Raw genomic sequence first — 115,343 nt, 5'->3', positions numbered from 1 at the left:
CTCCATCGGAAACCAAACCGTCTTTGAGATCACCATGAGGGAGGAGCAAGGCCGCCTGGACGAAGTAGTGGTAATTGGCTACGGTACCATGGACAGAAAGCGGTTAGCAAGTGCAGTGAGTTCCATCAGTAGCGACGAAATCGAAAAGGACCCACTCCCTTCATTGACCCAAGCTATACAAGGCAAGGCCGGTGGTGTACAGGTAACTCAAAACTCCGGAACTCCAGGTGGAGGCATCAGCATCCGGGTACGGGGCACCACGTCCATCAATGCCAGTTCGGAGCCCCTCTACGTCATTGACGGCGTTCCGGTCAATAGCAGTACAAATTTTATAGGCGGACAGGATTTCAATTTTGGAGGGGCTGACCAAGGTATCAATATTCTTGCATCCATCAATCCAAGTGATATTGCATCCATTGAAATACTCAAAGATGCAGCAGCCACAGCTATCTATGGTGCCCGAGCATCGAATGGGGTCGTATTGGTCACCACCAAAAGAGGTCGTGCAAATGAAAGCCGCGTGAGCATCAATGCGTATGCCGGATTCTCAGAGGTCCCTAGAGAACGCTGGCTAAATTTTATGAATTCCGAAGAGTACGTAGATTATATTCAAGACCTTTGGAGTTTTCGCCCTCAGGGAGGCTCTCCGCACCCCGCTATTCTGGATACCTCCGTCGACACAGATTGGCAACGGGAAACCTTTCAAACGGCCGCGATTCAAAACTACGAAGTGTCTGCAACAGGTGGCAGTGACAAAACCCAATACTACACCTCTTTTGGCTACTACAACCAAGAGGGCACGATCAAAAACTCGGGATTTCATCGGTATAGCTTTCGGCTAAACCTAGATCATCAGCACAGCGACCGGCTTCAATTCAATGCCAACGTCAATCTAACCAGTGCACTTAACCGGAGAATTCAAGAAGAAAACTCCCGGTCCGCGCCTATCAGGAACGGATTAGTAACCCCTCCCACAATCCCTGTTAGAGATGCTTCCGGAAATTGGGCATTTGATCCGCAGGTGACTTCCCGTGAAAACCCAGTTGCATGGCTAACGCTACCAACCAATACAGCAGAAAACCTTCGGATCCTGACAAACGTGGGCGCGACCTACCGCATCACCGATGATCTATCTTTTAAGACGAACTTCGGCGTAGACCTGAGCACGATCGAGGAGAATTTTTTTCTACCACCAAATGGAGTTATCTTCAATCAGGGCATCGGACTGGGTGGCAGCCGTATCTCGAAAGACCAACTTTTTCTAAACGAAAACTTCCTCCAATACCAAAAGCAGATAAACGAAACCAACCGGGTCGACGCCATATTGGGGATGTCTTTGCAGGAGTCACGGTTTTCCTTCACCGATGCAAGGCGGACCAATTTCCCCTTCAACGAAATCCCGATCATCAGCGCGGGAGGTATCATCAGCGGAGCCAATGCCGGCGTGCAGGAATGGAGTATTGTATCGTACTTCTCACGAGTCAATTATAGCTTGCACGACAAATACCTACTAACCGCAAACTACCGGGTGGACGGTTCCTCCAGGTTTGGCGCCCTGAACCGGTATGGACACTTTCCTTCCGTGGCCTTTGCCTGGCGCTTGGGCGATGAAGACTTCCTGCGTGGAAACAATGTAGTCGAAAACCTAAAACTACGTACCAGCTGGGGTCTATCCGGTAATCAAGAAATCCCAAACTATGTAAATCAGATTCTGTATTCTGGAGGACAGGTTTACAATCAGCAGCCCGGATTTTTACCCAACGTATACGGGAGTGGGGAATTGGGATGGGAGACTACCGAACAGTATAATTTCGGGGTAGACTTTTCTCTGTTTAACAACCGCATCAACGTATTGGCCGACTACTATGTCAAAAATACGCGCGACCTGTTGATTCGGGTACAGATTCCACGAACCTCGGGCTACCAGAACACCTTTACTAATTTAGGTGAGATCCAAAACCGGGGATTTGAATTCGAGCTCAAAAGTCGAAACCTAACGGGCGAATTTGTCTGGAATACCTCCCTCAACATGACCTTCAACCGGAACGAGGTGATGGCATTACCAGAAGGGGATTTGCTCGGGGGCATCGGTAACTTCAATATCGCAAGGGAAGGATTGCCGCTAGGTTCCTTCTTCGGTTGGGTCATGCACGGTGTTAACCCGGAAAGTGGCTTGATCGACTTCGAACGCAATGATGGCACCCTAGGACCACCGACTAGGCAAGAAGACCGTCAGATCATCGGAAACCCAAATCCCCGACTCTTTGGCGGAATTACGAATAATTTCTTCTACAAGAACTTCGACTTTAGCGTCATGGGTCAGTTTGTAGGGGGGGTAGAACTGTACAACTATACTGCATTCTACCGCTTTTCTGGATTCAATCTCAGCGGTAACGGAGACCAAGCGTGGACGAGAAGATGGAGGCAGCCCGGAGACATCACCGATGTGCCACGCCCTTCACCCGGCAGTCTGGACAATGCCGCTGTTTCCACGAGATGGGTGGAAGACGGATCTTTCTTCCGTATTCGGAATATTACCCTTGGCTATACCCTTCCAAACACACTTACTGACCGGTTAAAAATCAGCAACATGCGGATCTATACCACGGTGCAGAACGCATTTGTCTTTACTTCCTATACAGGATATGACCCAGAAGTAAACGCAATGTCCAGTGATGGTATTGCTTACGGTACTGACCACAGTAACTACCCACAACCACGAATTTTTACCGGAGGTATCAACATCACATTCTAAGACCTAACTGACATGAAGAATATAAAATTAGCATTATCAGGATTCCTATTGGCCGCCGGGTTGTCGTCCTGTGACGAATTCATCGAAAAACAGCCGATCGACCAACTTAGCCAGGCTACCTTTTTCGCCGACGAAGCAACCACTCGTACAGCGATTATAGGCACATATAGAAGCATGACCTCTAGTGCAAGTTATGGACAGGCATTTATTGTCATTCCAGAGTTCGCCGCAGGGAATATGGCCCATATTTCCAGTTTTCCGGAGTATGTAGAATATCAGAACTTCAACATCCGAATCGACAATCCATGGTCATTGAACATATGGACAGCCTCTTATAACACCATCAATGCGGCAAACAACATCATCGCATTTGCGCCGCGCATAGACGGTTTTAGTAACAATACAACCCTGCAGAACCTTGTACGGGAAGCCCGGTTTATTCGGGCACTTTCGTACTTCAACCTAGTAAGGGGATGGGGGGATGTGCCACTGATTCTGGAGCCTACCACCCAGCAAACCACGAGTGCAGATTTACGGGTATCTAGAAATGCCGCATCTGATGTATATGCAGCTATTATCGCGGACCTCACTCAAGCACTTGACCTCCCTCTTAATGCGAGCGGAACCGCAAAGGGACGGGCAAGTGGAATGGCAGCTAGAGCCCTTTTGGCAAAAGTCCAATTGTACACGGGCAACTTTGCCCAGGCTGCCCAACTGGCAGAAGAAGTCCTTGGAAATGGCTCATACGGTCTAGTGGAGAATTTTGCGAATATTTGGGCCACTGAAAATTCATCTGAATCCCTGTTTGAACTTCAATTTGATCAACAAACGCCCAATACCTTTGTGACAAACGCCAATCCTGCATCCAGACAGGAGTTCTTCGCAAGAGCTTCCGCTGAAGACCTTTTTGACGAAACAGATCTTCGTAAATCGTTTACCGTCAGAAGGGCACTAGATGTGGCAGGCAACGAGCAATTCTACGTAGGCAAATACCGGAATTTCAACCCGCCAAACCAAAATGTTCCGGTGTTAAGACTAGGGGAAGTTTACTTGATCCATGCCGAAGCCCGTGCAAAAGCCGACGGGAATGTAAGTGAGGCTGCTTTGTCCAGCTTAAATGCCATCAGGCAGAGAGCAGGTATCAGCCCTATTGCCAACCCCGGTTCTGTTGAAGCCTTCACCAGGGAGGTTCAACTGGAAAAACGGCGGGAAATGATGTTTGAGTTTGAAACGTGGTTTGACCTGACCAGAACCGGACTTGCAACGGAACTACTAGGTGTTCCTTCCCAGCAACGGTTTGTTTTCCCCATTCCTCAGCTTGAACTGGACCTAAATCGAAATTTGGTCCAAAATCCGGGATATTGATCTTTTCACTTTCTGAAGAGCGCGTTAGCCGAATGGCTTACGCGCTTTTTTTATATATCCCTCGAATCGGTCGCAATGTTTATTTCCTCCAGTAATACTCCAGTCACATCCAATTTGATGCCCGTCAGGCACACCCCTCGAAAAGCCCCTGTATCCACGTTCCAAGACGGCGGGTCACCCACAAAAGTAGCTTTCCCCTCCATCTGCGGCGTATGACCAATTACCTGTAGCTTGCCTAAATCCTTCAATGCCCCCCTGTTCCAAAGGACTCCATGCCTATTTTCCTCCACAAAGGGATCATTGGTGTGAGATATGCCTGCGTGGGAAACAAACACCGCATCATTCTGCCAAAAAAGCTCTCTACCACTCAGCCATTCTAACCATTCGTGGGCCTCCAATCCAGCATCGGCAAAAGAGCTTAGGGTTTCCCTACCTCCGTTGATAATCCAGTGGTCACGCTGATCCTCACCGATTAGGTATTTGATCATCATGTGTTCATGATTCCCTTTCAGAAATATTGCTTCGCCGGGAAAGGCTTCCTCCAGTTCTTTGGATTTCTGCAAACACCAATTGCTAAAGCGGCCTCTATCCACTAAATCTCCCACTTGTATCAGCCGTTCACTCTCCGGGTTCCAGTGGCTCAACAATTCGGTGTACGTATGCCAACATCCGTGTACATCCCCTATCACAAACAAATTTTTCTTTGATTCTCTCATCATTTTCTATCCCAGTGCCTCCCTGCCTACCAATTCAGACATTCCCTCAGTTAATTGCCAGGGACACGGTGCATGTTTCAATATTTTCGTTAATTTTGCACCAATTTAGCCAGAAGTAAATTCTACTCAAAACCTTATTTTAGCATGCCTAAAGACAGCAGCATCAAACATGTACTGATTATCGGAAGTGGTCCCATCATCATCGGGCAAGCCTGCGAATTTGATTATTCGGGTTCCCAGGCCGCAAGATCGCTGAGAGAAGAAGGGATTATCGTGACCCTGATCAACTCCAACCCGGCCACGATCATGACCGATCCGGTGACAGCGGACAATGTTTATCTCCTTCCTTTGGAAAAAAAATCGATCATCAAAATCCTGAAAGACCACCCGGATATAGACTGTGTGCTCCCTACCATGGGAGGGCAGACAGCCCTTAACCTGGCAATTGACTGCGACAAGGCTGAAATCTGGAGCAAGTTTAACGTACGGATGATCGGAGTGGATATCGATGCGATCGAAACCGCCGAAAATAGGGAAAAATTCAAAGCCTTAATGGAAAAGCTGAAGGTGGACGTATGCGTAGGACGAACGGCCACCTCTTTTTTGCAAGGCAAGGAAATCGCACAAGAAATCGGATTCCCATTGGTTATCCGCCCCTCTTACACCTTGGGTGGTACCGGTGGCGGCTTTGTGAACAGTGCCGAAAACTTTGAAAAGGCCCTGATGGCGGGATTACAGGCCTCACCTACTCACGAGGTGCTCATTGAACAGAGTATTTTGGGTTGGAAAGAATACGAACTTGAAGTACTGCGCGATACCATCGGAAACATGGTCGTCATTTGTTCGATTGAGAACTTTGACCCTATGGGTGTACATACCGGTGATTCCATCACAGTGGCTCCGGCAATGACCCTCCCCGACCCAGTGTATCAACGCATGCGAACACTGGCAATCAAAATGATGAATGGTATCGGTAATTTTGCAGGCGGCTGTAACGTACAATTTGCCGTGAGCCCCGACAACGAAACCATCATCGGTGTGGAAATCAACCCGCGGGTTTCCCGCTCATCCGCACTGGCTTCCAAAGCCACTGGATATCCCATCGCAAAAGTTGCTGCCAAACTAGCCATCGGGTATAATTTGGATGAACTGAAAAACTCTATAACTGGCAATACCTCCGCCTTTTTTGAGCCAGCCATCGACTACGTGATCGTGAAAATCCCCCGCTGGAACTTTGACAAGTTCAAGGGATCTGACCGGCGATTAGGGCTTTCCATGAAAGCGGTGGGTGAAGTCATGGGGATCGGACGTAATTTTCAAGAGGCACTTCAGAAAGCCTGCCAGTCTTTGGAAATCAAGCGAAGCGGATTAGGTGCTGATGGAAAGGAGTTGAGAAACCAGGATGAAATCCTGTACAGCTTGGCCAACCCCAGTTGGAACCGTCTTTTTCACCTATACGATGCCTTTAAGCTGGGCATTTCCTTCCGTACCATCCAAGACCTCACCAAGATTGATAAGTGGTTCCTTAAGCAAATCGAGGAACTGGTGCATTTGGATATAAAAATTGCAGAACATACGCTGGATTCCATCCCGGTGGACCTTATGAAGCTTGCCAAACATAAAGGGTATGCGGACCGTCAGATCGCCCACCTACTTGGCTGCTTAGAAAGTGAAGTATTCTACAAGAGGAGGGACGAAATGGGCATCAAGCGGGTATACAAACTCGTTGATACGTGTGCAGCGGAATTCGAGGCACAGACACCTTATTACTACTCCAGCTTTGGAGACGAAAACGAGTCTACAGCTTCCGACCGGCAAAAGGTGGTGGTGTTAGGATCTGGACCCAACCGCGTGGGTCAGGGTATCGAGTTTGACTATTCTTGCGTACACGGCGTACTCGCTGCGAAGGAAAGTGGTTTTGAAACCATCATGATCAACTGCAACCCCGAAACGGTTTCCACTGATTTCGATATTGCCGATAAGCTGTATTTTGAACCCGTATTTTGGGAGCATATTTACGAAATCATTCTGCATGAAAACCCCATCGGTGTAATCGTGCAGTTAGGTGGTCAAACCGCGCTGAAACTTGCTGAAAAGCTCGATAAATACGGAATTCCCATCATCGGTACCAGCTTTGAAGCATTGGATCTGGCCGAAGACAGAGGACGGTTTTCGAGCCTCTTGAAGGACAATGATGTTCCCTACCCAGAGTTTGGAACCATCCACAATACCGATGAGGCTCTTGAGCTTTGTAAGCGGATTGGCTTTCCCCTGTTAGTGAGGCCTTCCTACGTACTAGGGGGACAAGGCATGAAAATCGTAATCAATGAAAAGGAACTCGAAGAGCATGTGGTAAATGTACTCAGAGACATTCCCAACAACGAAATTCTTCTGGACCATTTCCTTGAAGGAGCCATAGAAGCAGAAGCAGATGCCATTTGTGATGGCGAAAACGTCTACATCATCGGCATCATGCAGCATATAGAGCCAGCGGGAATACATTCGGGCGATTCCTACGCCGTTCTTCCCCCGTATAACCTAGGGGACTATGTGATGCGACAAATCGAAACCTACACCGAACGAATTGCGCTCGCACTGAAAACCAAAGGCTTGATCAACATTCAGTTTGCGATCAAAAACGACATCGTATACGTGATTGAGGCAAACCCACGGGCGTCAAGAACCGTTCCTTTCATATGTAAAGCGTACGGTGAGCCCTACGTTAACTATGCTACCAAGGTAATGCTTGGCATCAACAAGGTGACAGACTTTACCTTTAACCCTACCAAAAAGGGGTATGCGATCAAGGAACCGGTATTCTCTTTCCATAAATTCCCCAATGTTAACAAGGAGCTAGGGCCTGAAATGAAATCAACCGGAGAGGCTATCTACTTTATCGATGACCTGATGGACGATTTCTTCTTGAAGATCTATGCCGAACGAAACATCTATTTGAGCAAATAAAAAAATGCATGGAGAGCAGGGATTAATACATAACCCTGCTCTCTTTCTTTCTTCAAAATTCCTCGGAAGGGAAACGTTTTTGGTGCTTTCCCGTGTTAACTATCGTACAAAGCCTTCAAAAATGGTTATCTTACCATGAGAGGTGCAAAAAATGATTCGCGCATAGCAGAGCCGCATTGGCTCGCCAGAACGTGTAAAATACGAACGCATGATTCTTAAACTCATTATATTCTTCATTGCCATTGGTTGGGTGCTCTCCAGTCTGGTGAAGTATTTTCTACGAAGCAAGCTCAAGCAATTTATCGACCAAGTAAACGAATCGCAGCGCGCGGATCACCATCAGCGAACCAGACCTAAAGACGGCAATGTAAACGTAGATTACATCCCCAAAGGAAAAGGAGGATCCCACGGAAACTCCAGGAATGGAGAATACATTGATTACGAAGAGGTTAAAGATTAAACAAACACCTACTTGACCTTTTTGATTTTTTGATTACATTTATACCCTGATGAGAAGGGGCACCTCCATATTGCTACTCATGTGTTTTTTTATGTACCACTTTGGGTACTATATTCTTTATTTTGCCTATCAGCACCACCTAGAAGCAGAATGGGCGCAAAAGATCCATCTAGAAGACAGCGGTAGCCAACTGGTTTTGGAAATCCCGATGCGGATTCCCTACATGATCGATAATGAAGATTTTCACCAGACAAATATCCCTTTTCATCTCGATGGGATTGCCTATCGCGGTATCAAGAAACGATTTGTAAACGATGCTTTCCAGCTAGTATATGTCCCCGACCATGCGCAAATCAAGTTGGATTTGAATCTACGAAGTTGGGTGGTGTCGCTAGTCCCAGAGGGAACCCAAGACCCTGCCAAAGAGGTGGTCATTACCTCCTCTAGCATAAAGGATTACTTGCCCCCGTACCCGCCTATTTCTTTTGATCACGCATCTGAAACCTCCGCGGTAATCTCTACACTTTTTTTTACTTCCTTTGAAAGGATCGATCTAGAAGTAACATCCCCTCCCCCAAAGGTATAAAATAGGACACCTCCTTTTTCTCATAAGGAAAAAGATCATTGGCTATTGGGAATTCCCTTAGCCTTTTTCGGCATACCCTTGCGCCAAAATGGAGGAGGTAATGAGATCGCCTATTTGGCTCTCTTAGGTCCCCATTTTTAGCAACATACTGCCATTTTATTCCTATCCAACTAACTAATCGTATTGTGAAAACATATACCTATATACTCGTGCTCATATGCAGCTTGTCTATGCATGCTGTTGAGCTATATGCACAGGGCTGCGTAGCCATCCGCCAATTTTCGGGCGTTGGAAACTCGCTAAACCAAGGAGAGATCCTGCAAAAAGGAGACTTTAACGTGGCGTTGAACCACCGGTATTTCAAGTCCTTTCGGCATTTTCGGGGTACCCACGAAGAACCCGACCGCATAGCCAATAACACCGAAGTCATAAATTGGTCCCATTCCGTAGATGTCAACGTAAGTTATGCGCTGAATGACCGCTTGTACCTTGCGGGATCCTTGCCATTCGTTTACAACGAACGCAGTTCACTGTATGAGCATGGTCGAAACTCCAGGCACATGAGTTATTCCGGTGGCATTGCCGACGCGCGATTGGGTGCCGGGTACTGGCTATTCGAAGGGGAAAAAGCCAAAAATGGAAACATGGCTGTGGGAGCAAGTATCAAGCTGCCTACGGGCAACTATCGTGCAAGCAGCACCTTCTACAACGTGGGGCCGGAAGGCAGACCGGAAGTACGTCCGGTTGATCAATCCATTCAACCCGGAGACGGCGGCGTTGGATTGATTCTGGACACACAGGGACTTCGTTTTCTCAAGAATGGCTTTATCGTATACTATGACGGATTTTACCTCATCAATCCCAGAGAAACGAATGGCACAAGGACCTTCCGCGAAACCCTCAACCCCATACTGGCCAACGAGGCCATTATGTCTGTACCAGACCAATATGCATTCAGGGCGGGCGTTTTCAAGTCTGTCATCGCGCACTCCCTAGGCATTTCGCTGGGAGGCAGAGTGGAGGGTGTGCCGGTACGTGACTTAATCGGTGGCAACGATGGCTTCAGACGTCCAGGATATGTGGTCTCAGTGGAACCGGGTGTCAGCTACATGGTGAAAGACCTAACCCTTAGCCTTAATGTCCCTGTAGCGCTTGTCAGAAACCGAACACGTAGCGTGACGGATATTGCTGCCTCTACCCCAAGCAATATCCGGCATGGAGATGCTGCCTTCGCAGACTACCTAATCAATGTGGGAATTGCATGGCGAATCAGCAAGAAGCAACCCGCGTTGTTTGATATCCGATAAAAACACTGCTTCACCGGTTTCCATTCGTTGGAAGCCGGTGAATCTAACGCCCCCCATTGGCGCGAATGTCGTCCCTGCATTTTTGGTCCAACTGAGGTATGGACGTCTCCATCATCCCAAATACCCGGTTGGTTTCCACGGCCCAATACATCAGACAGGACGCATTGTCGCAGTGAGATTCATTCTCCTCGTCTTCGTGATCTTCCACCATGTCGGTACCGTTATTGACCAGACCCATCAGGTGTCCTATCTCGTGCAACACAACCGTCGTTTCCAACATGGCCCTACCTGGTCGTCTAAGTATACCGGAATTTTCGGCAATTCTACGACCAAACAACACCATACTGGTGCTTTGATACGCCGCCCCTAGTGCAAAGGATTCTTCATCATCCTGTGAAAAATAGCCATCCACTACCAAGAGAAAAACCGTCAGAATATTCCGCTCATTGTATCGCTGCCGCTGCTCCTTCTCCAAATCACGAAGCTCCTGTACGGTGTAACTTTGCTGTCCACCGGCAGGGATTTCACGCTCCCGGAAAATAATACCGTCTGGCTTATTCGTGTGCTCTTCCAAAAAAGCGACCATTTCACCAACCATCTGATTGGTCGGACGAAAACCGCTCATGTATACCATCTCGATTTCCAAACGGGTAAATCGGTCTGCTGACAACAGCTGATTCGCCAACTGGCCTACTCCTGCCCTCGCCGCAGATTCGCCCACGAAGAGGTCCTGTGTCACTCGGTCTCTATCCACAAAACAGGATAGATTCAACAGCGCCATCCCAATAAACAAACCCAGATACTGTAGCTTTTTCCTCATATTCCCTAATTCAGTTGCGTGTGAATGGATAACGAAGATACGTTTAAAAAATTAATGTCTCCTTTCATTATTTTATCTAATTAACGGTACTGAAAAACCTAGGCATTCCAGGTCGAATTCAACGCAAATTCAAATTAAAGAATGGTCCCTTCAATAAGACCCAAAAAAGAATGGCCTTGTTTTTGTTTTGCCGCAGTTGGTTTCATTTTTACCTCAAGCAAATTTCAACACTATGAAAAAGTCACTCTTAATCGTTTTATTCAGCCTTTTTGCCGCGATTCAAACGCAGGCACAGGTTTTCTCAATAGGTCCAAAATTTGGCGTTTCACAGGGAGATGTTCGGGTCACCGACGGATTTCAGGGAGAGGAATCCAAAATCGGCTATCATGTGGGTGCATTTGCCCGCATCAATTTACCGGTAATTTTTCTTCAACCTGAGGTTTTATATACCAACACAGGCGGTTCATTCCGTGATAATACCTTCAATTACGACGTTACCTTTAACCGACTGGACGTGCCATTGATGGTGGGGGTCAACCTTGGATCACTGTTTCGGATACAAGCAGGGCCGGTAGCCACCTACCTATTGGACAGCAAGATTTCCAGCAGCAACACGCAACAGAGCACTATGATTCCTCCAAAAGAGGACTTTACCTTTGGCTATCAGGCGGGAGTTGGAGTGGACATCGGCACATTGATCGTAGATCTCAAGTATGAAGGTGGACTGACCAACTCTGTGAGCAGTTACACGCAATTGCCTACAGATCAACGGCAAAATCAACTGATCCTTTCATTGGGATTCCGGCTGTTTTAGGAAAATTCCGTAATTAAAGATACCTTTCCTTCAGTGAAATGGAAACTTTGTCGAAGTAACATTTCGGGGAAAAATAATCTTCAAAAATCGCTCTGCATTCGTCCTGGAGAGAAAGGTATCTTCCACTGCAAAATGTTTCCATTACAAGCTCGAGGCACTCTTTCTCTGTTTGTCCAATGACTACCGTTTTGTCCCATGGTATTTGATCGCCAAATGGCAATTCCATATCCGTATTCAACAACACTGGAATTCTTCCTGCCGAAAGCACTTGGTAAAATCGCATGGAAAAATTGCCTTTACCTCTGGGAGTCAAGGTATAAATATTGGATTGTATGTTTTCGTCAAACTCCTGAATAACCTTTTCGTTATGAGGACTACCAGCCCAGAATTTCGTTCTTAGCAAAAAATCAGCATTTACCTCTCTAGATTTTTGAAATACCGAGATAAGCTTTCTCCTAGGCTTGCTCATCAACCCACAAAACCCAATTGAAGGAACCGAAGCATCGGTAATTTTTTCGAAAGCATTAGCGTAAGAACTCCAAATGTACGGTAGAGGCCATTCGCGTGGCCCCTTATTAGACTTACACATACTTGTCCTGAAAAGTATCACATTTTCGGGGACTTGCAATCTACCTTCGTAATCTGCCACCAAAAACACCAACACTTGCTGGTTACCAGAGTAATAGCCTCCGATTTCTTGAAGGCAAACACTTATCTCCTTTTTTTCCAACCCCCAAACTACCCTATTATGCAAAATAAAGTCGCAGTCTGCAACGCTTGCATACCGATAAGACAAAGATTGGGTAACAAAATCAAGCAAATTATAACCGTCCTCAAGAGGATCGTGGTAAATTTTCAACATTATTCCAATACTTATTTCACCAACTCTTTACTCTGAATTTCTCGACCAAGGCTTTTTCTCGCTAAGAAAATCAGTGCAAAGGACAAAACAAATAGCACCGCAGCGATTACTGAGAGTGTATAAGCCTCCTGTTTAAAGTTGTTCCACGCAAACAGGCCTAGCGAGCTCAACGTCACCGTAAACATAAAAAACATCGGAATGGTCACAAAGGTGGGATTCACTTTTTTCCGAATCAACCATACAGAGATGGTGAGCAAAGCGAGCGCTGCCAACAGCTGATTGGCAGAACCGAAAATTGGCCAAAGTGTGGAAAATCCACCACTCTGTAGAAGCAACACCGACAATACTACCACCACCGTGGTAGAAAGGTACCGATTTTGGGAAATTTTACGCCCAACGGGATGCTCCACATCCTCAAAGTACTCCTGAAGGGTAAATCGGGCTAGCCGAGTACAGGTATCTAACGTGGTCAGCGCAAAGGCAGAGACGGTCAGTGCCACAAATCCCACTGCAAAGGCTTCGTTGATGCCCATAGATGAAATGATAGCGCCCAAACCATCCGCAAACAAAGGAACAGGCCCCTGTGCTGCCAATCGGTCTATATAATCTGACCGGGTCAATACAATTACAGCACCCACCGAAATTATCGCCAGAAACGACTCGATTAGCATGCCCCCGTAACCCACTACTTTTACATCTTCCTCCCGATCGATCTGCTTGGAGGTAGTACCGGAAGCCACGAGGGAATGAAACCCTGAAATGGCTCCACAAGCAATGGTCACAAAAAGCACCGGAAAGATATAACCGAGATTCTCGTTGGAAATATGTACTTCAGTATCCATGACAATGGTCGGGTTCGCCACAAATACACCCACCACGGCAGCTAATATCAGACCATAAAGCAAAAAACTATTTAAGTAGTCTCTGGGCTGTAACAACATGGAAACCGGTGCTACCGACGCAATAAACGCATAAGCCAAAAGCACATAGATCCACATTTGATATTCCAGTACAAAAGGAATCTGCATGCCCAAATACACGAAAAAATACATGATTGCCACACCCACCACAGTGGCAATCAAAAAAGCGGACTTTCTGTGGGCTGTAAATTTATTGACCCATCCGAAGCTCACCGCCAGTAGGATAAATAATATAGATGCAGAGGCGACTCCGGGATTGCTGATAAATGTCTTGGCGATGATATCTGCAAAAACTGCAATGATCAGGATGAGCGTGGAGAAGCTAAACAGGATGAATAGCTGCTTCCCCTTTCGCCCAATATTGTTTTGGATAATCACTCCGATAGATTTACCGTCATTCCTGAGAGAGGCCACCATACTGCCCAAATCGTGCACGGCACCAAAAAAAATACCTCCAACCAAAATCCAAATCACTGCTGGAATCCACCCAAACGTGACGGCAATAATAGGACCTACAATGGGACCTGCTCCAGCGATGGATGCAAAATGATGCCCCAACACGACGATCGGCTTGCTAGGAACATAATCTACCCCGTCGCTAAAGCGGTGGGAAGGGGTAATGTTTTTATTATTAATTTTAAACTTCCGAAACACATATTTCCCGTAGGTGAAATATGCTCCGGTTAAAATAATAGCCGATAATACAAAAAGGTAGGTTAATTGCATGATTTTTGGTTGTAATTAGACCATCTATGACGGAAAGGGTGGTTCAAATAAAATCGAAAAATAAATATAAGCAGAAAAAAGAAATCAGAACCCGCCCTAAAAATAATATTTCCAATCTTTTCAGAGATTCAATACTTCCTAACTATGACACAAGAAAGACTACTGTTTATCTCCATCATTATCCTATCGCTCGGAGCGAGTCACCTACTGTTGTATTTTACCTTCAAACGGCTCGCTTCCCTCTTTTACAAACCTCAATCGTCTAAAGGAGAACGAGCACTCAGACAGCTTTCCCAGTCGCTGAAATGGGGGCTATTCTTCGTGATATTCCCCCTTGCAGAACCGTACTTTTCACCCGAAGACATGGACTATCTGCGCAGCCACCCCACCTTTTCTGTGTTGTTCGCTATCAATCTAACGTGGATTATCATAGAACTTTCCAATGTGGTTCGGTATCATATTTTGGACAAGTTCAACTTTGATAAATCAGACAATCTGAGAGAGCGCCGGATGATTACCCAGATCGATTTCATTCGGAAGATTTTTGTTATTGTAGTGGTGGTGATTGCGTCAGCCAGTATCCTCATGCAGTTTGAGTCGGCGAGAAATATAGGTGCAGGCCTCCTTACCTCTGCCGGTATCGCCGGTATCATTATCGGCTTTGCCGCGCAGAAGTCGATTGCCAATCTGCTTGCCGGGTTCCAAATAGCGTTTACCCAACCCATCCGGCTGGATGATGTGGTAGTGCTAGAGGGTGAATGGGGCAAAATCGAAGAGATAAACCTCACCTATGTAGTGGTACGAATCTGGGACCAGCGTCGACTGGTACTTCCGATCACCTATTTTTTGGAAAAACCCTTCCAAAATTGGACCCGAACCACCGCAGATATTTGGGGAACAGTATTTCTTTACGTGGATCACAGCATACCGGTTGCACCCCTCAAAGGGCACCTCAAGGAACTGCTGGAATCCACACCACTTTGGGATGGAAAGGTTCAGGTACTACAAGTAACCGATATCCGCGAACGAACCGTAGAATTGCGTTGTCTGATGAGCGCGGTAGACAGCCCCAGTGCCTTTGATCTTCGCTGCTTTGTGAGGGAGAAAATGCTGGAATACATCCAGCAAAACTATCCGGAATCCCTCCCCAAAACCCGCATTCTAATGGAACGAGAGACCACTGATAGGCCAACATTTGAACAACCATAGTCCCCTGATTGTGCCAAAGAATTTTATTTAATCGATATAACCCATAAATTTGTACGCCCGGACCGTTGGTTTCGGCTTAAAACATCCTAAACATGGCTTGGTTTAAAAGAAAAGATGCTGGCATCAAAACCTCCACGGAGGAAAAGAAGGACACCCCCGATGGACTTTGGTACAAAACCCCAAAGGGGAACATTATCCATACCCGGGAACTCAAAAATAATTCCTACGTCTGTCCCGATGACGAATACCACGTAAAAATCGGATCCAAAGAATACTTTGAAATACTTTTTGACGATAACAAATTTACTGAGCTGGATGCCAGCATGACCTCTGGCGACCCATTGAGGTTTGTTGATAGCAAACCCTATACTTCCCGTATCAAAGATACCATTGCGAAAACGGAATTGAATGACGCTGCCCGAACCGGCGTGGGAAAAGTAAATGGTATAGACTTGGTCATCACCTGTATGGATTTTAATTTCATCGGCGGGTCGATGGGTTCGGTAGTAGGAGAAAAGATTTCGAGGGCAATCGATCATTCTCTCAAGCATAAAATACCTTTTTTGATGATATCTAAATCAGGCGGCGCCAGAATGATGGAGGCAGGATTTAGCCTGATGCAAATGGCCAAGACATCCGCCAAGCTTTCCCTACTTGATGAAGCAGGGATCCCCTACATTTCGCTGCTGACCGACCCTACCACGGGAGGAGTTACGGCTTCCTACGCCATGCTAGGAGATTTCAATATTGCCGAACCCGGCGCATTGATCGGATTTGCAGGCCCGAGAGTCATCCGGGAAACGATCGGAAAAGACCTACCAAAAGGGTTTCAGAGCTCTGAATTTGTATTGGAACATGGTTTTTTGGATTTCATCATCGACCGCCGACAGTTGAAAAACAGAATAAGCACTTTGCTAAACCTATTGAAAAATTAGCAGTTACATCTAAGAGGGTGAAGCGCCCTAAAAATTAGAATTTATTCACCGGTTTAAGGGATTAATCAATATATTTGCAATCATTTAAACCGGATTTGTCGTACTGATAAAGAAAAAACATCGTTAAATGGGTTCAGTAATCATTACCTCGATCGTAGCATTTACGTTGATCATTTTGCTACTTGTATTTATTCTTCTATTTGCCCAATCCAAGCTGGTTGCCTCTGGGGATGTTAAAATCATCGTCAATGGTGATGAGAAAAATCCGATTGTTGCCTCGGCTGGGTCAACCCTGCTTAATACCCTTGGCAATAAAAAGATTTTCTTGCCCTCTGCCTGCGGTGGGGGCGGCACTTGTGCCATGTGTAAGTGTACCATAGAAGAAGGTGGCGGAGAAGTACTCCCCACTGAAGTTGGTCACCTAAGCAGAGCAGAGCAGCAAAGTAAAGTACGGCTTTCCTGCCAAGTGAAAGTGAAAAGCGATATGAGAATTCGCATTCCAGAAGAAATCTTTGGAATTAAGAAGTGGGACTGTGAAGTAGTTTCTAACTATAACGTTTCTACCTTTATCAAAGAGTTTGTCGTAAAACTTCCTGAAGGGGAAACTCTGGATTTTGAACCTGGAGGATACATCCAGATTGACGTCCCCGCCATTACCGTTAACTATAAAGATATTGATATAACACCCCATCCGGACCTTGGGCACCCCCAAGATGTTTATAAAAGTGACTGGGATAAATTTGGGCTTTGGGATTTGGTAATGAAAAACGACGAACCGTTGTTTCGCGCTTACTCAATGGCCAACCACCCAGCGGAAGGAAATATCGTGATGCTTACCATCCGGGTGGCTACTCCGCCTTGGGATCGCGCAAACAACCGATGGATGGACGTTAATCCCGGTGTTTGCTCCTCTTACGTTTTTGGAAGAAAGCCTGGCGATAAAGTGACCATCTCTGGACCTTACGGCGAGTTCCATATCAATCCGACCCAGCGAGAAATGATTTATATCGGAGGTGGTGCAGGGATGGCTCCATTGAGATCCCACCTCTTCCACCTATTTCACACAGAAAAATCTAACCGTAAAGTTTCCTACTGGTACGGTGGTCGATCCAAAAAAGAGCTGTTCTACACGGAGCACTTCCGCGAAATAGAGAAGGAGTTCCCTAACTTTAATTTCCACATCGGGCTTTCTGAGCCCCTACCAGAAGATAATTGGAAGGTAAAGAAATCTTTGGAAGACCGGGAGGCCGACGGATATGTTGGTTTTATCCACCAAGTATTGTATGACAACTACTTGAAGCACAAAGATGAACCGGACGAAATTGAGTTCTACCTTTGCGGCCCTCCACTGATGAATGCTGCCGTGCTGAAAATGCTCGACGATCTCGGAGTTCCCAATGAAAACATACGCTTCGATGATTTCGGAGGATAAGCTTAAAAGTCCCGCCTAGAGCGGGGCTTTTTTTGTTTTATATCGAATGAATTTCTTTATTTTTGGTTAATCAAAAGGCTAGTACGCTACACCAAATGGACCTAAAGATATTTTTCGAACCCCTACCTGAACGACTTTACCAAAAGGAAAAATCCCACAATTCGTTTTTTGATGGTATTCACTGCCATGGCGAGCAGTTTCCCGATCTGCAGGGTATTCAGCTTGCAATTATCGGCCTGGAAGATTTTCGGGGAGCAGGAGAACTAGCAAATGGCCCTGAATCGACCTATGCAATAAGGGAAAAACTCTTTCGACTCAAGAAAGGTCAGGGTCAGTATAAAATTGCAGATTTAGGAACACTTAAGTCTGGGGAAACGACCAAAGAGACCTGCCAGTTGATGCGCTCTATCGGTGAGTTTCTTATCAATCAGGAAATTCTACCGCTATTTATCGGAGGTTCTCACGACTTGGATCTCGGCCAATTTCTGGCCTTCGAAAAAATGCGGAAAATGGTAAGCGTACTAACCGTGGATGCTAAAATGGACATGGAAGACGAAGGAAGACCGGATCAAATCCACTCCAGCCAGATCGTACTTCATCAGCCCAACTTCCTGTTCAATTATTGTCACCTAGCCTATCAGAGTTTTTTGACCGACAGTGATTTGGTAGCCACTTTGGAGAAACTCTACTTTGACCATGTGCGGCTCGGCAAGCTTCGGGATAACTTTAAAGAGGTGGAACCGCTCATTCGAAACGCCGATATGCTCAGTTTCGACCTATGTGCCATCAAGTCAACAGATGCCCCCGGAACCATCGATTGCCAGCCTTTTGGCATGACCTCGGAAGAAGCCTGTCAGATTAGTTGGTTTGCAGGAACAAACGAAAAATTGAGCTCTATTGGGTTTTATGGATATCACGAGTGTCTCGACGATTCCCGGTATACCACGGCATCGGTGGTAGCTACCATGGTTTGGTATTTCATTGAGGGCTTTTACCATCGAAAAGATAGTCTTTCCTTCAAAAGCAGCGACTATACCAAATATACCGTATCCCTTGACTCTACCCCCTCAGTGCTTCACTTTTATAAAAGTAATCTCAGCGGAAAATGGTGGATGGAAGTACCCGTCTCCGGCATGGGGAAATTTGGTGATCAGACCATCATTCCCTGTAGCTACGAGGATTATCAAACAGCGCAGCGCGGTGAAATTCCAGAACGATGGGTAAACGCCCAATTGAAACTTCCCTAATGGAAAAAATTTAAAAAACTGCTCGCTCTTTTTATAAATTATTTATCTTTGAAAGAGCAAATGCTCATGAGAACCATCACAAGATCACAGCTCGCTCTATATAACGGACAGGATAAACCGGAGATATACGTAGCCTACCAAGGGTTGGTCTATGACTTGAGTCGTTCCCGGCTTTGGAAAAACGGGAGACACTACGAGCACTGGGCGGGTCAGGACCTTACGGAGGAATTGCTGATAGCCCCCCATACGGCAAACGTATTTGATAAATTCGAACCGATCGCATACCTGAAATAAACATGATTCTGATAGCTGACAGTGGCTCCAGTAAAACCGACTGGAGGGTAATACGTAAGGATGGAAAAATCGAACAGTTTCGAACTGTTGGATTCAATCCCTATTACCAGCAGGCAGATGACATGCTAAGGGATTTGCAGACAGAGCACATTCAGTCTCTTAAAGGCAGCATCGAAGAGGTATACTTTTATGGAGCAGGATGCACGGGCGAAAAGAACAAACAAACGGTAGCCAGACTCATCAAAAGTGTTCTTGGTGATGACACATGGGTATCGGTAGACCACGACTTGACGGCTTCCGCCAAAGCTACTTGTGGCCACAAATCGGGCATCGCCTGCATTTTGGGCACGGGATCCAATAGTGGTGATTACGATGGAGAAAACATCGTAGCCAACCGCCCTTCTCCTGGATACCTGTTGGGTGATGAGGGTGGTGGATCGTACATAGGCCGTCATTTTCTACAGGATTTCATCTATGACGACATGCCAAAGGAAATCAGAGAAATGGTACTCGAGGAGTACCAACTGACAAATTTGGAAATTCAGGAAAATGTGTACCAAAAACCTTTCCCGAACCGATACATGGCCAGTTTTTGCAGGTTCATTCACGACCATAAAAACCACCCGTACTGTTTTCAGCTTTTTTACAATGGTTTCTCCGACTTCTTTAAACGACATGTGATGCGGTACGCCAATTACCAAAACAAGCCGGTCAGCTTTGTAGGCTCCATAGCCTTTCACAATGGAGAGATATTACGAAAAGTAGGTGCCGATCTCGGTATCCATATTGACATTATTCTGGAGGCCCCCATTGCTGGTCTCACCCTTTATCACCAAAATAAGATATGAGCACGACAACTGAAAGCAGTTCATACTATGACAATTTGGAGCAGATGTCCGTTTCGGAGCTGCTTTCCCACATGAACAAAGAAGATCAGACCGTTCCTTTGGCAGTGGCTAAATCCCTTCCCCAAATCGAGAGGTTGGTCGCTGCCATTGTCCCTAGGATGGAATGCGGAGGTAGGCTGTTTTATATCGGCGCAGGAACGAGTGGGCGGTTGGGAATCTTGGATGCCTCCGAGTGCCCTCCTACCTATGGCGTGCCGCATGATTTGGTAATCGGGATAATTGCCGGTGGCGATACGGCTATCCGGAAGGCAGTAGAGAATGCCGAGGATGATCCGGCACAAGCCTGGGAGGATATCCAAAAATTCGGGTTCAACGAACACGATTCCGTGATTGGAATAGCAGCGTCAGGCACTACACCCTATGTCATTGGGGGACTTAAGGCTGCCAACGAGACTGGGCTACTCACCGGGTGCATCACTTGCAACGCCGCCAGTCCGCTCGCTGCTACCGCTCAGCTACCCGTGGAGGTGGTCGTTGGACCGGAGTTTGTGACCGGCAGCACGCGGATGAAATCCGGAACGGCCCAGAAACTAGTACTCAATATGATCTCCACGAGCGTGATGATCAAACTGGGTAAAGTAAAGGGAAACAAGATGGTGGATATGCAGCTTTCCAACGAAAAACTGGTAAAGAGAGGGACCCGAATGATTGTAGACGCCACAGGCATGCCGGAAGAAAAAGCCAAACAACTGCTTCTCGAATTTGGATCGGTTAGGGCAGCTGTGGCGGCGTTTGAAAGTAGAAACATGTAAATGTAGCTATTGTTTCTCCACGGAAGCATGCCCGGAAATCAGGAAACGTCTACCTGTACCTACCTCCTCGCAGAGAACCCTGGTACGTCGGCTTTCTAATTTTTCGAACAAGCGATTTTTGAACAAAAACCGTTGCCCAAGCACCAAGTCACTCAATAGCATACCGGTGTCTCCATTATCTGCTGAATCGTACTTTCGAAGCTCCTTCATCAGAAATAGATCTGCGCCTGCGCTCGCTTTGGGATTGGCCAAATGCCTGCGCAGTGGGACAAGGATATCCAATGGAAACACCTCCCTAACCAGCATGGGTACCATCAACCGTCGAAACTCGTTTTTCCACTCCACACCATGCGGCATACAGGATGCACCGTATTTTGCATAGACCCGATGGTGGGCCACTTCATGGACGTACGTAATTAAAAATTGGTAGGGGTTTAGATCGTGATTGACCGTAATTTTCTGAACGGCTCTGTTTCTCCGGTAGGTAAAGTCCCCGAGCTTGGAAGACCGTGATTTAGCTATCACAAAATGAAAGGGGTTTTCCTTCCAAAGCTCGTAGCAATAGGCAATGGAGTGGTCCGGCACACGGCCTGACAGAAAGGATGTCCAATCTTCCGGTTTAATCAAGGCCACAAGGCAATCGTTTGGAACAAATATACATAAAAAAGAAAATGCAAAGAGACGAAGTAAACCGGATTCACCCTCTAATTTCCCCCACGTAACACCGCACTAAAACACCACCCTAAGTCCAATTCCATTTGGTCCTACGGAAAGGTTTTCGACAATCTTTGGCAGCTCTTGGGCATGGGCATGATGGTAAAAATACTTGATGACATCAAAGGACATCAAAAAAGCTCCCTGTAGGATAACCGACTTACCAAAACCCCGTATCCGGGCATCGTCTTTACGCTTTCCCCTTTCGAGCATATAAAGCCCTGTCGCCATGTAGGCTACATCCAAGCCCGCATTTACCAACAAGATTTTTTCGATGCTCTGTTGCTGTTGTATCGTCTCCCAAAACTCCGCACTGGGTACTTCCTTCATCGCAGAGTAATACCCAAAACCAGCAATCAACAAGTTAACGCTGTTCCAATACGCATTCATCTGGTGAAAACCCTGTAGCTCTCCACTCGTTCGGCCAGCCATGAATCCCCCCCAAAGCATATTTCCTACCGCCCATGAACCCAATATCAGCATGCCCTGCTTGTTGTATTGGATCCGCTCAAGGTTGTATTGCTTTAGCGCATTCCCCTCATCTTGAGCATAGGTGGGAAGATAGCAGAGAACTAAAAAGAACAGGATCGGAAAAACTTTTCGGAGGGTTATTGGCATACGGTAAAGATTTCTTGCTATAGTTGAAACGTGTATGATGTATCAACGTCTTTGGACACCAAACTGTTTACTATGACCTGAGATCCGCTCTGGCGATCTGAATAAACGATTCTCAAAACTGCCCTGCCTCACAATGAATCATCGAAGTACGCCAATCGGATCATCTCTTCACGTATCCGACGCTCCGCACCACTTTCCAGATTACTGATGCGGCACCTCCAAGTTTCGTACCCTCCTTTTTCCAGTTCCTCGGCCGGGGGAATATAACCCAGGTTGCCGTTGGCAAGGGTAATGGAAAAATAGGGCCCCTTTATCGCTTCTTTCAACGCCAACCCCGTAGAAGCGAAAACCTCCCCCGGTAGGGCTCCAATACGAAGAGAACCCAAACGAAAACACTGAAGAGGAACCGTGGCTTCCGGATGGAATGCTGCCAACAAGAATTGTTCCCGCGCATACAACTTGCGCCAACCGGCATAATCAGCCTGTAGGGATTCAAAGCCACCCTCCTCCATAAGATGCTTAGCGGCATCCAATTCCTCATCAGAAGGCAAGCGCCGCCCAACTGACAACATTTCGGTATTGGCCGCCAAAACAGGATCTAAGTCCCAATGGATATCAACCATCTTCCGGGCTACTTTGGCTGCCAGATCAGCCCCAATGAATGCGCTTTTCTGAAAGTCGCCGGTGGGATATAGGCTTGAGTTGTGAAAATCCCAAATGTTCACATCCCCGCTGGTACCGTTGCTCATGATGCCGACAAAGTCCTCACCTGCACCTAACTCTGCCTGTAACGCTCGGGCAAAATAGCCAAAATAGTCTGCCGATATGGTCCCATTTTGCCAGTCACCCACGTAATGTAAACCGTAATTTGCCAAGACACTAATCGCCTTCCCCGAAATCCCCTGTAGCGCGACAAAAAACAGCTCGGGATCAGGCTTGGCAATGGGATGTATGATTTTATCCTCTACACCAAAGGGATTGGTCTTGATCAAATCCACCGAGTCGGCTACCGGATTAAGTGGCTGATAGTCTTCCTTCATCTGATACCGTCTACAACGCAAGTGCTCCGGAGCCAAGACTTTGCCATAGCCCAAACGAGCTGGCTCCAAGCGCGCTAAAGCAGCTTTCACGGCCTGAAGGATACGGCCCGGAAGCCACCGCCTATAGGCCAGATCCGCCTGTACGAAATGAACTTCCTCCACCGCACCTGCTGCATGGGTATGGGTGCTGCTAATCAGCATGTTTTCGGCAGCTATCCCGGTATTTTGCTGTATCAGACTTTTTACTTCGTCAAGCAGCTCCTGCCCCATCACACAAATATCCACTACCACAACCACCAACGTGGTATCGGCGCTCCGAAGTACAAGAGCTTTTGCAAAGAGTGGGTCATGGATGGAGGTGGCGTAATGTGGGACAAAGTCGCCGTTGATCACAGTACCCAATCGAGGAGTAGTCTCCACCTGTGCCGCAGCGGCATACAATCCGGTATTACTGTTCATCTTTTTATCATTTTTTATTAGCAGCTAGCTATCAGCCTAACCGCTTTCTGAAAGCTCCATTTTGGCGTCATCAGAACCTTTTAGACTGGTAAGCTTGCCCGCAGGAAACGTAGCCAGTTGCCATGAAATATCCGATCTATATCCTCTGAACTATACCCCCTTTTATCCAACAACTCTTCGAATTTTTGGAGATCTGCCACGCTGTTGAGATCCCAGGGAGATTGCTCGGTACCAAAGATGCCATCCAAATCGCTGCCTATGGCTACGTGGTGCGTATTTCCGGCCAACTGACAGATGTGGTCCCAGTGATCGATCAGTTGCTCCAGCCGAATATCCAGTTGCCAAGGATCTGACACGGTGTCAATAAACCGTATATCCATTGCCCAACAATCCAACATGCCCCCGATCACGGCACCTCGCTCCACCAAACGCTTGATTTGCGGGTCTGTCAATTGCCGTTGGTTGGGAACAATTTTACGCACATTGTGATGACTGGCCCATACCGGTCCTTTGTACAGATCCATGGCCTGATCAAATCCCTGATCCGTAAGGTGGGTGACGTCAAGTATCATGTTCAATCGTCCCATGGCCTCCAGCAACTCTTCCCCCAACGGAGTAATCGGACCCTCCATCTTGGTTCCAGGAGCGTACCTCCCCGGTCCAAAATGCGACAATCCCAATGCCCGAACGCCATACGCATAGGCTTTTTCCAAATAAGAAACGTCTACCAAGGAATCTGCGCCTTCCAAACTCAGGATGTAGCCAATGGGCTTATCTGAATCGGGCATTGCTTCGTTTCCCCAAAGGGCTACCATTTCGTCCAAATCCTCACGGGTAAGAATCTGTCTCATTTCACCGGCCGATTCCATCTCGCGGTACCACGCCAGCTGCCCCTGCGTCATTGCCCAGGCCTGCTGAGGTGAATTCCAACCCGGAAGTGCAGAGTCGGGCGGTGAATACCGCGCCAGTTGGGTGGCCACGACGATACCCACCTTACCCTTTCGGAGTTCTGGCAGCGTCACCGTACCTTTGCCCCTATCCGGCTTATCCTTCATGTGCATTTCCATCTGCCTGACCTGCCTAAGCTCAAGCCGCAGATCCCGGTTCCACTCTATGGCATTCATGGCCAAATCCAAATGCCCATCAATGATTAATCGCTTCGACATTTTATCGGACCGTTGGTATTCGTACTATACAGTCTATTTCCACCTTTAGCCCCTCCGCCAGTACAGACTGCACCGTTGTACGTGCGGGCTTTACACCGGTAAAATAGGATGCATATACCTCATTATACCGGTCAAACTCCCGGATGTCGGCCAAATGCACCGTACATTTGACGATATCGTTCATGGTCGCCCCGGCGGCTTCCACGATCGCTTTGATGTTTTCCAAGGTCCTGACGGTTTCCTCCTCGATCGTACCCAAGACAAAGCGGGAGGTTTCGAAATCAACGGCTGCCTGCCCGGAAACAAACAAAAAACCGTCAATCAAAACCGCATCGGAGTATGCCCCCGTGACGAATTTTTCATCTCTTTTTGGATGCACTATTTTTTTCATACCTAATCTGTTTTATTGAATTGGTTTACCAAGTGGTCCAACCTCCGTCAACCACCAAATTATGTCCTGTCATAAACGAAGATGCGGGTGAAAGCAGAAAACAAACGGCCCCGGCCACTTCCGGTGCCTTTCCTACCCGCTTCAAAAGCGTTTTTTCTGCCAGCCTTTGCACAAATTCCGGGTGAGACTCCTGAACCTCAGGACTCGGAAATGGCCCCGGAGAAACGCAATTGCAACGCACTCCCCGTTTTCCGTATTGCATGGCAAAATAATTGGTCATCTGAATAATACCTGCTTTACTGACCCCGTATTCTATTGGATTGGGATTCATCTTTGCAGGATAAGCCGCCGGGTCTGGAGAAACCATCCCGTACATACTTCCAAAGGTCACGAAACTACCTCCCCCCGCCTGCGCCATAAGGTCGCAAACCTTTCTGCCAAAAACAAAGGCGGCGGTCAGTCCTACCTCATTTACCCTGTTGAAGTCCGCCGCAGTTAGGTCGTCAAAGGCCTTCCCAGACGCTGCATAGGTCAGGTTGACCGCCCCATCAGGCACTCCCAATTCAGCAGAAAGCAGCGAAACAAAGGCCTCTACCTGCTCCTCTTCGGCAATATCCAGTGAAACCGGGATCACTTGTGGAAACAGCCCGGCTTGACTTACAAAGGCTTTACTCCTATCAGCGAGGTCTGCACAGACCACTCTTGCCCCTGCAGAGGCCAACATCTTTACCACAGACTGTCCCAAATAGCCAGCACCGCCAACCACCCAAATTAGCTTCCCACGCAGATCAAAGATGCTTTCAAAATCCGCCTCCCTAGTGCCAGCCATATCACGCATGGAGCCCCCCGTCCATTAGGATGTTTTCTCCATTGATATAGACTCCTGCATCCGAGGCCAGCAATACCGCCAACCCTTTGATGTCATCGGTGTTGGCCATACGGCGCATGGGAACCTTGCGGCAGTAATTATCCAAAAAGGCCTGTGGCTGATGGTTAAAAAGACCTCCCGGACTGATGCAATTGAACCGGATATTCTGTCCAGCATGCATCTTTGCCATAAAGCGGGTAATATTGATCAGCCCGGCATTGTGAAAAAAATAATCAGGTGGAAGGTCTCCCATGGTCGTTCCTTCGTAGTTGGATAAATCGGGTCCTTTCATACCCATCATGGAAGCAATATTGATTACCGATCCTCCCCCTGAGGCGATGATCAGGTCGGTCATCTGCCGTAGCAGGTCCATCATACCGGTGGCATTTACCTCCATGGACTCGGCAAACTGACTGATCGGTCCACGGTACCCCTTCATGGGTCTTGAAACCGCATTGTTGACAAATACATCTAGTCGGCCAAAATCTGCCAACAGTTTATCGCGAAAAGCAATCACAGAATCTGGAATCCCTTGGTCCAGGACCATGGGAATCACTCGCAAACCCTGAGCTTGAAACGCTTCGGCAGTTCTCTCCGCCGAAGCTAGAGCCCGGGAAGTGGTAATGACCGTTCCGCCCGCCTCAGCCAGGCCTTCTACCAGGCACTTGCCATATTGTCCAGACCCGCCAGTCACGACGATGACTTTCTCTTTTAGACTCAATAGTTCGTTTACATGCATAGCTATTTCTTCAATGGGACCACAATCCCTCCATTTTCCAAACTCGTTTGAGCACCGATTACGGTTTGGATGATGCGGTAGGTTTTGCCAAAATCCAAGCGGCTAGCTCCTTCCTCTACAGACCGGACGAACTCCAACATATTGTCCCGAAACATGCTGTAGGAGTTGCGGATATCGGCCATTCGCCAGCCATCGCTACCGAAAAAGGAGAGCTGAAAGGTACCGCAAATATCCGAAAAGAGGTGAATGCTCGCTTTGATGCCTCCTTCAAACTCCATCACCACGGTATCTTTATCCGTCTCCCCGACGTGCCGCACCCAAAGCGGAATGGGGTCGTCCAAGGTGCTGAAAAGCGCTTCTACCAAATGTACACCGTATTTTTTCCAGTCTTTTTTCCCAACTGCGGTCACCAAGTGGATCGTACCTAAGGTACCTAACTCCGCTTTCACCGTCCTGCACTCCTGTGCGTAGCGCATGGAAGAACAGGACATGAGAAACTTACCCACGGCCACTTGGCCGGAAAAGTAATCCAAATCCTCCTGACTAAATGCCAGTGGTTTATCCACAAATACCGGAATACCGGCATCTAAAAAGGGCCTGGCCATATCGACATGATTTTCCGGATCATCCCTCGCCAAAATCACCGCATCGACTTCGCCCACCATATCCTCCAGCTCCTCCGCCAGGTAGGGTATCTTGGACGATTTGGCGATGCTTTCGCTAATTTCCAAGTCCTGAGTCCAAACGTGCGTCACCCTGGCGCCGGAGATCCCCAACGTATCGCGGTTTGCCTGAAGATAGGCAGCTACCGCAGGATAGCCTATCCTTGCGATCTCAGGCCCGTCAAAGGATCCGTTGATAATGGCAGACCAAGAATAGGGGTGTGCATTGCCGGGACTCATGCCCAATATACCAATACGTATCATAGACTTCCGTTCATTCGTTTAGGTTAACCACCCCATCCTGTCCCAATGAGGTAGGTCGATAAATTCTGGGTCGGGAAATGCAAGCCGCTTGACAGTATCAAAAACATTCTCGTCCAGGTGGGGGTTGCGTGCTGCTTCGATCGCATGAAGCAGGTAGCTTTCCCGATCAATCCCCACCAACACCGAGGATACTGCTTCAAAAGAAAGGGCAAAGCGAATAGCCAAGGTGGTTAGATCAATATTCATTGTACCTGCCAAGTCAGCTAACTTTTGAATGTGCTCTTCGACCCGCTCCAGGGGTAATGGCAGGTTCTTGCCCCGTTCGCTGAGCAAGCCCTTCAGCAATACCGAGCGGATGACCAATCCCACTCCTCGATTGGCTGCCCCGTCAAACACCGTAGCCTGCCGTTGATCCAACAGATTGAAGGGCAATTGGACCACCTGCCAAATACCGCTTTCAACTGCGACGGTTGACTCCGCGACGGTATAGGTTGATGCGCCAATGCTACGGACCTTTCCTGACTGCTTTAGGGCTAGAAAGGCGCCGATGATCTCTTCGCGTTGTAGGATCTCTTCATCTGCCTGATGCAACATAAACAGATCCAGGTAATCCGTGCGCAAGGCAAGCAGGCTTTCCTCTACCGATCGATGTATTATTTGGGTTAGCTCTCCACTTTCAGGAAGCTGCCCTTTTTGATCGCGAAAATGCCGGCATTTGGAACTGATAACGACTTGATCCCTTTTGGATGCAAAAGCGATGCCCATCAGGCGCTCGGATTCACCGTACATTCTTGCCGTATCAAAAAAATTGATTCCCTCTTCCAAGGATCGGCTTAATAGATTGACCGCCTCCCTTTCCTGCAGCATATCTGCCTCGGACCGTACGCCTATGCCATACGGCAAGCCGATTTCCACCCCGCCAAAAGCCACCTCCGATACCCGCAAACCGGTATTTCCCAGGTCAACGTACCTCATTGCATATCTCCGGAATGGTAATAGGAATTTCCTTCTGTCTTAGCCGGGGTCGACGGCACCTCACTCAGGAGCTTTTGACAGTATTGGGTCAGGCCTACCACGTCTGCACCAATACTAACAAACTGATACCCCAGGGCATACAAATCTTTCAACTGACCTACACCTCCTGTCGTTCCGGCAAACTTTCCATAGTTGGCAGCGACCTCGGCCACGCGCTTCCGTGCTTCCTGAATCTTGGGATGGTCCCACTCACCCGGCGCACCGATTCCCTGACTGAAATCTCCGGGACCAAAAAACAACATATCAAACCCGTCCAAAGCCGCTATTTCCTCTATTGCGTCCAATGCTTCGGGGTCTTCAATCTGAAAAATCACAAAGCGTTCGGTGTTTGCCTCACTCAGGTACTGCTTAAAATCCATGGCGGTATAGGCACCATCGGCATTTCCCCCGTCGATTGCCCGTAAGCCCACCGGGTGAAATCGAACTTGGCGCACCACCGCAGCCCCCTCTACAACATTCATTACATGGGGCACCATGATGCCTGCCGCATCCAATTCCAACGGCTTCACATAATCGCTGTAACTCCCCCTTGGAACCCGTACGACGACGTCTTTGCCATGCGCCTTCGCCGCCCATATCTGGGAAGCCAATATGGACCAATCCTGTCCAATATGCTCCTGGTCTACCCAAATGCAATCAAATCCGGCCAAGGCAGCAATTTCTACCGACCTAGCATCCGCCAAGTTTATTTTAAAGCAGGTGACCTTTTCGCCACTGCGCAACTTTCTAAGTACGAGACTTTTTCTCATTTCCATGGTTTGAGGTTCATTCACAACGTCGATTACCAAAGATACTTGTCCGGGTAGGTTATCGCTATTACTTTTTGGTAGAATCCTAATACTTTTTTACGGCTGCCCCGTCAGGGGCTTGGGAATAAAACAGTCCCGATACCCATCAAAAAGTAATCGTATGTGTGCTTTTTTGTTCACCACGGATTTACACAGATTTTTTCCTCTATGCACCTCTGTGATCTCTGTGGTGATACTTTTCTTTGTTTACCACAGAGGACTCAGAGTTTCACAGAGTTTTTTCTTCTCTGTACACCTCCGTGCTCTCTGTGGTGATACTTTTCTTTGTTTTACCACCCAGGACTCGGAGTAACACAGAGTTGCTCTTTCTTTTCTCTGTGCACCTCTGTGCTCTCTGTGGTGAATTCCTACATGATTATTCTTTTAATCCCCGTCTTCATTTGAAGTACATTGAAATTGATCAAAAGCCCTAATTTTAGCCCTGTTAATTTCAAATACGTCATTAATTGTGCTTTGTGAATCGGCGCGATTTCGTCCACAGACTTTAATTCCAAGATAATCTGACTTTTGACCAAAAGGTCTATTCTATAGCCTGCTTCAAGTCTGATGTTATCGTAAATTACCGGAAGTGGCTTTTGCCTTTCCACCATTAACCCTGCTTTCAGTAATTCATATTCCAAGCAAACCTCATAGGTAGATTCTAATAGACCTGGGCCTAATTCGGAATGAACCTGATATACGCATCCGATTATTTTATAAGACAAATCATTCAATTCCATCCTCTGTGTTGATCTGTGCCCTCGGTAGTGAATTTATTCAAAATACGCTAAATCTACTTTACCTACTTATGTTTTTCTTCATTTGCATATGTACTGCTTGAGAGCCTACCATTTTTCGACAAAATCACGGCAGGAAAGTAGGCACTTCTCACCCCAACTATAAAAATAAACCGAAAACTCGAAGCGATCCTAACCTCATAAACGCAACCCAATACTTCGGCGTAGGCGTATTTCGCGCAGCATATATCACTTTCATATTTCGCCGCAGGCATACATCAAGCCTATTTCGCGCAGCATATATCATTTCTATTAGGGAGATTCCACCGAATCCTTGCAACAAATACACTCCCATCACTGCCATACTGTTCCACACCCTCGGGCTGCATCCATTCGGAAACCGTCACCCAGGTTTCGTCGGGACTCACGACCGTCACCCCAAAGTTGCCTAATCGGGCACCGCGCTCCGGCACCAAAATCCGCTCCGTCTCCCGTATGACGACCATTCGATCCGGATCTACTTGTGCAATGAAAAGGGGCGCCCGATGGCGAAACACGTGGTCATTATTAGCTCCCCGACGGGTGTAAACGAGGAATAGACCTTCGCTGTGGGTCACCCAATGCTGCTGGGTGTTGTAATTTCCCAGCTCCTGCCCGTCATCAAACCGCCAGGGCTGTATGGGTTCAAAATCCAATCCGTTGGCACTCTTGGTCACATACCCCTGTAGATCGTTTCGGATCGTAAGGAAATACTTGCCTCCAAAAAACGTCAACGAGGGTTCGTGTAGGCCACGGCTTTGGTCCGGTACGGACAGCTCGTTGCCATGTGCCAGGTAAGTTAGTTCAGATCCGTCAAAACCGCATTTGGCTACCGTCACTCGGGAATTTTCACCCGGTGGGGAAAAATAAATCGGCAATAGGATCGATCCATCGGGCAGGTCGTAACGCTGAACACACCCTGCCCCTGCATTTAGAAAAGACGGGGTATCCGGCATTTTCAGCTTATCCCAAACCGTCCAACGGTCAGCCAACGGATCATACACCGAATAGGCGGTATGCCTGGGCCGAGGGGAACTTACTTTCCAGTCCGGCGTATAGACGATGGTATGTCCGGTACCCAATAGCTTGCCCGATTTTGCATGCCAAGTAGGCCAAAAATCACTGGCAGCCACCGGCCGCTGCTCCCCGTCTATTTGCTCCATGCGGGGTGCCAAAGGCTCAGAAAGCTTCGGATCCGACCAAGTCTCCCCCAAATCATCGCTGTACATACCATACATCCCTTTGAACACATCACTGCCACTGAGCTCCAATGTGTTTAATGTCATGACAATTCTCGGCAGGCCTCCCTTTCCCGCTCCGGGCACCAGTCCTGCACGGGGATGCACCCAGCACCTTACTCCGTCGTAAAACCGGGTGGGCACTTCCAGCCGAGTGGTATAATCAAGTTCTTGCTTTCTTCCAAAGAGTCCTCCATTCCTACAGGATGAGAGCGCCAAAGGCGAAAGGGTCAACAGACCAACACTACCTATCAGGGTATTTTTCAGAAATGACCGACGGGGAAAATCGGATGTCTTTTTCATGCGAGCGTAGGTTTGGATGCAATTAAGGTAGAAAATTATCCCCTAAGCGTAAAGGTAAAAGGTATCTAAGTCCGGTAATCTCTGGGAAGAAAAGAAGATGGGCAGAAACTGCACTCAAATAAGCCTGGCAAATCCGCTTTTGGCCACTTCTCCCTGTAACAGCTGCCGTATATTTCCGGCCTCAATTGCCTTGGCCATTTTCTCGAATACCTCGCCCAGCGCTCCCGTGTAGCTACCCACTATGCTGTCTGTATGCGCCAAGGTGGGGTAGAATGCCGCACCAGCCAAGAACCCCCGCTGCAGCATTTGCTGGGTAAATAGGGTCCGAAGCATCTCGGCCTCTGGGTAGTCGAAGCTCAGGGTGGACAAACTCGGAAATCCGCCCACCTTCACCCGCAAGCCCAATTGGTTGGCATGGCTTAGCCAAGCCTGCTGCACCTGCATCCCAACTTGGCGTACATGATCTGGCACATCCGTTTCCCGCATGGCCTGCAATACCGCCAACGCGGCTACCGGCCCCAGACCCTCGGTCCAATAGGTGCTGCTGATAAAGGATCCGTGGGCTCCATCCATCGCCGCTCGGGTTCCAATGATGGCTCCTATTGGATATCCATTGCCCAAAGCTTTGGCAAACACCGCCATATCCGGCTCCACGGCATACCGCAGGTGGGCACCGCCAAAACCCAGGCGCCAGCCCACCGTAATCTCATCGAACACCAGCAGACAGCCCCTACGGCGGGTCTCCCGACGGATCTCCTCCAAAAATCCTGGGACCGGATCCACACCCCTACAGGGTTCCATGACTATCGCAGCCAACTCGTCCCCATGCTGATTCATCACTTTTCGAAAGCCTTCCAAATCGTTGTACCTGAAAGTAATGGTGGTACCTCGGAGTTCACCTGGCACGCCCGCAGGCTCCAAGCCGGGAAGCAGGTGGCCTTTCAAGGCATCCTGTCCACCCAAATTTGCTGCTAAATACCAATCCTGCCAGCCGTGATACCCACACACGGCCACTTTGGTGCGGCCTGTGGTCGCCCTAGCAATACGCACGGCTACAGCACAAGCCTCTCCGCCCCCTCTGACAAAGCGCACCTGCTCTGCCCACGGGTGAATATTGCATAATTCCTCCGCCAAGGCAACTTCCTCAGGCGGATTCAGGGAACACATATTGCCCCATTGCACCCTGCGCATCACAGCTTGATTGACAGCATCGTGGGCATAGCCCAACAGGCAGGATCCTACGGCGTTGGTAGAAAAATCCTCGTACCTATTCCCGTCCATATCCCAAACGGTACAGCCTTTGGCGCGGCTAAAATAGGGAGGCCAATGGCCCGGGGCCATGTTTTCGGGACGCTTCGAAAGAAGCTGTACGCCTCCGGGGATACGCTGCTTGGCCTTTTTGTACAAGTCTTGTCCCTCGCTTGTCCGCTTGGGCGCAAGCGTTAACATCCGCAGCACATTACCATAAAAAATACCCGAAATATCGGAGGCACTCAAGGACATGCGGCGGCATGCCTGCCGAAGTGCCCGCAAAGATTCAATCCCCACCAACACGGGGCTGCCATGGGAACGGTTCCAATTGCAGGATTGCGCATCCATCCAGAAAAAACCATCGCCTACGGTTACCGCCCTTCCCCGCAGCGAAGACACCGGGAAATCACTGCCCCAGAGAAGCTTCTGGGGACCAAAATACTCCATCACGGACTCCATGGGCGCTGACTCGCATACACCGGACATGTCAAACCAAACATTCTCCAGATCGGCGATTGCTTTCATCCCAGCAGCATGCGGGGCGTGAAAGGAGCGACCGGCGTGAGCCAACACTAGCCGCATACCGGGATACTCCGTACACATGCGGCGGATTTCATTGACGTTTCCCCGATCCATTAAGGCATCATCCTTGACGATATGCATCATGACCACCCCTTGGTGCTCGTGGGCCCACCTCCACCAGTGCTCCGGAAAAAACCCGGAAATGGAACTCTGAGGGGTCGGCTTTTCCGCGCTGTACACATGGTAAGGCTTCAATCCAATCACCTGCGGATGGGAAAGTACCTCTGCCAGATCCTCGGGTCTCAGGCCAGGCGTCACCACGGCAAGTCCACGAGAAGCTGGGTGTTGATCCAGCTCCCGCATCAAATACCGATTGGCAGGCAAAATTTCGGCACGAGGCAGAGGCGCAGGAAAAAATAGACCTCCTTCCAGCGTTGCGTTTGGGAACAAAGGAGCAACCTGCTCGTGCCATGAACGAATCGATGCATCCTTTCCCCCACCGGTCCACAAACTAGCTTGGGAGTCGCCCAAACCCAAATCCTCCACACGGTAAATATGGGCGTGAGCGTCGAAAACCTTTTCAGGCAGAAAATCCTCCAGACTGGAAAGGCTCCGCTTATCCACTCCCGAATATTCCCATTTATACGGATTGCTTTTTGAATGTTCGGTTCGGCTCATGGCTTTTCATTTCAATGAAACATGGATATAGTTGATTTCAGTGCTGTCAGTCTGCACGCCGGCATAGAAATAGGCCAACACCTCCGAGCCGCCCAAATACAGCAACTGAGGGTGCCCCACGGAAAACTTTGCCATTTCTGACCAAGCTTCATTCATGCTGACATATCGGGAATCTTGTTTGGGTAAATCCGCCTGGTACACATCCCCCACCTTCGTGAAAGGACTTTCCAAGCTGTCCTTAATCCATACGCTGATAATCGGTACGACAGACCTATCAATGCAAATTAGCAGGATACGTCCGTCTTCAAGCTGCACAGGTCGCCCTGGCTGCCCATAGATTCCTGTATCGGTAGGAAAGCACCAACTTGCTCCACCATCGCTGCTAATTGCTTCGTGTACGTTCAGGTACTCGTTTCTTTTTCCATCCAGGGTCCAAAAGTAATTTACCAACGTGCGGCCATCTTGCAACACATTGGGACGCTGATCCCAAAAATACCAATCCGGGTAGTCGGTCACAATACGCACCTCCGGCCAGGTGACACCTCCATCTATCGATCTTAGCATGGCAGAGCGATGAACCCACTTTGAAGGATCTGCTTTGTACTTATTGATTTCCAACTGACACAGCAAACTACCGTCCCCCAGTAGAATGGGCGGTCCGGTAAGGGGGGCAGGGCCGCCCAACCCAGTTGTATCTATCAGCTGGGGAGTGGACCAGTGCGCTCCAGAGTCCTCACTCATACTCCAGAAGATACGGGTATCCTTCAAACTTTCGTCTGAAGGATCGTAAAAGGGTGCCTCGGGATCGGATTCATCTACCCAGTTGATCACCAACAGCACCTGCGACCCACCCAGTGCCAGAAAGTAAATCGAAATGGCCTGACCAACCCTCCCGGATACTTCAGGCAACTCAACGGGCACAAAGGCCGGCACCCAAGATGTGCCCTGATCGTCTGACCAGGTCATCCATACCGACTTGTACCGGGCATCGGCTTTCTTCTCCGAGGCCTTGAAACCAGCCAGCCAACGCCCAGAGGGCAAGACCTCAAAGGCGGGAAAAGTTTTGCTTTTCAGGGCATCTCCTAGCGGAATACCTCCTACAGTTCCTCTGCTGATTACCTCCATACCTACTTACTTAGGTGACTTTTTTCTTTAGAATGTCGGCAGCCCGTACCCTTTTTCGCATGGTTTCAGGATTGCCCAGTATGCGATGATCCACCCAGCTAAGCAGAGTACCTACCAGGATGCCCACAAATAGCGAAACCGGCATAATGTAGAGTACTTCAATGCCAAAAATCTTGAAAAAAGCCACCGCAATCGCAATACCCACACTCGCGATCCCTCCCCAGAAGGTGCCCCTTGCCGTCGCAAAGGGGATAAACAAAGCCATAAAAAACAACACGAACAGGGGTGACACAAAGAGGTTGACCACCTTGACAATCACATCGTAGAGGTTGCCTTCTACCCGGCTGATTCCCAAACTCAACCCCAAAGCCAGTACCCCTACAAAAAGCGAGAGCTTTCGTATCGATTGGAGTTGGTTTTTGGGCGCTGTATATTTCTTGGAAAAGCGCTTCAACAGGTCTTCTGAAATCACCGACGAAGTGGAATTGAGTCCGGAAGAAAGGCTGGACATAGCTGCCGCGAGTATGCCTGCCGCCACCAGACCGGAAATACCCACCGGTAATCCCACCAAAATAAACTTTGGGAATAACTGGTCTGCATGGGAGGTCAGGGTCTCTCCTGGCGCCAAGTACCTGGGAAAAGCCGTAAAATAGGCCATCACAGCCAGCCCCACCAAACCGAGCAGCATCTGCACTACAAAGGTAGTCATTAACGAAACGCCAAAGGTACGTCTGGCGGTATGTATATTTTCTGTGGCCAAAAACCGCTGAATGGACATTTGATCTGAGCCCGACGAAGCCACATACCAAACAAAGGTGGTCAACAGGGCATTGGCTATGGTAAGCCGCTCCCGAGCATCAAATCCCCATTTCAACTCTCCCCAATACGGGAGCCATTCCGTTGGAATCCAGGCGTTAAATGAACCGAAGTGCCAACTTACCACGGCCAATGTTAGCAACGCGCCACCGATCAAAACGCCCGACTGGATGACATCGGTAAATACCACCGCCTTGAGGCCACCCATGGTAGTATAAATTACCGTAACACTCATCAACAAGACACTGAGTAGCAGCGTATAGGAAGGATCAAAGCCAAAAATCGATAGAATAGCCGTGTTGACGGTGATGAAAATAATTGTGCCCATCCACAAAAACCGGAGGGACAAAAAGAAAAACGTTGCCAAAAGCCGAATACTCACGCCTAGATTGATCTCCAGGATTTCATATGCACTGGTCACACGAAGCTTCATGAACTTTGGAATCAAAAACCAGCCCACCACATAATACACCAAGGGAAACACCAGCACACCCGAAAAAATAACGGGACCGTATTTGATCATTTCCCCGGGATAGGAAAGGTAACTCAACGAACTGAGTAGGGTGGCAAATAGCGACAGCCCTACAGCTATGGGATTCATCTTCCCCCCACCCAAGTAATAATCCTTCTCGTTTTTGTTTCGACGAGAGAAAAAATATCCGATACCCAGCATGCCCATTAGGTAAACAACGATGACCATCCAATCGCCCCAGGCAAGTGAGTAGGGCTGCCTCCTGTCTAGCTGAAGAATGGCATAGGCCGCTGTGGCACGTACATCCGCATTGTCGGGAGAATTATTCGCTGCTTTATCGTTTTCCGAGGATCCCAAGAGCGGGTTTTCCCCATTCAAAAGCCGCTTCATTAAGGGAAGGTCCTCCCCACTGCCAGCGATGGACAACGCCATCAATAATTCCATCCGTTCCCCTTTTCGAGGTGAATGCTCCAGTTCCAGTAGGGATTTTTTGATTTGGGAGAAAAGCGTGCTTTCTCGTTGAGAATCCGGGGAATTGACATAGGCAGCAGACAGCAAGTACACCCGGGAAAGCTCCCCTTCCCTAGCCTCCAATGCCTGCGACGCCAGCGCTTCCCATTGTTCGGGAGGGATGCTTCGCTCATTTCGCAATGCAAAGGCAGCTTGCATCCTAGGTAAGTCCTCCACCTCCTCATCCAGCACCAAATCCAACAAAGTTGGCTTGGAGAGAGATTGCTGGGATCCCTGAAGTGTGCTCCAAAGGGTATAAACGTAGAGCGAATTAATGGGGCCCGCCAACACCTCCTTTGTCTCCTCAGGGGCCAGGTCACTTAAGGAAATTCCCAACTTAGCGGCGGTTTCCGCAGCGTGAATGCGATCTTCCCCCAAAGGATCCCGAAAGGCTTCCACTACTTTTTGTCCGTAAAAATCCCGTTCCTCCGGAGATGCCTGAGCCAATACGCGCCAGATCCCCACACGGTATTGGGGGAATTCTTCGAAGCGGACCTTTTCAGCCAAAAAGGTCTCCCGAACACCTTCTCCGTAGCCCGCCCATATTTTGTATTCTGCCGCGTGGACCTTTACCCATGATTCCTGTTCCCGCATCACCTCATCCAGCACCTCAACGGCCTGCTCCCTAAGTACATCCGAAACGGGCGAATCCTCGTGCGTGCCGCAGGCACCCAGCATCAAAAGTAACCCCAACGCCAGGAACAGACAGGATACGGGAAATTGTCTCATGGTCCGGTTTGGTTCAGCGCTTTCACATAAGCGGCCTTAGCGGCCACGTCCTCCGCGGCAGAAGCCCCAAAATAGATAAGTCCCATGGCTTTTCGGGTGCGGTGTTCGCTGGTGTTTGGGCTGGCCCGGTGAATGGTCAGCGCGTGATGCACCAACAAATCCCCAGGCTTTGTCTTGAAAAAAACTTCCTTCTCCATATCGGCAGGAATACCAAAATCTGGAATCCCTTGGGAAAACCCTAGGGTGTTGGTAAAGGCGTGATGTCGCATTCCCAGCTTGTGCGAGCCTTTAACGTAACTTACCCAGCCATTTTCCGCATCTACGTCCTCCAAGGCCATCCACATAGTGACGGCACTCATGGGCTTGAGCATAAAATAGTAGCCATCCTGATGAGGAGGCGTGGCCTTACCAATCTTAGGGGGCTTGTTGAAATACTCCACCGTCTTGCCTATGACCTCCTCCTCTAGAAGTTCCTCCGCCAATTTGGTAAAGGTACTCGTAAACAAAACATCGGCAAAAAAGGGATCATACACCTGAAGATCCTGAATCATCTTAAGGGTAGTGGCATCTTCTTTCACTTCGTATTTGATGTGTTCCGGAGGAAGCGCAGCAGACTTCTCGGCAATAAACCGATCCAGTCGTTCGCGGATTTCCGCGATTTGCTCGGTGCTAAGGAAAGCCGGGAGATAGATAAATCCATCCCGGTCAAATGTAGATTTTAGGGATTCTGCTTCCATACAATTCATGCGCTAATTGGGCTTAAATATCGTATCACCCCATTTCAAAGGCTTCTATTTTTATGCGTGAATGGCATACTTTCTTTCACTGCCGCCTCGTTTTCAGATTGTTTGTCTCTCGGGAAGGGAAACCTATCCATCAATGCCCTTATTTTTTGGGCAAATACCAACAGGTTTTTTTCCTCCAGATTACCGGCTCCTTGCTCATAGCCGTAAAACCCCTTACCAGATTCCATCCCGGGGTAAGGGTTTTCTTGGAAAATATTCTGAAAGAAGGAAGGAAGATTCTGATCGGTAGCCAACTCTTTGTTGAGATCCTCCATCACCACCCCATATACGTTGGTCCCCATGAGATCCATGTAGCGTAGATTCCCAGCAAAGGGCATGTAATACCCGGCATCGTTGCGGCAGGCGCGGTCGATATCCTCCACGCCCACATACCCCTGTTCTACCAAGAAAAAAGCCTCTCTGATCATCGCAGCCAGCAGCCTCGAACGAATGCTCCTGCCTCCATAAACGACGTAGGGATCCTTATTCCAGTGTTTTTCCAACAAATACATCATTTGCTCCAACAGATCGGTGGGTGTGTCCGATGTAGCGATTACTTCCGCAAATAGCGTCACATGTGCCGGCCTTACCCAGTTCAGTCCAATGATTCTGCCTGTATGCGCGCAATCCCCCCAAAGCTCTTCGAGGGAAAAACTCTCGGTGTTCACCGCCAAAACAGCATCTTCCGGCACGATCCGACTGATTGCCTGGAGGGACTCCCGCTTGGTTTGGAGGTCTTCCGGAGTGATCAAGATCACCAGATCAACGGGCGACAGGGCAGTGATTTCGGCAACCAGCTCCAAGCGATTACCGATTTCCTCCAACGCTTCCCCCGATAGCGCGCCGTCCGACAAAATAGATAGGTCCACCCCACAGGAAGAAAGCTCTGAGAGCTGAACGTGATGTCCTGCCTGAAGAAGGCAACAGACTACTTCTGGAAGCAGCCGACCGGTTCCGACCACCGCCACGGAGGCATAGGGCAACTTCATAGCGTTTCATGGTTTAACCGATGCAAAACATCCTTCGCTTTTACGAGTGCTTGTTCTATGTGCTCCGGCTGATGCGCACTGCTAATATACCAAAGTCCTCTTCCAATGACGCGTATACCCGCATCGTGCAAACCGGAAATAAACCGCTTTAACTTACCTCCATCGTATTGAAGAACCTCCCGGTACTCGGACACACTGTCGCGATCCATAAACCCGGTGTGTACCACAGGTCCCAAGCCCTGAACCAGCAGGTTGATTCCCATTTCCGCTGCCAGTTGCCTTAGGCCAGTCCTTAACCTTTCTCCCAATGCAAACATCTGTGGATAAGGATTGTCTCTTTCCAAAATACGGACCGTCGCCAACGCAGCAGCAACGGTTGGATTGCAGGAGTTCATGGTTCCGGCATGGATAACTCTTCCGGAAGCGATCTCGTCCATCCATGCTTTTTTACCCACAATCGCACTGATGGGATAGCCACTGCCCAGCGCCTTGGCAAAAATCGACATATCCGGCGTCACCTGAAAAAATCCTTGCGCACCGGACAAACCCAAGCGAAACCCGGTAATGACTTCGTCAAATATCAATGCGATCCCATATTGATCACATAAGGATTTCAGCCCTTCCAGAAACCCAGGTTTGGGCGGAATACAGCCGCTATTGCACATCATAGGCTCGGTGATAATGGCAGCCACCTCCTGATGCCTGTCCTTTAGCGTGGCTCTTACCAGCTCCAGGTCATTCCAGGGAAGGGTCAAAAACTCATCCTGGGCCTGGGGAGGCAACCCCTGACTCCAAGGAAACACCGTGGGATGGGCCCTATCTCCAAGTGCCTCAGGAGAAGGTGCCGATATGGCCCAGGCGACATTGTCGAGCCAGCCATGATAGTGTCCTTCAAATCGGATAAACTTGACCTTACCAGTTTTGGCACGAGCCACCCGAATCGCAGTCTGCACCGCCTCGGATCCATCCAGACAAAAACGCATCAATTCCGCAGAGGGAATCACACGGTTTAGCCACTCGGCAAGCTCGACTTCCTGCTGATGCTGCCCGGCAAAAAGCTGCCCCTGCGCGGAGTAGGCGTTCACCGCCTCCAACACTTCCTGATTGGAGTGGCCCAAAATAAGAGGACCCTGACTTAGGGTAAAGTCCAAGTATTCGTTGCCATCTAAATCCCATAGATGCACGCCTTTTCCGTGGGTGTAGAACAAAGCATGGGGGTGATTGTATTTTCTAAACTCCGAGGAAACCCCGGAGGCCAAGACCTTTTTAGCACGCTCCAGCCAATTCCCGGATTCATTGTATCGATTCTCTGCCATAAACCTTATTTTTCAGTCGGTGCGGAAGGATGTTCAGCCGCCAACCGGTAAATCTCTTTATTGAAAGCCGCAAAAGCTTTTTCCCATTCTTCCGCTTCCTGCTCCGTATACGCATAAAGTCCACGAGCATTTTGTATGCCGCGGGCCTCTTTTTCCACCATCTGTTTCATGAGTTCGGGAACTTCCGTCGAATTGCTAAGTTCTGGAAATAAGCGACTGAGTGCTACACGAAAATCCGCCAATCCCAAGAGGTCCATGCGTTTCATCAGCCCCATCGCGGTGATCCAAGAACCCGCATCATACCGAAAGGATTTATCCACATCCTCCACCGTTGCCTCCTTCCTGTCGATCAGGTGAAAGGCCTCCCGATAGACGGCATACATCAGCCGGTTTGTTACAAAACCTCTGATATCCTTTTGCAGGAAGGTAGGCTCCTTATCCCAATAGTGGGCCAATTCAAAGACCCACTTGGCAGGCTCCTCCGCTGTTTTCGCTCCCTTGGTAATCTCCAAAAACCGGGTCAGGTAAGCAGGTTCGGCCCAATGAACGCCAAGAAACCGCTCTGGATTGGGTACCAGGTCCTGAAGGACGCTGATCGGAATCGCAGAAGTATTGCTGGAAACAATGGCTTTTCCCCGCGTTGCCTCCGCAATTTTTCGGTACATGAGTCCTTTGATCTCGGTGCGTTCGACCACGCATTCCTGTACCAGCCTACAATCTCTCAATATACCAAAGTCCTCGGATAGCATCAAACGGGAAAGGTATTGGGAAATGGGTTGATTTAATATTCCGCTTTCCTCAGCGTGTTTCAGTTGCTTGGTGATGCGAAGTTCTGCATCCTTCATGTCCGAAGGAATGGGTGCCACGCCGCGCACCGGATGCCCTGCAATCAACAAAGCTACCACAATGCTACTCCCCATCAATCCAAGGCCTACTACTCCCAGTTCTATTTCCGCAAGCTCATTCGGTTTAATCATTCCCTGTTCTATAAAAATCGGCAGTTGGCACGGCTAGGTGCTAACGGATACGTTTTAACACTACCAAAAGTATCTGGTAACGTCTACAGATACTATTAATATCCTTTACAATAGTGGTACTATTTTTCAACAAAAAACACCGCTTATCAAACAGCTTCTTTTCTCCGGTTCTCTCCTGTTATTATTATCTATATTTATGATACTATTTTTCAAGCAAGGCCAAAAAGCTTTCACCTTACAGAGATTTAACCTATATTAAGCTAACAAATTCAGGATATTATGAAATCGAGCATGACGTTGCCTTCACACAATGGGATGCCCCGATGCCTATCGGGGAAAACATGCGACCTGCCAGCCGGTAGGCAGGGATTCCATCTGACCATTAAAAAACAATTCTAGACACATGAAATCGATAGAAGTCAGACTACCGCAGGATTTCGACAAATCCTTTATCGTGTTCAAAGAGGAGGGACAGTATTTCCCCTGCCCCTGGCATTATCACCCCGAATACGAACTGGTTTTGGTGCTGAAAAGTACGGGACGCCGGATGGTCGGAGACCATATTGGTTACTTTCAAGAGGGTGACTTGGTATGTATGGGGCCTTATTTGCCGCATGTCTGGGTGAATGACTCGGCCTATGTGAACGGGCAAACAGACGGACCCGCGGAAGCCATCGTCATCCACTTTCAGGAGCACTTTCTGGGAGAGGATTTCTTAAATATTCCGGAAATGGAGCCCCTCAAAAACTTCCTAAAGCTCTCCAAACGAGGCATGGCCTTAAGCGGTAACACCAAAGAACAAGTAAGGGCCTTGATGACCGGTATGGTTCATATGAACGGCATACAGCGGCTTTCCAGCCTGCTTTCCATCTTTGACATCCTATCGCAAACGCGGGAGTACGAGCTCTTGGCCAGTCCAGGCTATTTGGATCAGGTAGACCCTCAGGGATCTGATCGACTGACTAAAATTAAAGAGCACATCTTTAAAAACTTTGACCAAGAAATCACCCTACCAGAAGTTGCAGCCCTAGCCAATATGGCAGTGACTACATTTTGCAATTTCTTCAAGGAACAATACCGCATCACCTTTGTCGAATACCTAAACACCGTTCGGATAGGCCACGCCTGCAAGCTGTTGTCGGAAACCGACATGAACATTGTGGAAGTAGCCTTTGAATGTGGGTTCAATAACCTCGCAAATTTCAACCGCCAATTTAAGAAACACAAAAAAATGACCCCCTCAGAATTTCGAAAAGTGGTCAATATGCAACACGTGGCATAGTGTCAAATTACTCCGTGATGTTACGCGCTAAGAAAATCCATCGCCCCGCTTCCTAGGGTTCAATCCCTCCAGACTTCAAAAACCCAATTAGGTTCGCCAGCTCCTCCTTGGTCATGGTTTGTTCCAACCCGTCGGGCATAAGGGATAAACCCGAGTGGTGGATGGAGGCAATTGTTGACCGTAACACGGCCTCGTCGGTCCCATAGGCAGTCCGAAGGGTGATACTTTGATCGGATTCTGCGGCTACCCAACCTGCCAGCGTTCTTCCATCCTTGGTTTGGATCGAAATGGCTTGGTAGGCCGGCAATACTTCGTAGTTTGGAACTAGGGTATGCAACAACAACGCATCTCCGGGTTGGTTTTTGACGCCCGTCAAGTCTGGGCCCACCTGGCCACCCTGCCCTGCGTAGGTATGGCAGGACGAACAGTTTTTTTCAAACACCTGCTTCCCCAGTACAGGGTCGGATGGGTTTTCCAAAACCCCCAAATATTCCTCGAACACGGCCATGCGTCCACCACCTTCTAGGTCGTGAAAGAGGGAAGCTGCTTTGTCCCTAATAGCAGGTAGTCCGTCGCTCATTAGCCTTTGCCGGACCATAGATGGAATCTCTGCCGGTGCCACTACCTGATCCGCTATGGCGCTCAGTAGCTGCTGAACAGTTGCTCGTCTTGACACCAACGCAGCAACCACCGCTGATTTGACCCTAGGCGTGAAGGACGACCAAGCATCGGCGGACAGCAACAACTCTGCAGCACCCGGATCGTCCACTCCTGCGATGGCCTTTACCGCTGCGAGTTGAATTTCGGTGGGGTGATGGGGTTTCAGCAGCTGGCCTAGCTCCAGCTCGACCCACTGAAACGGAGCATACCCCAACAGGGAGACAGCAACGGCCCGCACCGACACAGCCTCCGATTCGTTCAGCCCAATCCGCACCACCTCTGCGACAAATTCCCTTCTGCTTGTCAACTCCCGGTCGGAAAGCGGTGTATTGTCCAACGCGGAAGCCAGACCAAGATCGACAGGCGCAATTTTTCTACCTTCCAATCCCCCTAGCAATCCGAGCAACGTAGCCATGCGCCAGCGGATATCTCCAGATGACCCTAACATATCCTGTAACAACTCCCTGCAATCCTGCCAAGAAGCGGAGTTGCCCACCAAAGCACCCAACTCCTGCATCATCACCGGAAATGCGGGGCTATCTGCCGACTCCATGAGCCGGAAAACCTGCAAATACTCTGGAAGCTGCCCTCCAATCCCACTCAACACGGCACTTCGGGACCAAGGATTCGCTCCATCCCGGACAGCTACCTGGGCAAGGGCACCCATGATTTCCTCTCCCGTCAGTGAGCCCAATTCCAACGATGCCAGGAACCTGACACGCATTTCATCATCCTCCGTAGCTGCTATCAAGGGCCTTACTAATTCCGGATGATCACTTGCCAATTGCCCGGACAATATGACTGCCTGTTCCCTCACGCCCAAATTGCTGTCTATGAAGGCTTTTTCTAGATGTTTCACATCCAACGCTCGCATCGACTGTAGAACCCAAAGTGCCCTAGCCCTGCTTTCGGGCCGCTCACTCTTATGAAACACATCACTAACCTGGGACATGGTACGGGTATCCGAGGCCTCCAAAAGCAAGCGATGGGCGACGGACCGCTCCCACTCATCCGCCGACCCCAATAACGCCACTGGATCCTCGAATGGCAATACCAAACTACCCGTTTGCTCGCCCGATGGATTGGCTTGATTAAATTCCTTACGCACTATTCTATAAATGCGCCCCTTGTCTTTGCCACTTACAAAATCCAACCCTTCCCTCGCCGATTCAGGAACGTAGGAAGGATGGTCAATCACTTTTCGATACATGTCTGCCAAATACATTGCCCCATCTGGCCCATGGCCAAGAAAAACCGGATTAAACCAACTGTCGGTAGATGCTAAAAACTCCCTGTTTTCGTAGGCCCTTTGTGCACGGAAAGAAACCTCATCGGGCGAAAGCACCTGCCGCTGCACGAGATTTTGGGCAGGCTCGCAAATAAAAGCATTGCCTACATGCTCAGGCTTCAGCGCTGTTCCGTAGAAAAGTACCGGACCGCAGGCGGAGGTAAAGGTCCCTTTATGGGATAACCCGATAAGCTTAGGGATAAAGTCCGCAGTGATGACCGCATTGCTGATCGGATAAACCGTAGCCTCCGCCTCCGGCTTGGCCACATCCTGAGTCGTGCGGTTGAATGTCAGGTGGGGATTTCTGGCCAACTGCCAAGGCTCGATTACCACATGCTGAAGCGGATGCCTATTGGAAGTCCCAAAGCGCCGGCCAAAAGGGTCGAAGGCCAGACCAAACTGACTCCTACCACCGGTTGTCTGAAACTCAAAGGTATCGGGATGAAAACGGCCATCCGAAGAAGATAACGTTACTGCTGCACGATCCGGATGCTCCGGAGACGTCACCGAACCTCCATTCAAGCCTCCGGTCACGTAGACCCAACCGTCTAACCCCAAGGTGGGGTGGCTAGCCCTGATTTGAGCCGTTTTATCGGCGTTGAAGCCGGTCAGCACCACCTTTTTAACATCCGCTACACCGTCCCCGTTGGTGTCTTTGAAGTAATAGATGTCGGGGGCACAGGTCACAAATACGCCCCCACGCCAGACCATGATTCCATTGGGGTAGGTGAGGCCCGTGGCAAACTCGGTTCGGTGATCGTACTTGCCGTCCCCGTCTCTGTCTTCAAGTCGGGCAATCCTTCCGAGCTGGGTGGACGTACCCCCTTCAGCCGGATCGGGATACCCTCTGTTTTCGGCCACATACAACACGCGGTTTTCATCAAAGGCAAAGGCCACCGGGTCGATTACCAGGGGTTCTGCTGCAATCAACTCAATCCGCAGCCCCGGCTCCAACTGAAAACTGGCCAAGGCAGCCTTAAGTTGGATCGAATCAGCATAGGTATACAGGGGAGAATTGACCGGTGAATCCTGCAATTCAAAAACCACTTCGTCGCCACCGCCTGCATCGGGCCGATCGGTCCCACAGCCCCAAGTGATCCAAAGGATCAAAAAAACAACAAACCTATGTTGGTGCCCCTGATACCGCATACCAATCATCACAAAATGGGATAAAGATCTACCTTTCGCACCCACATTTCGGCGGCCTCCGATTGTATTTGGATCCTGCCGCTTTTTGGCTTTGAATCCAAGGCCCTGTTGACCAACACGCCGTTCAGGTAGACAGTAATCTCTCCATTCAGCACATGACACTCAAGCGTATTCCATTCTCCTACCGGCTTTTCCACGTCTTGAGCGCCTCTAAAATCCAACACATCCTTCCACTCCGGATCACGGCCGTACCAGTTGATCCTTCCACCATGTATGGTCACAGGATCCCCGTCTGACTGGTAAACATGGGCACCTCCCACTTTTTGGGATGCTACCGGGCTGGTGACGGCAAACTGATCCGTCCCGTTTCCGACCACAATAAAATCCCCGGTGCCTCCCTCGATGATCTGAACCTCGATGGAGTGCATCCAGGTACCGGAATACCCCCCGTCCATCCCTTGGGAATGCAACAGGATTCCACTATCCCGGGATTTGTCCAGCCGTGGTTCGTGGGTGCCGCCTCCCCATTTAAATTCCACCACCAGCTTATAGTCATCGTAGGGCTCTTCAGTGGTGATGCAGCCCCACTCCTCGCCTGAGATATGAATCATACCATCGCGGACAGTAAAAACACCTTTCGGGTCATTGTTTTTCCCTCTGTCTTTGAGGAATGTATACCAGCCAGCCAGACTCTTTCCGTCAAAAAGGGCTAATTTCTGGCCAAGATTCCTGTCGTTGGCATCCAAGGGTTTGGAATACCGGGAAGTGACAGGCATGGTATTCAATTGGTTAAATAACGCAACTACCCGTTCTGTGATTTTTCGGGAGGCATTGACTTCCAAGTAGCTGGATCTGGCACGCCAAGTTTCATAACCACCCAGTTCATGGTGTTCAGGAGTAGGTAGGTACCCGTGGTATCCATTGGCCAAAGAGACCGTAAACGTCTGACCGAAGGGACTTTTCGATTTGATTTCCAGACCTATCTCCACAAATACCTCGCAGGGTATGGCCGTAATCGCCAAATCTCCCAAGCGCATGGCTTGCAAAAGGATGCGCTGGCTATCCGGGAAATCCTTCATCAAAACGGTCTCCCTAGCGTAAATCTCCTCTATAGAGACCAGATTGGGGCCCTTGGACTTGGACAGAATGCCTTCTGCTCTTGAAATTTCCTCTGGCCTTGGCTTTCTGACATCCAAGCTGATTTCTTCCTGTACTACCGCAAGCGGCACCCAATCATGGTATGGAATGTGCTGATATGCCTTATAAACCTCGGCGGCTATTGTATTGGCCACGGCTTCCATCTTTGCGTAAGGCGGCAAGGGATCAGGAGCCGTTCCTCCAAAATTGATGTTATTGATATCGCCGCTGGTTCCGTTGGACATCATGGCCACAAAAGCCGGGGACTGCCGATCAGCCCCGATGAGCTGGGAAAACTTGTTCGCAAACATCCCAAAGTAATCTGCCGAAACCTCTCCACTACCCGTTCCGCCCACATAATGCAGGGAATAATTGGCCAGCAGGGCAATGGGTGTGCCATCCTTTGATTGAACCGAAACGAAGGGAATCTCCGGGTCGGAGGGTCCGGCCGGCTCCAGCAAATCGGGGTTGCCAATTCCTGGGTTCATTTTTACCCGGTCCACGCCGCCAAAGGGGTTGGTCAGAACCGCGCCGGGCTTCATCTTCCACCGGCGGTTAAAAACCTGACCAGGTTCATGCCCAACACCCCAGCCTATTTTTGCAGGCTCAAGGTTATTGTTTGCGCGTATGATGGCATCCGCGGCACGCTCCACCAAAAAATCCAGGTAGGCCGGATCGGGATCACTTTGAAATACCGAGCAGGCCGTTCCACCTGAATGCGTATGGGTGGAGGAAATCAGCATATTCTCTACCGGGATTGCCGTAAACGCATGGGCCCGTTGCTTTGCCCTGTCGATGGTCTCCCGGTAGGCCATGCACAGATCGAGGGTAACAATCGCCAACTTGGTAGCGCCATCGTCCAGCACCAGGCTTCTTGCATGGGTATCGTCGTGTACATGCTTCACCTTGACATCCTGCATATTGCCGTTGATGGAAGTCCCGATTTTGGGGGTTATTACGCTCGTTGCCGCGCCGGCACGGAATACCTTTACCCTTGGCTCGGCGGGAGATTGCTGCGCAAGGGCGTGCATATGAACCAAAAAAAGGATGGCAATGAATAAGACTATCTTTTTTGTCGGCGGCTGAGCCCTGAAAAGTACCGCCAAGCCTTCGTTACTATTTTGGGTTCGTTGTCTTTTGATCATTTGCAAGCTGATTAATTACCGATTTATACTACATCGCTTACCGATAACACCAGAAAAAGACTACTCCCAAAGGAGGGCATTAGTGAAAACGGAAGGAATAAAGATTTGCATCCTTTAAATATACCCGCATTCTAACTGGTTTTCCTGCCAATGGTGTAATATCCGTACTTTTATTCCCATACACCAGCCTGGAAATAGCTATGTTTGAATTCATCGCTGCTGAAAATCACACCTGCTTCAGGCGGATCGAAGTGATAAAACATTACGAATCATTTAAAGAAAGGTGGACATTATTGTAAATTAGAAAAATAATATAAGTGAAAGTTAAATTATCTAAAAAAAGATATATTCCTAGTAGCATTTATGCATTTACCTACGTCCTAATCATAGGCACAAGCAACTATGGATACCGTTAAAAATCATTACTCCAGGGGCTGCAGCTTCTGTGCATTTACGGTTTATCCGAATCCCGCTTCCGAAGCCATCCATGTACGGATGGAAAACGAAGGGGGGAGGCATCTGCGGACAGAGCCGGATACTATACGATAGGGATCTATGATGAAGGCGGCAACTTGATATGGGAAAAGGAGACAGAGAGCCGGGAGGAGTATATCCCCGTCGCAGGCTGGAAATCGGGGATTTACCATGTGCGCATCCAACACCCTGAGGGCAATTTCGCCCAAAAGGTGATTGTCAGGCACTGAAAACAAAAATTGTGGGAAAGCTATATAAGCCTTTTGTTTTCTCCTATTTCCAAATAACCAAGCGTATTAATACGAAATGCGGTATTGTAAATGTCAAAAAATAACAAATCATGAAAAACGCAAACACATTCCTTCCAGTCCTTACGCTCCTCTGCTTCCTAGCATGCGGAGAAAAGCAAGAACCGGATATCGGTATTACCGGAAAATGGAGGTTAATGAAAGCCGAGGCAATGTCCACCACCGATTATTCAAACGACCGGATAGTTTACGAGTTCAGGCCCAATGGAACCCTGTCCATTGAAACCCGTTCCGGAACCCCGCCCTGGCGTTTTGATCCGGGGAACCACACGTATGAGTTTTATAACCAAGACACTACAAACTGGGAGGGATACTCATTGTTCGGCAACCTACAAATCAACGACAGGGCTTTCGGCTGTTATCTTTCCACTGACAAAATGGTGATAGTGGATAATCCTGCTCTGGACGGTCCATTGGTGTATTTTGAAAGACATCGGTGAAGTAAACAAACGCATATAGGCTTATAGTTAACGTGGTTTCCCCTTGCTAACCCTGATAAGAATTGAGTAAGTATACCGCCAGCTTGGAGAAACCGAAAGGAACCGGTAGAAACCTATTCCAACAATCTACGGGAAATAGGGCATCTACCATGTGCGCATCCAACACCCTGAGGGCAATTTCGCCCAAAACGTGATCGTCAGGCATTGACCAATAGGGCCGCAGGGGAGAGTTCTTTACCTCCATTGCGGCCATTTAGTTTATTTGAATATATAACCAAAAATGTGGCGAATAAGACCAAAATGGTTATGTTATGGATAACAAATCAAAAAAATTGTCAATGATGAAAAAAGTCTATCCTATACTGGTCACCCTGTCTTTGTTGTGCTTTACGGCGTGTTGGGGACCGGAGGATCCCGACAAAGAATGCGAGGTGGTACCCGTGGCTGGGGATGACAACAATATCGTCGGAAGATGGAAGCTGGTGGAATGGCAACAAGTTGTCATGATAAACGGGGGTTGGAGAATCGAAAATTATTCCTGCGATAACATCGTCTATCATTTTCAGGAAGACGGCATACTATCCGTTTCGAGTGATGTAACAAAAGAGTTTGGGGGAGAATTTCACGACGGCAGCATGTACGAGCTTGCTGAAGAAAGCTTTGATAACTATTATAGTTATAAGCTAAAAATAGGAACCTTAGGTTATTGGTTTTCTCTTACCGATGGAATTATGAAATTGGATAGAAGGCCAACCGATGGTCCCTTGCTAACGCTGATAAGAATTGAATAAGTATATTGCCGGCGATTTGCTTGGTTTGATTTTCGTTGTTGAAGTAATAGGTCACCACATCCCCCTTGGGTGTTACATAGATCGAGGCTTCGTTAACCACCCCCTCATCGTTCACTGCCACCGGGGCAGCATACTGCCCTGTGAGCCCCTTATCGTGCGAAATCAATAAATGATTGAATCGGTTTGAGGAAAAACACATCACCCAAAGGTGATTTTTGTGAACGATCATCCCCGGATAGCTGGTATCTCCTCCAATCGGCGAAACCTGAGTAGACACAAAATCACCTTTAAGATCTGAGGTAAATATTGCTGTTTTCCGGCCGCCCTGCTGATGATACCTGGATCCTATCACCAATTAAACTTAAACGAAAACAAATCCGCGTCCTTCAGGTAAACACGCATTCGGACGGGCTTTCCTGAGAGCTCCGATACATCATTTGAGTTGTTCCAATAAACAGTCCTTGAAATCTCATTACCTATCACCGGCCGGCATTCTTCTTTGGAGAACCCAGGTATCTTGTTTCCTTTTTCATCAAGGATTTCGACCAAGAGCTGCCCCGCTGCGGAGGTGGAGTAGTTCAGCTCCAGCACTTTCCCTTCAAAGACAAAGGGCTTGGTGAGCATTTCCCCTCCGTTATACCCCGCGGAGACAGAAGCAAAGCCATCCAGCCGCATGGAATACCGGCGCAGGTGGGCACTGGGCTGGGCATAGTCTTGATTTACATACAGAGACATCTCTTCTGGACCGGTCTGAACCACATTCAATGCGGGATAATTGGATCGGGAAACCCAATTTTGCAATCCAATCCCGGGACGGATAAAGGATTCCATAAACTGCCTCTCATACGCAATTCCTCCCCTGGAACTCATCAATATTACATCCGAACAGTCTTTATAATACTTGGGATCCACCCCCAGCATATTGGCTTCTTCATCGGAAATTACCTGACGATTGGGCATAAATCGGGCACCTATGGCCAGGTAAATGTGCGGCGCACGAAAATAAGGGCTGGTCTGCTGGGTATAAAGATGCTCATAGGGTGTGTTTCCAAAACTCATCGCTTCCGGGTCGCTCCAGTGGATGAAATCGGGAGAGGTAGTTCTACTGACCGAACGGTAGCCACTGTAACCTCCGCCGGTCCAGGTTCGGAAATAGCACACATACTGCCTTTCGGATTCAGACCAGAAGGCGACATTCTGAGAGTCAAATACCCCTTTTGTAAAAACCGGACGTTCCTGTAGGCGTTGCCAGTGAATACCGTCCTCAGATACAAAGGCCACCAACCCGCTGGACGAAGTACCCCCCAAGGCCTTATACCGTTGCTGTTTTGGCACATCTGGATTGGTATCAATAAACGGACTGAAGTTGTGGGTAATGGGGGCTGCATTGGCCAAGATCACATTGTTTGTCCTGCTTCCGGCTATTTCGTGAATTCCAAGGTTCGGTTTTTCCCAACGAACCCCATCGTGAGATTCCGCATAGCAGGTAACCTCCGACTCGTTGCCATCTTTACCGGCCGTAGGCACTCCACGGTAATAGGCTCGGTACAGATCTCCATCCTTCAGAATGGTCACGTAAGCCGAGAAAGCACCTTCCCAGGGCTTTTCAAAAGCAAAAACCTCTCCTCGGTCCACCGGCTCGTGCAAAATAACCTGTGCACCGTCCAACGATTCAATCAGGGTGCGGTCCACAAACAGCTCTCTATCCGATCCGATGGGAAGGGGAGCTTGGGCAAAAACAACGGTCGGTCCGGTCAGGAAACTTAGGATGCAGCAAATAAACGAAATCCGGTTAATCATAATCGATAGGGTAAGAAAGGTTGATCCCTAAATATACAACTAAACCCCACGGAAAAAGCACCATTAGCAATTCCCGCGGGGCTGATGTCGCTAAGCTGACTGCATTCAGAATCTGATAATACTGCCGGCGATGTGTCTGGTCTGATTCTCCTTGTTAAAATAATACGTCACCAAGGCATGCTTTTCGTCCAATACCACTGCCCAAGGATAGCCTATATCGGTGCTGCCTCCATCCTCACGCAGGATGATCTCCGGAGCGGTTTCGAAATCCGTACATTCGGCATTCAAAATCCTGGCCCTGATCCCGTAGGGCTGATGTCTGTATCCATACACGAGCAGCACCCGATTGTCGGGCAGGCGCAGTGCCTGCAAGGGATGGCCCTTAAATCCCATGGATTTCCAAGGGCCAAAGCTCTTGCCTCCATCGGTGGATCGGGCAATCACGGCTTGGTCGTCGTATTTTCCGGTGCGGATAAAGGCCACCACATCCCCCTTGGGTGTTTCGTAGACAGATGCTTCGTTAAACACCACCTCAGGATCCACTGCCACCGGAGCGGAATACTGCCAGGTAAGACCCTTGTCATTCGAAATCAATAAATGATTGGAAGTTTTACTGGGCGACAGCTGATCATGGGAAGCAACTACCCAAAAGACCCTGCCATCTTTTCCTTCATACAAGGCTCCTCGGTTATATGCGGGAACCGGATCTCCAGTCGGGGTGAAGTTGATTTCTGGCTGAATGTGGGGCGGATAATAAGGTCCTTTCCAAGACTTACCTCCATCGGAAGACCGCACCACATAGCCACCAAGAAACACGTATCCACCACCCGTCACGAAGTTGGGTGTACGGAGATTTTTGCGGTCGGCTTCACTGATCTGTGTCCATCCATAGCTAGTACAAAGCAGGGTACCGTCGGACAACTGTAGCAGACAGGGGTCTTGGGATCCTCCAAAATCATGGGCATACAGCAGCTCGGGCTCTCCGGACCAATTGATCCCATCCCTTGAAGTCATTTGCACTAAGTAGCTGTTTGGATCGGTGTGGCTATAGCCTTTGGAGCCGAAATTCCGCCTGTCGGGCGAACGCCTAAAGGATAGCAAAAACTCCCCGTCGGGCTTGCGAACGATGGAAGGAAAGGCGGCGTAATACCGGTCGTCGTGATAAATGACGATGTCTTTTACCTTTTCAGCTACCTGAAGCGTGCTGTCGGGAGGATATACAAGGGCCGCTCCTTTCGCTAGTGAGAAGACCAAAAAGGACAAGAAGCATACAGAACTAATTTTGAACAATAATCTCATTGGTTTGAGGGTTTTAGTTGGTTAATGGGGATCTGAGTGAGGTAGATTTTGGACTTTTCTTCGTGTGACGAATAATACATCACCCAAAGGTGATTTTTGTGAAAAATCATTCCTGGGTAGCTGGTATCTCCTCCACTGGGTAAAACGATGGTTGACTGAAAATTGCTATCCAAATCCGAGGTGAAAATAGCCGTTTTTGGACCTCCTGGCTGATGATACCTAGATCCTATCACCAATTGGTCTTTGTTCAAAAACAGAAAGTTCGGACCGCCTAGCCGAATGCTCAACCGGCTGAACTCCCAGTCTTTATAGGGAAAGTCTGCGGAGGCAATCATGCCCATCTGGTCGTCGGCTTCACGCCGTACCAACACGTACATCTTCCCTTTTTTATCGAAGCGTATGGTGGCTTCGTTGGGGTTTCCACCGGTATCGATTTGTGACACCCATTCAAAGTGCTTGCCATCCACCGTTTTCAACAAGTGGGTTTCCCAGCCTCCCTCTTTGATTTGATAGATAACTCCATAGCCTACTTTTTTATGCCAGGTCAAACTCCAGATCCAATCCAAGGAGGGAGATATATCCATGGTAGTTCGCGTCAAATTGGAAAAATTCAATCCCGATTTATCCGAGAAGGAAACCATTGGAAACAACTCTTGGTATCCCTTGTCGTAAACGCCTACCGCGGTTAAAACCATTATCCTTCCTTCCGGTGTTACCGAAAGCCTAGCTTCCCGCACATCAAAATCCGCCAACTCCAGCAGGCCTACGTCTTCCCAATTTTCACCGTCCTTTGACCGTAACAGCCTTACTTGGCCACTCTTATCGGGCATGTGGTTATTTCCCTCACGGATAGCCGCATAAAAATGGTTTTTAAAGCGGATCAAATCCGGGAAAGCATTGTGGGAAGCCTTATCCCACACGGTACGGATTTCTGTTTCCCTCTCTTGGCTCCAGGCCGATTCGACTAAACCAGCCATCAACACCAAAAGAACCATTGACCATTTCGTTTTCAAATACATCATCTCTTAGATTAATTGTCCTTTGTAATAAATTCAGGAATCCATTTTGCCGCAAGATCCCGAACGCTGGTCACTGCATTTTCGGGAATACTGTGGTAAGGCCAGCGCACCCGTGTACCAATGGCAGTCCAGCCTCCCGCCGCAGCCAGTAATTTATCCACCGCTGTGTTAGAATACCCGTGAATAGTGATAAATGGCAATATCGCCTCCTCAAAAAAACCCAGCACCCTCTTTTCTATAGTCAGAGCCCTCTGAATATCTCTAAGCATCAATTGATACCAGTCTGCCGCAGCACGGGGATTCAGGCACGCAACATTGGAATAGGAACCATGTGCTCCACGGGACATTCCGGTAGCCAAACGATGCCCCGGTACAAATACCGACATTCGTTCCAGCACCGGTTGCATCTCCTCATACCATAGGGCGTCGCCCCCAGCCACCTTGCAGCCGACCAACGGTATCCCGGATGCAAGGAGCTCCTGCCATTGCTTGGGACTGAGTACCTGTTTGGCATGGGGTGGATTGTACAGCACCAATCCAATAGGGGCGGCCGAAGCGGCCATTTTCTCCAAATAACTGCACATCTCTGCAAATGTCAGCCACATCCAGTCGGGCAGTATTACCTGAATAGCCGAGGGCTTCAATGAAACTACCCTTTGGAGTCGCTCTAAGGAAATAACCGGGCTCATATGGCTGCATCCCAACTGAAAGGGCAGGGAATGACGCTCGCAGATTTCAGCAGTGAGCGCACTGATATGATCAAACTCACTTTCCGTCTGATTATAGAACTCACCGGCCGTACCATTGGTATAGACTCCATCTATACCCGAATGGGCCAAATGGGTCAGTTGATCTTGAAACCGCAAATAGTCTATATCTTCGTTTGCCGATATGGGAAGTAAAAGCGTTGCCCAAATGCCCCGAATTTGATCTGCAAGCAGTGGCCTCATGTAATTTGCCCCAGTGGAAGTTTCCAGATCACCGTCCCCATATGGTATCGCTGATGAGTTTGAATACCTCTGGAATAGTAGAGTGTCATGATACTTCCGTCCGCCAACTGAACACTTGCCGGATAGCCACAGTCCTGACCAAAATCCAAGTCATCGATCACGATCATCTCGTCACTCCACGTTTTTCCTTTATCTACGCTGGTTTTTACAGCCACTCCCTTTTCACCTACCTTTCGGTTGCCATAGGTTAGGAGAAGTCTGCCATCCGTTAATGCGGTCATATGCCCGGGATGCTGATTGTCGTCGGTCAGGTTGCCGATCATTTCCCAGCTTTTGCCGTCGTCATTGCTTTCGAACAGGTCCATGGCCTGACCGGATCTCCACCTGCGGGCAGCGGCGATCCAATGACCATTTCCTGTATGGTAAAACGCCGTTTCATTATGCCCACCGGCAAACGCCGTAGGGCCGGAAGCATCACTGATAAATGACAACCATTGCCAAGATTTTCCGTTGTCCGTGCTTTTAAACATAGAGACCTTATTGACGGTCTTGTCCAAAGACTGGGCATAAGCCAGCACCCTAAGCGAACCATCACCACCTGAAAGTACATCGCCGAAAGGTATAAACTCAGTCATCCCTTCCTGTGCCATAGGGAATCCCGTTTTATTGATATCCCAAGTCTCGCCACCATCTTTGGAAATCGACACCCATGGGCGGAGTACCGCAACCAGATCCATCTGACCGGACTGCGAAGCGGAAGGTGTCAATGACCACCCTGAGGCAACTACCACCATATTCCCTAAGGCATTTGTTCCTGCGGCTACGTTCATGCGGTTGGTCTGCGGATCGTTTGGAGTGGGCTTTCCCCTCAATTCCCAAAACCTTCCATTATCGGAAGAAGCATAGCAGGCGACTTGTCCTTCCATCCGGGCATGGCTGGGATGGTTGAAGATGGTAGCCATGTAGCTTCCATCGGGCATTACGGTTAGGTTAGGCCATGCGCACACATTGTCCACAGATATAAACCGTTCCAACACCTGCACCCGTTTTGAGGGCAATTCAAGGCGCACTTTTTCAAAAGCCACCGAATCCAGGGTATGGGTGGCTGCGAATGCTGACTGCATCGAAAGCATCGTACCAACTGCCCCTGCAATTGCAAACATTGTATTTTTCATCATCGCTTAAGTTGATTCTTCGTCATACTACGGATTGTATCCAGGGTTTTGGACCACCAATGGCTCTTGGCTGAGAACCGTATTGGCTATCGGAAAGAGCAGCAGGTGATTTTGCCCTACCCTGTTTGCTAGAGCAGGCACCAGGTCAAAGGCCTTGTCGAATCTAACCAGGTCCCACCAGCGTTTTCCTTCCAGAACTAACTCCAATAGTCTTTCCTTCAGTATCGCATCATCGTTTTCTTCCTGGCTACCTGCTGTAAATACATGGGATTCGAAGTTTTCTTGGTAAGCGCGTTGCCGGACTAGATTCATCTCCTGAGAGGGATCTTGCCCAAGCGCATTTTTAGCCTCTGCCCGCATCAAAAGCACATCTGCGTATCGGTATAAGATAGGGTCACTGAGAAACACCCTGTTTCCACCAATAATGGTCCCTTGGAATTTCTGTTGTATGTTGGTCAGGTATCTTCTGCCTCCATCTGCTTCTATCGTTTCGATATCAAAGTAAGTCGCATCCTTGCGGGTGTCATCATCTGTAAACTGATTCCTTACCCGCTCGTGCATCACCATCAAGCCTTGGCCTCCGCCAATAGGAAATATTCTATCCCTAGTTGCTTGGTCTACGTTACTAGGAGCTGCCGCACCGATGATCCACATAAACCACAGGTAATTCCCCGGCTCAAGGTCTTGGTGCCTAATCGACATCAAGATTTCTCGGTTTCCCTTGTTTTCAAAGGCAAACACGTCGGAAAAATCTCCCAATAAGCCTACATCCGCTTGGTCTACGTCATTAAGAGCCGCCAATGCCGTATTCAGATCGGGCGTTCCCCCACCACCACGTTTTGCGGTCCATAAATAAACATCCCCCTTCAAGGCATTGGTAGCGGCTTTGGACCAAACGGCCCTTCCATTGGAAAAAGAATTATCAGGGAATAATTGCAATGCCTGCTCTAAGTCCTGCTTTATCAACGCAAACACCAGCTCTTGTGCCTCACGCTCCCGCAAGGTTACGTCTGCACCAAATCCCTCGGTAGGTTCCGTACGGATGATCAAATCCCCCCAAGTTTTTGTCATGGTGAAATACAAATAGGCTCTCATCGCATAGGCTTGGGCTAGTACGCTATTCTTTCTGGCCTCAGAGGCAAAAACGATATTGGGCACATTCTTAAGGATGAGGTTAGCCGTATTAATGGCTCGGTAAAACCCACTCCAGTCCGGGTGTCCGGGCGTATCTGCATTCATTTCGTTGCGATGTAGGATAAAAACCCCTTCGCCAAACAGCCCGGGGGCCATCACCTCACTTCGGTGCTCTCCAAGCTGATGCAACCCTTGGGATAAATTCCGTAGCTCCACATACATCCCCATCAGGGCTCCATTGGCATCGTTTTCTGTTCTCCAAAAATTATTGGTCGTAATCACACTGGTAGGCTCCACATTCAATGTTTCAGTGCATGAGCCTGCCACCAATAGCATGGTTGAAACGGCTAGTATTTTTATATTCTTCATGGCTTCGTTTCGTTAGAAATTAGAATGTCACATTAACACCAAAGTTGTAGTTTCTAGGCATGGCGTATCTCCCGTCATCCTGACCACCTTCTTCCGGGTTTAAACCCTTATAGGCTGTGAAATAGTGTAAATTGTTTCCGGTGAAGTTCAGCCTGATCGCATTCAATCGAAGTTTGCTCACGATTGCCGGTGGCACGGAATAGCTCAGAGTTAGCTCTCTCACACAGAGGAAGTCTCCAGACTCAAAAAACACCGAATTACCAGAGGTGGTGGTCCCGTTAAAATTATTTCGCTGCACGCGCTCTCCACCCCAGTAAAACCGCGAATATTCGGCTATATCTCCCTGTTCCTTCCATGAGTTTTCATACTTGTCTACGGTCATGTTATTGTCTCCAAAGCCATTCATATCCAAAAACATCCTAGCCCAATTAAAGATGGAATGTCCAGTTGTATAGTCCATACGTACGTATAGGTTGAAATTCTTATAGGAGATATTATTGGAAATCCCCCCGGTCCACACGGGAAACTGCTGTCCCATATAGGTCTGATCCCGGCTATCGATGATTCCATTTCCGTCTAGATCCAGCCACTCGGTATCTCCTCCATATTTGGTTCTATCGGATGACACAATCCACATATCGGTGGGCGCATTTGCAGCAGCTTCATCGGTAGGATATATCCCTATTTGCTGTCTGCTGTACATTTCTCCCAACCTTCCGCCTTCCTGCAATCCACCCTTCCATACGTAATCCTGTGCTCCCGGATCCCATACCAAGACTCCACCCACTCGGTTACGCTCAACCCCATTTGGTGGCAGACGAAGAATTTTATTCTTCACTTTGGAAGCATTGAAACCAAGGGACCATTGAACACGGGAATTTCTGGGCAGTACCTGAGCCGATAGTTCCATTTCAAACCCGGTATTTTCCAAACTCCCCAAATTAGTCTGAACACTGGCAAATCCCGTAGATTGGGGCAGCGGTAAGCTGGTGATAAGGTTGTCGGTTACTCTACGGTATACATCCACAATAAAACTTAGCCTATTGTCAAAGATGCTAAAGTCCGTACCTACATTGACCGTGCGGGATTGCTCCCACTGCAAATCGGGGTTGGGGATGATGGTGTTTTGAATGGCTGGAAGGCCGGCATACCGCGCCCCAACGCCATAGGCACCCTGTGCCGCAAAATCCCCCAATCCCCCTATGTTTCCATTTTCCCCGTAACTTACCCTCAACTTCATCCTCAACAAATTGTCAGGTATAGCATTCTGCCAAAACTCCTCCCGGTGTAGATTCCAACCAGCGGAGATGCCGGGAAAGAACCCCCACTTATTGGCAGCTCCTAAATTGGATGCCCCGTCGTATCGCATGTTAAGCGAAAACAGGTACTTCTGGTCGAAATCATAATTTACCCGTCCAAAATAGCCCAAGATAACCTGATCGGTAATCGAGCTATTTACTGAGGTGGGTTCGCTGGACGCATTGAGCGTGGGAATTAAATCCGTAGAGGCACCCCTTCCAGAGGCACTCATCGAATTGATATTGCGGTCGAAATAAGCAAAGCCCAACTTGGCATCCAAGTTATGGGACTGACCAAAGGTCTTGCCATAAGATAGCACCAAGTCAGCTTGACGCTGCCTCCATTGATAGGTCGACGCATTGGCCACTCTGGTATCGACGAAATTCAAAGGTCCGTTAAGAAATCCCGGCTGGAAACTATAGGAGTTGTTATTGATATTATACATCGAGATTTGGGGATCAAAGGATAAACCTGGCAGGATATCCCATTTTGCCCCAACGGTATAGGTGGATTTTTCACCGGTGCTTTCAGCCACCCTGTTATTTAGAAAATACAACGGATTGCCAATGTTTGCCGCAGTGCCAGGGGCAAGTGTCCCATCTTCAAAATAAATCTTAGTAGTTGGCGCGAGACCTGCCGACCGGTAGAAGGTTACTGCTGTTGACTGCCCCGTAGTATTCGTGGTGTTATAGGTATATAAGACCCTGCCGTAGATACTAAGGTTGTCCTTTACTTGAATATCTCCATTTAGATTAAAGGTCAATCGGTCGTATTGGGTGGTAATGACCGTTCCTTCATTGCTTAGGTACCCTAGGCCTGCATTGAACGTGGCCTTATCAGTTCCTCCTTGCACACTGACATGGTGATTCTGAGACACTCCGGTCTGATAAATCAAGGACTGAATGTCGTTATCCTGAAAAATCAGGGTTCGGGAAGGATCCACTGGATCGGGCATACTTTCCCATCCCTCATTCAATTTGTGTTCGTTCTCAGGGGTCAGGTACTGAGTGGTAAAGGCTGTATTGTTTGTCAGGTCATTTCCGGTACCAAAGCCATTGGGAAGGGTAAGCCGAACGGTCTCATCCGGAAATTTTTCTGGACGGATATGGCCTAATCGATAGGCGGTCAGGTATTGCCGGGCATTGGCCATTTCGTAGAGCTTCCCCGGTTCGGAGAATGTTAGGTCGTACCGATAAGTTACCCGGGTCTGCCCCGCCTTTCCGGATTTCGTGGTGATAATCACTACCCCGTTTGATGCCCTCGCTCCATAGATGGATGTCGCGGCAGCATCTTTTAGCACCTGCATGTTCTCTATATCATCCGCAGACAGATCATTCATGTCCGGGCGTATTACTCCGTCAATAATATAAAGCGGTGCTGCTCCATTTGGATTATTGATCGATGTACCACCTCGCACAATCACACGTGGCGCTGCACCCGGCTGTCCAGAAGTACTTTGAACCCGCACACCGGACACCGTTCCTTGCAAAGCCGATGCAGCATTGGGATAGGGAATCGACTCGAGGGCTTTGGCATCTACTTTTGTGATTGCCGTCGTCAATACCTCCCGGGACTGTTCGCCAAATCCGATCACCACGACTTCCTCCATGTCCGAAAGTGCCGATTCTAAGCGAACATTTATTTGACTTCGACCGCCGAGAGCCTCCTCTACAGTCCGATATCCAATAAAGGAAAACACCAAGGTGCTGGAATTCTGTGGCACATTGATCGAATAACCGCCATCAATATCTGTAATGGTGCCAACCGAAGTTCCTTTAACCAATACATTCACGCCCGGGATGGACTCACCACCACTGTCGGTGACGGTGCCACGTACCACACTGCCAGACTGCGCATAGGCCACTTCGGCCAGCAATACGCAGCACATCAGCAAGATGCATTTTTCCCAAATCTTTGGAAAGTGTACAGATTTCTTCATAGGAAAATGATTTAAATTTGGACTTTTCATTTATCCTACCAAAGTTATTGCAGACCTACCCCAAAGGCTTCTACTTTATTTTATGATATCAATACAATCTTACCGTATGTTTTATTCCCAAATTTCAAAGGGAATTGGGAAGCACGAAAAACAAAAAAAACCGGACAGGCCGGTTTGGGTGGTAAAAAGATAACTAATCTAACAGGTACTACCTAGTATGTGTGTTGCATATATGCAGGTTTTCGTTGAACCATCCGCCATAGGGCGGCATCTCACAGGAACTTGGAACACGGAGCTCTCTTCGGTGCAGCCAACTACTCCATCTCTTTTCTGAGTATAAACTTAGCCTTTACCAGCTGATTCTTGACCGTGTTTTTCGAAATCATCAGGATATCCGCTATTTCGTTGTAAGATTTCTTTTCGAAGTAATTCATCTCCAAAATCTGGCGCCGCTTTGGCGAAAGGTTCTTGATGATACTTTCCAACTTCGTAAGATTCTCTTCCTTTACCTGATCACACTCGTGCTGTTCATGCTGAAGCCTTTCCCAAAAACGCTCCTTCAGGCAGTTATTCCTATTTAGTGCTTTTAAATAGTCAAAAATCTCGTTCTTGACCGCCGTGAATACGTAGGAATTGAAGTTCAGTTCGGGCTTGATATTCTTGCGCTTTTTGAGAATCTTCATGAATACCTCGTGATAGATGTTCTCTGCCTCCTGTTCATCCTTAATAATGGAGACACTGAACCGAATCACCGGCATACGATAATACTGATAAATCTTTTCGAAGGCACGATTGCTACCCATTCGAAAATCTTCCAATAATGCTTTGTCAGGTTGTTCCATACGTTAAAGATTTAATCGTTTGCATTTCCACTTCCACTAGCCATTCACGAATCCCCCACTCAGGTTGATTTTTCAATTATTTCATGAATATCCCATTTTCGGGAAATATAATCTGCGCAAATCACGAATATTAATCTTCATTTCACGAAAAGACCCTTTGTGCTACCAATTGAAAATGAATGCATTACAAAAAATACATCGTAAAGAAGATGATTCTTTAACGAATAGCTGAAAAAATGAAGCTACTATTACATTTTCGTTAATAAAAACAGAATATTATTAACAAAGAGTAAAATCAAACCTTTATGTTAATTTTGTGTTATCCGAAATATCCTTCCCAAACTCAGAATTTCTCCAACAATAATTTGCTTTTCCATCAAATAGTAAAATCTCCTTCAAAAAAACTTAAAATAAATTTGGAGCAACCGATTGCAGCAGCGCCTTTACCAAACAATCATACAGCTAGACCTTTCTCCAAAAGAAATCCCGAAGTCTTTGATCCTTCGGGATTTCTGTGACCTACCTACTTACTCATTGCTCAGGTTTACCAACCTACTCGAGTTTCCTGACCTATCAAATGCTTTTAGCTTTGTCCCCCCTTGCACCGAAATGGGGCCCTCGTACAAAATAGAAGCGGGTGTGGGTTCCGATCCGTCTGTGGTATATCGGATTTCCAGACCAGGAAAATCCACATTGGCGTACAACTTTCCATCTTCTAATTTGGCACCGGGCGGTGCTATCCGAAAATGATAGCCCTCATTCCAGGCAGACAGCTTCGGAAATTCCCTGCGGGCGACGGTGTTTGCAAATACATTCCAACCCTCGGCGATTTGAGCATTTCTGCTTGCTGTCTGCTCGGTAGTCTCCCAGACTCGCTCCTTCGCCCATGCGCTCTCTGCATATCCTACAATCTTGGGGACGGTATAATATTCCACCATATCCCGTCCTTTGATCGTTTCACTCCAAAGCTGGGCCTCAACACCTATGATATTCTTTCTCGCTTCGGGTTTGATTTTCACCATCCCTGCGGCAGCGGTTTCCATATCCAACTTCTCTCCAAAAGAGGTCTGAAAGGTCGTTTTAAACCAATCGAAAGGGGCAAAGGTCCACGCGTTCTTGGTGTTTACAAATCCAGCCCAGTACAGACCGGGTTCTTTGGGATCGTTGGAATAGGCAAGGTCAAAGTAGAAATTCGAGACATTACACAACACCACCTCATAGCCTGCATTAGCCAGTTGATAGCCCATGTCTGGATAATCAAACATATTGTTCCATATATAAGGTATCACCCGCTTACCTACAAACTCCGGATTGGGTACATAGTTGCCGTCAGGCATCTTCTTCAGTGCCATTTCCTCCCACACATGTACCTCCACATCCAACTTTTCCAGACGCTTAAGCAACTCCCGAAAGAAGTATGCCTGAAGGTTTTTCGGATCATCTATATCCGGAAGCTGCCTGAGCAAATCGGCTGCCATTGGCGACTGTGTCCAAGCACCTTCGGGGACCTCATCCCCACCTGCATGGATCTTTGTCAGCCTAAGGCCGGCCTGCTCGTACATGCTAGCAATCTCATCCATCACTTTCTCATAAAACCGATAGGTCGACTCCCTAGCTACTGACACGGTGTTATCCTTGAATGCCTGAGCAGACAGATACTCGGAGCTGTCATCCGGGTCGATGAGGCGGTACTCGTTCGCTGCCTCCTCGTCACCCAATTCCATGTATTTGTTATACCTGGCTTCCATGGATTTGATGGCTGCTCGTGCATGTCCGGGGAAATTCAACTCGGGAATGATGGTGATATGCCTCTCTTTGGCATATTTCAATATTTCCACGAAGTCTGCCTTGGTATAATACCCACTGCCATGCTTGCCGTCTGCGTAGGCAAATGGCCCTGAACCGTAGGCTGGATGCAGCGCGGGATCACCCCTATCTGCCACATGTTGCCGTTGGGCACCTACCTCCGTCAATTCGGGCAGCCCATCGATCTCCAGTCGCCAACCTTCGTCTTCAGTGGTATAAAACAGAAAATGATTGAGCTTGTAGTGTGCCATCAAGTCCAACATCCGCAAGACGGTTTCCTTGGTCTGAAAATTTCGGCTCACGTCCATATGAAGACTGCGGAAATGAAAACGGGGCGCATCCAGCACCCTTGCCAGTTTCAGATCCAAAGGCAATTTCCGACCCAAATAAGCCTCTGGACCCAACCAGGCCAACAAACTCTGTACGCCATAAAATGCACCCGCTGCATCCGAACCCTGTATCCGTATTTGCTTTTCGGCAATATCCAACTCATAAGCTTCCTCCTTCTTCCCATCCACCACGATGTCTGCCAAACCAACGCGTATGTCACCGTCCGTACCGGTGCCTGATTCCAGCTTCAACGAAACCCCGGTAATCTCCAGAAGTTTGTCCCGCAAATACCTAGCCTCTGACTCCAATCCATCCGCGTAGTAGATCCCAGTTTCCGCAGTAAGCTTAAAAACGCCCTTTCTGCGCTGCAGTTGAAAAGGCGTTGGCACGATGGGGTGAAGGTCTGCCTCGTCTACCACCTTCAGCCCCTCGTTGTCCGCATAGCGCTGCATCGCAGATGCTGGCTCCTCAAAATCCATATCCCCACGCAATAACTGCTCTTTCTTATGAAAGGGTGCCACGCTCAACTGATCGAATGCAAGTACCTCCAATTCATTGCCATCCGTATCATAAAACACAAAATACAACCCCATCGGAGCATCGGACTCCTTAATAACCCCCTCTATGCCCCGATACGTGAATGAGACACTGCCTCCGGCAGGAAGCGCAAAATCCGATCCGGGACTGATCTCGTACCAGTCTCCATTGATATGCGAAATTCTGGCAACTCGCTCATCGGGATATGGAAGTATCATCCGGGGAGACATGTTGAAAAACAATTTCCAACCGGTATTTCCCAAATCCCGTGTCCCTTCGTTGTGAAAGACGAATTTCGCTTCAAACTGGCCACTTTCCTCCAAAAAATTACTAACCAGCTCCCATTCGATCCGAATATCCTGTAAATCATCCTCCCAGGAGGGATTTCCTCCACAGGCATAGGCGATACTTAATGCAAGGAATAAAAGAAAAACGTTGTAAATTTTATGCATAAATCGGTATGTTTAAATAGCCTTAATAATACGAACCCTAGTATTAAAACGACTACCCAAACTCAAGAAATTATCCTATGACAACACAAAATGCCCGTCTGATTTCCCTCGACGCGATGAGGGGATTCACCATTGCGGCAATGATTTTGGTCAACTACCCAGGCACCTGGGATCATGTGTATGGCCCCTTGCTTCACGCGTCCTGGAACGGCATCACCGTGACCGATTTTATTTATCCGTTTTTCCTCTTTATTGTCGGCGTCTCCATAGCCTTTGCCTATACCAAGCGGGTGCGCTCAGGCGCTCCCAAAGGAGATCTGTATCGTAAAATTGTCATCCGAGCCATAAAGATCTTCGTGGTCGGGCTATTTTTAAACCTAATCCCACACTTCGATTTTTCGGACATTCGGGTTGCGGGCGTACTTCAACGGATTGCCATTGTGTTTCTAGTCTGTGCATTTTTGTTTTTAAATACGGGTTGGAAAACCCAGGCCTACCTGGGAGCAGGAATCTTGGTTTTCTATTGGTTGGCCATGACGCTGATACCTACCCCAGGATATGACAAAGCGATGTTGGAGCCTGGCGTTAACCTCGCCGCTTGGATGGACACTTACATCCTGCCCGGTAAAATGTGGGAGGGGACCTGGGACCCGGAGGGCTTCTTCAGTACCCTGCCGGCCCTCGTGACGGGAATTCTCGGAATGCTGGCTGGTCACTTATTCCTAAGCTCCAAGACTTCTCAGGAAAAAGCGAACTACCTCATGGCTATCGGGGTGCCCATTGTCTTGCTTGGCCTGCTTTGGGCGCAGGTATTCCCCATCAACAAACACCTTTGGACCAGCCCCTTTACCCTGGTGACAGGCGGAGCAGCCTTTATCGTTCTAGGGGCTACCTACTTTCTGGTCGATATACTGGGTAAAAAACGCGGTACGTCCGTGGGGATTATTTTTGGTGCCAACGCCATCACCGTATATGTGCTGGCGGATATACTTTCCCTTATTTTTTACAACGACCAAATTCTGGGTGGCTTGAACAACCAATTTTTACTGGCCGCCACCGCGGTTGGCATGTCCATCAAGCTGGCAAGCATGCTCTATGCTATCTTGTACGTAGGCATTAACTTTATCCCCGCCTACCTGCTGTTCAAACGAAACATCTTCATTAAGCTGTAACCTACCATACCATGACCAACTCCTGCCGCGCTAAACTAAAAACCGTGCTATTCGCACTCTTAGTTGGAACACCTTTCTGGGTCCTTTCGCAGACGGGAAGCATCCACGAACCGGTAAGGTACGTCGGAGGTGTTACCATCGATCCTGCCGTACATGAAGGCAGGTTGCGGTATGCGGTGGGTGTGGAAAGCAGGCAGACGCTGCGGGTAAACCGTACAAAACCCGAGTTGGCAGACGACTATGGCTGGACCTATAACCATGCCTCCAGTCTGGCGTATTGGAATGGCACATTTTACCAGCAGTACCTGAGCAACCCGGTGGATGAACACATCGCTCCTGGACAAACCCTACTGGTCAGTTCTCCCGACGGCAGAAACTGGAATAAGCCCCAAGTGATATTCCCTCCCTACGAAGCACCGGAGGGTGTAGAAATCCCCGAAGGCTACGAAGGCTACATGATGCATCAACGGATGGGATTCTACATAGCCCCTAACGGCAGACTGCTCACGTTGGCATTTTACGCCCATGCCGAAGACCCATTCTTGGAAGGTGGCATTGGCAGGGTGGTACGGGAAATTTACAAAGATGGCAGTTTCGGGCCCATTTACTTTATTCGATATAGTACCCATACACAGTGGGACGAAAGCAATACCAGCTATCCCTTTTATACCCGTTCAACGGACAAAGGCTTTATAGAAGCATGCGAGGCCCTGCTAAAAGACCGCCTGATCACCCTGCAATGGCGAGATGAGGACAGGGGGCTGGATGGCTTCTACGACGGAGACGAGTACGGCGGATCGGCGTTTTCCTTTTTTGAGCGAAAAGACGGAAATATCGTGGGACTATGGAAGCGGTCGCATACCGCTCTTTCCTTCGACGGTGGGAAAAGCTTTTCCAAATCGGTAAAAGTACCTACCCTTACCATGGCAGGCGGGAAGGTATGGGGACAAAAAACATCCGATAGCCGCTACGCGATGGTCTATAATCCAATCGATCTGGATGAATACAGGTATCCTCTCATTACTGTCTCATCAGACGACGGGGTCATCTTTGATGACATGGTGCTCGTACAGGGAGAGGTGCCTCCTAGGCGTTATTTTGGCAGGTGGAAGGATTTTGGCCCCTGCTACGTGCGGGGCATCGTACCGGGCAACGGCAATCCCCCCGGTGATGACATGTGGCTGACCTATTCCATGAACAAGGAGGATATGTGGGTTAGCCGGGTCCCGGTACCCATTACCCACACGGTAACTGGAAACATCTCCGATAACTTTGATCACCTTTCTATCGGCGGGGCTGTTCCGCTATGGAACATCTACTCGCCTATTTGGGCGCCGGTAAATTTGGTGCAAAGCCCTTTAAAAGGCGGCCTATCACTGGAACTAAGAGACGAAGATCCCTACGACTATGCGAGGGCCATTCGCGTTTTTGAAGAAAGCACCACGGCAGACATCCGCTTTCAGGTGTTCGCTCCAGAAGAAAATCAGGGCATGCTGGAGATAGATGTAGTGGATCAATTCGGCAATCGGCCGGTAAGGGTAGGTATGAGTAACGGAGGCAAGTGGATCGCAACAGACGGTGCCACCGAAAAAACCCTGATAAACTATCAAAAAGGCGTATGGCACGAGGTTAGAGTCATCGTACAGGCGGGGTTCTTCGGCACGTATAGCTTGGAGATAGATGGCAGGATGGTGTTGGAAAACGCAAAGCTAGCTGAGGGCGTCAAGTCTGTAGAACGGCTATCCTTCCGGACTGCCCCCTACAGAGACCTGCCAAACCGGAAAACCCCGAACGAGGACCCAGAACCACCCCTACCAGGTGCTGACGACAAAGAAGCATTGGGTGTCTTTTTGATCGACGAGGTCACCATCAAGAAGTAACGAACTTAGCTTCTGAAAAGCACTGATTTCCTACTTAAATATTACGGAGACGGGCATTGGACGGGAAAGAGGCACAAACTATTTGACTTCCTGCAAGGTCACCTTGCGGCCCCGGAAATCAACGCTGTCTCCTGCTTTCATTCCCCAAAGCGCTTCCACCAACGGTGAGTCTTTGGACACCAACTGATACACCTCACCGTTAAATTCGACCTTTCCCACGGGCACCGAAACCCAAATATTCCCTATGGGCAATTTGAGCAACGCTCCGTCCTGCACGCCTTCAACGGGCTGTACCGGCACTTCTTTGAGTTGCCGTTGCATCTGCGTGAGGCTGGCATACTGCTTATCCAACAACGTCTGGCTTTGATGAATGGACTCCCTGCCGGACTCGTATTTGTCGCCCGCTGGGTTTTTCTCCTCGCCCTCAGAAGCTTCTTTCAGTTCACCCAATTGTTTCATAATATCGTTTAGGGTGTCCGAAAGTTGCGCCAATGCTTGGTTACGCAATTGCGTTTTGATATCCGGTGATGCTGTTAGGTTCATAAATGCAAAGTTGCACATTTAAACTGCAAAACGGCGACTAGGGTTGGGTCTGACTGGATTTATTTTTATCAAACTACTACAAAGCCCTGATACTATCCAGAAAACAACAGGAGATGCTTGGTTGTAATGGTTAATCGCAAACAGAATACTTTTGATTCGCTCCATTAACCTGTTAAACTCAATTTGTCCCGTGAAATACACTGCTGCTGCGGCCTTATACCGAGCTTCATACTCTGCTCTTTGTTCAGGATTGCTCAGCAGAAAGGCCTGATTCTGATTGCAGTCGTATACCACTAAGGCTTAGACCGGCAGGATTTAATTTGGGAAAGTAGTATCGAGTAACCTATGACAAGCGAAATGATAAAGAGTACCCGATAATCTGATTTCTCAGGAAAACCACTTGTCAACGGAAGCAGTGTTCCTAAAAAGCAAAGGAATAGGAAAACTAAAAGCAAAACTTTTTTAATCTTTTGCATATATGTTGAAATAGCCCTTTTCAATCAACCTGAACGTATTTTGGTACGATTGAATCAAACGAAACGCTCGTCAACTGCGCAAACTAGCTTTCTTTACTGAAAAAAAATTTCAGTGGGCAGAAAAATTAACGATGATTAAGCGAATCCAGGATACCCTCAACCTTCAAAGTTTGGCGAAAACCAATAGAAATCGGCCCACAACTTACTATCTTGTCACCCCATACACCAAGCCTTTTTTCTTGCATGACAACCACTAACCGTTTTGTGCTTAGCGGCATAGTAATCGGACTATTCGCTGCCTGCCAAACTTCCTCTACGGAGGCACCCCTTTTCAAGCTCAGCCAGGAAATTAACGCGCTGTTCGAAGAGACATCGGGAGACTTTGCCATAGCGTTCCGGCTGCTAAACGACACCACACAGACAATCCTAATCAACGAACGCGAAAGCTTTCACGCCGCTTCCACCATGAAGACCCCCGTGATGATCGAAGTTTTCAAGCAGGCTGGGGAGGGCGAGTTTTCGCTGCGGGATTCCATACCGGTGACCAACGAATTCACCAGCATCGTGGATGGCAGCACCTTTTCCATGGATCTGGGCAGCGACTCCCAGGAGGAGCTGTACGATAGGATCGGCCGACAGGCAAGCATCTATGATCTCACCTACCAAATGATCATCAAAAGCAGCAACCTGGCCACCAATATCCTGATCGAGCGGGTCGGCGCGAAAGCAGTCACCCAAACCATGCGGGATCTGGGCGCGGTGGACATTCAGGTGCTGCGTGGCGTGGAAGACCAAAAAGCCTTTGATGCCGGCATGAGCAATACCACTACTGCCTACGACTTGATGGTGATTTTAGAGGCTATCTCCAAGGGAAACGCTGTTAACGCTGATGCCAGTGGGCAGATGTTAAAAATCCTCGGCGACCAATACTTCAAAGACCTCATTCCCAAATACCTTCCACAACAGGTAAAAGTGGCCCATAAGACCGGGTCCATCACAGGGGTGCAACACGACTCTGCGATTGTCGAGCTTCCGGATGGAAACAGGTATGTATTGGTGCTTTTGTCCAAAAACCTTACCGATGTCGCTGCAGGAAAAGAAACCATCGCACAGGTAAGTAAGCTCGTCTACGAGTATGTTTCCTCTCTAAACCTCTAAAAAACCACCACGATGCAACGATTTTTACTGGTCCTTTCTTCATGCTTGCTACTAGCAATTTCCTCCTGTTCTTCCCTAAAGGTAGGGAAGGCCATAGAGCAATCGGAGGTTTTCAACAAATCCGGATTTACGGGCTTTATGCTCGTGGATCCGGAAAAGGACAAAACCCTCTACGCCATCAACGAGAACCTCTATTTCGTTCCCGCTTCCAATACCAAGCTTTTCACCTTTTACACTTCCTATAAACTGCTCGGCGAGCAGGTAAACGCACTCAATTACCTCGAAAGTGGCGATTCCCTGATCTTTTGGGGAACCGGCGATCCGTCGTTGCTGCACCCGGACCTTAAGGGCGGACAAGCCTTGGAGTTGCTTGGTAAATCGGACAAGAAACTATACCTAGCGGACAATTTTTCGCAGGTGAGGGCAAATGGCCCCGGCTGGTCTTGGAGCTGGTACACCTACTATTTCGGAGCAGAGCGATCCCCCCTGCCGATTTACGGCAATGTGGTACGGTTTTCCAAAGCCTACGGTTCGGGAGACTTATTCCTTTACCCAAGGTATTTCGACAAGTTGCTTTACCCGGATCCCGCTTTCACAGGATCACAACCATTGAGGAAATTTTATGAAAACAGGTTTCAGGTACCTTTGCACTGGCCGGATGGAAGCAATTTTCAAACAGATAAACCCTTTATTACCTCCGCACACTTGACTGCAACGATGCTTCGAGACACCCTTGGGAAAGCCGTTGAGGTAATCCCCTATGATATCGTGAAGGGAAGAAAGCCCCATAAGCTACCTGGACTGGGAACCGCCCAGATCTACAAACAAATGATGGAAGACAGCGACAACTTTTTGGCGGAACAACTGCTCCTGTTGGTCTCGGATCTGCTCACCGATTCGCTTAGTACAGCTACGGCCATCGATTATGCCAAGAAGAACCTGCTCGATGATCTCAGCCATGAACCCCAATGGGCAGACGGATCCGGCTTGTCCAGCGACAATAAATTTACGCCCAAAAGCATCATCGAATTGCTGGGCAAAATACGAGCAGAAGTACCGGAGGAGACCATTTTCGACGTGTTTCCTGCCGGAGGGACAAAGGGAACGATCCGCTCCTGGTACAAACCTGATGAGGGGCAGCCTGCATACATCTATGCCAAAACGGGCACACTCAACAACTCCATTTGCCTTAGTGGCTATCTGCTGACCAAAAGCGGAAAAACGCTCTATTTCAGCTTTATGCACAACAACTACCCGATACCGTCAGATGACTTGAAACGGGAGATGGAGAAGGTCTTGTACCGCATTCACCAACGCTACTGAGTGAAAAAACAAGCTACGCCCTCCTAGAAGCTATCGGGTCACCATTTCTTAAAACGGATCATCCGAATAGCGGACGGATGGCTTTTCCTCCTTGGCCTTGAATCCACCAAACCGGTAGGTAAACGACAGGGTGCCAATGCGTGTTTCCTGATTGAAAAACCGATTTTGGGAAAACTCGAAATCATCCGTCTGTATCCGAAACACCCTGGTATTAAAGACATCACTCACATTGAGGCTTACCGTCGCCCGCCTATTGAACAGGTCACGACGTAGGCCTACGCTAAGCCCGTATATTGGATCAATCTCTCCTTGAGGTAGCGCAATTGGTCCCCGGTAATCGGCCATCACCTGCACGTTGAATAGGTCAGGTATCACCCAGTTGGTCAAAAGCGTGACCGTCCAGGTGAAGTTGGAATTGAAAAAATTCTCCCGGATGTTATACCCATTGATCTCTGAGTAAAAGAAGTTACCGGTAAGTGTGGCATCCAGATTGGAATGAAATTCCATTTGGTTGATTAGCTCGAGGCCGGTGTCCCTGCGGTAATTGGCGTTGTCCCAAAGTTGAACGGCAGAATTATTCTCCAGCAGACTTATGATCCGCGTCATTGGGGATTGGGTTCGCCGGTGATACAACGTACCGGTAAAGAGCAGTTGCTCCCACCCTTTGTTTAGTCCCACTTCGTAGCTATCGGTATATTCGGGCTGCAATGTAGGATTTCCCAAGCGGGTATTTAACAGGTCTTGTGCGTTATAAAAAGGAGCCATTTGCCCCCAGCTGGGACGGTTTATCCGACGGGAATAATTCAGGATAAATTCCGACTGATCCCCCAATTCATAGGTAATATACAGACTTGGAAAAAGGTTGAAATAGGAATTGGGATACCGAATCTGTGAGTTATGATCAAATCCCTCGGTGGAGGTATACTCTGCCCTCAGCCCAGCCTGATAGGCGAACCGTTCCCATCGGTTTCTATAGATCGTGTAACCCGCGTGCACGTATTCATCAAAATCAAACCGATTGGCTATCGTATCATTCTGTACGTAGAGGCCTGATTCCAGGTCCAACTGGTCAAATGTCTGCGCGGGCCGATTCAATGACCAGGTGGTCTTCAGGCCCGATTCCAGCCTCCCTCCATTTTTAAATGGCTTGGTATAATCGATCTGACCAATGAAAAGATCGGCAACTATCGGACGACCATAAATTTGATCCTGCCTTCTTCCCGGCACTTCTTCATTCAGCGAGTTAAAATAAAGCTGATCAAAAAACTCCGTTCTATCCTGGTTATTGTGTGCATAGCTGAGTGTGCCGTATACTTTTTGCCCCAAGGTATCCACGTCGTAGTCAAACGTAATACCCGTTTCGATGTTTATGGCTGCCTGATCCTCCCTCAGCGTGCGCACAAACAGACTATCCAGTTCCCGGTTAGTGTTTTGGTGACGCTGATTGTAAAGACGGTAGCGATCCCTATGCGTATAGTTTAGCTGTCCATACATTCCCCAAGTTACTTTTTCGCTAGCCAGCTGGTCAAACCCTATTCGAAAAAGGTGCCCGTGATTCCAATTTCGGGTATCAAAATCCTGATCCAAATAGGGCGAAACGTTAGGATCATTGGTTCTTCTTAAGCTTTCGCTTAGCTGATATAGGTCCCTGTATTGGTAGTTATAAGAGGTATAAAAGTTAACTTTCTCTCCTCCATAATTCAGGTTAAATCCTGTCTGGTATTTGTGCCTAGTACCCGCTGCAACGTTAACCTGCCCGTTTAACCCTACTCGTTGATCCTTTTTTAAAATAATATTGATGATGCCCCCAACCCCTTGCGCATCGTAGCGGGAGGAGGGGTTGGTGATCAGCTCTACGGATTTTATGCTATTGGCCGGAAACTGCGCAAGTATAGATTCTGTCTCCTCGCTGCTGAGGTTGGTAGGACGTCCATTGATATAGATCAAAACGTTACCCGAACCACGCATGGAAATCCCTCCTTCTTCGTCCATTTGGATGGAAGGAAGCGTATTCAGTAGCTCCGAAGCTGTAGCCCCCTCGGCAAGTATACTGTTTTCTACGTTATAAGTACGCTTGTCAATATCACTTTCAAACATAGATGTTACCCCGGAAACGGTAACTTCATCAAGCGTCTCTGCACCCACTTGTAGCCTCAAATTTCCCAGACGCATCTCATCTCCTGTCACCTCTAACATACGGAACAGCGATTCGTATCCTATATACCCTACCCGAAGCAAGTACTGCCCCTGCTTGGCCGAAAAGGAAAAATCACCATCCAAATTTGCCGTAGCCCCGGTCACCACACTACTGTCTGACGGAAGCAACAAGGCTACATTTGCAAACTCCAATACTTTTCCCGATTCGGCATCTCTAACCCGACCGCTCAAATTGGTTTCTTGCCCGTAAGAAGTGGCAATAATTCCAAAAAAAAGAACAAGTAGCGATAAAAATAGTCGTTTTCGAAGGTACATTAATGCTGTCTTTTGGTTTTCCATCAAATTAATGTCTTCAAAACTACCGATCGCCGTCCATTAAAAAAACCGATATTTGATATGCGGTTGCGCGGTACAGGGGTTACTATTGTAACTAAACGGAGACTGCCGCAATGGATTTCCACTCATATCGACGAAAAAAAATGCGGAATGATGGTCTCCCTATTGGAGCAAATAAACCAAAAACAAACCTGAATTAGGTCCCTATAAAACAAATTACCAAATTTTATTCTAATTTCAAATAATACCTGTACCTTTGTGCCCGTAAAGGAATAGTACGCTTTATGCTCGTTTAATCTCCAAATAATCTATATTTTTTCGATAGCGCATGCTGACTCTCTCATTGCTGAATTCTTAACATGACTGGCATGGATGCATTACAGATAAGTGCTGGATGTAGTGCAATGTAGCGTTAGCGAAAAACGTAGAAATTCAATCAACTAGTAATATACGGATATGACTCAACTGTTTTTAAACTTCTTTCGGCCCAAGCAGGCCAACCTTAAAGATGAAGTTCTTTCCGGGCTAACAGTGGCCCTAGCCCTTGTTCCTGAAGCGGTGGCTTTTTCACTCATTGCCGGAATCAGCCCACTCATTGGGCTTTATACAGCCTTTATTATTGGACTCGTTACTTCTATACTAGGAGGCAGGCCCGGTATGATCTCCGGTGCTACCGGCGCCATTGCCGTGGTCATCGTTGCCCTAGTGGCACAACATGGAGTCGAGTACCTATTTGCTGCAGTAGTACTAATGGGGCTGATTCAAATTCTCGTTGGAGTGTTAAAGCTTGGTAAATTGATCCGTTTGGTTCCCCACCCGGTAATGTTTGGCTTTGTAAACGGATTAGCCATTGTGATTGCCATGTCACAGTTTGACCAGTTTAAATTTACCACCGAAAGTGGCTCGGCCGCTTGGATGACCGGCACCCCACTATTTATCATGATTGGATTGGTGCTTTTGACCATGATCATCATCAAGTTTCTTCCCAAACTAACTACAGCAGTTCCATCTGCACTTGTAGCCATTTTAACGACCAGTCTAATTGTAATTTTCGCTGGAATCGAAACCCGTACGGTGGGTGATTTAGCATCCATTAGCGGTGGACTGCCTCAGTTTCATCTTCCAGTGGTACCTCTTAACTGGGAAACATTTATGATCATTTTGCCCTATTCAGCAATTATGGCCGGGGTTGGCTTAATCGAAAGCCTGTTGACCCTATCTCTTATCGATGAAATCACCGAAACCAGAGGGCACGGCAACAAAGAATGCGTAGCACAGGGAGTAGCAAATTTAACAACCGGTTTCTTTGGCGGAATGGGCGGATGCGCCATGATCGGCCAATCACTAATTAACGTAAACGCAGGCGGCAGAAACCGAATTTCAGGGATTGTTGCAGCAATTGGCCTACTGGTATTTATTCTATTTCTATCCACCTACATAGAAATGGTACCCATGGCAGCATTGGTAGGCTTGATGTTTATGGTAGCCATAGGCACCTTCGAGTGGGCCTCCTTGAAAGTATTCCGCAAAGTACCCAAATCCGATGTCCTGGTGATGGTGCTGGTAACCCTGGTTACGGTGTTGTTGCATAATTTGGCCCTGGCGGTATTGATCGGCGTGGTGATCGCTGCATTGGTCTTTGCATGGGAAAACTCCAAAATGATCCGGGCCAGAAAGACAACGGATGAAAACGGCGTGAAACATTACGAGATTTACGGGCCGCTGTTCTTTGCCTCCGCATTGGCCTTCGGTCAAAAATTTGACCCACTGAATGACCCAGATGAAATCATCATCGACTTCGCCGAAAGCCGGATCGTGGACCACTCGGGTATAGATGCCGTACACAAAGTCACCGAACGGTATGAAAAGCTGGGGAAAACCGTCTATATACGGCATTTAAATACAAGCAGCAAAGTGCTGTTAAACAAGGCAGAAAAAATCATCAACGTGAACTACACCGATGACGATCCTTCGTACAAGATCGTAGTCGAAAAGAACGCCTCCAAATCATTCGTATAAATCCAGTGCCTCCTGTGTCCTAAACAGACCCCAATCGGCTGTTTGGGTTATAGGAGGTGCTTACTTTTTCCTGAAATTGATCCATAGAGATGCGGCAAGTGCCAAAAGTGCGGACCCAACGGTCAAGGCATCTACCAACGTGGGTGACAACCTAATACCCAGCATCCTTTCCAATAGGTAGCTGACGTAGGAAGACGGCAGGTCATACTCACCCAGTTTACGCAGCACCTGCCAGTGCCAATCCGTCAGCGGGCAATAGCCAAAGCCGTACCAAATCCCCAAGATTCCCCAGGAAGCGAAGGTCAGCAAGATACAAGCAAGGTGCCACTTGCGCCACTTCTTTACGATCCACCCAAACAGGTTGAAAAGGATCAGCAGGTTATGGAAAACAAGAAAGAAATAATCTGCAACGATCAAATACGCGTCATCCGTCATGTCGATTTCAGTAAGCTAGTATTTCCATTTTCCAAACACACTGAGTTAACCCAACCGGAGAAAAACGAGTCTGAATTTAAAACTGGCAGTTACTGGCCAAAGATATCAAAGACCAGCCGCGAGATATTTCCGATGATTTCATCCGCTTGTTCCAAGGAGGAAAATCCCTCCACAAACACACAAAGGGCCAATGGATTTTCTCCCAACAAAAGACCTGCGTCACCCCGTACATAGTCTAGCGTGCCGGTTTTGTGCGCAACAGCCGTTCCAATAGGGAGTTTGGATGGCATTGCGTCCCTATCTGCGCAATCCGTTAATAATTCCAGTACGAAGGAAGTTCCCGCAGGATCTAAGTATTTGCCCGCAAAAAGCTCCAAAAGCATGCGAACCATCTCTTCTGCGCTCGTATAGTTCTGCCTTCCTTCCGCGATGGCACCGAAGTCCATCATCAATCGGTTTAGCTGGGTGTGCCTAAAACCATGTTGGCGAAGCCAATCTCGAATACGTTCCATCCCCACCGTCTGTATGAGCAAATTAGTGGCAGTATTGTCGCTGATGCGTATCATTTCCCTCGCCAATAACTCCAAGGTATAGGTACTTCCGGGTGTCTGAAACTGCAACTCCCCTGCTCCACCAACCCTATCGGACTCCTCTAACACGATCTCCTCCGAAAGTGACCGTTTCCCTTCCTGCACATCCTGCATGAAGGCAATCAAAATAGGAACTTTGATGATACTTGCAGAGGGTACCTGCTTTTCCCACTCTTGCCCAGCCACTGACACAGCGTCCGGGGTACCGACTTGGAAAGAAACCTGTACCTCATCCGGGAGGGTTGCCAGATAGGCAGCGAGTGGATCGGGTTTTATGCAGGATGCCAGAAGCAGTGTGAATCCAAAAAGGATGCCCGTATATGCGCTATAAAACGAGGTTCTTCCTACTATCTGACTATTGTGCAACGCCATGCTCATCTTGCTAGGGGACTATATATTCATAGGTAGACTGCAACCCTAACGGTATACCAAGCGCCCAGTAAACCAGCAAAAACACCGTCCAGGTCACCAAGAGTACCAGCGTATAAGGCAGCATGATAGAAACCAGTGTCCCGATACCGGTGGACTTTACGTAGCGCTGGCAGAAAATAACCACCAATGGAAAATACGGCAACAAAGGGGTGATGATATTGGAAACCGAATCCCCTACGCGGTAGGCAGCCTGCGTCAGATCGGGAGAAATGCCCAGTTGCATCAACATGGGCACAAAAATGGGGCTGATCAGGGCCCATTTGGCCGAGGCCGAACCCACCAGTAAATTGACAAAGGCACTCAGTACGATGATACCCACGATCGTCAACTGCCCTGGCAGTTCCAAACTTTGGAGAAAATTAGCCCCTTTTAACGCCGTCAGTGCACCAATATTCGACTTGGTAAAGGCGTCTATAAAAAGTGCACAGAAGAACGCCATCACAATATAGTGGGACATACTGCCCATGGATTTACTCATAGAGGCCACCACATGCTTCATCTCGGTATAATTTCCGGATGCAAAACCGAAAACAACTCCCGGGAACCAGAACACTAAGAATATCAGCGGAACAATAGACTTCATCAACGGGGCAGCCGAGGTGGTCAGGTTTCCGGCCCCGTCCCGCATGGTAGAACTTTCTGGCCAAGCCCACAGGACCAGGCCTACCAGAAAAACCAGCATCACAGACGTCGCCAGCTTAAACGCAGCTTTTTCCTTTGGCTGAAGCTCTTCCATTTTTGGAACATCTTCCAATTGATCATCAACTGGCGCAGAGCGGTAAAGACGGGGCTCAATTACCCGATCGGTCAGGTACCAGCCCACGCCTATAACCACCAAGCTGGAGAGCCCGGTAAAAAATATGTTGTTCAACGGATTCAACTCCACCGAGGGATCAATGATCTGCGCAGCGGACTGCGTGAAGCTTTGCAACAATGGGTCTATGGCAGAAGGGATAAAATTGGCGCTGAAACCGCCGGACACCCCTGCAAAGGTGGCCGCAATACCTGCCATGGGGTGGCGACCTGCGGCATAAAAGATAACTCCACCAAGCGGAATAACCAAGACGTAACCCGCATCGGCTGCTGTGTGGCTTACAATAGCGACGAGGATAAGGATTGGGGTAAGCAGCGAAGGTGGCGTAAAACCCAACAGGTATTTCAACCCAGCATTGATGTAACCACTGTGTTCGGCCACGCCCACTCCCAGCATGGCGAGCAGCACCACCCCCAAGGGCGGGAAGTTGATGAAAACCTGGATCATGTTGGAAAGGAAGGCGGCGAGTTGTGTGCCGGAAAGCAGGTTCTGTATGCTCAGCTTTTCGCCAGTCCGTGGATCAATCTCTCCAAAATCAATAGGTGCCAGCAACGCCGACATCACCCATACAACAAGCATCAATACCAAAAACAAAATGGCCGGATCGGGGAGCTTGTTGCCCACCCGTTCTACAAGGTTTAGGAAACGATCTAGCAAGGTGATTTTCTTAGTGGCTTTTTCCATGAAATACAGACAAGGTTTTGGTATGTACCAAAAATAAGCAGCCTGAGGAAAAATCCACTATTGCACGCATCATTTCAGGTCGTATAATGCTATTTTTTGAGAAAAAAGACGAATCTCCTGTTTTGAAGTGGAAACGCAACCTCCTTTTTCGGATATTGGCATATTAATACCACTTCTAATTCGACTATCTCCTGATGATACTCTCCATGAAGCGAACCATTCGATACACCTTGGGTCTGCTGCTGACCTGTTCCCACTTGCTATTTGCCCAAGGGCAGGAACGCATATCCATTTGGCCGGACAAGGTTCCTGGAGAAACAGGACCAAAAGCCGCTCCCGTGCAAACACCGGACACAAGCGGGAGCGTAACCCGGATCACAGATGTCACCGACCCGGTACTTACAGTCTATAGACCTCAGCCATCTAAAACAAACGGTGATGCCGTGATTGTTTGCCCAGGAGGTGGCTACCGCATCCTGGCCATTGATAAAGAGGGGTACGAAGTGGCCGAATGGCTAACTTCTTTGGGGTATACCGCTTTTGTATTGGAGTATCGGGTACCTGACAAGCAAGCGGAAGCCCTGATGGACTTGCAGCGGGCCATCCGGGTGGTGCGCAGCCGCGCCGCCGAGTGGGGCGTGGAATCCGGCGATCTGGGGGTAATAGGCTTCTCTGCCGGAGGCAGCTTGGCAGCCCGGGCATCCACCCAACACCACAAGCCCAGCTATCCCTCCGTCGAAAACGATCATTTGCTCTCTGCGAGGCCGGATTTTGCCTTATTGATTTACCCGGCCTATCTGGATCAGGGAGAAAACCGAAGCCTGACGCCGGATTTATCCCACTTGGACGATGCACCGCCCACCTTCCTATTCGGTACCGCTGACGACCGCTATGGCAACAGTGCCCTGGTCTATGCCGGAGCCCTCAGGGATCGCCAAATCCCGGTGGAACTTCACTTCCTACCTTCTGGAGGGCACGGATATGGGATGAGGCCAGGTAATTTGGCTGCGGAAAGCTGGCCTGTGTTGGCGGAGAAATGGTTGGAGAGGAGGTAGTGATTTGCAACTAGGCATTTGTGTGGAAGAATTCGGGAATTCAATGAAATACCTAATTCAACCACCTTTTAATATTAAAATCTAAACTATAAATACCCAGAAATAGTATAAACACAAAAATTTCAGGGCACAAAATCCAGTGCACGTTCAACAGCGGAGAAAGCCGGGTACTGGATTTTGCTAATATTTTTAGGTAGTGGCATGTCAGCGAAAACAATATTGAATACGGCTTCGATTGGGGCTCCCAGGTAACGTCAGCGAATAACGGATAATGAGAAATCAACATACGCTCTGGAATAATAAGGTATCTTCGATACCAGATACCCACACATATCCGCAAACGTTTTAGTCAAGCGTAAAAGATGCAAAGCCTTAAAATTATCTTTGTTCAAAAAAAGCAAGAAGTCCTCACCACAAGCCTACTTACCACTTTTTAGTAGCATTTAACAGGCTTAAAAACATATTTATACACTTTATAGTGTTTTTTATGGAAATTAACTATACCTTTGCAGCATCAAACCAGTATATGGGCACAGAAACGGAAGTTGCGTCTTTTTTAAAAGACTTCAAGGAAAAGATGAAGTTTTGGGATGTGCTCTTTCGTGATGAAAGAGGCAAAAATACCCAAGCTTTGGTGGATTTAGAACTTCGCCCAATTGACCGAAAAACCATTCTAGAAGCACTCGAAACAAAAGACTACAGTGAAGGCCCACTAGAAGAAACGCTATACGGCGGTGCTGATATGTGGGTTTTTGGTAAATCAATCAAGAAAAAGGAAGTGTACATTAAAATTACAATGGGCGCAACGGCCAGCAGTGTTATCTGCATTTCCTTCCACTTGGCAGAGCACAAGATGAACTATCCTTTAAAATAGAACAAAATGAAAAGTCCAATCACCGGTCAAGAAATGACATTGACCAAAGAACGCAGATCAATGGATTTCAGAAAGGAAACATTTGAAATAGTATTTCATTATTACAAATGCGAGGACAGCGAAGAACAATTTACCACCACATCATTGGACGAGGTTAATTTGAATCAAGTATACAACCAATACCGGGATAAATTCAATATTCCTTTCCCCGATGAAATCATCAGAATTCGTAAAAAGTATGGTTTATCAGCGGCTAAGATATCAGAGATATTGGGTTTTGGGGTAAACACTTACCGCCAATATGAAGCAGGCGAAATGCCCAGCGTAGCAAACGCCAAACTGATACAGATGGTAGATGAACCAAAAATTTTTATTGAAATGGTTGAGTTATGTGCAACCTTGGACGAAAATACCAGAAACAAATACATTCAGAAAGCACAATTGCTGGCTGAGCAAAAGAAACGAAATACTTTCAATTTGAATTTCAAAGAATATCTATTGGGCAACCATTTGGCAGATATCTATTCAGGATACAGAAATCCAAACTTTGAAAAGTTTACCGAAATGGTGGTATATTTTTCCGACAAACTATCGCCTTTTAAAACCAAGATGAACAAACTCTTGTTCTACGCCGATTTTTTGATGTTCAAGCAAAGCTGCTTTTCGATAAGTGGTGTACGGTACAAAGCCATTGACATGGGCCCTGTCCCCAATAATTTTCAGAGTATATTTGAGTACTTAGCCAACAAAGAGGAGATAGATATTCTCACAACAGAATTCCCAAATGGTTATACAGGTGAGCAATTCAAGGCAAGAAAAAGCAGAAAGTTTAATGCAGACCTGTTTGCAGAAAATGAATTGGAAACCTTAGAAAGAGTGGCGACTGTTTTCAAAGAAACCAGCACGAATGATATTATTGAGTTGAGCCATTTGGAAGAAGCGTGGAAAAGAAATGCTAAAGACAAAAGCCAAATCAGTTATGAATATGCATTTGAACTAACCCAGATTTGAATAGCTACCTAAAACACATAACGGTAAACCTCAACATACAAAACTAAACCGAGATAAATAAATCGGTACGCTTGGCTGCATTATGTACTAGTGAAATAAGGAAGTATAGCCAGCGGGATACAAAAAGGCATAACGGGTATATCAATACCATGAATGATTTATAAGAATCCGAAATACCCATTCTGCCTGAAGTTATCTCTACACTCAAATGACTACTGGAAAAAAATTCTCGGGATATGAAAGAACTTGATTAGGAACGTATGAGTGAGTTGTCAGCAGGAGGCTTTGTTGACGGCTTATGCTATGGATTGGAAGGCGCATCTTTAATAATGGGAGCGGGTGCGTTAGCGAATTTCTGGAATCCAGTTGGATGGGCAGCAGGAACATTGTATGTAGCAGGAGCTGATTGTTGGATCAGAGAAGGATATAAAGCATTTACATGAGGTACCTAGTTATTCTCATAGGGCTGATTCTAATGGTTGCGGCAGGCCTGGATCTATTTGAGATTTATCCCATAAAAGGTATTCAACTTATTTTCGGGATGTATGCATCAAGCATGCTGTTGTATGGGTTGCTTCGGGGGAGAAAGTTGAAAAAAGATCCGCAGGCGAATGAATAGGCCTTCTGGATAGTTCATTAAACTGTGTCTAGGTTTAAATTTTGGTTTCTAAAGGACTGGCTTCGTTGGCCTACGGCCTCCCTAGCCAGTACCTTGTGAATTGATTTTTTTTGCGGTATTCTCTCCAATCAAAGTTCCATGATTTCCCGCTGGATTATCATAGACCAAATCAGAACTATCGATAAATTCAAGATAATTACATCCTTAGGAGGCTTATAAACCAAAGAAACCAGCAATGTAAGGTAAATTTAAAAGAAACCTTTGTAGATCAAACCTCCTCAAAATACTTCCGACTCCAAGGCCAAAAAGGCTGCGGGTGATTGGTCAAGACCCATTATGGGAAGTACGGTCACTTCGCAAATATACTCAGACCGATCCTTTCGGTAGTTTAGGATTCGCTGTGTAAACTCCCCTCCCCCAAGTAGCTTCTCTTTGAAGGATTCCTTATCCTCCTCACTTGTTCCAGGCCCTTGCAGAAATTGCGGACTTTTCCCCAAAGCGTATACCTTGGGATATCCGGTCATTTCATGAAAACCATCCCCTACCCACATAATACGATTATCAACTCCCGTCAAGACGATGGTCTGATAACTAAAATCAAAAAGACGCTCCCATTCAAATTCCCAACCTTTCTTCTCTGCCAGAAATTTCAATTCCTGCACATCTTGCGACTTTTTGAGTGTGGTACGCAACTCGTGGGTGTCACAAGCAAACACGTCCCAACAAAACAGCGGGGACGTTCCGTATTCGATTTTCTTGTTTACGATCATGATTTAGATTCCTTGCATCTTCGTGGACTACACAAAGGGTATAGATTGGAGTAGCTTTTCCGAGCTACCCCAATCTTGTTTGGTAACTTATCCCAGCAAACTTTGTTTAGAATTCCACCGGTTTCTTTTAGCGCTTTTTTTACATCTCTGCCTTAAGTGCAAATTTGGCCCTGAGTCCATCGGCAGCTTTTACCATCTCCTCCAATGCTCGTTGGGTTTCCTCCCATCCGCGGGTTTTAAGACCACAGTCTGGGTTAACCCAAAGGCGTTCTTTTGGGACGACACGTATCGCTTTCTCCATCAGCTCGATCATTTCCTCCGAAGATGGGATCCGAGGAGCATGGATATCGTATACCCCCGGGCCAATCTCATTGGGGTACTCGTAGGCCGCAAAGGCATCCAACAGCTCCATCTGCGATCGCGAACACTCAATGGTAATCACATCTGCGTCCATCGCCGCTATATGGGATATGATGTCGTTAAATTCCGAATAGCACATGTGAGTGTGAATTTGGGTATGGTCTCCGACAACAGAAGCGGACAACCTAAAAGCTGTCACTGCCCAATCCAAGTAGTCCGGCCATTCGGAGGCTTTAAGCGGGAGACCTTCCCGTAGGGCGGGCTCATCAATCTGTATGACCCGAATTCCCGCTTGCTCCAGATCACTTACTTCTTCCCGAATGGCTAGGGCAATCTGAAAACAAGTATCCTTCCTTGGCTGATCATTTCGTACAAAGGACCATTGAAGTATGGTAATTGGTCCAGTCAGCATGCCCTTCATTGGTCGTCGGGTTAGCGACTGTGCAAACACCGTCCAATCTACTGTCATGGGATGTTTTCGGCTCACATCCCCATATATAATCGGTGGCTTGACGCAGCGGCTACCATAGCTCTGCACCCAACCATTGGTCGTAAATGCAAAACCTTCCAGCTGTTCGCCAAAATACTCCACCATATCATTACGCTCAAACTCCCCATGCACCAGTACATCCAAACCCAATTCATCCTGCCACCGTACGCAACGCTCGGTTTCCGCTTTAAGAAGGTTCTCATAGTCAGCAAGGCTTAGTTCGCCTTTCTTATACCTTGCCCTCCACTGCCGCACTTCCTTTGTCTGCGGAAAGGATCCAATCGTGGTGGTGGGGAAAATTGGCAAAGCAAGGGCTTCAGCCTGCAGCTTGTGCCGCTCAGCGTACGGACTACTTCGCTGTGAGTGACTCGGCAGTACCGAGGCCAAGGATGCCTTCACCGCTTCGTTATGGATACGGGTCGAGTTACTTCGATTTGTTAGGTATCTTCGGTTCTGTTCGAGGGTTTGTCCAAGCCATGGGATGCGCTCCAAGTCAACCTGGTCCAAGGCAATGTGGCTCCCAATTCGCTGCAGCAACACAACCTCTTCGATCTTTTGCTTTGCAAATGCCAACCACCCCTTAATTTCCGTGTCCAGCCCGTTCTCCAGTTCCAGATCACAGGGAACATGCAGCAGTGAACAGGAGGGAGCGACCCACACGCGATCGGAACCAAGTTTATCGACAGCGCGACGGATCAAATCCAGCGATGCCTGAAAATCATTTCTCCATACATTTCTACCGTCTACCAACCCTAACGATAGGCTCATTTTAGGACGCAACAAGTCCAGCAACGAGCCTAGCTGATGAGGCGCCCGAACTAGATCCACATGTAGTGCACATACCGGTAACTCCGCTGCCAAACCAAGATGCGCATCCAAGCCACCAAAATAGGTGGCAACCATTGTCTTCAGGTGCGGGAAAGCCTTTTTAATGAGGGCATAGGTTTTTCTCATGGCGGCTTGTTCCTTACCACTAAGGCTTAGTGCCAGAAAAGGCTCGTCAAACTGAACCCATTCGGCTCCATAACCTACCAGCTTTTCGAGAACTTTAAGGTATACGGGCAATAGGTTATCCAGTAGATCAATGCGATCGAACTCTGAATCCTTTTCTTTACCGAGCAGAAGAAAAGACACCGGCCCCAAAAGTACTGGCTTTGTGAGGATACCCTGCACTTTCGCCTCCTCAAACTCATGTATTACTTTTTCGGAAAAAAGCTCGAACTGTTGGTTTTTCTGGAACTCCGGGACGATGTAGTGATAGTTGGTATCAAACCACTTGGTCATTTCCATCGCCTTGACATCCAAGCCGTCGCGCTGATACCCTCTCGCCATGGCAAAATATAGGTCTAATTCGTGCTTTTTCTTCTCCACCAAAATGGCATGATACCGATCAGGGATAGCTCCAACCATGAGACAATGATCAAGCACCTGGTCATAGTAAGAAAAGTCATTGGATGGCACCCAATCGATCCCAGCACGCTGCTGGAGGCGCCAATTGTCGGCCTTAATGGCATACCCTTGTTTAAAAAGTTCCTGCTGGGAAATCTGGCCTGACCAGTATTTTTCGCAGGCCTTTTTCAATTCGCGCCGGCTACCAATGCGCGGATAGCCGAGGTTGTGCGTTTGCATGTTGCTTTAACGGTTTAGTTGAAAATAATCTGTTAAAAGCTCCTACTGCTCCCTTGGGGCTAGAATGGAATGAAGTAGGCATGCAGGTAGTGGTAAAAGTACGCAGAGGACAGTCCTGTCCAATGGCAAAAGGCATACTTTTCCCTGTTTTCAAACGCAGGAATCCCCGCCGCAAAGCAGAAATACCCGAAAAATCATACCTGACGACCACTTCAAACCGCGAAAGCACCGTCAATTCGAGAAAGGCAGGTCTCCTGACTTGTAACAGCTTTTGCCGTCCTTCCCATCCTGATTTCGATCAGGACAGTGGAACACAAGGGCAATAGCCTTTGGATGTTACTTACAGTTGCGCGACAGTTCGTGATTTGCACACGATTCCCTTTTAATGTACCGCTAGGTACAACCAGTCTCGGTTGATTGAGAAACAAATAAAGAACTCGAAGAAACAAAGGTATGTATAAATTGGTAGACTAGTCGCTGGTTTTTTCACAATACTTGGATCAAGTCCAGAATTGGGTCCAATCATTCCATAGCGGAAGAAGCCGAGAATCGACGAATTTTGCGTTTTCCTCCCTGTCTTCCACCAGGTGCGTGGCGATTTATGCACAAAAAATCCTGCGAGAACTCCGAACACTATCGGGCTCCCGCAGGAAATTGGAAAGTAAAAAATGTACAACGCTAGAAACCAACCTTCATCATGGTGGAGATGGGAGTATCAAGCATGACCTTGGAAACCTCCTCCAACGTCTTAATATCCAAAATTTGGATTGTCGTCCTATCCGGCTTTAGCACGTAAAGGAACCCCTCTGAGGCGGCCAATACAGGACTGGGCTCGCTCATAACCCGATACGCTTCCAACGCGGGCATTTCCTTTCTCAAGGTTGCCCCATCTGGGTCCGCAGCACTGGCAATGCTCCTGCTTTTCACTTCCGATCCATTAGCTGTATCAAACACTTTTATTTTTTCGTCCGCAGTTTGCACGATCAGGTAACCGCCATCTGAACTTATGAAGTAAGTCTTTAGATTTGGAGCATCCACTAGTTTACGTATAGCATTCGTGGATGGATTGATTTCAAAAACGCCGTGATTCCTGGCATAGCCATAGAAAACATCGATCGCATCATGTGTCTTGATCGTTCCCATCCAGTCACCGGAGGTTGTTGAGAGAGAAGAGGGATTTGGAATCAACTTGATCTCATTGGTTTGGCTTGCCACCAAAATGCCCTCCGTAGCCCCGAAAGCAGCATATTTCCCATTGGACGCATCTCCATGGATACCCGCTACCGTCACATTTGGATTCTCTGCCAACACCTCCCCCTGTACATTCACAAGTTTGATATATTGGGGTAAAGCCCCAGGCACCGCATCATCCTTGTAGGTAACCGCGTATTTGTTACCGATCAACCAGGTCGCGGCGCCATGATGTACTCCATTGCCCAAATCAGGAATAAGCGATGGCGTAAAAGTGGGTGTCCCCATAGTGGATTCACGAGCAACAAGGACACTACCATCGCCATCGTTAAATATGACAATATGACCATGGGTGGCTGAGAAATGGGTAGGTAGCGGAACTTGTGCGGTGGCTGCAAGCCATTTGGCCGTGTGTAGGTGACCATGGTCTCCGTGGTTCTCGATACCGGTATCAAGGAAACGTACATTGCCCTGTTGTCTTTCGATCGATACAACATATCGCCCGGAGGTAGATAGGTAATTGGCAGCACCTTCTACAAAGGGGGAGACAGATGGCCGAGAAACGTCATTCTTCACCGGGTCGATTATATAGACACTTCCGTTCGCGTCCCAAGCCGTAAGGCGAATCCACTCGCTTTCCGATTCAGCATAGGTCTTTTCATCTTCGAAGATGGGATCAACGGTTTCTTGGCAGGAAATAACAAAAAGAGCCAGCCAAACGAGCAATAGATGGTTTAACTTCTTCATAAAAGGGTAGGTTGATTGATAGAAATATTTTTGCAATACTATTGCATTTGCATCATAGTTGCAAATTCAATAAAGTAAAAATTATCCATCCATCTTAAAACAATTTCGAAAAAGCCGCCAACAATGCTGCTTATTAGGTAATTAATCAGGCATAGTCAAACGGAAAGTCTCAGACACCTCCCCCTTCGTCCATCGCTCCAATAACGGTTGCTCCAGCTTGAACTCCCGATATTCATCCGGGCTCATGATAGGAATCCCCGACACGATAGGGTATACGCGATCGCAGCTAGTGCAGTGAAAATATCCTTCTAGAATATCACCCTCAAGATCTTGGGATATGGTAGTTAATTTAAGGTCTGCCTTATCAAATGGACAGCACAGTTTTGCTATGGTTTCAGGTTTCATCTGCTTATAATTTGTTGTAAAAGGCATTCAAGGCATCGCCGGGCCGCTCGCTGCTCATGATGCCGGATATGACTGCCACGCCCGCATAGTCCAGTCCGATTAGTTCGCTGATCTTATCGGGCTTGATTCCCCCAGCGAGATAAATCGGCAGAGAGGTCATTTTCTGTGCTGCCTTTACCGTAGCCGGCGACACCAGTTCGCACACCCCTGCGGATGAGGAGGGAAACATAGAACAAAAAGACAGGTAATCCAGTCCGTTTGCGTTTGCCCACTCCACCCTCGAAAGGTCATTGGTACAGGTAATCCCGATAATCACGTCCTTTCCCCATCCCTCTTTAAGGGCACCAAAGCCTGACGGAACGGTATCGAAATGCACCCCGTCCAAAGGGGAGGAATCCAATAACTCCCAGCGATTATTGATAAGCAATGGGACATGCGTAGGATGAAAAATCTTCGCAATCTGAGTAATCAAGTCCTTGGGGTCTTCACCAAGCGGAAAATTATCCCATACCTGAACTGCCGCAAGGGGATATTTGCTTATTTCCCACAGCTTCGTAAGGAGCACTTCCTGCTGCATGGAGGGATCTATGACCAAATAAACGCCCTTTCCGATCTTCTTCTTCATGTGCATATCTTTTGTCTCTAAAAAAGCACACCTTAGTAGTCCATTCTTACTTCCACCCTTTGCGGAAAGCAGTGAAGAACGCTGCCCAGTAGGGGTCTGTATCTGAATATGCCATTGGGTGGGACTTTCCTTCCTCGGCGATCATCAGCCCATCTTCCCTAGGCCTAATCTCTCCTACCTCAGCGCAGGTAATTCCTCCACCTGCTAGTCGGGCGATGACGGAATTAACCTTTTCCTTACGGCAGGTGATAATCATCGATCCCGCACCTATACAATGCCGGGGATCCAGGTCAAAGATCCGACATACCTCCGCCTGTACCGTTTCCACAGGCAGCCTGTCGGCATTCACCACCATGCCGTTTCCGGAGGCTACTGCCATTTCATATATGGCTCCGAGCACCCCTCCTTCGGTCACGTCGTGCAAAGCGGTAACCCCCGACTGCATGGCATCCTCACCTACAGCCAAAAGCGCATCGGAAAGGGAGCTGGTATGGTAAAACGATTCACTGGCCAACCGCTGAATTTCCGTGCCCGCTCTTTGCCTTACCGTGTCAGGAAAGCTCATTGCCAAAATGGCCGCAGACGAAATGCCACAGGACTTGGTGACCAGTATAGTGTCTCCCGGTTGGGCAGAGCGGGAAGTGAGCATTCTTTCCCTTGGGCCTATGGAAATAAAAGTGCCTCCACCTGCGATGGTAGAATTTTGTCCCTCCACAAAACCGGTATGGCCTCCCGTAATGGCAACTCCGATATCGGAACAGAAAGTGTGTATATATTCCCAGTAGGTGCGGAAATCTTCCTCGGAAAACGTAGCAGGCAGGTTCAACACAAATTGCCCATACATGGGCGCCATCCCCGTCGTTGCCATATCATTGGCCATCAGATGTACCGAAAGCCACGCCGACTCCCGCAATCCCAATGAGGGAATAAGCGACAGCGGATCGCTGGTAAGTGCCATTGCCTGCCCACCTGGCAGATCCACCAGGGATACATCCACACCAAACTGTGGGCCGACACGGACCTCGCTTCGTAAGCGCCCACACCGGTTTATCACCAGTTCATCTATGCTTCGGTGACCAAGCTTGCCCAGTTTATTGTCCATTATTCCACGTCGTTAAGCTGCACATAGAAACCAAAAAAGTCCCCCAGGGGCAGACTCCACTGCTGTACCGGAAACCATTTGGGTAGCCCGGTACAGGACCAGCTTATGGTATAGGAGCGGCCTTCCAGGGCTTTCTCGATGATCTCGGTGAGCATTTTGGGGGAGTAGAAGGTTGCCGTGACATAAAAGGGGTTCTTTCCGAAAAACTGCTGAAACCTCCTGCGGGCTACTTTGGGAGAATAGCGGTTCATCATACCCATAGCTATGCCATATTTGGCTACCCTGGCGGCTTCGCGGATTACCTGCACTGGATCCCGGTAGTATTCAAACGTGGTGATGAACGCCAATGAATCGAAGGTGTGGTCTTTGAAGGGCATGTGATGGGAATCGGCCATCACCAGATCACCGCCAAATAGATACTTGGCCTGGGAAAGCATCAATGGAGATATGTCGCCGCCGGTAGCCTCTATCCCGATATCCTGCCACCAGCGTGTAAAGCGCCCCGTGCCGCAGCCAAACTCCAGCAGCGTTTTCACACGGGTATCGGCAGAAACAAGCTGCTGCATTACCCGCTTCTGCCACACCTCTGCGCGCTTGTATCTACCTTCGTACCAAAGCTCGTAGGTATCGGTATGTTCTCGGTTAAAAAACCACTCTGGCCGTCCCTGCCAATTTTGCTGGCTAGAAGAGATTAAGCCTGTTGAATACTTTGCTATTTCCATATGTCTTATTGGTTTAAAACACAAACTCCATCCCGGACAGCCGCAGGGATGGAGTAGAAATAGCTCCTCGATCTTGCATCCCTACGTTGGCATTATCCAAATCAGGTTCTCGGGTGTAATCTCAGCCCACTGGGCACCCCGTGCATGTGTAGATACAAAGATAAGAAAAAAAATTCATAATAGATTTGGACTTAAAGGTCCGGATACACCCAAGTCCTAATCCTCCAGCCATAAAACCTTCCCGTCATAGGCAAAAAAAGCCGAAGCCCTCTTTTCTCCTAACTATGTCGGTTAGGTTAGTTCTTCGGAGAAAGGAATCCATTTACATCGACCCAATGCATGAAGGCATCAAACCAACGATTACTGGTGCGGCCAGGATTGCCCAAGCCAAACCCATGCCCTCCGTTCTGATAGAGATGAAATTCCACGGGTATGCCTGCCTTGTACCACGATTCGATCACGCCGAACTGTCCCCTAAACAAAAAATCGTCGGTAGCGATGACATTAAACATGGGTGGTGCATTCTCCGGCACTTCTACAGGCCCCATACCTCCATAGATGGGACCAATAAACGCTAACTTCATGATCTTGGAGTGCAGCGTAGCATGCATGGTTAGGCCCGCTCCCGCGGAAAACCCGATCATACCAATACGGTTGGTATCCACACCCCATTCCTGGGCGCGATCCACGATCATTTTGTAGGCCGCCTCTGCATCGGCAAGCTGATTGGAAAGGTCCATCTGTGGGGGTCGTGGTGCTGAATTACTGGATGATGCTCCTTCGGCTGGCGGTGCGGGGGTGCGTGGTCTGTTCATCCAATCGGAAAACTCATCCAATGACTCCGGAGTGGGAAACAACCGGTATTTCAGTACAAATGCCGCAATTCCCTGTTCTCGGAGAGCCTCTGCTACTTCCCAACCTTCGTTGCCCATAGACAACCATCGATAACCACCTCCAGGTGCAACGATCACAGTAGCTCCAGTTGACTTTTCCGGGTCAGGCAAAAAGGGTGTCAGTGTAGCCCGGCTGATGTTGCGCGCCATGGGATCTCCCCATTGGCGAAACCAGGTTTCTTTGGCAGGTTGGTTTTCTACCCCGCCTGTACCTAACGGAATGGCGTTGGGTTCCTCCGGATTATCAAGTGGATAAATGGTGCCGTCTTGGGCATGCAGTGTGCTGGCAGAAAAAACAAACAAGGCCAAAACGTAAACCGAGGCCTTTAGGAAGGATGTGTAGGTCATGATAATGGGTTTAATAGGTTACGTGTTAAAAATACGTATTTAACCAGAAAAGATAATGCCTATTAACAAAAAAAGCCGGCACATCACTGTACCGGCTTTTTGGGGTCATTTATTTTGCGATCTGTTCGGCGAGCCAGTCGCCCACCTCGGAAGTCTTATAGGCTTTGCCATCCCCCGCCAAGTCTTCTGTCACGATCCCTTCTTCAATGGATCGATTTACCACGTCAGAGATCAACTTCGCTTCCTCCTGAAGGTCAAACGCGTATTCAAACATCATGGAGGCAGACAGGACGGTAGCCAATGGGTTGGCGATATCCTTGCCAGCTGCCTGCGGATAGGACCCATGAATCGGTTCAAACAGCTTGATGTCCGAACCCAGCGAAGCCGATGGCATCAGCCCCATAGAGCCACTGATCACGGAAGCTTCGTCGGTAAGAATATCACCAAATAGGTTTTCGGTAATCAGTACATCGTAAGACTTAGGCCACTGTATCAGCCGCATGGCTACCGCATCCACGAATTCATACTCCACTTTCACGTCGGGGTATTCCGGTGCAAGTCGCTGCACAGTTTCTCTCCACAATCGGGAGGTAGCCAATACGTTTGCTTTGTCTACGCAGGTAAGCAGTTTACGACGTTTACGGGCAAATTCGAAGCCCATTCGCGCCAAACGCTCGATTTCGAATACATTATATACACAGGTATCAAATGCCCGATCACCTTGCTCACTACGTCCACGAGGTTCACCAAAGTAAATACCGCCTGTCAACTCGCGAAGAAAAACCAGATCCGTACCCTCTATCCGGTCCCTTTTCAAAGGAGATTTGTCGATCAGGGATGGAAATGTAAAAGTAGGACGTACATTGGCAAAAAGACCTAACTTCTTACGCATCAGGAGCAAACCCTGTTCCGGGCGAACTTTAGCCGATGGGTCATTGTCGTACTTGGGGTCACCGATGGCCCCAAAAAGCACCGCATCCGAGCGTAAACACACCTCATGTGTTTCGTCCGGGTAGGGCAGACCCACCGCATCGATGGCTGCAGCACCGGTAAGTGCCTTTTCAAAAGTAATTTTATGTCCGAATTTCTTCGCTACGGCGTTGACCACCTTCACGGCTTGGTCCACCACCTCAGGGCCTATACCATCACCAGGTAATAGGGCTATATTCATTTCCATAGGTATTCTTTTTTACTGATTTGGATTTGTTTAATTGTTCGATAATGTTGAGCATCTTCTCGGTGGCCTTCATGGCTGCAATGGTTTGATCACTGTCCAAGCCTTTGGTTTTGAAGATCTTTCCGTAATCCCAGGTAATTACACACTCCACAAAGGCGTCTGTCTTGCCTCCGGGAGGAATGGAGATATGAAAGTCTGTCAGTTTCGGAAGTTCCTTTTTCAGCTCTTTATAGATCTTTTTCAACGCCTTCATAAACGAATCGTACTGTCCGTCACCGGAGGCATTCTGCTCGTAAAATTCGTCGTATACCTTCATCCGAAGCTGAACGGAAGGCTTGAGCCCTTTGGAATGCACCATGTGGTACCCATCGATGCTGATATCATTCTTGATACTGTTATTCTGCAGCACATCTGCGATGATATAGGGCAAGTCTTCGGTGGTCACACGCTCCTTTTTATCTCCCAGCTCAATGATGCGTTGAGTCACTCTTGTCAACTCGTCCGGTTCCAGGGAAATACCGAGTTCCTGCAGATTTTTAAGAATGTTGGCTTTTCCGGATGTCTTACCGAGTGCGTACTTCCGGGTCCTTCCAAATCGCTCCGGAAGCAGGTCGCTGAAATAGAGATTCTTCTTGTTGTCACCATCTGCATGGATACCTGCAGTCTGCGTAAACACGTTTTCCCCTACCACCGGCTTATTGGCCGGTATATGCAGACCGGAAAACTGCTCTACCAACTTGCTGATCCGATAGATTTTATTTTCCTTTATAGAAAGCGTAAACTCGGTAAAGTCTTTGATTACGGCGACGACCGACTCCAGGGGTGCATTGCCCGTACGTTCACCCAAGCCATTGACCGTCGTATGGATACCCATTGCACCGCTATTTACCGCCTGTAGCACGTTGGCCACGGACAGGTCGTAGTCATTATGGGCATGGAAATCAAAATGTACCTTCGGGAACTTGCCTGTAATCAGGTCGAGAAACGCTTTCACTTCTTCGGGTTGCAACAATCCCAGCGTATCGGGTAGCATGATTCGGCGAACCCTAAGCGTGGATAGAAAATGAATCAGTTCCAAGGTGTAGGTCTCGGAATTCCGCATACCGTTACTCCAATCCTCCAAGTAGACGTTGACTTCAAGTCCATGACCCGTGGCGTAGGATATACACTTCTCGATCTCCTGAAAGTGCTGTTCAGGAGTCTTCTTCAATTGATGGGTTAGATGATTCAGAGATCCTTTGGTCAGTAGGTTCAGTACTTTGGCACCCGCCTCCACGATCCAGTCAACCGACTTGGGCGTATCCACAAACCCCAACACTTCCACCCTACCCAAAAATTTCTTCTCCTTGGCCCAACGAGTGATTTTTTTTACTCCCTCCAGTTCTCCTTCTGAAACCCTGGCAGATGCTACTTCGATTCTATCAACTTTCAGCTCTTCCAATAGCAATTTCGCTATCTGAAGCTTCTCCGAAGGCAGGAAAGAAACCCCTGAGGTCTGTTCTCCATCCCTCAGGGTAGTATCCATGATTTCTATTTTCTTTTGACCACTCATCGACAGTTGTTTGTAAGTAAAAAACAAAATGGTCTGGGCTATCAGACCAACTGTAGACCGTTAATACGCTACGGCCTGCTAGCGGCAAACTCCGCAATTTCCTGCTTCAAATTCAACAGGTAGTCGATGTCGTCAAAGCCGTTTTTCATGTTCTCCTTTTTGTAATCATTGATATCAAAGGATTCCGAACTGCCTGTACTTAAGATCGTGATGGTCTGTGCGTCGATGTCTACACGCACTTGAGTTTGGGGATCCTTTTCAACTTCTGCGAACACTTCATCTACAAATTCCGGAGAAACGGTCACGGGAAGAACCCCGATATTTAAACAGTTATTTTTGAAGATGTCTGCAAAGAATGAAGAAACTACACAGCGGAAACCGTAATCGTAGATTGCCCATACGGCATGTTCCCTACTGGATCCTGATCCAAAATTTTTGCCTGCTACTAGGATTTTACCTTCGTAAGTGGGGTCGTTGAGCACGAAATCCTTCTTGGGATTTCCATCGCTGTCGTAGCGCCAGTCCCTGAACAGATTGTCGCCGAATCCTGTCCGTTCGGTAGCCTTCAGAAACCTCGCTGGGATGATTTGGTCCGTGTCTACATTTTCGGTAGGCAAGGGCACTACCCGGCTGGTAAGCACATTAAATTTATCGTAAGCCATGATGCAAAGTCGTTATCAGTTATCAAATATTTCACGTGGGTCAGCAATTTCCCCAGCGATCGCCACGGCGGCCACAGTCAACGGACTGGCCAGCAAAGTGCGTGCGCCAGGACCCTGACGTCCTTCGAAATTCCGGTTCGAAGTAGAAACGGCATATTTTCCAGAAGGAATCTTGTCGTCGTTCATTGCCAAACAGGCAGAACAACCCGGCTGCCTCAATTTGAATCCAGCCTCTTCCAAGATGGCTACCAAACCTTCTTCGATAGCCTTCTTCTCTACTTCCCGCGAACCCGGTACAATCCAAGCGGTGATATTATCAGCCTTCTTCTTTCCTTTTACAAATTGGGCTACTGACCGAATGTCTTCGATTCGGCCGTTGGTACAACTCCCTACAAAGACATAATCTACCTTTTTCCCTTTGATTGGGTCACCGGGGTTGAACCCCATATAGTCCAAGGACTTCAAATAGGTCTTTTTCGTACTGCCATCCATCCCTTCTGTGGTTGGAATGCTGTCCTTTACCTTAATTCCCATGCCTGGATTGGTGCCATACGTGATCATAGGCTCGATATCGGAAGCGTCGTAGTGATACTCCAAGTCAAATACTGCACCCTCGTCGGTTTTAAGGGTCTTCCAGTTAGCAACCGCCTTGTCCCAGTCTTCGCCCTTTGGAACATATTGCTTGCCCTCCAGGTAGTTAAACGTGGTATTATCCGGTGCTATGAGGCCGCCTCTTGCTCCCATTTCGATGCTCATGTTACAGATGGTCATCCTGGCTTCCATACTCAGGTTGCGGATAGCGCTTCCTGCATATTCGATAAAGTAGCCAGTTCCTCCACTCGCAGAGATTTTAGAGATGATATAAAGGATGATATCTTTGGAGGTAACGCCTTTACCAAGGTCTCCATCCACGGTAATCCGCATTTTCTTCGGCTTACTCTGCATGATACATTGGGTAGCAAGCACCATTTCCACCTCTGAGGTACCTATCCCAAATGCAATGGTACCGAAAGCACCGTGTGTAGAGGTGTGGCTATCGCCGCAGACAATGGTCATTCCGGGCTGGGTCACACCAAGCTCGGGACCGATTACGTGTACAATACCGTGATGATCTGTACCCAAATCATGCAGTTCTATACCATATTTCTTGCAATTATCCCGCAGTTTATCCACCTGCATTCTGGACAACTTATCCTTGATGGTCTTGTCCTGGTCTACTGTAGGTACGTTATGATCGGGAGTGGCAATGGTCCTCTCGGGATACAGTACCGGCACGCCACGCTGCTCCAAGTTAAGGAAAGCTACGGGGCTGGTCACCTCGTGAATAAAGTGCTTGTCTATAAAAAAGACATCGGGACCGTTTGGGATTGACTTTACCACGTGGGCATCCCAAATCTTATCAAATAAGGTTTTCTTTTCCATTCTGCTTGCTACTGTTTACTCATTTTTGCTTTACCGGCAGCTTGTTCAAGGCATCTACAAATGCCTTGGCCGAGGCCAGTACGATATCGGTTTCGGAGGCAAAGCCGTGATAAGGCTTCCCTTCACTCATTAGTCTCATGTGTACTTTACAGGTGTCATCACTGCCCTTGGTCATGGCTTGGATCAAAAATTCGTCCAAGATCACTTGGTGCGGGATCACCTGCTTGATGGATTTTATCACGGCATCCACCGGACCGTTTCCTGACGCTGCTCCGTGACGGCGCGTTCCTCCCAACGACAGGGTGATGGAGGCATTGGCTTCCTTGCCTTCGGCACCCTGATAAGACACCTCTTCGAGGTTAATCAGCGCCGAGTGGTCCATGTGCTCACCCATTAGAGACAGCAATTCCTTTCTGCCAATATCCCGTTTGCTATCAGCCAGTATCAAAAAACGTTCGTACACCTCATCCAGTTCATTGCCTTCCATGGGAAATCCAAGTAAACTCAGGTGGTGCTTGAGGGCTGCCCTCCCGCTGCGTGCGGTAAGCACAATGGAGGACTCCTCCACTCCCACCTCTTTGGGATCTATGATTTCATAATTCTCCCGGTTTTTTAACACACCATCTTGGTGTATTCCGGAAGAGTGAGCAAAGGCATTCCTACCCACAATCGCCTTATTGGGCTGTATGGGCATGTTCATCAGCTTGGATATAATCCGACTGGTTTCATATATCCGTTGGGTGACAATACCGGTAGTCACTGGTATCTCCTTGTGGCTTTTGATGGCCATTACGACTTCCTCCAAAGAGGTGTTGCCGGCCCTTTCGCCGATTCCATTCATGGTTACTTCCACCTGTCGGGCTCCGTTCATAACCCCTGACAGCGTGTTGGCTGTCGCCAAACCTAGGTCGTTGTGACAGTGGGTGGCAATGATCGCCTGATCGATATTGCTAACCTGATCCTTTAACAGTCTGATGATAGCTCCATATTGCTCTGGCAGGCAATATCCGGTGGTATCCGGAATATTCACGACCCTCGCACCTGCAGCAATCACAGCCTCTATAATGCGAACCAAGTATTCCGGTTCTGCCCTACCGGCATCTTCGGCGTAAAACTCCACCTCTTCCACCAGGTTTCGGGCAAACTTCACAGCCTTCACGGCACGCTCCATCACCGCTTCCGGCGTGCTACGGAGTTTGTGTTGAATATGGTAGCCGGAGACCCCAATGCCCGTATGGATCCTTCCACGCTTGGCAAATTTCAGGGAATCTGCGGCTACCTGTATATCCTTTTCAACCGCCCGGGAAAGGGCGCAAATGATGGGATTAGATACTGCCTTTGATATTTCCATGACCGAATTGAAGTCTCCTGGACTGGATATCGGAAAACCAGCTTCCAGTACATCCACCCCCAGTGCTTCCAAAGCCTGGGCTACAGTGATTTTTTCCACGGTGTTTAACTGGCAACCGGGAACCTGCTCCCCATCCCTGAGTGTCGTATCAAATATCCAAAGCTTATCTACCATCTCTAATTAGTTATTCTCTGGTCTCAATTTGCGGACTACGGCCCCAGCCTGCCACATTTCAGATTCTCTCAATTCTTTCAATTCCTCTTCCAATTTCACCCGGTAATCGGACTTACTATTGGATTCAATGGACTTGGCAGCTTCTTGCCCGGTCTTTACGCTTTGGTAAAGTTGCTCAAACACGGGCTTGGTTGCATCTCTGAAAGGCTTCCACCAGTCCAATGCACCACGCTGCGCTGTGGTAGAACAGTTAGCATACATCCAGTCCATGCCGTTCTCCGCAACCAATGGCATCAAACTCTGGGTCAACTCCTCCACGGTTTCGTTGAAGGCCTCAGACGGCGTGTGGCCATTTGCCCGCAACACTTCGTACTGCGCTGCAAAGATTCCCTGGATTGCTCCCATTAACGTACCTCTTTCTCCGGTAAGATCGGAAGTCACTTCTCGGTAAAAATCAGTTTCAAACAAGTACCCAGAACCAACGCCAATGCCCAAAGCTACCACGCGGTCTTTTGCCTTTCCAGTAGCATCTTGGTAGATGGCATACGATGAGTTAAGTCCACGGCCTTCTACAAACATTCTTCTCAAAGAAGTACCAGAGCCCTTAGGAGCTACCAAAATAACATCTACATCAGCAGGAGGCACGATGCCCGTCTGATCTTTATAGGTGATCCCAAATCCATGAGAAAAATACAGCGCCTTACCAGGGGTAAGGTGCTTCTTCACTGTAGGCCATAGGGAAATCTGTCCCGCATCGGACAACAAAAACTGAAGAATGGTACCTTTTTCACAAGCTTCTTCCAAATCAAAAAGTGTCTCGCCAGGTACCCAACCGTCTGCAACGGCCTTGTCCCAAGTTTTGGAGTCTTTACGCTGTCCAACGATCACGTTAAACCCGTTGTCTTTCAGGTTAAGCGCCTGGCCTGGACCTTGTACGCCATAGCCCAATACGGCGATCACTTCGTCTTTCAAAATTTCTTTTGCCTTATCCAGAGGAAACTCCTCACGGGTAACAACATTTTCTTCAACTGTACCGAATTTCAGTTTCATAATTGTATAGTAAAATTTGATTGGTGTTTATAAATATTTATCGATTGTTTCCATAGGCTTGGCTACTGCCACCCGTCCGGAGCGCACAAATTCCAGCACATTGAAGTCCTTCAGGACCTCCAATAGTTCCTGTGTGTCCTCTTTGTGTCCTGTAAGCTCCACCACCACAAAATCCTTTTCGGCCGAAATGATACGGGCGTTGTATTGGCGGATTACTTTTTCCAAGCCGGGCTCCAAGCTATGCGTGGGTATCTTGTAAAGGGCAATCTCCTGAAAAACCATCTGGTCATCCACGTAGTAAAAAGCTTTGATTACATCGATGATTTTATCGATTTGCTTGGACAGCTGAATAATCTGCTCTTCGGTAGTGGTCACTTCGATGGTGATCCGGTAGATACCTTCCTCGCGGCTCTCCGAGGCGGTAAATCCATCTATATTAATTCCCCTGCGGGTAAATATCATCGTGATTCGGCTGAGAATACCGATGAAGTTTTCTGTAAAAACAGAAATCGTATATCGCTTCATAATGGGTGCTGTAATTAACTGAGTCGTACTTCTTCTACTGAGCTGCCTGCGGCAATCATGGGGAAAACGTTATCTTCCTTCTCGACCACTACCTCTAGGAAATAGGGACCATCGTGAATAAACATCTCTGCCACCGCATTTCTCAGATCTTCCCTCTTTTCCACTTTCCGAACCTTGAAGCGGTAAGCTTCGGCGATTTTCGGAAAGTCGGGATTTTCCAACTCGGTAAATGAATAGCGTTTTTCAAAAAACAGCTGCTGCCATTGCCTCACCATGCCCAAGAAGTTGTTGTTTAACAACACCACCTTTACCGGTGCCTTGGTCTGCATGATGGTTCCAAGCTCCTGTATGGTCATCTGTATGCCACCATCCCCTACTACACACACTACCTGGCGGTTAAAGTCATGCAGCTGGGCGCCCAATGCCGCCGGAAGGGCAAAACCCATGGTACCCAAACCGCCAGAGGTTACCTGTGTACGGGATATCTTGTACTCGAAATAGCGCCATGCAACCATTTGATGCTGACCTACATCTGTAACCAAAATGGCATCGTCAGCTTTAAACTCATTGACATGACGGATCACCTCTCCCATAGTGAGTCCAACCTTGGTTGGCAACAAGTCATTGCCTATAACCACGCGCTTTTCTTCTGCCTCCAGCTCTCTAAACTTGGCAATCCAATCTTCATGGGTTTTTTCTTTAACCAAAGCAGTGAGCTTGGCCAAAGTCTCCTTGCAATCACCTAGAACAGGAACTGTGCATTTCACGTTTTTGTCTATCTCCGCAGGGTCAAGCTCCATATGAATAATCTTTGCTTGCTTGGCATACCGGCTTAAGTCACCGGTAACCCGGTCATCGAAGCGCATGCCAACCGCGATGAGCACGTCACATTGGTTGGTCAGCAGGTTTGGACTGTAATTGCCGTGCATACCCAACTTGCCTACGTAGTTGGGGTGCTCCTCCGAAAGAGCGCCTGTACCCAATAGCGTACACGCGGCAGGAATACCTGATTTGTCCAGAAAGTTTTTGAACTCCTGCTCGGCTCTACCGATCACAACCCCCTGTCCGTATACCACATAGGGTCTTTTCGCCTCATTGATCAATTCAGCTGCTTTGGCCACCTGCTCGTCATCCACTTTGGGATAGGGCTTATACGAACGTATGTTGAGACAGGGAACGTAATTGAATTCCCCCAGATCATTCTGAGCGTTTTTCGTAATATCAATTAGCACGGGTCCTGGACGTCCGGAACGGGCAATGTGAAATCCCTTTGCAATGGCTGGGGCAATGTCTTCTACACGCTGTACCTGTATATTCCACTTGGTACCCGGCATGGACATGCCAACCACGTCGGTTTCCTGAAATGCGTCAGTTCCTAGTAGATGGGCAAAGACCTGTCCGGTGATGCAAACCAGCGGTGTACTGTCAATCAACGCATCCGCTAAGCCGGTGATCAAGTTCGTGGCGCCTGGACCGGAAGTAGCCATGCAGACACCCACTTTACCGGAGACTCTTGCATACCCCTGCGCAGCGTGGATTGCGCCTTGCTCGTGGCGGGTCAGGATATGCTGAATTTGGTCTTCGTAGTCATAAAGTGCATCGTATACGGGCATGATTGCACCACCGGGATAGCCAAAGATGAATTTCGCATTTTCAGCTATCAGGGATCGTATAACGATGTCAGCCCCTCTTATTCTAGAATCTTTCATAATTATTATCCATTATCAGTAATACATCCTTCCGATGCTGTAGATACTAACTGAGAATATTTTTTTAACGTTCCACTCAAGTGGCTCAAGTCTTTGTTTTTCCAACTTTTTCTTCTCTTTTCGAACTCCTCCTCCGACACATTGCAACTGATGGTCAGTGTATCCGCATCGATGGTGATTTCATCCCCGTTTTGGAGCAATCCAATCGGGCCACCCATATAGGCTTCTGGAGTAACGTGGCCAACGACAAAGCCGTGGGTTCCGCCGGAGAAGCGACCATCGGTGATCAATGCCACATCTGCGCCCAAACCACCGCCAATGATGATGGAGGTAGGCTTTAGCATCTCAGGCATACCGGGACCTCCTTTAGGACCCACGTAGCGTATCACCACTACGTCGCCTTTTTCCACCTGCTTGGCTTTCATGGCATCATTGGCTTCCTGCTCGCTGTCGTACACCTTGGCCTTGCCGGTAAACGACTTGCCTTCCTTTCCGGAAATCTTGGCTACAGAACCTTCCGGAGCGAGGTTTCCGGTAAGCACACACAAGTGACCAGTCTCTTTCAGCGGCTGCTCTATGGGGTGAATTACAGCGTCTTTGGAGGGTACCAGTGCGGGCACATCCTTCAAATTCTCTGCCAAGGTTTTGCCTGTCACGGTCATGCAATCGCCGTGTAGGAGCCCATTGTCCAAAAAGTACTTCATAAAGGCAGGAAGGCCGCCGATTTCATGTAGATCTTCCATCAAAAATTTGCCGCTGGGTTTGAAATCACCCAACACCGGAGTCTCCGCATTGATGCGTTTAAAATCCTCCAGGCCGAAGTCCAAGCCTGCCGTCCGGGCAATCGCCAACAGGTGTAATACCGCATTGGTACTGCCACCCAAAGCGACCACTACCCTTACGGCATTCTCCAGACTTTTTTGTGTGACAATATCTTTTGGCTTGATGTCCTTTTCCAATAACAGCTTAATGTACTCACCTGCTTCTTGACATTCCTGCCGCTTTTCCGGTGAGGTAGCCGGATTCGTAGAGCTATACGGAAGCGAAAGGCCCATGGCCTCAATCGCTGAGGACATGGTGTTGGCGGTATACATCCCGCCACATGCACCGGCACCGGGACAGGCGTTCTTAATCACGCCCATGTAATCCTCGTCCGTAATCTCGTTTTTGATCTTCTTGCCGTATGCCTCAAAAGCAGATACAATATTCAGCTTCTCGTTTTTATACTTACCTGAGCGAATCGTACCTCCATAGACCATGATGGCGGGGCGATTTACCCGTAGCATGCCCATCACGGCGCCCGGCATGTTCTTGTCGCATCCAGCTACGGCCACAATCCCATCAAACGAATGCCCCAATATAAATGACTCTATGGAGTCTGCTATAATCTCACGGGAAGGAAGGCTATAGCGCATGCCGGCCGTACCCATAGAAATCCCATCGCTGATACCAATGGTATTAAACACCAAGCCGGTGAGTTTTGCCTTAACGGTAGCATCTTTAATCTCCTTGGCAAAATCGTTCAGGTGCATATTGCAGGGATTGCTCTCGTACCCACAGCTCGCTACGCCCACAAAGGGTTGCTTCATTTTCTGATCTGTGAGGCCGGTCGCATAAAGCATGGCCATTGCAGCAGGGTTTTCCTGATTATCACTTACTTCCCAGCTATATTTTTTCGAGTTGCTCATCTGTTTCCTGAATGGTTTGTTAATTGCTTATAAAAAAAAGTGCTTCACCTGAATGAAGCACTTTACTGATTTGGTCTAATTTCTATACAATAGTTCAGCGCTTCACCTTTTCTGGATGAGAATGACGACAAGGCTAATAATGCTGACGGTGCTGAACATAACTAATATCTAATTTGAGGACTTTCGTGGCCTGTAGTTCGTTTGATTATGCAATATTAAAACCCTTATCTCACACTTACAATATTTTATTTCTTTTTTTCATGGAGATGAAAAACGACATTAACGGATTTTACAATATTGAGCGAATTTAAATTTATATTTCAAAAAAATAAGAAATTTTATTCGTAAATTAAATGTTTTATTTAAAAATACAAAATTATATTTTGTTGTTAATTTTTTTACTAAGACCGGTTTGTTTTTTCCCGTCTCCCTCAATCCGAAAGATAAGGATATTATTTTACGTTCAAAATTTTTTCGGTTTATTCAGCAATTTGATTTTCTCGCCTGCGGCCTGCTATCGCCTATTCACTACCTTTGCAAACCAACACACATTGGAACCACGCATGATTGTTTTCCCTAACGCCAAAATCAACCTAGGCCTTTACATCACTTCCAAGCGCAGCGATGGATTTCACGAAATCCAAAGCTGCATGTACCCCATCCCCCTGTGCGATGCCTTGGAAATCCAAATCGCCAAGAAAACGCGCTTTGAATCCTCGGGCATTCCCATTCCTGGCAATCCGGAAGACAACCTGATTCTAAAGGCCTACCGCCTGCTAAAGAAAGACTTTCCTGACCTCCCTCCCATTTCTGTTCATTTACACAAGCATATCCCTATTGGAGCAGGACTTGGGGGTGGCTCCGCGGATGCTGCCTTTGCACTAAAAAGCATGAACACCCTGTTTGAACTCTACTTGGAAGACTGGATATTGGAGGATTATGCCGCTCAGTTGGGCAGCGACTGCCCTTTTTTCATCACCAATCGCCCCAAGCTGGTAAGCGGCAGAGGAGAATTGATGCAGAATAGCAACCTGGATCTAAGCGGTAAATGGATTCTGCTGATCTATCCATCGATCCATATCGGTACCAAAGAAGCATACTCGGGAGTAACCCCCAAACCCATGAGCAGCAGTCTGAAAGAATGTTTGGACAACCCCCGGGAGTGGAAATCCTGCTTACAAAATGATTTTGAAGAAAGTATCTTTCCCAACCATCCCGAAATCCATTTCCTAAAAAACCAACTTTACGGATTAGGCGCATACTATGCGGCCATGTCGGGATCGGGATCTTCCGTATTTGGGCTGTTTGAGGAAGAACCCCCAAAGGTAGACGCGGAAAGTTCCCATTTTAGTTTTCGTAGCCAGTTATAGATGGGCTTCGCATTGTCTCAAGCGCGCATCAAACGCTTGGACGCTTTTCTTTTCTCGTACAAATTGATCAGTGGGTATAAACACACCGCAGAGAGGATGATTAAAGTCCCCCAATAAAACGCAGTGGACATTTTTTCAGACTCACCAAAAATCAACAGTGCCAGTATGATGCCATATACCGGCTCCAAATTAACGGTCAAATTTACTGCGAAAGCCGTGAGCCGCTTCATCAGCTCTACAGATACTGTAAATGCAAAGACGGTGCATACAGTCGATAGAATCAACAGCCAAAACCAATCCATGCCCTGCGGCCAAAAAGAAACACCCGATTCCGTAAAATAAATGGAGTAGACCGGCAAAAACAGGGCTGCAAACAAAAAAGCCCCGATCATTTCATAAAAAGTTATCGTATAATGGCTGTGCTTTTTGGCTAATTTCCCGTTGATGACCATAAAACAGGCACAAATGAAGGCAGACAACACAGCCATGCTTAAACCTAACCAATAGCCAAACTCAAAGCTGAATATTACATACAGCCCCAATATCACGATCAATCCTAAGAGTACTTCAATCCATTTGATCTTGACCCGATTGGCCAAGGGCTCCAGGAGCGAGGTCCACAGGGAACAGGTCGCTATTCCCGCTAGACAAACGGACACGGTGGATACCCTCATAGACCAAAAGAACAAGATCCAATGCGCACTGATCAAAAAGCCTGTCAAGATAATTTTGACTATCTCTCGGCGCCCCAGACGCACGGAGCGTCCCTTAACCCAAAAGAGCAGCCCCAAGGTCAACACCGCTATCCAGGTACGGTGAAAAACAATCTCCACCGCCGATATGCTGATCAGTAAGCCTAATATTCCGGTAAAACTCCATATGAGTATAACTAGGTGAAGGGTTAGGTAGTCCTTCGTCAGTGCACTTACCTGCGTCATATTATCTGGGAACGGTCTTATATAGTATCAACCCGGTCAATGCGAAAATCATGTTCGGTATCCAAACCGCTAAAATCGGATAGGCGGTGCCGGCTTCTGCAAAGGTACGGGACAGCAAAAATAGAATAATGTAGACAAATGCCAGCAAAAACCCCAGCGCTATTTTAAACCCCGAACCTCCTCGGGTCTTCTTTGAAGACACTATCACACCTATAAAGGTCAAGATAATCGCCGCAAAGGGAGACATGAAGCGCACGTACTTTTCAATCCGGTAGTAATTGATATTGTCCGCCCCCCTGTCCAATAAAATATCGATCTGCTCCTGCAGTTTCGGCAACGTGAGGGTTTCGTGGTGGTTTTTGGGCAGGTCAAAATCCTCCGGTTTGATAGACAACACCGTGTCCATACGCTCACCGGTGGACCACTCCTCGTGCATTTCCTTAAACTCCCGCAGCTTCCAGTTCCTCACACTCCACGCATTGGTGGTAGTGTCCCATACAATCCGGTCTGCGGAGAGCTTAGCTATAAGTTCTCCGTCCCGGATCTGCTCCATGGTAAAATTATAACCTTGATTACCTGAAGTATAATACCGAGATAGGTATGCATAGGTATCGGGGGCTATCTTGATATGAATATTCTGCTGGTCAAAATTGCGCTTATCCTCCAAATACCGAACTCTAAAATCCGAAACACCCAACGTCGCAACAGGAAGCACCCAGCCATTCAACAGGAAACCCACAATCGCAATGAGTAAGGCGGAAAACAAAAAAGGCACGAGCATACGCATAAAACTCACCCCACTGCTCAAAATCGCGATAATTTCTGTTCTTCCGGCCATTTTGGAAGTAATGAAAATCACAGAAATAAACACGGTAATAGGCGTGAGCAGGTTATTCAGATATAGCCCATAATTCATCATGTACTTCAGGATTTCAGACGCCGGCACGTTATTCCGGATGTAGGCATCGTTCTTTTCGGTAAAGTCCAATACCAGCACGATCAGAATCAACATCAAAACCACAAAAAAATAGGTCTTGAGGAAATCCTTGATGATCAGTTTGTCCAATAGCTTCATGCCGGTATGTCTTTCTTTCTAATGCTGCTTGTCTTCCTTACGTAAAGGTGTAACCTTCGGTTTACCAACGCCTTACAAGCGGCGACTCACCCGCTCCACCATTCCGGTCTTCCAGGAGGCAAACTCACCGCTATTAATTTTCTCCCGGGCCTGTCCTACCAACCACAAATAAAAGGAGAGGTTGTGTATACTCGCAATCTGAGCGGCCAACATTTCCTTAGAAATGGTCAGGTGCCGCAGGTACGCCTTGGTGTATACATTGCTTATGGCGCTTTCAAACCCCATATCTATAGGGGAAAAATCAGCCTTCCATCGTTCATTTCGGATATTTATGATCCCCTCCGTGGTAAACAGCATTCCATTTCGGGCATTTCGGGTTGGCATCACACAGTCAAACATATCTACTCCCAAGGCAATACACTCGAGGATATTTGCCGGCGTGCCCACCCCCATTAGGTACCGGGGCTTATCCTCCGGCAAAATTGCGGTCACCCACTCCGTCATTTCATACATCAGTTCCGCGGGTTCTCCCACCGAAAGTCCTCCTATGGCATTGCCTTCCCTTCCCTGATCGGCTACAAAGGTTGCCGACTCGGTTCTCAGGTCTTTGAATACGCTGCCCTGAACAATCGGAAACAGACTTTGATCGTACCCGTATTTGCCTCCGGTCTCGTCAAAGCGATCGATGCATCGCGCCAACCAGCGGTGAGTAAGATCCATGGACTTCTTGGCATAGCTCCATTCACAGGGATAGGGCGTGCATTCGTCAAAGGCCATGATGATATCGGCTCCAATGACACGCTGAATGTCCATGACATTCTCCGGTGTAAACCGATGCTTTGCCCCATCGATATGCGACTTAAACACCACCCCTTCTTCGGTAATTTTCCGGTTGTCTGCCAATGAAAACACCTGGTACCCGCCGCTGTCCGTTAGAATAGGTCGGTCCCAACCATTGAATTTATGTAGCCCACCGGCAGCCTCCATGATTTCCAACCCGGGCCGCAGGTAGAGATGGTAGGTATTTCCTAGTATTATCTGGGCCTTCACATCCTCCTTTAGCTCCCGCTGATGCACGGCCTTCACAGAACCCGCAGTCCCCACCGGCATAAAAATGGGGGTTTCGATCACTCCGTGGGAAGTCTCCAAACTGCCCGTCCGGGCATTGCTGCTAGTATCTTTATGATGAAGGGTAAATTGCATGCGTTGACTGTTTGATTCCGCAGGATATGCCTGACTATCTTTATCGGCACAAAAATAGACGCATTTCCCCAAAAGAGTTGTCGATTTTGATTTTATCTTTGCCACTTGAATAAAAACCCAAGTATGGAAGAAGTAGTGTGGATGGTCTTTTTTTTCGCAGTAACTGTCCAGTTAATGTATATGCTGTTCATTTTTGGTAGGCTGGCCTTCTTCCACAAAAGATCTTCAAAAGATCTCATGCTCGACGCACAAGAAGGAGTGACCATATTGGTAGCAGCCAGAAACGAGCTGGTTAACCTGCAAAAACAGCTCCCTGTTTTGTTGGATCAAAACTATCCCCGCTTTGAAATCCTCTATGTAAACGACCGCTCAGTAGATGACACGGAAGACTGGCTAAGGGAACAGGAAGCCCAGCACCCAAACCTTCGATCCGTTCACGTGCGATATACTCCCGACCATGTCACAGCAAAGAAATATGCCCTCACGCTGGGTATCAAAGTGGCCGCCTACGATGTAATTCTGCTCACCGATGCAGACTGCATCCCCGTCTCAGACCAGTGGATCAGACGCATGACGGCCCCCGTCCGTAACCAACACAAAACGTTTGCGCTCGGACATGGTGCCTACCTGGAAGTCCCCGGCTTCCTGAACAAGCTCATCCAGTTTGAGACACTGCTTACGGCGCTGTATTATTTTTCCTTTGGGCTCTGGAGGGCTCCCTTTATGGGGGTGGGACGAAATTTATGCTACCGGAAAAGCTTCTTTCTGGAAAACAAAGCCTTTCATGGGCTTTGGCACATTGTGGGGGGAGACGATGACCTTTTTGTAAACAAGCATGCCGACAAAACAAACACTTCGGTGGTTATCCATCCAGAAAGCGTTACCATGTCCCAACCAAAAGCCACTTTCGGCGAATTTTTCACCCAAAAAAGACGGCATTTTCAGGCTGGAAAATATTATCGGTTAAAAGATAAACTTAAACTGGGTATTTATACGTTTACACACTTGGTATTTTGGGGTAGCGGCATCACACTGCTGGCCATGCAACGCTCTTGGGAACCAATTGCCCTGATTTTCGGGTTGATCTTGCTAAGAGCTTTATTGCAATATGCCATACTGCGAAATACCAAGAAAAAATTGGAAGGTGTGGGCAAAGTGCTTTGGACCATGTTTTTTGATTTTATGTATTTAATCTATTTTTGGACTATCGGAACAAAAGGGTACCTGTCAAAAACAGTTAAATGGAAATAAACGAAAGAGAGTTTTCAGACAAGGCGTTAGAGGATTTTGACCTGATAGATCGGGCTGTCAGGGATAAGGACCAGCAGGCCTATGCCACGCTGATGAAGCGCTACAAAAAAGCGGTCTATTTCATGGTACTGAAAATGATACGGGACACCGACGATGCCGAGGATCTTACCATGGAAGCCTTCGCCAAGGCATTCCGAAACCTTCATAAGTTTAAAAAAGACTATACGTTCAGTACGTGGCTGTTCCGAATTGCCACCAACAACGCCATTGACTTCATCCGAAAGAAGAAGCTCAAAACCATGAGCCTAAATAATACCCTGACCGACGACGGAGGCAATGCGGTAAATATCGATGTGGAAGACGACGACAATAATCCACAGGACGAGTTTATCAAAACCCAGCGCATAGAGATGGTCCGAATATTTGTGGACAAGCTCCCGGCCAAATACCGGAAACTCGTAAAGCTCCGCTACTTTGACGAGTTATCCTACGACGAAATCGCAGGGGAATTGGGCAAACCTCTCGGAACTGTGAAGGCACAGCTTCACAGATCCCGCGAACTGCTCTACGAAATCGCCCTGGGCAAAAGCAAACACATCTAACCCACACACCTAATCCGTTAATGGACGTTCAAGCGATTTTTTCTTATTTCCCTGGACTCACCGAGACCCAGCAACAGCAATTTGCCCAACTCGGTGAGCTTTACGCCGACTGGAACAGCAAGATCAATGTGATCAGCCGAAAAGATATGGAGCACTTCTACCTGCACCATGTGCTGCATTCCTTGGGAATCGCTAAAGTGGTGCAGTTTAGGCCGGAGACCAAGATTTTGGATATCGGCACCGGAGGAGGCTTCCCGGGGATACCTTTGGCGATCCTTTTTCCCGAAGCTAGTTTTCACCTGGTGGACTCCATAGGCAAGAAAATTACCGTGGTGAAGGATGTGGTAAAATCACTGAAATTGCAAAATGTGGAGGCCCAGCAAACCCGTGCAGAAGAACTTAACCGCAAGTACCACTTTATCGTCAGCCGTGCCGTCACCCAAATGGCCAATTTTTACCCTTGGGTCAAGCGCAAGTTCCGAAAGGAAGACGTGGATCCAGAATTCCAAAATGGCATCTTTTACCTGAAAGGAGGAGATGTGGACGAGGAACTGGACAACATGCATTTAAGCTATATCAGTTACCACTTAGAAGATTACTTCAAGGAGAAATTTTTCGAAACCAAAAAAGTTATCTACATACCCTACGAGGGCAGACGGTAAAATTTCATTTTTTTTCCCTAACTTTGTAAGTGTCAATCGGAAATAGTATGGGAAAAAGCAATCTAACCGGTATTTGCATGCTTGGAGGAATGGCCGTATTGGGATGCACCAAACCAACGTCAAATAATACCTACTATAACCAAGTTTCAATCTACGACACCGTATCGATCGATTCAAAGGGTGAACTGCTTTTTTTAAACTGGAGCCTTAGTACTGCCACCGTTTCTTCCGACCTGAGTACCTTGTACAATTTCAACGTCGACGAACCTTCTCTGGAAGTCGTAGATCTCGACAAGTATATCCTGTCCCATAAAGTCCCTTTAGAGCGGGAAGGTCCGAACGGAATTGGTCAGCGAGGCAAAGGGGGGATTTTGGCACTTTCAGATCAACTGCTGTTTTTCAAGGGATGGCCTGCTCCCTATGTAATGGACTTGCAAGGACGCAGAACCGGTCTGTTGGAGAACCTTACCTTGATCAAGTCTTCGGTGACCCCAGCCGGCCGTGATTTTATGTATGAAATCATGTATCCCGACTTTCCTAACTTGGTATTTGGCATCACAAATGAGTTTCCGGGAAAGAACTTTGAGTTTACGGTGCTAGATCTCATAGATAATTCCATCAAATCGACCACTCCGCTGTCTGCCTGGGACAACTTCTCTGACTACTCGTTGGTTTTTGATGACGGAACTCAGTTTGACCTTTGGGCACCAAGGGTCTACGTGACACTCCTTGGGCAATACATCTGTCTCAGCACAGATGTCAGCTCCGATCTATACCTTTACGATCCTAGAACCGAAACACTCATTTTCAAGGAATTTCCCCACAGCCTATCACCGAAGCATAAAACACCAACCGGGTCGATCCAAACTTCGGACCCCGCACAATTCCAAACCACCTTCCGCAAATTATACGGCGATGTATCGTTCCATCCTCCTTTTTGGGACAATGACAACCAAGTCTACTACCGATTCAGCCATACGACCACCTTCGAGAGGTCCGAAGAAGGTCTCTATCCCAAACTGACTGAGCAACAGGTTTACTTATCGGTAATTGAAGGGGATTTCACACTTTCAGCTGAGTTTTCACTAGATTTCCTAAAAGATGCACCGGCGTTTGGATTTAGCAAAGAAGGAAAAATCTGGACCTACTTAAATGTAAACGACGAAATGGGCTTTATACGGATGAAAGCACCCCATAATGCACCTTAAAGCCAACCGAAAACGGTGCCTCTAAGGTGCTTCAGGCTGAAATATCCTCAAGGATTGGTTACTTTTTCTTATAGACTATCTTAATAGGAACCCCTCTAAAATCGAAATTTTCCCGGATTCTGTTTTCCAGAAATCGGGTGTAAGGTGATTTGATGTATTGGGGCAGGTTACAGAAAAACGCAAATACCGGATTTTTGGTAGGCAGCTGCGTGATGTACTTGATCTTGATATACTTCCCTTTGATCGCAGGAGGTGGATATTTTTCGATCTCCGGCAGTATCAACTCATTGAGTTTAGAGGTGGTTACCTTCCGGGTTTTGTTGTCATACACTTCGTTTGCCAACTCGATCGCTTGAAATATGCGCTGCTTCGTGAGCGCTGAAATGAAAATGATGGGAATCCACTTATTTTCCCCGAGCTTTTCCATCATCTCGTCTTTAAAGGTCTGCATAGTCTTATGGTCCTTTTCGATGAGGTCCCACTTGTTTACCATGATCATGATCCCCTTGTTGTTTTTGATGGCAAGGGAAATCAAGTTCACATCCTGTGCCTCCAGTCCCCTTGTGGCGTCCACCATGATGACCACCACGTCCGAGTCTTCCAGTGTACGCATGGAACGCATCACCGAGTAGAACTCGATATCTTCTTTAACTTTGGCTTTCTTCCGAATACCCGCCGTGTCGGTAATGATAAAATCCTTTCCGTACAGCTTGTACCTCGTGTGGATGGCATCCCGGGTAGTTCCCGCCTCGTCTGTCACGATGGATCGTTCCGTACCCAGAAGTGCATTCAGAAAGGAGGATTTGCCCACATTCGGGCGACCCAATACAGCGATCTTAGGTACCCCGAAGTCTGGATCTTCATCCCCTTTATCTTCAAAGTTTTTGATGACCTCATCCAGCAGGTCGCCGATCCCACTACCATTGACAGCGGCAATCGGAAACACCTGCTCATGGCCTACTCCAAGGGAGTAAAACTCATTCGCCATTAGCATTTTATCCAAATCGTCTGCTTTGTTGGCCACCAAGAAGATGGGCTTCTTGCTTCCTCTGAGCTCATCTGCAAATTCCTTATCCAGGTCGGTAAGCCCATCCATGCAGTCTACGACGAATAGAATCACCGAGGCTTCATCAATGGCCAATTTGACCTGTTTGCGTATTTCCTTTTCGAAAACGTCGTCCGAACCCGTGACGTATCCTCCAGTGTCGATTACAGAAAAAAACTTCCCCCCCCACTGGGCATGCCCGTAGTGTCGGTCTCGGGTGACACCGCTAAGGTTGTCCTCGATGGCCTTACGTTCTTCTACCAATCTATTGAAAAAGGTAGATTTCCCTACATTGGGTCTACCCACTATTGCCACTATATTTGCCATTGTTATGTAATGTTATTGGTCGTAACCAAATCGCTTCAATTTGTTTTTACTTTTCCGCCAGTCCTCTTCCACCTTCACGAAGGTTTCCAAAAACACCTTTTTGGAAAAAAACTTCTCCATTTCCTCTCTGGCCTGAGTTCCTACCCGCTTGAGGGCTTTGCCACCCTCTCCGATCACAATACCTTTTTGGCTGCTGCGCTCCACATAGATGACCGCACGGATACGGATGATTTTACTCTCCTCTACAAAGTCCTCGATGGTTACCTCTGTGCTGTAGGGGATTTCTTTTTTGTAGTTTAGGAAGATTTTCTCTCGGATAATTTCGGACGCAAAAAAACGTTCGGGCCGGGTCGTAAGTTCATCCTTGTCGTAAAAGGGCTCGTGTACCGGCAGGCGGTCGAGTATTTCTTGGAGAATTCGCTCGGTATTGAAAGACTCGGTGGCAGATATCGGGATGACGGTCTCTGTTCTCAATCGTTGAGTCCAGTATTCGGTGACTTCTTCCAACCTGTTTTCTTTGTTCAGGTCGATTTTATTGATCACCAGAAGCACCGGCACACCGGAATCGTTGATCTTTTCCAGTACGTCTTCTATTTCCTCGTCGGTTTCAAATAGATCGGTTACGAAAAGGATCACATCGGCATCCTCCAGCGACATGTGCACAAAGCTCATCATGTTTTTGTGCAGCTCGTACTTTGGTTTCAGCATACCCGGGGTATCGGAAAAAACGATCTGATAATGGTCGTCGTTGATGATACCCATGATGCGGTGCCGTGTAGTCTGCGCCTTGGAGGAGATAATCGAAAGTCTTTCACCTATGAGCACATTCATCAGCGTGGATTTGCCTACATTGGGCTTACCGATGATGTTGACAAAACCCGCTTTGTGTGTGTTTTCGGTCATGACAATAGTTTTTTTGCAAAGGTACTTGTTTTTTTCCGTGTGGCAGCAAAGCTCCGGGAATAAACCAAAGAAAGTTTGGCTATTGAACAGCCCTTTTTTAGGTTATCGGAAAAAATACCAAAAAAAATGTCCGAAGAAAACATCCCTCCCAAATCCCTCAAAGTCAGCACAAAGCCCCGCAAGGACACCACCCGCTCCAAATTAAATTCCCCCAGGCCTTGCATTTGACCAGAAATACACCTACTTTTGTACCACGATTTCAGCAAAACGATGCTGATAACAAATTAACTAGCGAGACACTTTGAATTAAAGATATATCGCGGGGTGGAGCAGTTGGTAGCTCGTCGGGCTCATAACCCGAAGGTCATTGGTTCGAGTCCAATCCCCGCTACTACGAAGGATACTGGAAACGGTATCCTTTTTTTTTGACCCGACCGGAGCAGCCGTTGCTAGATCGGAGGGATCATATCCGCCTAGGCGGACTTTGGTTCGAGTCCAATCCCCGCTACTACGAAGGGTACTGGAAACGGTATCCTTTTTTTTTGACCCGACCGGAGCAGCAGGTGCTAGCTCGACGGGGTCATATCCGCCTAGGCGGACTTTGGTTCGAGTCCAATCCCCGCTACTACGAAGGGTACTGGAAACGGTATCCTTTTTTTTT

95 protein-coding genes, 1 tRNA gene and 2 riboswitches (1 of these 98 running past the window's edge) are annotated in these 115,343 nt (G+C 48.1%); of the genes, 33 read left to right on the top strand and 63 right to left on the bottom strand.

Annotated elements, in window-relative coordinates; genetic code table 11:
* Positions 1-2,755: the 3' portion of a TonB-dependent receptor gene (locus JJU34_RS13915; RefSeq protein WP_228692989.1), read on the top strand. Its footprint begins 245 nt before the window's first position; 2,755 of the gene's 3,000 nt are visible here — the last part of the coding sequence; the start codon falls outside the window, past its left edge; the stop codon is at positions 2,753-2,755.
* 12 nt (positions 2,756-2,767) lie between these two features.
* The gene (locus JJU34_RS13910) at positions 2,768-4,120 is read left to right on the top strand and encodes a RagB/SusD family nutrient uptake outer membrane protein (RefSeq protein ID WP_228692988.1); all 1,353 of its coding nucleotides are present in this window, start codon (positions 2,768-2,770) and stop codon (positions 4,118-4,120) included.
* Between the two features lie 50 nt (positions 4,121-4,170).
* Here the strand turns inward: JJU34_RS13910 and JJU34_RS13905 are convergent, their stop codons facing one another.
* Entirely contained in the window at positions 4,171-4,839 is a 669-nt protein-coding gene (locus tag JJU34_RS13905) for a metallophosphoesterase (protein ID WP_228692987.1), read from the bottom strand.
* Positions 4,840-4,980: 141 nt separating this feature from the next.
* Here JJU34_RS13905 and carB point away from each other — a divergent pair, with 141 nt between their 5' ends.
* The 4 genes from carB to JJU34_RS13885 all read left to right on the top strand — a co-directional run bounded on the left by carB (position 4,981) and on the right by JJU34_RS13885 (position 10,153).
* Positions 4,981-7,800 (top strand): carbamoyl-phosphate synthase large subunit, encoded by a 2,820-nt coding sequence (gene carB / locus JJU34_RS13900; RefSeq protein WP_228692986.1) that lies wholly within the window; start codon positions 4,981-4,983, stop codon positions 7,798-7,800.
* Positions 7,801-8,008: 208 nt separating this feature from the next.
* Positions 8,009-8,260: a DUF4834 family protein gene (locus JJU34_RS13895; protein WP_228692985.1), complete on the top strand. Its 252-nt coding sequence runs from the start codon at positions 8,009-8,011 to the stop codon at positions 8,258-8,260.
* A gap of 49 nt (positions 8,261-8,309) precedes the next feature.
* Positions 8,310-8,846, top strand: a complete 537-nt coding sequence (locus JJU34_RS13890; protein ID WP_228692984.1) for a hypothetical protein — start codon at positions 8,310-8,312, stop codon at positions 8,844-8,846.
* A gap of 185 nt (positions 8,847-9,031) precedes the next feature.
* On the top strand, positions 9,032-10,153 hold the full coding sequence (locus JJU34_RS13885; RefSeq protein ID WP_228692983.1) for a hypothetical protein: 1,122 nt from the start codon (positions 9,032-9,034) through the stop codon (positions 10,151-10,153).
* Positions 10,154-10,196: 43 nt separating this feature from the next.
* Here JJU34_RS13885 and JJU34_RS13880 read toward each other — a convergent pair whose 3' ends face one another.
* Positions 10,197-10,973, bottom strand: coding sequence for a hypothetical protein (locus JJU34_RS13880; protein ID WP_228692982.1), 777 nt, complete (start codon positions 10,971-10,973; stop codon positions 10,197-10,199).
* Between the two features lie 232 nt (positions 10,974-11,205).
* Here JJU34_RS13880 and JJU34_RS13875 point away from each other — a divergent pair, with 232 nt between their 5' ends.
* On the top strand, positions 11,206-11,787 hold the full coding sequence (locus tag JJU34_RS13875) for a porin family protein (protein ID WP_228692981.1): 582 nt from the start codon (positions 11,206-11,208) through the stop codon (positions 11,785-11,787).
* Positions 11,788-11,800: 13 nt separating this feature from the next.
* Here the strand turns inward: JJU34_RS13875 and JJU34_RS13870 are convergent, their stop codons facing one another.
* Together JJU34_RS13870 and JJU34_RS13865 are read right to left on the bottom strand one after the other, a co-directional pair.
* On the bottom strand, positions 11,801-12,649 hold the full coding sequence (locus JJU34_RS13870; RefSeq protein WP_228692980.1) for an exostosin family protein: 849 nt from the start codon (positions 12,647-12,649) through the stop codon (positions 11,801-11,803).
* 11 nt (positions 12,650-12,660) lie between these two features.
* Positions 12,661-14,295, bottom strand: coding sequence for a carbon starvation protein A (locus tag JJU34_RS13865; RefSeq protein ID WP_228692979.1), 1,635 nt, complete (start codon positions 14,293-14,295; stop codon positions 12,661-12,663).
* Between the two features lie 144 nt (positions 14,296-14,439).
* Here JJU34_RS13865 and JJU34_RS13860 point away from each other — a divergent pair, with 144 nt between their 5' ends.
* The 7 genes from JJU34_RS13860 to murQ all read left to right on the top strand — a co-directional run bounded on the left by JJU34_RS13860 (position 14,440) and on the right by murQ (position 21,072).
* Positions 14,440-15,504 (top strand): mechanosensitive ion channel domain-containing protein, encoded by a 1,065-nt coding sequence (locus JJU34_RS13860; protein WP_228692978.1) that lies wholly within the window; start codon positions 14,440-14,442, stop codon positions 15,502-15,504.
* A 92-nt stretch (positions 15,505-15,596) separates the two neighbouring features.
* Positions 15,597-16,439, top strand: coding sequence for an acetyl-CoA carboxylase, carboxyltransferase subunit beta (accD, locus tag JJU34_RS13855; RefSeq protein ID WP_228692977.1), 843 nt, complete (start codon positions 15,597-15,599; stop codon positions 16,437-16,439).
* A gap of 127 nt (positions 16,440-16,566) precedes the next feature.
* A complete protein-coding gene (gene nqrF / locus JJU34_RS13850; protein ID WP_228692976.1) occupies positions 16,567-17,871 on the top strand; it encodes an NADH:ubiquinone reductase (Na(+)-transporting) subunit F in 1,305 nt (434 codons plus the stop codon).
* 95 nt (positions 17,872-17,966) lie between these two features.
* On the top strand, positions 17,967-19,118 hold the full coding sequence (locus tag JJU34_RS13845; RefSeq protein WP_228692975.1) for a formimidoylglutamase: 1,152 nt from the start codon (positions 17,967-17,969) through the stop codon (positions 19,116-19,118).
* A gap of 66 nt (positions 19,119-19,184) precedes the next feature.
* Positions 19,185-19,412, top strand: a complete 228-nt coding sequence (locus JJU34_RS13840) for a cytochrome b5 domain-containing protein (RefSeq protein WP_228692974.1) — start codon at positions 19,185-19,187, stop codon at positions 19,410-19,412.
* A 2-nt stretch (positions 19,413-19,414) separates the two neighbouring features.
* Positions 19,415-20,260: an N-acetylglucosamine kinase gene (locus JJU34_RS13835; protein WP_228692973.1), complete on the top strand. Its 846-nt coding sequence runs from the start codon at positions 19,415-19,417 to the stop codon at positions 20,258-20,260.
* Positions 20,257-21,072, top strand: a complete 816-nt coding sequence (murQ, locus tag JJU34_RS13830) for an N-acetylmuramic acid 6-phosphate etherase (protein WP_228692972.1) — start codon at positions 20,257-20,259, stop codon at positions 21,070-21,072. The genes JJU34_RS13835 and murQ overlap by 4 nt, the downstream gene beginning before the upstream one ends.
* Positions 21,073-21,078: 6 nt before the next feature.
* Here the strand turns inward: murQ and JJU34_RS13825 are convergent, their stop codons facing one another.
* The 19 genes from JJU34_RS13825 to JJU34_RS13735 all read right to left on the bottom strand — a co-directional run bounded on the left by JJU34_RS13825 (position 21,079) and on the right by JJU34_RS13735 (position 42,303).
* Positions 21,079-21,705 (bottom strand): transcription elongation protein SprT, encoded by a 627-nt coding sequence (locus tag JJU34_RS13825; RefSeq protein ID WP_366512708.1) that lies wholly within the window; start codon positions 21,703-21,705, stop codon positions 21,079-21,081.
* 96 nt (positions 21,706-21,801) lie between these two features.
* On the bottom strand, positions 21,802-22,404 hold the full coding sequence (locus tag JJU34_RS13820) for a hypothetical protein (RefSeq protein WP_228692971.1): 603 nt from the start codon (positions 22,402-22,404) through the stop codon (positions 21,802-21,804).
* A 128-nt stretch (positions 22,405-22,532) separates the two neighbouring features.
* On the bottom strand, positions 22,533-23,903 hold the full coding sequence (locus JJU34_RS13815; RefSeq protein ID WP_228692970.1) for a hypothetical protein: 1,371 nt from the start codon (positions 23,901-23,903) through the stop codon (positions 22,533-22,535).
* 80 nt (positions 23,904-23,983) lie between these two features.
* Positions 23,984-25,069, bottom strand: coding sequence for a membrane dipeptidase (locus JJU34_RS13810; protein WP_228692969.1), 1,086 nt, complete (start codon positions 25,067-25,069; stop codon positions 23,984-23,986).
* Between the two features lies 1 nt (position 25,070).
* Complete coding sequence (locus tag JJU34_RS13805) at positions 25,071-25,460, bottom strand: Rid family detoxifying hydrolase (protein WP_228692968.1); 390 nt, start codon at positions 25,458-25,460, stop codon at positions 25,071-25,073.
* Positions 25,461-25,485: 25 nt separating this feature from the next.
* On the bottom strand, positions 25,486-26,298 hold the full coding sequence (locus tag JJU34_RS13800; protein ID WP_228692967.1) for an SDR family oxidoreductase: 813 nt from the start codon (positions 26,296-26,298) through the stop codon (positions 25,486-25,488).
* The gene (locus JJU34_RS13795; RefSeq protein WP_228692966.1) at positions 26,291-27,067 is read right to left on the bottom strand and encodes an SDR family oxidoreductase; all 777 of its coding nucleotides are present in this window, start codon (positions 27,065-27,067) and stop codon (positions 26,291-26,293) included. Before JJU34_RS13795 ends, JJU34_RS13800 begins: the two co-directional genes overlap by 8 nt.
* A gap of 2 nt (positions 27,068-27,069) precedes the next feature.
* A complete protein-coding gene (locus JJU34_RS13790; protein WP_228692965.1) occupies positions 27,070-27,993 on the bottom strand; it encodes a Gfo/Idh/MocA family oxidoreductase in 924 nt (307 codons plus the stop codon).
* 18 nt (positions 27,994-28,011) lie between these two features.
* Positions 28,012-28,968, bottom strand: a complete 957-nt coding sequence (locus JJU34_RS13785; RefSeq protein WP_228692964.1) for an aldo/keto reductase — start codon at positions 28,966-28,968, stop codon at positions 28,012-28,014.
* On the bottom strand, positions 28,965-29,777 hold the full coding sequence (locus tag JJU34_RS13780; protein WP_228692963.1) for an aldolase/citrate lyase family protein: 813 nt from the start codon (positions 29,775-29,777) through the stop codon (positions 28,965-28,967). The genes JJU34_RS13785 and JJU34_RS13780 overlap by 4 nt, the downstream gene beginning before the upstream one ends.
* Before the next feature lie 407 nt (positions 29,778-30,184).
* Entirely contained in the window at positions 30,185-30,556 is a 372-nt protein-coding gene (locus JJU34_RS13775; RefSeq protein WP_228692962.1) for a GxxExxY protein, read from the bottom strand.
* Between the two features lie 281 nt (positions 30,557-30,837).
* Positions 30,838-32,133: an exo-alpha-sialidase gene (locus JJU34_RS13770; protein ID WP_228692961.1), complete on the bottom strand. Its 1,296-nt coding sequence runs from the start codon at positions 32,131-32,133 to the stop codon at positions 30,838-30,840.
* Between the two features lie 114 nt (positions 32,134-32,247).
* Entirely contained in the window at positions 32,248-34,584 is a 2,337-nt protein-coding gene (locus JJU34_RS13765) for an aminotransferase class III-fold pyridoxal phosphate-dependent enzyme (protein WP_228692960.1), read from the bottom strand.
* Between the two features lie 6 nt (positions 34,585-34,590).
* On the bottom strand, positions 34,591-35,709 hold the full coding sequence (locus JJU34_RS13760) for a sialidase family protein (RefSeq protein ID WP_228692959.1): 1,119 nt from the start codon (positions 35,707-35,709) through the stop codon (positions 34,591-34,593).
* A gap of 10 nt (positions 35,710-35,719) precedes the next feature.
* Positions 35,720-38,236 (bottom strand): sodium:solute symporter, encoded by a 2,517-nt coding sequence (locus tag JJU34_RS13755; RefSeq protein ID WP_228692958.1) that lies wholly within the window; start codon positions 38,234-38,236, stop codon positions 35,720-35,722.
* The gene (locus tag JJU34_RS13750) at positions 38,233-38,973 is read right to left on the bottom strand and encodes a phytanoyl-CoA dioxygenase family protein (RefSeq protein WP_228692957.1); all 741 of its coding nucleotides are present in this window, start codon (positions 38,971-38,973) and stop codon (positions 38,233-38,235) included. Before JJU34_RS13750 ends, JJU34_RS13755 begins: the two co-directional genes overlap by 4 nt.
* Positions 38,974-39,017: 44 nt before the next feature.
* On the bottom strand, positions 39,018-40,010 hold the full coding sequence (locus JJU34_RS13745) for a 3-hydroxyacyl-CoA dehydrogenase NAD-binding domain-containing protein (RefSeq protein ID WP_228692956.1): 993 nt from the start codon (positions 40,008-40,010) through the stop codon (positions 39,018-39,020).
* Positions 40,007-41,326: an aspartate aminotransferase family protein gene (locus JJU34_RS13740; protein WP_228692955.1), complete on the bottom strand. Its 1,320-nt coding sequence runs from the start codon at positions 41,324-41,326 to the stop codon at positions 40,007-40,009. The genes JJU34_RS13745 and JJU34_RS13740 overlap by 4 nt, the downstream gene beginning before the upstream one ends.
* Positions 41,327-41,331: 5 nt before the next feature.
* The gene (locus JJU34_RS13735) at positions 41,332-42,303 is read right to left on the bottom strand and encodes a 3-hydroxyacyl-CoA dehydrogenase family protein (protein WP_228692954.1); all 972 of its coding nucleotides are present in this window, start codon (positions 42,301-42,303) and stop codon (positions 41,332-41,334) included.
* 403 nt (positions 42,304-42,706) lie between these two features.
* Here JJU34_RS13735 and JJU34_RS13730 point away from each other — a divergent pair, with 403 nt between their 5' ends.
* The gene (locus tag JJU34_RS13730; protein WP_228692953.1) at positions 42,707-43,585 is read left to right on the top strand and encodes an AraC family transcriptional regulator; all 879 of its coding nucleotides are present in this window, start codon (positions 42,707-42,709) and stop codon (positions 43,583-43,585) included.
* A gap of 52 nt (positions 43,586-43,637) precedes the next feature.
* Here the strand turns inward: JJU34_RS13730 and JJU34_RS13725 are convergent, their stop codons facing one another.
* Together JJU34_RS13725 and JJU34_RS13720 are read right to left on the bottom strand one after the other, a co-directional pair.
* Positions 43,638-46,691 (bottom strand): PVC-type heme-binding CxxCH protein, encoded by a 3,054-nt coding sequence (locus JJU34_RS13725; RefSeq protein ID WP_228692952.1) that lies wholly within the window; start codon positions 46,689-46,691, stop codon positions 43,638-43,640.
* Entirely contained in the window at positions 46,691-48,964 is a 2,274-nt protein-coding gene (locus JJU34_RS13720; protein ID WP_228692951.1) for a neutral/alkaline non-lysosomal ceramidase N-terminal domain-containing protein, read from the bottom strand. The genes JJU34_RS13725 and JJU34_RS13720 overlap by 1 nt, the downstream gene beginning before the upstream one ends.
* 434 nt (positions 48,965-49,398) lie before the next feature.
* Here JJU34_RS13720 and JJU34_RS21860 point away from each other — a divergent pair, with 434 nt between their 5' ends.
* Together JJU34_RS21860 and JJU34_RS13715 are read left to right on the top strand one after the other, a co-directional pair.
* Complete coding sequence (locus tag JJU34_RS21860) at positions 49,399-49,668, top strand: T9SS type A sorting domain-containing protein (protein WP_366512709.1); 270 nt, start codon at positions 49,399-49,401, stop codon at positions 49,666-49,668.
* Between the two features lie 110 nt (positions 49,669-49,778).
* Entirely contained in the window at positions 49,779-50,186 is a 408-nt protein-coding gene (locus JJU34_RS13715) for a hypothetical protein (protein WP_228692950.1), read from the top strand.
* Between the two features lie 46 nt (positions 50,187-50,232).
* On the opposite strand, the gene JJU34_RS13710 is transcribed toward JJU34_RS13715, so the two are convergent.
* Entirely contained in the window at positions 50,233-50,430 is a 198-nt protein-coding gene (locus JJU34_RS13710; protein WP_228692949.1) for a hypothetical protein, read from the bottom strand.
* Positions 50,431-50,524: 94 nt separating this feature from the next.
* Between JJU34_RS13710 and JJU34_RS13705 the strand changes: the two genes are divergently transcribed.
* Positions 50,525-50,977 (top strand): hypothetical protein, encoded by a 453-nt coding sequence (locus JJU34_RS13705; protein ID WP_228692948.1) that lies wholly within the window; start codon positions 50,525-50,527, stop codon positions 50,975-50,977.
* On the opposite strand, the gene JJU34_RS13700 is transcribed toward JJU34_RS13705, so the two are convergent.
* The 10 genes from JJU34_RS13700 to JJU34_RS13655 all read right to left on the bottom strand — a co-directional run bounded on the left by JJU34_RS13700 (position 50,916) and on the right by JJU34_RS13655 (position 65,928).
* A complete protein-coding gene (locus JJU34_RS13700) occupies positions 50,916-51,254 on the bottom strand; it encodes a hypothetical protein (protein WP_228692947.1) in 339 nt (112 codons plus the stop codon). The two genes, JJU34_RS13705 and JJU34_RS13700, sit on opposite strands and share 62 nt — an antisense overlap.
* Positions 51,255-51,325: 71 nt before the next feature.
* Complete coding sequence (locus JJU34_RS13695; RefSeq protein WP_228692946.1) at positions 51,326-52,777, bottom strand: hypothetical protein; 1,452 nt, start codon at positions 52,775-52,777, stop codon at positions 51,326-51,328.
* A gap of 105 nt (positions 52,778-52,882) precedes the next feature.
* Positions 52,883-54,076: a sialidase family protein gene (locus JJU34_RS13690; protein WP_228692945.1), complete on the bottom strand. Its 1,194-nt coding sequence runs from the start codon at positions 54,074-54,076 to the stop codon at positions 52,883-52,885.
* Positions 54,073-55,098 carry a hypothetical protein gene (locus tag JJU34_RS13685; RefSeq protein WP_228692944.1) on the bottom strand — a complete coding sequence of 342 codons (1,026 nt, stop codon included), beginning with the start codon at positions 55,096-55,098 and terminating at the stop codon, positions 54,073-54,075. Before JJU34_RS13685 ends, JJU34_RS13690 begins: the two co-directional genes overlap by 4 nt.
* An 8-nt stretch (positions 55,099-55,106) precedes the next feature.
* A complete protein-coding gene (locus JJU34_RS13680) occupies positions 55,107-56,045 on the bottom strand; it encodes a dihydrodipicolinate synthase family protein (protein ID WP_228692943.1) in 939 nt (312 codons plus the stop codon).
* Positions 56,042-57,223, bottom strand: coding sequence for a sialidase family protein (locus tag JJU34_RS13675; RefSeq protein WP_228692942.1), 1,182 nt, complete (start codon positions 57,221-57,223; stop codon positions 56,042-56,044). Before JJU34_RS13675 ends, JJU34_RS13680 begins: the two co-directional genes overlap by 4 nt.
* Positions 57,224-57,247: 24 nt before the next feature.
* Complete coding sequence (locus JJU34_RS13670; protein WP_228692941.1) at positions 57,248-58,723, bottom strand: RagB/SusD family nutrient uptake outer membrane protein; 1,476 nt, start codon at positions 58,721-58,723, stop codon at positions 57,248-57,250.
* Positions 58,724-58,742: 19 nt separating this feature from the next.
* Positions 58,743-61,961, bottom strand: coding sequence for a TonB-dependent receptor (locus JJU34_RS13665; protein ID WP_228692940.1), 3,219 nt, complete (start codon positions 61,959-61,961; stop codon positions 58,743-58,745).
* A 314-nt stretch (positions 61,962-62,275) separates the two neighbouring features.
* A complete protein-coding gene (locus JJU34_RS13660; RefSeq protein WP_228692939.1) occupies positions 62,276-62,803 on the bottom strand; it encodes a sigma-70 family RNA polymerase sigma factor in 528 nt (175 codons plus the stop codon).
* 527 nt (positions 62,804-63,330) lie between these two features.
* The gene (locus JJU34_RS13655) at positions 63,331-65,928 is read right to left on the bottom strand and encodes a family 20 glycosylhydrolase (protein WP_228692938.1); all 2,598 of its coding nucleotides are present in this window, start codon (positions 65,926-65,928) and stop codon (positions 63,331-63,333) included.
* A gap of 77 nt (positions 65,929-66,005) precedes the next feature.
* Between JJU34_RS13655 and JJU34_RS13650 the strand changes: the two genes are divergently transcribed.
* On the top strand, positions 66,006-67,100 hold the full coding sequence (locus JJU34_RS13650) for a heparan-alpha-glucosaminide N-acetyltransferase domain-containing protein (protein WP_228692937.1): 1,095 nt from the start codon (positions 66,006-66,008) through the stop codon (positions 67,098-67,100).
* A gap of 11 nt (positions 67,101-67,111) precedes the next feature.
* A complete protein-coding gene (locus JJU34_RS13645; RefSeq protein WP_228692936.1) occupies positions 67,112-68,980 on the top strand; it encodes an exo-alpha-sialidase in 1,869 nt (622 codons plus the stop codon).
* A gap of 78 nt (positions 68,981-69,058) precedes the next feature.
* Here JJU34_RS13645 and JJU34_RS13640 read toward each other — a convergent pair whose 3' ends face one another.
* Positions 69,059-69,523: a hypothetical protein gene (locus JJU34_RS13640; protein ID WP_228692935.1), complete on the bottom strand. Its 465-nt coding sequence runs from the start codon at positions 69,521-69,523 to the stop codon at positions 69,059-69,061.
* A gap of 719 nt (positions 69,524-70,242) precedes the next feature.
* Here JJU34_RS13640 and JJU34_RS13635 point away from each other — a divergent pair.
* Together JJU34_RS13635 and JJU34_RS13630 are read left to right on the top strand one after the other, a co-directional pair.
* A complete protein-coding gene (locus tag JJU34_RS13635; RefSeq protein WP_228692934.1) occupies positions 70,243-71,157 on the top strand; it encodes a serine hydrolase in 915 nt (304 codons plus the stop codon).
* 12 nt (positions 71,158-71,169) lie between these two features.
* Positions 71,170-72,480 carry a D-alanyl-D-alanine carboxypeptidase gene (locus JJU34_RS13630; protein ID WP_228692933.1) on the top strand — a complete coding sequence of 437 codons (1,311 nt, stop codon included), beginning with the start codon at positions 71,170-71,172 and terminating at the stop codon, positions 72,478-72,480.
* A 48-nt stretch (positions 72,481-72,528) separates the two neighbouring features.
* Here the strand turns inward: JJU34_RS13630 and JJU34_RS13625 are convergent, their stop codons facing one another.
* Positions 72,529-74,952 carry a TonB-dependent receptor gene (locus JJU34_RS13625; protein ID WP_228692932.1) on the bottom strand — a complete coding sequence of 808 codons (2,424 nt, stop codon included), beginning with the start codon at positions 74,950-74,952 and terminating at the stop codon, positions 72,529-72,531.
* A 477-nt stretch (positions 74,953-75,429) separates the two neighbouring features.
* Here JJU34_RS13625 and JJU34_RS13620 point away from each other — a divergent pair, with 477 nt between their 5' ends.
* Entirely contained in the window at positions 75,430-76,992 is a 1,563-nt protein-coding gene (locus tag JJU34_RS13620) for a SulP family inorganic anion transporter (RefSeq protein ID WP_228692931.1), read from the top strand.
* 60 nt (positions 76,993-77,052) lie between these two features.
* Here the strand turns inward: JJU34_RS13620 and JJU34_RS13615 are convergent, their stop codons facing one another.
* The 3 genes from JJU34_RS13615 to JJU34_RS13605 form a co-directional block, all read right to left on the bottom strand.
* Positions 77,053-77,427: a DUF2784 domain-containing protein gene (locus JJU34_RS13615; protein WP_228692930.1), complete on the bottom strand. Its 375-nt coding sequence runs from the start codon at positions 77,425-77,427 to the stop codon at positions 77,053-77,055.
* Positions 77,428-77,516: 89 nt separating this feature from the next.
* On the bottom strand, positions 77,517-78,395 hold the full coding sequence (locus tag JJU34_RS13610) for a serine hydrolase (protein WP_228692929.1): 879 nt from the start codon (positions 78,393-78,395) through the stop codon (positions 77,517-77,519).
* A gap of 4 nt (positions 78,396-78,399) precedes the next feature.
* Positions 78,400-79,947, bottom strand: a complete 1,548-nt coding sequence (locus JJU34_RS13605) for an AbgT family transporter (RefSeq protein WP_228692928.1) — start codon at positions 79,945-79,947, stop codon at positions 78,400-78,402.
* A gap of 206 nt (positions 79,948-80,153) precedes the next feature.
* Between JJU34_RS13605 and JJU34_RS13600 the strand changes: the two genes are divergently transcribed.
* The 4 genes from JJU34_RS13600 (at position 80,154) to JJU34_RS13585 (ending at position 83,506) form a co-directional block, all read left to right on the top strand.
* Complete coding sequence (locus tag JJU34_RS13600) at positions 80,154-81,002, top strand: alpha/beta hydrolase (RefSeq protein WP_228692927.1); 849 nt, start codon at positions 80,154-80,156, stop codon at positions 81,000-81,002.
* Positions 81,003-81,489: 487 nt separating this feature from the next.
* Entirely contained in the window at positions 81,490-81,876 is a 387-nt protein-coding gene (locus JJU34_RS13595) for a hypothetical protein (RefSeq protein WP_228692926.1), read from the top strand.
* A 6-nt stretch (positions 81,877-81,882) separates the two neighbouring features.
* Positions 81,883-82,887, top strand: a complete 1,005-nt coding sequence (locus JJU34_RS13590; protein ID WP_228692925.1) for a type II TA system antitoxin MqsA family protein — start codon at positions 81,883-81,885, stop codon at positions 82,885-82,887.
* A 439-nt stretch (positions 82,888-83,326) separates the two neighbouring features.
* Complete coding sequence (locus tag JJU34_RS13585) at positions 83,327-83,506, top strand: hypothetical protein (protein ID WP_228692924.1); 180 nt, start codon at positions 83,327-83,329, stop codon at positions 83,504-83,506.
* 278 nt (positions 83,507-83,784) lie between these two features.
* On the opposite strand, the gene JJU34_RS13580 is transcribed toward JJU34_RS13585, so the two are convergent.
* From JJU34_RS13580 to ilvD, 17 genes are all read right to left on the bottom strand, one after another.
* Positions 83,785-84,276 carry a PAS domain-containing protein gene (locus tag JJU34_RS13580; protein WP_228692923.1) on the bottom strand — a complete coding sequence of 164 codons (492 nt, stop codon included), beginning with the start codon at positions 84,274-84,276 and terminating at the stop codon, positions 83,785-83,787.
* Between the two features lie 139 nt (positions 84,277-84,415).
* Positions 84,416-86,755: a 5-methyltetrahydropteroyltriglutamate--homocysteine S-methyltransferase gene (gene metE, locus JJU34_RS13575; RefSeq protein WP_228692922.1), complete on the bottom strand. Its 2,340-nt coding sequence runs from the start codon at positions 86,753-86,755 to the stop codon at positions 84,416-84,418.
* 226 nt (positions 86,756-86,981) lie between these two features.
* Positions 86,982-87,178, bottom strand: a riboswitch (cobalamin riboswitch).
* A gap of 255 nt (positions 87,179-87,433) precedes the next feature.
* Positions 87,434-88,693, bottom strand: a complete 1,260-nt coding sequence (locus JJU34_RS13570) for a hypothetical protein (protein WP_228692921.1) — start codon at positions 88,691-88,693, stop codon at positions 87,434-87,436.
* Between the two features lie 141 nt (positions 88,694-88,834).
* Positions 88,835-89,098, bottom strand: a complete 264-nt coding sequence (locus JJU34_RS13565; protein ID WP_228692920.1) for a Trm112 family protein — start codon at positions 89,096-89,098, stop codon at positions 88,835-88,837.
* Positions 89,099-89,102: 4 nt separating this feature from the next.
* Entirely contained in the window at positions 89,103-89,723 is a 621-nt protein-coding gene (locus tag JJU34_RS13560) for a thiamine phosphate synthase (protein ID WP_228692919.1), read from the bottom strand.
* 46 nt (positions 89,724-89,769) lie between these two features.
* Positions 89,770-90,825: an AIR synthase family protein gene (locus JJU34_RS13555; protein WP_228692918.1), complete on the bottom strand. Its 1,056-nt coding sequence runs from the start codon at positions 90,823-90,825 to the stop codon at positions 89,770-89,772.
* Positions 90,825-91,547: a class I SAM-dependent methyltransferase gene (locus tag JJU34_RS13550; RefSeq protein ID WP_228692917.1), complete on the bottom strand. Its 723-nt coding sequence runs from the start codon at positions 91,545-91,547 to the stop codon at positions 90,825-90,827. The genes JJU34_RS13555 and JJU34_RS13550 overlap by 1 nt, the downstream gene beginning before the upstream one ends.
* A gap of 61 nt (positions 91,548-91,608) precedes the next feature.
* Positions 91,609-91,698: riboswitch (TPP riboswitch) on the bottom strand.
* Positions 91,699-91,843: 145 nt separating this feature from the next.
* Positions 91,844-92,788 (bottom strand): alpha/beta hydrolase, encoded by a 945-nt coding sequence (locus tag JJU34_RS13545; RefSeq protein WP_228692916.1) that lies wholly within the window; start codon positions 92,786-92,788, stop codon positions 91,844-91,846.
* 109 nt (positions 92,789-92,897) lie between these two features.
* Positions 92,898-93,965 (bottom strand): 3-isopropylmalate dehydrogenase, encoded by a 1,068-nt coding sequence (leuB, locus tag JJU34_RS13540; protein ID WP_228692915.1) that lies wholly within the window; start codon positions 93,963-93,965, stop codon positions 92,898-92,900.
* Complete coding sequence (locus tag JJU34_RS13535) at positions 93,934-95,517, bottom strand: alpha-isopropylmalate synthase regulatory domain-containing protein (RefSeq protein ID WP_228692914.1); 1,584 nt, start codon at positions 95,515-95,517, stop codon at positions 93,934-93,936. Before JJU34_RS13535 ends, leuB begins: the two co-directional genes overlap by 32 nt.
* Positions 95,518-95,585: 68 nt before the next feature.
* Positions 95,586-96,179: a 3-isopropylmalate dehydratase small subunit gene (gene leuD / locus JJU34_RS13530; RefSeq protein ID WP_228692913.1), complete on the bottom strand. Its 594-nt coding sequence runs from the start codon at positions 96,177-96,179 to the stop codon at positions 95,586-95,588.
* Positions 96,180-96,194: 15 nt separating this feature from the next.
* Positions 96,195-97,601, bottom strand: coding sequence for a 3-isopropylmalate dehydratase large subunit (gene leuC, locus JJU34_RS13525; protein ID WP_228692912.1), 1,407 nt, complete (start codon positions 97,599-97,601; stop codon positions 96,195-96,197).
* Positions 97,602-97,620: 19 nt separating this feature from the next.
* Positions 97,621-99,126 carry a 2-isopropylmalate synthase gene (locus JJU34_RS13520; protein ID WP_228692911.1) on the bottom strand — a complete coding sequence of 502 codons (1,506 nt, stop codon included), beginning with the start codon at positions 99,124-99,126 and terminating at the stop codon, positions 97,621-97,623.
* Between the two features lie 6 nt (positions 99,127-99,132).
* Positions 99,133-100,176, bottom strand: coding sequence for a ketol-acid reductoisomerase (ilvC, locus tag JJU34_RS13515; protein WP_228692910.1), 1,044 nt, complete (start codon positions 100,174-100,176; stop codon positions 99,133-99,135).
* A gap of 27 nt (positions 100,177-100,203) precedes the next feature.
* Entirely contained in the window at positions 100,204-100,701 is a 498-nt protein-coding gene (gene ilvN, locus JJU34_RS13510; protein ID WP_228692909.1) for an acetolactate synthase small subunit, read from the bottom strand.
* A 14-nt stretch (positions 100,702-100,715) separates the two neighbouring features.
* A complete protein-coding gene (gene ilvB, locus JJU34_RS13505) occupies positions 100,716-102,410 on the bottom strand; it encodes a biosynthetic-type acetolactate synthase large subunit (RefSeq protein ID WP_228692908.1) in 1,695 nt (564 codons plus the stop codon).
* A gap of 5 nt (positions 102,411-102,415) precedes the next feature.
* Positions 102,416-104,098 (bottom strand): dihydroxy-acid dehydratase, encoded by a 1,683-nt coding sequence (gene ilvD / locus JJU34_RS13500; RefSeq protein WP_228692907.1) that lies wholly within the window; start codon positions 104,096-104,098, stop codon positions 102,416-102,418.
* Positions 104,099-104,661: 563 nt separating this feature from the next.
* On the opposite strand from ilvD, the gene ispE reads away from it, so the two are divergent.
* On the top strand, positions 104,662-105,468 hold the full coding sequence (gene ispE, locus JJU34_RS13495) for a 4-(cytidine 5'-diphospho)-2-C-methyl-D-erythritol kinase (protein ID WP_228692906.1): 807 nt from the start codon (positions 104,662-104,664) through the stop codon (positions 105,466-105,468).
* Positions 105,469-105,485: 17 nt separating this feature from the next.
* Here ispE and JJU34_RS13490 read toward each other — a convergent pair whose 3' ends face one another.
* The 3 genes from JJU34_RS13490 to tgt form a co-directional block, all read right to left on the bottom strand.
* Complete coding sequence (locus JJU34_RS13490; RefSeq protein WP_228692905.1) at positions 105,486-106,406, bottom strand: DMT family transporter; 921 nt, start codon at positions 106,404-106,406, stop codon at positions 105,486-105,488.
* 1 nt (position 106,407) lies between these two features.
* Complete coding sequence (locus JJU34_RS13485; RefSeq protein WP_228692904.1) at positions 106,408-107,481, bottom strand: LptF/LptG family permease; 1,074 nt, start codon at positions 107,479-107,481, stop codon at positions 106,408-106,410.
* Between the two features lie 72 nt (positions 107,482-107,553).
* On the bottom strand, positions 107,554-108,684 hold the full coding sequence (gene tgt, locus JJU34_RS13480) for a tRNA guanosine(34) transglycosylase Tgt (RefSeq protein ID WP_228692903.1): 1,131 nt from the start codon (positions 108,682-108,684) through the stop codon (positions 107,554-107,556).
* Between the two features lie 123 nt (positions 108,685-108,807).
* Here tgt and JJU34_RS13475 point away from each other — a divergent pair, with 123 nt between their 5' ends.
* The 4 genes from JJU34_RS13475 to JJU34_RS13460 are packed head-to-tail and all read left to right on the top strand — an operon-like array spanning position 108,808 to position 112,407.
* Positions 108,808-109,935 carry a glycosyltransferase gene (locus JJU34_RS13475; RefSeq protein ID WP_228692902.1) on the top strand — a complete coding sequence of 376 codons (1,128 nt, stop codon included), beginning with the start codon at positions 108,808-108,810 and terminating at the stop codon, positions 109,933-109,935.
* Positions 109,926-110,537, top strand: a complete 612-nt coding sequence (locus JJU34_RS13470) for a sigma-70 family RNA polymerase sigma factor (RefSeq protein ID WP_228692901.1) — start codon at positions 109,926-109,928, stop codon at positions 110,535-110,537. The genes JJU34_RS13475 and JJU34_RS13470 overlap by 10 nt, the downstream gene beginning before the upstream one ends.
* A gap of 20 nt (positions 110,538-110,557) precedes the next feature.
* Complete coding sequence (gene rsmG, locus JJU34_RS13465; RefSeq protein ID WP_228692900.1) at positions 110,558-111,199, top strand: 16S rRNA (guanine(527)-N(7))-methyltransferase RsmG; 642 nt, start codon at positions 110,558-110,560, stop codon at positions 111,197-111,199.
* A 47-nt stretch (positions 111,200-111,246) separates the two neighbouring features.
* Complete coding sequence (locus JJU34_RS13460) at positions 111,247-112,407, top strand: DUF4221 family protein (RefSeq protein WP_228692899.1); 1,161 nt, start codon at positions 111,247-111,249, stop codon at positions 112,405-112,407.
* 58 nt (positions 112,408-112,465) lie between these two features.
* Here the strand turns inward: JJU34_RS13460 and der are convergent, their stop codons facing one another.
* Positions 112,466-113,779: a ribosome biogenesis GTPase Der gene (gene der, locus JJU34_RS13455; RefSeq protein ID WP_228692898.1), complete on the bottom strand. Its 1,314-nt coding sequence runs from the start codon at positions 113,777-113,779 to the stop codon at positions 112,466-112,468.
* A 12-nt stretch (positions 113,780-113,791) separates the two neighbouring features.
* Positions 113,792-114,682: a GTPase Era gene (gene era, locus JJU34_RS13450; protein ID WP_228692897.1), complete on the bottom strand. Its 891-nt coding sequence runs from the start codon at positions 114,680-114,682 to the stop codon at positions 113,792-113,794.
* Positions 114,683-115,000: 318 nt separating this feature from the next.
* Between era and JJU34_RS13445 the strand changes: the two genes are divergently transcribed.
* Positions 115,001-115,073, top strand: a tRNA-Met gene (locus tag JJU34_RS13445).
* Positions 115,074-115,343: the final 270 nt, after the last annotated feature.

The organism is Lunatimonas sp., assembly GCF_020832325.1.
Lineage (GTDB): Bacteria > Bacteroidota > Bacteroidia > Cytophagales > Cyclobacteriaceae > Lunatimonas.
This window is presented reverse-complemented; position numbering and strand designations above follow the sequence as displayed.

Coding starts and splice junctions, on each gene's coding strand:
- JJU34_RS13705 (WP_228692948.1), top strand. CDS start 50,525: ATGATGAAAAAAGTCTATCCTATACTGGTCACCCTGTCTTTGTTGTGC.
- nqrF (WP_228692976.1), top strand. CDS start 16,567: ATGGGTTCAGTAATCATTACCTCGATCGTAGCATTTACGTTGATCATT.
- JJU34_RS13815 (WP_228692970.1), bottom strand. CDS start 23,903: ATGAACAGTAATACCGGATTGTATGCCGCTGCGGCACAGGTGGAGACT.
- tgt (WP_228692903.1), bottom strand. CDS start 108,684: ATGCAATTTACCCTTCATCATAAAGATACTAGCAGCAATGCCCGGACG.
- ilvD (WP_228692907.1), bottom strand. CDS start 104,098: ATGAGCAACTCGAAAAAATATAGCTGGGAAGTAAGTGATAATCAGGAA.
- JJU34_RS13845 (WP_228692975.1), top strand. CDS start 17,967: ATGGACCTAAAGATATTTTTCGAACCCCTACCTGAACGACTTTACCAA.
- JJU34_RS13640 (WP_228692935.1), bottom strand. CDS start 69,523: ATGAACCTAACAGCATCACCGGATATCAAAACGCAATTGCGTAACCAA.
- ilvB (WP_228692908.1), bottom strand. CDS start 102,410: ATGAAAGATTCTAGAATAAGAGGGGCTGACATCGTTATACGATCCCTG.
- JJU34_RS13460 (WP_228692899.1), top strand. CDS start 111,247: ATGGGAAAAAGCAATCTAACCGGTATTTGCATGCTTGGAGGAATGGCC.
- accD (WP_228692977.1), top strand. CDS start 15,597: ATGGCTTGGTTTAAAAGAAAAGATGCTGGCATCAAAACCTCCACGGAG.
- ispE (WP_228692906.1), top strand. CDS start 104,662: ATGATTGTTTTCCCTAACGCCAAAATCAACCTAGGCCTTTACATCACT.
- JJU34_RS13560 (WP_228692919.1), bottom strand. CDS start 89,723: ATGAAGAAGAAGATCGGAAAGGGCGTTTATTTGGTCATAGATCCCTCC.
- JJU34_RS13680 (WP_228692943.1), bottom strand. CDS start 56,045: ATGAGGCCACTGCTTGCAGATCAAATTCGGGGCATTTGGGCAACGCTT.
- JJU34_RS13490 (WP_228692905.1), bottom strand. CDS start 106,406: ATGACGCAGGTAAGTGCACTGACGAAGGACTACCTAACCCTTCACCTA.
- der (WP_228692898.1), bottom strand. CDS start 113,779: ATGGCAAATATAGTGGCAATAGTGGGTAGACCCAATGTAGGGAAATCT.
- JJU34_RS13725 (WP_228692952.1), bottom strand. CDS start 46,691: ATGATTGGTATGCGGTATCAGGGGCACCAACATAGGTTTGTTGTTTTT.
- metE (WP_228692922.1), bottom strand. CDS start 86,755: ATGCAAACGCACAACCTCGGCTATCCGCGCATTGGTAGCCGGCGCGAA.
- JJU34_RS13810 (WP_228692969.1), bottom strand. CDS start 25,069: ATGTCGAAGCGATTAATCATTGATGGGCATTTGGATTTGGCCATGAAT.
- JJU34_RS13660 (WP_228692939.1), bottom strand. CDS start 62,803: ATGGAACAACCTGACAAAGCATTATTGGAAGATTTTCGAATGGGTAGC.
- JJU34_RS13580 (WP_228692923.1), bottom strand. CDS start 84,276: ATGATCGTAAACAAGAAAATCGAATACGGAACGTCCCCGCTGTTTTGT.
- JJU34_RS13905 (WP_228692987.1), bottom strand. CDS start 4,839: ATGATGAGAGAATCAAAGAAAAATTTGTTTGTGATAGGGGATGTACAC.
- JJU34_RS13600 (WP_228692927.1), top strand. CDS start 80,154: ATGAAGCGAACCATTCGATACACCTTGGGTCTGCTGCTGACCTGTTCC.
- JJU34_RS13835 (WP_228692973.1), top strand. CDS start 19,415: ATGATTCTGATAGCTGACAGTGGCTCCAGTAAAACCGACTGGAGGGTA.
- JJU34_RS13475 (WP_228692902.1), top strand. CDS start 108,808: ATGGAAGAAGTAGTGTGGATGGTCTTTTTTTTCGCAGTAACTGTCCAG.
- leuC (WP_228692912.1), bottom strand. CDS start 97,601: ATGGAAAAGAAAACCTTATTTGATAAGATTTGGGATGCCCACGTGGTA.
- JJU34_RS13715 (WP_228692950.1), top strand. CDS start 49,779: ATGAAAAACGCAAACACATTCCTTCCAGTCCTTACGCTCCTCTGCTTC.
- JJU34_RS13615 (WP_228692930.1), bottom strand. CDS start 77,427: ATGACGGATGACGCGTATTTGATCGTTGCAGATTATTTCTTTCTTGTT.
- JJU34_RS13755 (WP_228692958.1), bottom strand. CDS start 38,236: ATGAGACAATTTCCCGTATCCTGTCTGTTCCTGGCGTTGGGGTTACTT.
- JJU34_RS13650 (WP_228692937.1), top strand. CDS start 66,006: ATGACAACACAAAATGCCCGTCTGATTTCCCTCGACGCGATGAGGGGA.
- JJU34_RS13730 (WP_228692953.1), top strand. CDS start 42,707: ATGAAATCGATAGAAGTCAGACTACCGCAGGATTTCGACAAATCCTTT.
- JJU34_RS13775 (WP_228692962.1), bottom strand. CDS start 30,556: ATGGAATTGAATGATTTGTCTTATAAAATAATCGGATGCGTATATCAG.
- JJU34_RS13485 (WP_228692904.1), bottom strand. CDS start 107,481: ATGAAGCTATTGGACAAACTGATCATCAAGGATTTCCTCAAGACCTAT.
- JJU34_RS13585 (WP_228692924.1), top strand. CDS start 83,327: ATGAGGTACCTAGTTATTCTCATAGGGCTGATTCTAATGGTTGCGGCA.
- era (WP_228692897.1), bottom strand. CDS start 114,682: ATGACCGAAAACACACACAAAGCGGGTTTTGTCAACATCATCGGTAAG.
- leuD (WP_228692913.1), bottom strand. CDS start 96,179: ATGGCTTACGATAAATTTAATGTGCTTACCAGCCGGGTAGTGCCCTTG.
- JJU34_RS13735 (WP_228692954.1), bottom strand. CDS start 42,303: ATGATTAAACCGAATGAGCTTGCGGAAATAGAACTGGGAGTAGTAGGC.
- JJU34_RS13635 (WP_228692934.1), top strand. CDS start 70,243: ATGACAACCACTAACCGTTTTGTGCTTAGCGGCATAGTAATCGGACTA.
- JJU34_RS13645 (WP_228692936.1), top strand. CDS start 67,112: ATGACCAACTCCTGCCGCGCTAAACTAAAAACCGTGCTATTCGCACTC.
- JJU34_RS13610 (WP_228692929.1), bottom strand. CDS start 78,395: ATGAGCATGGCGTTGCACAATAGTCAGATAGTAGGAAGAACCTCGTTT.
- JJU34_RS13590 (WP_228692925.1), top strand. CDS start 81,883: ATGAAAAGTCCAATCACCGGTCAAGAAATGACATTGACCAAAGAACGC.
- ilvC (WP_228692910.1), bottom strand. CDS start 100,176: ATGAAACTGAAATTCGGTACAGTTGAAGAAAATGTTGTTACCCGTGAG.
- JJU34_RS13630 (WP_228692933.1), top strand. CDS start 71,170: ATGCAACGATTTTTACTGGTCCTTTCTTCATGCTTGCTACTAGCAATT.
- JJU34_RS13520 (WP_228692911.1), bottom strand. CDS start 99,126: ATGGTAGATAAGCTTTGGATATTTGATACGACACTCAGGGATGGGGAG.
- JJU34_RS13625 (WP_228692932.1), bottom strand. CDS start 74,952: ATGTACCTTCGAAAACGACTATTTTTATCGCTACTTGTTCTTTTTTTT.
- JJU34_RS13470 (WP_228692901.1), top strand. CDS start 109,926: ATGGAAATAAACGAAAGAGAGTTTTCAGACAAGGCGTTAGAGGATTTT.
- JJU34_RS13695 (WP_228692946.1), bottom strand. CDS start 52,777: ATGATTAACCGGATTTCGTTTATTTGCTGCATCCTAAGTTTCCTGACC.
- JJU34_RS13820 (WP_228692971.1), bottom strand. CDS start 22,404: ATGCCAATAACCCTCCGAAAAGTTTTTCCGATCCTGTTCTTTTTAGTT.
- JJU34_RS13875 (WP_228692981.1), top strand. CDS start 11,206: ATGAAAAAGTCACTCTTAATCGTTTTATTCAGCCTTTTTGCCGCGATT.
- JJU34_RS13665 (WP_228692940.1), bottom strand. CDS start 61,961: ATGAAGAAATCTGTACACTTTCCAAAGATTTGGGAAAAATGCATCTTG.
- JJU34_RS13535 (WP_228692914.1), bottom strand. CDS start 95,517: ATGAGTGGTCAAAAGAAAATAGAAATCATGGATACTACCCTGAGGGAT.
- JJU34_RS13785 (WP_228692964.1), bottom strand. CDS start 28,968: ATGAGGTACGTTGACCTGGGAAATACCGGTTTGCGGGTATCGGAGGTG.
- JJU34_RS13790 (WP_228692965.1), bottom strand. CDS start 27,993: ATGATACGTATTGGTATATTGGGCATGAGTCCCGGCAATGCACACCCC.
- JJU34_RS13605 (WP_228692928.1), bottom strand. CDS start 79,947: ATGGAAAAAGCCACTAAGAAAATCACCTTGCTAGATCGTTTCCTAAAC.
- JJU34_RS13880 (WP_228692982.1), bottom strand. CDS start 10,973: ATGAGGAAAAAGCTACAGTATCTGGGTTTGTTTATTGGGATGGCGCTG.
- JJU34_RS13870 (WP_228692980.1), bottom strand. CDS start 12,649: ATGTTGAAAATTTACCACGATCCTCTTGAGGACGGTTATAATTTGCTT.
- murQ (WP_228692972.1), top strand. CDS start 20,257: ATGAGCACGACAACTGAAAGCAGTTCATACTATGACAATTTGGAGCAG.
- JJU34_RS13570 (WP_228692921.1), bottom strand. CDS start 88,693: ATGAAGAAGTTAAACCATCTATTGCTCGTTTGGCTGGCTCTTTTTGTT.
- JJU34_RS13865 (WP_228692979.1), bottom strand. CDS start 14,295: ATGCAATTAACCTACCTTTTTGTATTATCGGCTATTATTTTAACCGGA.
- JJU34_RS13675 (WP_228692942.1), bottom strand. CDS start 57,223: ATGATGAAAAATACAATGTTTGCAATTGCAGGGGCAGTTGGTACGATG.
- JJU34_RS13750 (WP_228692957.1), bottom strand. CDS start 38,973: ATGGAAGCAGAATCCCTAAAATCTACATTTGACCGGGATGGATTTATC.
- JJU34_RS13890 (WP_228692984.1), top strand. CDS start 8,310: ATGAGAAGGGGCACCTCCATATTGCTACTCATGTGTTTTTTTATGTAC.
- JJU34_RS13555 (WP_228692918.1), bottom strand. CDS start 90,825: ATGGACAATAAACTGGGCAAGCTTGGTCACCGAAGCATAGATGAACTG.
- leuB (WP_228692915.1), bottom strand. CDS start 93,965: ATGGAAATGAATATAGCCCTATTACCTGGTGATGGTATAGGCCCTGAG.
- JJU34_RS13795 (WP_228692966.1), bottom strand. CDS start 27,067: ATGCATGTAAACGAACTATTGAGTCTAAAAGAGAAAGTCATCGTCGTG.
- JJU34_RS13550 (WP_228692917.1), bottom strand. CDS start 91,547: ATGGAAATAGCAAAGTATTCAACAGGCTTAATCTCTTCTAGCCAGCAA.
- JJU34_RS13710 (WP_228692949.1), bottom strand. CDS start 50,430: ATGGAGGTAAAGAACTCTCCCCTGCGGCCCTATTGGTCAATGCCTGAC.
- JJU34_RS13685 (WP_228692944.1), bottom strand. CDS start 55,098: ATGATGTATTTGAAAACGAAATGGTCAATGGTTCTTTTGGTGTTGATG.
- JJU34_RS13740 (WP_228692955.1), bottom strand. CDS start 41,326: ATGGCAGAGAATCGATACAATGAATCCGGGAATTGGCTGGAGCGTGCT.
- JJU34_RS13720 (WP_228692951.1), bottom strand. CDS start 48,964: ATGATCAAAAGACAACGAACCCAAAATAGTAACGAAGGCTTGGCGGTA.
- JJU34_RS13760 (WP_228692959.1), bottom strand. CDS start 35,709: ATGGAGGTAATCAGCAGAGGAACTGTAGGAGGTATTCCGCTAGGAGAT.
- JJU34_RS13690 (WP_228692945.1), bottom strand. CDS start 54,076: ATGAGATTATTGTTCAAAATTAGTTCTGTATGCTTCTTGTCCTTTTTG.
- JJU34_RS13895 (WP_228692985.1), top strand. CDS start 8,009: ATGATTCTTAAACTCATTATATTCTTCATTGCCATTGGTTGGGTGCTC.
- JJU34_RS13655 (WP_228692938.1), bottom strand. CDS start 65,928: ATGCATAAAATTTACAACGTTTTTCTTTTATTCCTTGCATTAAGTATC.
- JJU34_RS13545 (WP_228692916.1), bottom strand. CDS start 92,788: ATGACCTACACATCCTTCCTAAAGGCCTCGGTTTACGTTTTGGCCTTG.
- JJU34_RS13595 (WP_228692926.1), top strand. CDS start 81,490: ATGGAAATTAACTATACCTTTGCAGCATCAAACCAGTATATGGGCACA.
- JJU34_RS13840 (WP_228692974.1), top strand. CDS start 19,185: ATGAGAACCATCACAAGATCACAGCTCGCTCTATATAACGGACAGGAT.
- JJU34_RS13860 (WP_228692978.1), top strand. CDS start 14,440: ATGACACAAGAAAGACTACTGTTTATCTCCATCATTATCCTATCGCTC.
- JJU34_RS13745 (WP_228692956.1), bottom strand. CDS start 40,010: ATGAAGTTGCCCTATGCCTCCGTGGCGGTGGTCGGAACCGGTCGGCTG.
- JJU34_RS13910 (WP_228692988.1), top strand. CDS start 2,768: ATGAAGAATATAAAATTAGCATTATCAGGATTCCTATTGGCCGCCGGG.
- JJU34_RS13620 (WP_228692931.1), top strand. CDS start 75,430: ATGACTCAACTGTTTTTAAACTTCTTTCGGCCCAAGCAGGCCAACCTT.
- rsmG (WP_228692900.1), top strand. CDS start 110,558: ATGGACGTTCAAGCGATTTTTTCTTATTTCCCTGGACTCACCGAGACC.
- JJU34_RS13770 (WP_228692961.1), bottom strand. CDS start 32,133: ATGAAAAAGACATCCGATTTTCCCCGTCGGTCATTTCTGAAAAATACC.
- carB (WP_228692986.1), top strand. CDS start 4,981: ATGCCTAAAGACAGCAGCATCAAACATGTACTGATTATCGGAAGTGGT.
- JJU34_RS13670 (WP_228692941.1), bottom strand. CDS start 58,723: ATGAAGAATATAAAAATACTAGCCGTTTCAACCATGCTATTGGTGGCA.
- JJU34_RS13765 (WP_228692960.1), bottom strand. CDS start 34,584: ATGAGCCGAACCGAACATTCAAAAAGCAATCCGTATAAATGGGAATAT.
- JJU34_RS13565 (WP_228692920.1), bottom strand. CDS start 89,098: ATGAAACCTGAAACCATAGCAAAACTGTGCTGTCCATTTGATAAGGCA.
- JJU34_RS13800 (WP_228692967.1), bottom strand. CDS start 26,298: ATGCGTGATATGGCTGGCACTAGGGAGGCGGATTTTGAAAGCATCTTT.
- ilvN (WP_228692909.1), bottom strand. CDS start 100,701: ATGAAGCGATATACGATTTCTGTTTTTACAGAAAACTTCATCGGTATT.
- JJU34_RS13805 (WP_228692968.1), bottom strand. CDS start 25,460: ATGAAAAAAATAGTGCATCCAAAAAGAGATGAAAAATTCGTCACGGGG.
- JJU34_RS13780 (WP_228692963.1), bottom strand. CDS start 29,777: ATGAGAAAAAGTCTCGTACTTAGAAAGTTGCGCAGTGGCGAAAAGGTC.